Source organism: Aureimonas sp. ME7 (assembly GCF_903970965.1).
Taxonomy (GTDB): Bacteria; Pseudomonadota; Alphaproteobacteria; order Rhizobiales; family Rhizobiaceae; genus Aureimonas.
On record NZ_CAJCKW010000008.1, the window covers coordinates 114,909 to 230,251 of the forward strand.

The window sequence follows — 115,343 nt, forward strand, 5'->3', positions numbered from 1 at the left end:
GTCCACAAGGGGCAACTGCCCTTTCCCGACCTGCCGCGCTTCTAGGATGTCCGCGATCCAACATTCCCCCGTCGCCGACGAAACGCTTCGTCCTGGCACACCGGCCGAACTGCGCGAGATCGTGGCGGGCGCGCTTAGCACCGCCACGCCCTTGAGCGTGGAAGGGGCGGCCTCGAAGCGCGGCCTCGGCCGCCCCGTCCAGACCGGGCGCACCGTCTCCACGGCCGCGATGACGGGCATCCTGTTCTACGAACCCGAGGAACTCGTCCTGTCGGCGCGCGCAGGCACCCCGATCGCCGAGATCGAGGCGCTTGTCGAGGCCCATGGGCAGCGCCTCGACTTCGAGCCGATGGACTACGGCCCCCTGCACGGGCGCGAACGGGGCCTCGGGACGATCGGCGGGGTGATCGCCTGCAACCTGTCCGGGCCTCGCCGCCTGAAGCAGGGCGCGGCGCGCGACCATATCCTCGGGTTGTCGGCCGTTTCAGGCCGGGCCGAGATCTTCAAGGCGGGCGGGCGCGTCGTGAAGAACGTCACCGGCTACGACCTGTCCAAGGGGCTGACGGGCTCCTACGGGACGCTCGCGATCTCGACCGAGCTGACGATCAAGGTGATGCCGAAATCCGCGGCCGAGACGACGCTGGTCCTGCGCGGCCTGGAGGACGAGGCGGCGGCCGGCGCGATGGCGGCGGCCATGGGCTCCTCGGCGGAAGCGTCGGGCGCCGCGCATCTGCCCTACGGCGTCGCCGGGCGGATCGCGGCGGGCGCGCTCGGCCGCGAGGCGGCGACGCTGGTCCGGCTCGACGGGTTCGGCCCCTCGGTGGCCGCGCGCGCCGCGCATCTCGGCGCAGCGCTCGCGCGCGTCGCGCCGCTGGAGCGTTTCGAGGGCGAGGCGTCCGCCACGCTCTGGCGCGACGTGCGCGACGCAGCTCCCTTCGTGGACGGCACCGAGCGGCCCGTCTGGCGCGTCTCGATGACGCCGACGCGCGCGCCCGGTTTCGTCCTCGCCCTGCGCATGCAACTCGGGACGGATGCGTTCTACGACTGGCAAGGCGGGCTCGTCTGGCTGCGCCTCGAAGCGGGGGCGGAAGCCGAGACCCTACGCGCCGAGCTCGCCCGCCACGGCGGGGGCCACGCGACCCTGGTGCGCGCCGCGCATTCCGAGCGCGCCGCCGTCCCGGTCTTCCAACCTCAGGCCTCGGCCCTGGCCGCCCTGTCGAAGCGCCTCAAGGATCAGTTCGACCCGCAAGGCATCCTCAATCCCGGCCGGATGGTCTGAAAGCGAAGCGTTCGATGCGTCACGATTACGTGCAATGGCTGGAAGACAAACAGTACGCATTGCCCACGAGAGGCAATCAGCTCCACCGTGTGCGGAAGGTGGAAGAGGCGTATGGCGATATCGAGCGGCACTTGAGCGAAGGTACGTTCGAAACCGTCCTGTCAACGCTGCAGTATTCTACGGCCGACGAACGGAGAGCCCGACCAAATCCGTCCAAGATGAAGTTCGAAGGGAACATCCGAAACAACCTGCAGTCCTACAAGAATGCGATCGTTCTCTACCGCTCATTCCTGCTTGAGACGCGGGACGGTAAGTTGCCTGTGGGGGATGGCGAGAGCCTTCAAGACTCCCACTCAACGACAACGGACGAGTTGGACAAGAGGCGCCTGTCGTTGGAGCGGGACATGCAGGTGGCTCTACGTCGCAACATCGCGGCGCTGGAACCTTCCCTGCGGATCGTCGACGACGGCGTCGAACGCTCCGTTGCTTCCGGTTTCATCGATATCACCTGTGAGGACGGTTCGAACCGTCTTGTCGTCGTTGAACTCAAGGCGGGTAAGGCCGATGGCCGCGCCATCGGTCAGATACTTGGCTACATGGGTGATCTGGCGGAGGAGGAGGGGAGTGAGATCCGGGGCATTCTGGTCGCCCATGATTTCGACAAGCGAACCATCGCAGCTGCCCGCGTGGTGCCGACCCTTGCCCTGGTCCGCTACAGCATAGAGTTTCGGTTCGAGATGGAGTCCTGACATCTCATGCAAACCGCCTTTTCCCCGGAAGCCCTTCGCGATCCCGATACCGCCCATACGGAAGGGATCGTGCGCAAGTGCGTGCATTGCGGCTTCTGCACGGCGACCTGTCCGACCTATGTGACGCTCGGCAACGAGCTCGATAGCCCGCGCGGGCGGATCTATCTCGTCAAGGAAATGCTGGAAGCGAACCGGCCGGCGGACGAGCGCACGGTGAAGCACATCGACCGCTGCCTGTCCTGCCTCGCCTGCATGACGACCTGCCCATCGGGCGTGAACTACATGCATCTCGTGGACCATGCGCGCGCCCATATCGAGCGCACCTACACGCGCCCGCTGCCGGACCGCCTGATCCGGTTCCTGCTCGCCAAGGTTCTGCCCTATCCCTCGCGGTTCCGCCCGGCGCTTCGCCTGGCGCAGCTGGCGCGACCGCTCGCCCGGGTGCTGGACGGGATCAAGCCGTTGAAGCCGCTCGCGGCGATGTTGAGGCTCGCCCCCGTGCGCCTGCCTTCCCGAAGGCCCGCAGCGGCGCCACCCATGGCGAAGGGCGCTCCCAGGCGCGTCGCGCTTCTGGCCGGCTGCGCCCAGTCGGTGCTCGATCCCGGCATCAACGCGGCGACCGTGCGCCTTCTCGCCCGGCTCGGCGTCGAAACCGTGTCGCCGAAGGGGGAGGGGTGCTGCGGCGCGCTCGTCCACCATATGGGGCGCGAGGACGAGGCGCTCGCCTTCGCGCGCCGCACGGTCGACGCTTGGACGCGCGAGATCGAGACGGGCGGGCTCGACGCGATCGTGGTAACGGCGTCCGGCTGCGGCACGACGATCAAGGACTACGGCCACATGCTGCGCCTCGACCCGGATTATGCCGAGAAGGCGGCGCGCGTGTCGGCGCTGGCGAAGGACGTCACCGAATATCTCGCGACCCTCGATCTGCCGCTCCCCGAACGGCCGGGGGAGGCTGTGGTCGCCTATCATTCGGCCTGCTCGATGCAGCATGGGCAGCGGATCACGGCGGCGCCGAAGGTGCTCCTGGCGCAGGCCGGGTTCACCGTGCGCGACGTGCCCGAAGGGCACCTATGCTGCGGCTCGGCGGGCACCTACAACATCCTCCAGCCGGAGATTTCCGCCCGGCTGCGCGATCGCAAGGTCGCCAACATCGAAAGCGTGAAGCCCGACATCATCGCCACCGGCAATATCGGCTGCATGACGCAGATCGCCTCGGCCACGGGCATTCCGATCGTCCACACGGTGGAGCTTCTCGACTGGGCCTTTGGCGGCGAGCGGCCGGCGGCGCTTGCCGACTTCAACCCGGCGCCGAGGCTGGAAGCGGCGGAGTGATCGAAAGAGGCCCGCCGTATCGGCGGGCCTCTTTCGATCCAAGCGTTTCCGGACCGATCAGCCGCCGAACAGGCCGGACAGGAGGCCCGGCTTGCCCGTCTTGTTCGACACGGTGCGGATCAGGCCGGTTTCCTGGACGTAGCGGTTCTCTTGCCCCGGTCCGACCACCACGACCTTGGTGCCCTTGCCCGCGCGCTCGTAGAGATGGGTCACGTCCTCGTTCATCATGCGGATGCAGCCGGACGACATGTTCTGGCCGATGGTCCAGGGCTGGTTGGTGCCGTGGATGCGGAACATCGAATCGCCACCGCCTCGATAGAGATACATGGCGCGCGCGCCGAGCGGGTTGTCCGGGCCGCCCGCCATGTAGGCCGGCAGGATGCGCCCCTTGGCCTTCTCGCGCGCGCGCATGGCGGCCGGCGGCGTCCATCCCGGCCATTCGGCCTTGCGCCCGACGCTCATCGTGCCGCCCCAGGAAAAGCCGTCCTTGCCGACGCCCACGCCGTAGCGCGTCGCGGTGCCGCCGGCTTCCACGAAGTAGAGGAACTTCCGATCCGTATCGATCACGATCGTGCCGGGCTTTTCCTTGGTCGCGATGCGCACGCTCTGGCGCATGAAGCGCGCGTCCGGCTGGCGCATGGCTTGCGTCTTGCGGGCGACCTGGTCCTGGCGGATCTGGGCGCGCTGACCCGTCAGCCATTGGCCGCTGGCATGCTCGTAGTAGCGCACCTGCGGCTCGGCGCTGGCGATCGAGGGCGCGCTCAGCGGCGCGAGGCCGGCAAGGAGGGCCAGAACGAGGGGCGTCGTCATCTTCATGGGCGGGTGTCCTTGTCGGTTGAGGCGGGAGAAAAGACGTTCGGAACGATCCGAATCGTATGAAGGGCAAGCGGCGGAAAAGCCGAGGGCGGTTGCAGGCGTTCTGCAACCACCTGTTGCAGTCACAGCACGATGACGCGCGTGCCGACGCCGACCCGCTCGTAAAGGTCGATCACGTCCTCGTTGCGCATGCGGATGCAGCCGGACGACACGGAATGCCCGATGGTGGAGGGCTGGTTGGTGCCGTGGATGCGATAGAGCGTCGAGCCGAGATAAAGCGCCCGGGCACCCAGCGGGTTCTCGACGCCGCCCGGCATATGCGCGGGGAGGTAGCGGCCTTTGGCCGCTTCGCGCCGGATCATTTCGGCCGGCGGCGTCCATCCCGGCCATTCCGCCTTGCGCGACACGGTCTCCGAGCCCGACCAGCCGAACCCTTCCTTGCCGACGCCGACCCCGTAGCGCTTGGCCCGGCCGCCGGCCTCGACGTGGTAGAGGAAGTGCTGGCTGGGATCGATCACGATCGTGCCGGGCGCATGGCCGCCGCGGTAGTCCACCATCTGCGGCAGGAAGCGCGGGTCGAGACCGCGCTGAGGGGAGGTGTCCCGCGCGGCGGGGGCGACGGGGGCCGTGGCCAGCGACGCGAAGACGGGGGCGCCGGTGCGCCTGGCGCGGCGCACGTCCTCGCGGCGCGGCGTGCCGAACATGCCCAACAGCGGCCGGCGCTTTTCGTGATAGGAGCCGAGCGGCTGCATCGGGCCGCCCCCTTGCGGGATGACGCCGACCGGAATGTTGCCTTCGAAGACCACGGTGCCGGGCGCGTAAGGGTCGACCGTCCGCTGGCGCGCATAGCCGGGAACGATCCCGCTGCCCGGCGACAACTGACGCACCCAGGGCTCGGCGACGGCGGGCGGCACGGAGAGCGGGCGACGGTCGCGCGCTTCCGCCACGGGGCTAAAGGCGCCGATCAGGACGACGGCGCAAAGTGTCGGCAACATCCGCATGGGCGGCGATCCTCGTTCCGAAGGCGGCCGGACGGGCCGCAGGCTTGGGATCGAGGATGGGGAGCCATTCGCCAGCGAATGGTGAATCCGGGCGTTGTTATGCCCGGCTTACGGCACCTTCCCGCCATCAGGGTGAACGTCGGGTAAAGCGGCGTCTGTCAGCCTCGGCGGCGCGCATCGCGCAGGATCGCGCGCAGGAGCGGCTCCGCCTCCGCCGGGCTCATGCCGGGTGCGAGGCGCCGGTCGTAGAGCATGTTCATCAGCACCCGGTCGTAGGGCGTGAAGGTCGTGAGATTCGACGTGTCGTTGAAGACGCTTTGCGGGGCGTCGGCATTGTCGTTCAAGGGGCCGAGGCCCTGCAGCACCTCCTCGATCAGGCAGCGCCGGAACAGGGCGTCGCCCTCGTCCGAGACGATGATCGCGTCCGAGCGCGTGATCCCGGCGCGCCCGTATGTGGCGCGCACCACGCAGTTGCCGGGCACGCGCATGAACGGGCTGCGATACACCTCGCGCCCGGTCCGCTGGTAGTCCTTGCGATCGACGACGTGGACCACGAAGTTGGCGCTCGTCCGGCTCGGCGCGAGGCCGGATTCGAGGCCCGCGATCTGCCGGTCGATCTGGCGCAGAAAGGCGCGCACCGCCGCGCGTCGGTCGATCGCGGCGCGGTTCTCGATGTGGAAGCGGACGGGGCCGGCGAACTTCTTGAGGTAGGACGAATCGCTGAACGCGCCGGTGATCTCCGCCCCGAACACGACCTTGCCGAAGCCTTCGATCATCGCCGCGTCGGAGGGGAGGCGCTGCGCATGGGCCGGGCCGGACAGGAGGGCGAGTGCGGCGACGACGATCGCCGCGCGCGCGAAACGTCTTGCCTTCCCGTCCGCCCCGCGCTTCACCTTCACCATGGCCCGCATGCCCGTCTTTGTCGTTCGAGATGTCAGTTGGCGGGGCGGGCACCCATCGCGCAAGCGCGGGTGCGCGACAGTCCACGGGTTTGATCGCGCGGATCACCGGTTATGAGGACAGCGGATGGAAACGAAGGCCCCCGGCGAAGGCTTGATCCACGGCGAAGACGGATGCGCGCGCTGCGCCTGGGCGGGTTCGGACGCGGACTACGTGCGCTACCACGACGAGGAATGGGGCCGCCCGACCGCCGACGACGATCGCCTGTTCGAGAAGCTCTGCCTCGAAGGGTTCCAGGCGGGCCTGTCGTGGATCACCATCCTGCGCAAGCGCGAGGCCTTCCGCCGCGCCTTCGACGGGTTTTCGGTGGAAGCGGTCGCCCGGCTGGGGGAGGCCGATGTCGAGCGCATCCTCCTCGACCCCAGCGTGGTGCGCCACCGCGCCAAGATCGTCTCGGCGATCGGCAACGCGCGCGCGGTTCTGCGTCTGCGCGAGGCGACCGGACGCTCGCTCGCCCACTTCCTGTGGAGCTTCGAGCCGCCGCCGGGTGAGCGGCCGGAGGTTGTGACCGCCGAATGGGTGCGCGCGAACCCGGCGACACCGGCCTCCCATCGCCTGTCGAAGGCGCTGAAGGGCCGGGGCTTTTCCTTCGTTGGCCCGACCACGGCCTACGCGTTCATGCAGTCCATGGGCTTCGTCAACGACCATCTGGACGGCTGCGCCATGCGCGGCCCTTGCGAGGCGGAGCGGCGCGCGTTCGTGCGGCCCGGCTAGGGACGCGACGCCCGAAACTTGCCGCTGCGCCGGGGGATGGGCTAGGAGCCGGTAAGTCCCGATCGATTTCCGTTTCCAGACAGGCAATCCCATGGCCAGCCCGAAGAAGCCCTCCCGCGTCAAGGCGCGCCAGCCGCGCGGCTTCGTGGATCGCAGCGCCGCCGATCTTTATGCGCAGGAGCGGATGCTCGGCGTCATCCGGCGGGTCTACGAGACCTACGGGTTCGAGCCGGTGGAAACGCCCTTCTTCGAATATACCGACGCGCTCGGCAAGTTCCTGCCCGATAGCGACCGGCCGAACGAGGGCGTCTTCTCGCTTCAGGACGACGACGAGGAATGGCTGTCGCTGCGCTACGACCTGACCGCGCCGCTGGCGCGCCATGTCGCGGAGAATTTCGAGGAGATCCCGAAGCCCTACCGCTCCTACCGGGCGGGATACGTGTTCCGCAACGAGAAGCCGGGTCCGGGGCGCTTTCGCCAGTTCATGCAGTTCGACGCCGACATCGTCGGCGCGCCCAACGTCTCGGCCGATGCCGAGATGGCGATGATGATGGCCGACACGATGGAGGCGCTCGGCATTCCTCGCGGGCAGTACGTGATCCGGGTCAACAACCGCAAGGTGCTGGACGGAATCCTCGACGCGATCGGCTTGGAAGGCGACGCGCCGGGCCGGCTCACCGTGCTGCGGGCGCTCGACAAGTTCGACAAGTTCGGCGCGGCCGGCGTGCGGCTGCTCCTGGGCCCTGGTCGTCGCGACGAAGGCGGCGGCGAAGGCGACTTCACCAAGGGCGCCGAGCTTTCCGAAGAGGTGATCGAGCGCGTCCTGCGCATCTTCGGCGACGATGGGCTTGGTGGCGTCACCCAAGCCTTCGGCGGTCATGCGGGTGTCGATGAGGGACTTGGCGAACTCGCCGACATCGAGGCCTTCGTGCGCACGGCCGGCTACGAGGCCGACCGCATCCGCATCGACCCGTCCGTCGTGCGCGGCCTCGAATACTACACCGGCCCCGTGTTCGAGGCCGAACTCCTGTTCGACGTCGTCAACGAGCGGGGCCAGAAGGTGCAGTTCGGCTCGGTCGGCGGCGGCGGGCGCTACGACGGGCTCGTGTCGCGCTTCCTCGCGACCCCCGTTCCCGCCACCGGCTTTTCCATCGGCGTGTCGCGCCTCCAGACGGCGTTGAAGAACCTCGGCCGCCTCGAGGGCGACAAGCGCTCCGGCCCCGTCGTCGTCACCGTGATGGACCGCGACCGCATGGCCGACTATCAGGCGCTGGCGACGAAGCTGCGGGCCGCGCTCAACGCGCCGGGCCAGCCGGTCGTGCCGGTCGAGGTGTTCCAGGGCAATCCGAAGCAGTTCGGCAAGCAGCTGCAATATGCCGACCGGCGCGGCGCGCCCGTCGTGGTGATCCAGGGCGCCGACGAGAAGGCGGCGGGAAAGGTCCAGGTCAAGGATCTGGCGCTCGGCAAGACGCTGTCCGCGGGCGTCGAGGACAACGCCGAATGGCGCGAGATGCGCGCCGGTCAGGAACTCGTCGCCGAGGCCGATCTGGTGGACGCCGTGCGCCGCATCCTGTCGCGCGTCGCCGATGAAGGATCGCCCGCGCGATGAACCCCGGCTTCCTGTCCGGCGCGGCGCGGCCGGGATCCGGCGGCTCGCCCTTCGACGTGGGCCTCTCCGGCCTCTTTGCCGAACTCGGCGCCCTTGTGGTGGAAACGCCGCTTCTCCAACGCGCCGAGCCCTATCTCGACACGGCGGGCGAGGACCTGCGCCGGCGCATCTTCCTGACGCGCGGCGAGGGGGGCGAGACCCTGTGCCTGCGCCCCGACTTCACCATTCCCGTGTGCCTTGCCCATATCGCGGGCGCCGGCGGCCTGCCGCGCCGCTACGCCTATAACGGGCCGGTGTTCCGGCAGCGCTCAGGCGAGGCGGCCGAGTTCGCGCAAGCCGGCATCGAGAGTCTGGGCGAGAGCGATCGACCCGTGGCCGACGCCGAAGCTCTGGCCGGCGCGTTGGCGGGCCTCAAGGCCTGCGGCCTCCAGGCGGCGGGCTCCGTCGTCGTCGGCGACCAGGCCCTGTTCGAAGCGTTCCTCACCGCGCTCGATCTGCCCGCCGGCTGGCAGCGACGCCTCGTCCGCTGTTTCGGGCGAGACGATCTCCTGGAAGAAGCGCTGGCCGCCCTGACGCGCGAAGCCGATATCGACCCGCTCGATCTCGATCCGGCCGTGCGCGCGGCGCTGCGCGCCGGCTCGGTCGATCAGCTGGCCGACCATGTCGCGAGCCTGATGGAGGACGGCGGATTGCCGCCCAACCGGGGCCGAAGCCCCGCCGAGATCGCCGAACGGTTGATCGAGAAGATGGCGCTCGCCAACACGCGCCTGCGCACCGCCTATCTCGAACGCCTCGAAAGCTTCTTGGCGCTGGATTGCCCCCTGGCCGAAGCGCCCGGCCGTCTGGCCGAGCTGGAAGCCTCGTCCGGCATCGAATTCGGCGAAGCTCTGAATTTCTTCCGGGCCCGCCATGCGGCGCTCGGGCAGGCGGGCGTCGATCTCTCGGCCGTCCGCTACCGCGCCGCCTTCGGGCGCGCGATCGATTACTACACCGGCTTCGTGTTCGAGGTCACCGCGGCGGGCGTGGCCGAGCCGGTGGCGGGCGGCGGGCGCTATGACCGGCTCGTGTCCTATCTCGGCGCGCCCGCACCCGTTCCCGCCGTCGGCTTCTCGCTCTGGCTCGACCGGATCGCGCGCGCCAAGGAGACCGGTCGATGAGCCTGACGCTCGCCATTCCCTCCAAGGGCCGCCTCAAGGACCAGTGCGTTGAAGCGCTGGCACGCGCCGGGATCGTCGTCCATCCCAGCGAAGACGCGCGCTCCTATCGCACCCGCGTCGAAGGGGCGGAGGGGCTGGAGGTCCTGCTTCTGTCGGCCTCCGAGATCGCGCGCGAGCTTCGCGACGGGGCGATCGACTTCGGCGTCACCGGCGAGGACCTCCTGCGCGAGACCATGCCCGATTTCGACCGGCGCGGGCGCATCGTCTCGCGCCTCGGCTTCGGCCATGCCGACGTGGTGGTGGCGGTGCCAGCGAGCTGGATCGACGTCGAAACCATGGAGGATCTCGGCGACGTCGCCTCCGGCTTTCGGGCGCGCCACGGGCGGCGGCTTCGCATCGCCACCAAGTACTGGCGCCTGACGCAAGGGTTCTTCACCCGCAACCACGGCATCCAGAGCTATCGCATCGTGGAAAGCCTCGGCGCCACCGAAGGCGCGCCGGCGGCGGGCTCGGCCGACATCATCGTCGACATCACCTCCACCGGCTCGACCCTGACGGCGAACCATCTGCGCGTCCTCAAGGACGGGACGATCCTGCGATCGGAAGCGTGTCTGGCGCTCGCCGAGCGCGAGGACGCCGATGCCGGGCACGCCGCGCGGCTGGAAGCGCTGATCCGGCGCTTCGGCTGAGCTGCCGAACGCGGTTGCGGAAACGCAAACGGCCGCCCGGAGGCGGCCGCAGATGAAGCGCCGGACAGGCGGGGGGATCAGACGCGGGCGAGGCTCGGGCTGGTCTTGCGCGCGTCCACCGAATAGGCGCCCGGACCGGTCGCGGCCAGAACCAGGAAGCCGCCGACGATCGACAGGTTCTTCATGGCCGCCGTCGCATCACCCATGTGGGCGGCGAAGACCGTGCCGACCGTGAAGGCGGCGAGCACATAGGCGACGATGCGCGTCTGGAAGCCGACGAGGATCGCAAGGCCGCCGAAGAACTCGATCGCGCCCACGAGATAGGCCATGGCGATGCCGCCGGGAACGCCGAGACTGCCGAGATAGCCGGCGAAGCCCGCAGCTCCCGTCAGCTTGCCGAAACCGGCGACGATGAACAGGATCGCGAGCAGGATGCGCCCGAGAAGGAGGACGGCGGGGTTCATGAAGGGCTCCGTTGGCCAAGGGGAATACGCGGCGAACTCTTGACCAAACCGGGGCGCATGCATAGGCACGCGTTCCATGACTGTTCGTCAACGCAGACCGTGCCAATCGCACCCATTGGGTCGTCTTTCCAACCCAATCCACAGCCGGTCACGATCGTTGCCCGGCTGAATAATCCGGCCGCGTGTCACCTTTCGCCGTTGCCACATGGCTTCGGCGCCCTCCTTTTAGGAAGTCGGTCGGCGACGGCATGCCATGTCCGTCCTCGCATCGTCCCGCCTTGAACCCTTCGTATCCGAGCGTCCGATTTGCCAGTTTCCACCATCCGCTCGAGCGTGTTCTTCCCCGCGAGCGCCATCATCGCCTCGCTCGTTCTGGTCGGCGTCGTGTTTCCTTCCGGCGCGGAATGGGCGTTCGGGGCCGTCCAGGCCTTCGTCATCGAGACGTTCGGCTGGTTCTATCTCCTGTCCGTCGGCATCCTGCTCTTCGCCGCGCTCTACTTCGCGCTGAGCCGCTTCGGCGACCTGCGGCTCGGGCCCGACGACGCGGAGCCGGACTATCCCTACCTGTCGTGGCTGGCGATGCTGTTCGCCGCCGGCATGGGCATCGGCCTGATGTTCTACGCGGTCGCCGAGCCGATCCTGCATTACTCGGTGCCCCCCGACGAGGCGCCGCACACGTTCGCCGCCGCCCGCGAGGCGATGTCGATCACCTTCTTCCACTGGGGCATCCATGCCTGGTCGGTCTATGCGATCGTCGGCCTGTCGCTCGCCTACTTCGCCTATCGCTACAACCTGCCGCTGACGGTGCGCTCGGGCTTCTATCCGTTCCTGCGCGAGCGCATCCACGGCCGGTTCGGCGACGCGGTGGACGTCTTCGCCATCTGCGGCACGGTCTTCGGCATCGCCACCTCGCTGGGCCTCGGCGTCCTGCAGATCAATGCCGGCCTCAACTATCTCCTCGGCGTGCCGCAGACCGTGTGGATCCAGGTCGCGATCATCGCCGGGGTGATGGCGGCGGCCACGCTTTCGGTGGTCTCGGGTCTCGACACGGGCATCCGCCGCCTGTCGGAGGGCAACCTGATCCTGGCGACGGTGCTGCTCCTGTTCGTCCTCGTGATGGGGCCGACGGAGTTCCTGCTGCGCGCCTTCGTCCAGAACACGGGCACCTACATCAACGACATCGTCCACCGCACCTTCACGCTCTACGCCTACGAGCCGAAGAGCTGGATCGGCGACTGGACCCTGTTCTACTGGGCGTGGTGGGTGTCCTGGTCGCCGTTCGTGGGCATGTTCATCGCCCGCATCTCGCGTGGGCGCACGGTGCGCGAGTTCATCTGCGGCGTTCTCTTCGTGCCCTCCACCTTCACCTTCCTTTGGATGACGGTGTTCGGCAACACCGCCATCTCGCTCGACATGAACGTGGCGCACGGCGCCCTGTCGCGCGTGGTCGGCGAGAACCTTCCCATCGCCCTGTTCCAGTTCCTGGAATACCTGCCGTTGAGCGGCATCACCTCGGCGCTCGGCGTGCTCTTGGTCGGCGTGTTCTTCGTCACCTCGGCCGATTCGGGCTCGATGGTGGTGGATACGCTGGCCTCCGGAGGCAACGATGACACGCCGGTCTGGCAGCGCATCTACTGGTGCGCGGTCCAGGGGCTGACGGCTTCGCTGCTGCTTCTGGCCGGCGGTCTCGTCGCGCTGCAGACGATGACGCTGATCTCCGCCCTGCCGTTCGCCGTCGTCCTCCTGCTTCTCGCGCTCGGGCTCCTGAAGGGCATGCGCGCCGACATGGCGCGGGCCGACGAGCACCTGCAGGCGCAGCCGGCGGTTCCCGCCGTGTTCGGCCATATTGGCAACTGGCAGGCGCGCCTCGGTGCCATCCTCCACGAGCCGACGAAGCGCGAGGTGAGCGCCTTCATCGAGGCGACGGTGCGCCCGGTGCTCGGCGAGGTCTGCGAGGAACTTCTGCGGCGCGGACTGTCGGCGCAGGTCGGCACCACGGAGGAGGGGCAGGCCTGGCTTAACGTCGACGCGGAGGGCACGCGCAACTTCCTGTATGCGGTGGAACCCGTTTCGCGCCCGGCCATGGCGTTCTCCGCCGGCGAGGTGTCCCGCCCGAAGGAGCGCCGATCGCGCATCTGGGCCGCGCGCACCGTGTTCTCCGACGGCAGCCGGGGATACGACGTGATGGACCTTCCGCGCGCCGACCTCCTGGCCGACGTGCTGGCGCAGTTCGAACGCTACCAGATCCTGACAAGGTCGCAGAGCACGCAGCTCTACGTCAACGCACCCGATCCCGACGTCCTGCCCGGCACTTCGTGACGCTCGTGAAAAAAGGGCCGCGCCGGAGCGCGGCCCTTTCGCGGAAGATGGTGATCGGCCCGCTCAGCCCGGACGCGTCATCGCCGCCGGGTCCACCACCCGGTCGTAGGTCTCGCCGTCGACGAGGCCGGAGGCGAGCGCTTCCTCGCGAAGCGTCGTGCCCTTCTTGTGCGCGGTCTTGGCGATGGTCGCCGCGTTGTCGTAGCCGATCGTGGGCGCGAGCGCCGTCACCAGCATGAGGGACTGCTCCATCAGCGAGCGGATGCGCTCCTCGTTGGCGACGATTCCGTCGACGCAATGCTCGCGGAAGCTATCCATGCCGTCCGCCAGAAGCCGGATCGAGGACAGGACGGCGTTGGCGATCACCGGCTTGAAGACGTTGAGCTCGAAATGGCCTTGGCTGGCCGCCACCGTCACCGTGGTCTCGTGGCCGAACACTTCGGCCGCGACCATGGTCAGCGCCTCGGCCTGCGTCGGGTTGACCTTACCCGGCATGATCGAGGAACCTGGTTCGTTCTCGGGCAGCGAAAGCTCGCCGAGGCCCGAGCGCGGACCCGAGCCCAGGAAACGGATGTCGTTGGCGATCTTGAAGAGATCGGTCGCCAGCGCGTTGAGCGAGCCGTGGAAGAAGGCGAGCGCACCATGCGAAGCGAGCGCCTCGAACTTGTTCTCGGCGGTGCGGAAGGGGAGGCCCGTCAGCTTGGCGATCTCGTCGGCGATCTTCACGTCGAAGCCGACCGGAGCGTTGAGCCCGGTGCCGACCGCGGTGCCGCCCTGCGCCAGCGCGTAGACGTCCTCGATCGCCTGCTCGATGCGGCGCTTGCCGAGCTTCAGCGCGGCAGCGTAGCCGGAGAACTCCTGGCCGAGCGTGATCGGGGTGGCATCCTGCGTATGGGTGCGGCCGATCTTGATGATGTGGTCGAAGCTCTTGGCCTTCGCGTCGAGCGAAGCATGGAGCGCGTCGATCGCAGGCAGGACGCGGGCCGTCGCCTCGATCGCGACCGCCACGTGGATCGCCGTCGGGAACACGTCGTTGGACGACTGGCCCATGTTGACGTGGTCGTTCGGGTGGACCGGCTTCTTGGAGCCCATCTCACCGCCGAGCGCCTCGATGGCCCGGTTGGAGATGACCTCGTTGACGTTCATGTTGGTCTGGGTGCCCGAGCCGGTCTGGTAGACTACGAGCGGGAAATGGTCGTCCAGCGAGCCCGAGATCACCTCGTCGGCGGCGGCCACGATCGCGTCGGCCAGCTTCGCGTCGAGCTTGCCATAGCCCTCATTGACGCGCGCGGCCGCCTTCTTGACCATGGCCAGCGCATGGATCACGGCGATCGGCTGACGGTCGGTGCCGATGCGGAAGTTGTTGAGCGAGCGCTCGGTCTGCGCGCCCCAGTAGCGATCGCTCGCCACCTCGATCGCGCCAATGGAATCGGTTTCGCGCCGTGTCGTCATCGGGTCCCCCGTCGGCATCTCGGCTCGGCGTATCGAGCCTCGTCCACCGGCGGTTATCATGGGTGGGCAGGGGGCGGAACCCTGGCCGCATACGAAAAAGCCGGCCTTTCGGCCGGCTTTCCCAATCAATCGATTTGGATCCTGCTCAGTGCTTGACGCCGAGCTCGTCCTTCACCGCGTCCTTGACCTTGCCGTAGTTCTTCTGGGTCTTGCCCTCGGCCTGATCGGCGAGGCCTTCGGCCTGGAGGCGCTCGTTGCCGACGAGGTTGCCGGCGCCTTCCTTGATCTTGCCGCCGAGTTCCTTCGCGCCGCCCTGGATCTGATTCTTGTCGACCATGGAACTGCTCCGTTCGTTTCGCTGCCAGTCATGTCTGGCTTCGGGATGGAAACGGGTCGTCGCGAGAATCGGTTCCCCTGCGACAAGATTACAATCTTGAAAGATTTCGGCGGCGAGGCCCGCTCACGAAAAAAGGGGCCCGCCTTTCGGCGGACCCCTCTCATGCCTCGACGGATGGTGCCGGACTTAGAAGTCCATGCCGCCCATGCCGCCCATGCCGCCGCCCGGCATAGCCGGTGCGCCGGAGTCCTTGCGCGGCGCCTCGGAGATCATGGCTTCGGTGGTGACGAGCAGACCCGCGACCGAGGCCGCATCCTGCAGCGCGGAGCGCACGACCTTGACCGGGTCGACGATGCCGGCCTGGATCATGTCGCCGTATTCGGCGGTCTGGGCGTTGTAGCCGAAGGTCGCCGAGGAGTTCTCGAGGAGCTTGCCGACCACGATCGAGCCTTCGCCGCCCGCGTTCTGGACGATCTGACGGATCGGGGCCTGGAGCGCGCGGCGCACGATGGCGATGCCGGCGTCCTGGTCGGCGTTCTCGCCCTTCAGATCGACCGCGTTGGAGGCGCGCAGGAGCGCGACGCCGCCGCCCGCCACGATGCCTTCTTCCACGGCCGCGCGGGTCGCGTTGAGGGCGTCGTCGACGCGGTCCTTCTTTTCCTTGACCTCGACCTCGGTCGAGCCGCCGACGCGGATCACCGCGACGCCGCCCGCGAGCTTGGCCAGGCGCTCCTGAAGCTTCTCGCGGTCGTAGTCCGAGGTGGTCTCCTCGATCTGCGACTTGATCTGGCCGACACGGGCCTTGATGCCCTCGCCTTCACCGGCGCCGTCGACGATCGTGGTGTTCTCCTTGGTGATGGAGACCTTCTTGGCACGGCCGAGCATGTCGAGCGTGACGTTCTCGAGCTTGATGCCGAGATCCTCGGAGATCACCTGACCGCCGGTGAGGATCGCGATGTCCTCGAGCATCGCCTTGCGACGATCGCCGAAGCCCGGCGCCTTGACGGCGGCGATCTTCAAGCCGCCGCGCAGCTTGTTGACGACGAGCGTGGCCAGAGCCTCGCCCTCGACGTCCTCGGCGATGATGACGAGCGGACGGCTCGACTGCACCACGGCTTCCAGAACCGGAAGCATCGCCTGGAGGTTGGAGAGCTTCTTCTCGTGGAGAAGGATGTAGGCGTCCTCGAGGTCGGCCACCATCTTCTCGGCGTTGGTCACGAAGTACGGCGAGAGGTAGCCGCGGTCGAACTGCATGCCCTCGACGACCTCGAGCTCGGTCTCGGCGGTCTTGGCTTCCTCGACGGTGATGACGCCCTCGTTGCCGACCTTCTGCATCGCGTTCGCGATCATCTGGCCGATTTCCTTCTCGCCGTTGGCGGAGATGGTGCCGACCTGGGCGACCTCGTCGGAGGTCTCGATCTTGCGCGCGGAGGCGACGAGCGACTCGACGACCTTCGAGACGGCCGCATCGATGCCGCGCTTGACGTCCATCGGGTTCATGCCGGCGGCCACGGCCTTGGCGCCCTCGCGGACGATCGCCTGGGCAAGCACGGTCGCGGTGGTGGTGCCGTCACCGGCCTTGTCGTTGGTCTTCGAGGCCACTTCGCGCACCATCTGGGCGCCCATGTTCTCGAACTTGTCCTCGAGCTCGATCTCCTTGGCGACGGAAACGCCGTCCTTGGTGATGCGAGGCGCGCCGAACGACTTGTCGATCACGACGTTGCGGCCCTTGGGGCCGAGCGTGACCTTCACCGCGTCGGCGAGAATGTCGACGCCGCGCAGCATCCGCTCGCGGGCGTCACGTCCGAACTTTACGTCCTTGGCTGCCATGGTCTTGTCTCCTCGATGCGTCTCGCCTCAGGGGCGCCGCACCGTTTCAGATGGAAAGGGATGGACGAAGGAAGCTGAGGTTCAGCCGACGATCCCGAGGATGTCGGATTCCTTCATGATGAGGAGGTCTTCGCCGCCGAGCTTGATCTCGGTGCCCGACCACTTGCCGAACAGGATGCGGTCGCCGGCCTTGACTTCCAGCGGGTTGACCTTGCCGGTCTCGTCGCGCGCGCCGGCGCCGACGGCGACGATCTCGCCTTCCTGCGGCTTTTCCTTCGCGGTGTCCGGAATGATGATCCCGCCGGCCGTCTTGGCTTCGGACTCGACGCGCCGCACGACGACGCGGTCATGCAGGGGGCGGAAGTTCACATTGGCCATCTTGAGTTTCACCTTCTAAAGGCTTGACGGAGAAACGGGCCGCCGAGGGCGCACCCGTTCCGATCTCTGGCACTCGACTGAGCTAAGTGCTAACGGGCTGGGAGATAGGGGGAGGGGTCCGCTCCTGTCAAGGGCCCGGTCAGTTTCGAGCAAGCTTCCCACAACCCGAACGGTTCGGCGGATTCGAGCGATGCGCCCAACCTCCGCTTAACGCTCCATCCCTATGCTCGGGCATCGAGACGGGACCATGACGGTCCGATGGACGCTTGGGAACCCGATGTTGATCGATCGCAGCTGGTGGGGCGGGGCGCTCAAGCGCTTCTGGAAGGATCGCGGCGGCAATTTCGCGATGATGACCGCGATCACCTTCGTGCCGATCCTTCTGTCGGTCGGCGCGGCGGTCGACATGGGTTTGTTCTACCGGGGCAAGTCCACGGTGCAGGCGGCGCTGGACGCGGCCGCTCTCGCCGCCGCCAAGCAGTTCCCCTTCGAGCAGGACGACAAGAAGCTCGAACAGTACGCCAACGACTTCTTCCTCGCCAACACGTCCTCGCTCCTGCGCATGAGCGCGACAATGAGCTACGAGGGCACGGAGTGGACGAGCGACAAGTCGCGCGAATTGAAGCTCGCCGCCTGCTTCGAGTACAAGCCGATCTTCCTCGCCATGCTCAAGGTGACGTTCGCCGGCATCGAGGGGTCGGGATGCGCCGAGGCCGAAAGCGTGATCGTGGTCGGCAACACCACGGTCGAGGTGGCTCTCGTTCTCGACACATCGGGCTCAATGAAGGATCCGCCAGCCAAGGGCGGCAACGCCAAGATCGTCACCTTGCGCGCGCAGGCGGCGAAATCGATCGAGACGCTGTTCGGCTCGGGCGTCAAGACCGGCGACGAGGACCCGGTAAAGATCGGCATCGTGCCGTTTTCAGGCGGTGTGAACATCGGAACGGACTATCTAGACAAGTGGTGGATGGATCCAGATGGTCGTTCCCCTATCCATCATGAGAATTTCGATTGGACGACCTATACTGGTAAAGTCTTAGGTGTGGAAACAAGGTTGGCCGCCAAATCATTGGTCTATCCCGGCGCATGGATTCTGGTGGCCCCTCCCACCACTCCCACTACATTTCTGACCCGGCAGTACATCTACAAGAAGCTGAAGGCCGCAAATTCGAACTGGGCCTACAAGGGATGCGTCGAGTCTCGTCCGGGAGCGAAATACGCGCTGACAGATGTGCCGCCCACGTCTTCGGATCCCAGCAGCCTGTTCGTGCCGTATTTCGCACCGGACGAGTCGGATCAGCTCACCTCGGACAGCAACGGGTTGTGGTCCAACAATTATCTCACCGACAGTTCCACAGGCGGTGCCGAAGACCGCATGCGCAACATGAATAAGTACTTCTCGGGTGGGCAAGGAAGAGCCGTCGGCAGCAACTTGGCCCGCACGCCGAGTTGGATGTGCGACTCTCCACCGCTGACGCCACTCACCACCGACAAGTCGACGGCTCTCAAGGCGGTGAAGGATCTCGTGGCGAGCGGTGCGACCAACGTGCCGCAAGGCGTCGAATGGGGCTGGAAGGTCCTGTCGAAGAACGAGCCGTTCACGGACGGGCGTGACGCCGGCGACGAGAAGAACGTCAAGGCGATGATCGTCATGACCGATGGCGAGAACACCTATTATAACGACACCTACAACAGCACCTTGAAAAACCCCGCCACGTCCGCCTTCGGTGCATACGGCTTCACAGGTTACGACACGCCGGAGACGACCACGCCGCGCCTCTTCGACTACAAGTCGGGTGTGTCGACGACCACGTCCACGAGCAACTACACCCTCGCGATGGACGGACGTCTCGCCGCCATCTGCGAGAACGCCAAGAACGACGGGCGCATCAAGCTGACGACGCCGCGCGGCGTCCAGCTGTCGGACGAGCGGGGGCCGGTGACGCGCGACGGGATCATCATCTATACCATCGCCTTCGACATTCCCGCCTCCGCCAAGACCCGCGTCGATGCGCTCCTGAAAGGCTGCTCATCCTACAAGCTGTCCGACCTCAAGGACACGACCAAGGCCTACGCCAAGAAGGAGAAGTACTTCTACAGCGCCGACAGCGACGCCCAGCTCCAGGCCGCCTTCAGCGACATCATGGCATCCCTGTCGAGCCTGCGAATCGCCCGCTGAAGCGGCTCCTTCGCTTGACCCGCCGCCCCGCGCTCCGATATCGCGGGGGCGATCAGCACCAGCGGAGCCATCCATGACCAACGGCGACATGCGCCCCATCGAGAGCCTTGCCGAGGTTCTCGGCGAGTACGACGCCGTGTTCTGCGACGTCTGGGGCGTGGTGCACGACGGCGTGCGCAAGAGCGAAGGAGCCGAGGCGGCGCTGGAAGCGGCGCGCCGCGCGGGCCGGCAGGTCGTCCTCCTCACCAACTCGCCCCGCACCCACGAGGGCGTGCGCCGCCAGATCGACGCGATGCACGTTTCGCACGAGGCCTACGACGCGATCGTCACCTCGGGCGACGCGACGCGCGCCCTGATCGAGGACGCCTCGGCCCGCGTCTTCCACATCGGCCCCGAGCGCGACCACGATCTGTTCCGCGGCCTTTCCGTATCCTTCGTGGGCGAGGAGGAGGCCGAGATGGTGGTCTGCACCGGCTTTGCCGACGACCGAAGCGAAACGCCGGACGACTACCGCCCGCTTCTGGAGCGCTTTGCGCGCCGCGCGCTGCCGATGGTCTGCGCCAATCCCGACATCGTCGTCCATGTCGGAGACCAGCTCGTGCCCTGCGCCGGCGCGCTGGCCGCCATCTACGCCGAGATGGGGCAAGTGGTGCATCTGGCGGGCAAGCCGCATGCCCCGATCTACGAGGTGGCGCGGCGCCACCTGCCGTCGCCCGAGGCGCGGATCCTGTGTATCGGCGACGGGCTGATGACCGACGTGCTCGGTGCCAACCGCAACGGCGCCGACTGCCTGTTCGTGTCGCACGGCATCCACCGCGACGAGCTCGCCCCGGTGATCGGCGATCCCATCGGGCTTTCGGTGGAGCTGGCCGCGCGCGGGACCCACGCCCGCTTCGTCATGCCGGCGCTGCGATGAGCGGGCCGGCGCTGCGCGTCACGGACGCCGCCCGGCTTGCCCCCGCCCTTCGCGGCGGCGTGGTGGCGATCGGCAATTTCGACGGCGTGCATCGCGGCCATCAGGCCGTCCTCGAAACGGCGGGCGCGATCGCGGCCGACCGGGGCCTGCCGCGCCTCGCGCTGACCTTCGAGCCGCATCCGCGCACCGTGTTCCGTCCCCAGCATCCCGTTCCTCGGCTGACGCCGGCGCCTCTGCGCGCCCGGCTTCTCGGCCATCTCGGCTTCGACGCCGTGATCGAGCAGCCCTTCGACCTCGACTTCGCCTCGCGGCCCGCCGAAGCCTTCGCGGCCGAGACGCTGGCGCGCGACCTCGGCGCCCGCCATGTCGTGGTCGGCTTCGACTTCCGCTTCGGCGCGCGCCGCCAGGGCGACGTCGCCTTTCTGGAGGCGCGCGGGCCCGAGCTCGGCTTCGGCGTCACCTGCGCCCCGGCGTTGGCCGACGAGGGGGGCAACATCGTTTCCTCCAGCCGCATCCGCGAAGACCTGATGAACGGGGACGTGGCGGCCGCCGCCTCGCTTCTCGGCTATCGCTGGACGTTGGACGGCACGGTGTCGCACGGCGCCAAGCTCGGCCGGACGCTCGGCTATCCCACCGCCAACATGGTCCTCTCCGACGACGAGCTCCTGGCGCACGGGATCTATGCCGTGCGCGTGCGCCGGGCCGACGGGAGGCTCCACGACGGGGTGGCGAGCTACGGCCGGCGCCCGACCTTCGACAACGGCGCGGCGCTGTTCGAGACCTATCTCTTCGATTTTTCCGGCGATCTCTACGGCGAGGCGATCTCCGTTTCGCTGTTCGGCTTCATCCGCGGCGAGGAGCGTTTCGCCTCCAAGGAAGCCCTCGTGACGCGCATGGATCTCGACGCCGCCGAGGCGCGCGCTCTTCTCGCCTCGGCCCGCCCCTTGAGCGCGCTGGACCATGCGCTCGCCTTCGAGGCGTGAAAAGACTTGGAACCCGCCCGTCCGGTTTGATAGAGAACGCCCCGCATGGTTCTCTCGACCGCTCCCTTGCCGCGCGCGCTGCCGGCGCGAATTAGCCGCCCGGTTCCGGGCGGGCGCTGATTTCAGGGCGCCGCCGGAGCCGGGACGCATGTGCCGCGCCCGCCAGATGCCGGGCTGCCCCTGTTCACGCCGCCGTGCCTTTGTCGCCTGTCCGCCGCGACGGCCGCGCCTTCACGAGATCGTCGCCATGACCGAACACGCCCCGACCGACTATTCCAAGACCCTGTTCCTGCCCGAGACCGAGTTTCCGATGCGCGCCGGGCTGCCGGACGCCGAGCCGAAATGGATCGAGCGCTGGGACGGGATGGACCTCTACGGCACCTTGCGCCGCGAATCGGAGGGGCGTCCGAAATACGTGCTCCACGACGGGCCGCCCTATGCCAACGGCCACCTTCATATCGGCCACGCGCTGAACAAGGTCCTGAAGGACGTCATCACCCGCTCCTTCCAGATGCGGGGCTACGATTCCAACTACGTCCCCGGCTGGGACTGCCACGGCCTGCCGATCGAATGGAAGATCGAGGAGGAGAACTACCGGGCCAAGGGGAAGCCGAAGCCCGATCTTCTGGACTCCACGGCGATGATCGATTTCCGCCGCGAATGCCGGGCCTACGCGACGCATTGGGTCGGCGTGCAGTCGTCCGAGTTCCGTCGCCTCGGCGTCGAGGGCGACTTCCAGAACCCCTATCTCACCATGGCCTTCGCCGCCGAATCGGTCATCGCCGGCGAGCTCCTGAAGTTCGCCATGAGCGGGCAGCTGTATCGCGGCTCCAAACCCATCATGTGGTCGGTGGTGGAAAAGACCGCGCTCGCCGAGGCCGAGGTCGAATATCACGACTACGAGTCCGACACGATCTGGGTGAAGTTTCCGGTGCGCACGAGCTCGACCGGCTTCGCTCCCGCCTTCAAGGGCGGCGTTTCGGGCTTCCCGAAGGCCGGCTCGCCCGACCTCGGCCCGCTCGACGGCGCCTCCGTCGTGATCTGGACCACCACGCCCTGGACCATCCCCGGCAACCGGGCGATCAGCTATTCGCCCCGCGTCGCCTACGGCCTCTACGAGGTGACGGCGGCCGACGACGTCGACAATCCGCGCTGGGCGCGCCAGGGCGAGCGCCTTGTTCTGGCCGACGCACTCAGCGCCGACGTCTTCGCCAAAGCGCGCGTGCCGGACGGCGGCTTCCGCCGCCTGCGCGACGTCTCCGCGGCCGATCTCGATGCCATCGCCTGCGACCATCCCCTCAAGGGCCTGTCGGGTGGGTACGAGTTCGCCGTGCCGCTTCTCCCCGGCGACCACGTGACCGACGATGCCGGCACCGGCTTCGTCCACACCGCGCCCTCCCACGGGCGCGAGGATTTCGACGTCTGGATCGCCTCGCGCCGCCTGCTCGAGGCGCGGGGCGTCGATGCGGCGATCCCCTTCACGGTGGACGACGACGGCTTCTACACCAAGGACGCCCCCGGCTTCGGGCCGGGTGCCGAGGACGGTCCCGCGCGCGTCATCGACGACAAGGGCAAGAAGGGCGACGCCAACAAGCGCGTGATCGACGCGCTGGTCGCCGTCGGCAATCTCCTGGCGCGCGGTCGCCTCAAGCACCAGTATCCCCATTCCTGGCGCTCCAAGAAGCCGGTGATCTTCCGCAACACGCCGCAATGGTTCGTCCATATGGACCGCGATCTCGGCGGCTACGGGCTGGAGGGCGCCACGCCCGCGTCAAGCGGCGACACGCTGCGCACCCGCGCGCTCAAGGCCATCGACGACACGCGCTTCGTGCCCGCTTCCGGCCAGAACCGCCTGCGCGGTATGATCGAGGACCGGCCGGACTGGGTCCTGTCGCGCCAGCGCGCCTGGGGCGTGCCGATCTGCGTCTTCGCCGACGAGAACGGCGAAGTCCTGCGTGACGAGGCCGTCAACGCCCGCATCGTGGAAGCCTTCGCTGCCGAAGGGGCGGACGCCTGGTTCGCGGACGGCGCCAAGGAGCGCTTCCTCGGCAACGGGCACGACGCCTCGCGCTGGACCATGGTGCGCGACATCCTCGACGTGTGGTTCGATTCCGGCTCCACCCACGCCTTCTGCTTGGAGAAGCGCTCCGACCTGAAATGGCCGGCCGACCTTTATCTCGAAGGCTCCGACCAGCATCGTGGCTGGTTCCATTCCTCGCTTCTGGAAGCTTGCGGTACGCGCGGCCGCGCGCCCTACGACGCGGTGCTGACGCACGGCTTCGTGATGGACGAGGACGGACGCAAGATGTCGAAGTCGCTCGGCAACGTCGTCACGCCCCAGGAGGTGATCCAGAAGTCCGGCGCCGACATCCTGCGTCTCTGGGTCGTCTCGTCCGACTATTCGGAGGACCTGCGCCTCGGCAAGACGATCCTGCAGACCAATGTCGACGCCTATCGCAAGCTGCGTAACACGGTGCGCTGGATGCTCGGCACGCTGGCGCACGACCGGGGCGACGAGGTGCCGCTCGCCGAGATGCCCGAGCTCGAGCGCCTGATGCTGCATCGCCTTGCCGAGATCGAGGCCGTGATTCTCAAGAGCTACGATGCGTTCGACTTCAAGCGCATCGCCAGAACGCTCCTCGATTTCGCGGTGGTGGAGCTGTCCGCTTTCTACTTCGACATCCGCAAGGACGCGCTCTACTGCGACGCGCCGTCGTCTGTACGCCGCAAGGCGGCGCTTCAGGTGGTACGCATCCTGTTCGACCGGCTGGTGACCTGGCTCGCCCCGCTTCTGCCCTTCACCACCGAGGAGGCCTGGCTGTCGCGCTATCCGGAATCGCGCTCGGTGCATCTGGAACAGTTCCGTTCCTGCGATCCCGCCTGGATCGACGAAGGCTTGGCCGAGCGCTGGCGGGCGATCCGCCGCGTGCGCCGCGTGGTGATGGGCGCCCTTGAGGAGGAGCGCCGCGCCAAGCGCATCGGCTCGTCGCTTGAGGCCGCGCCGCGCGTCTTCGTGGCCGATCCGGCGCTTCGCGGCCTTTTGGCCGGGGTCGACCTGGCAGAGATCGCCATCACCAGCGACATCGAGGTGTCGGGCGAGGCGGTGCCGGAGGGTGCGTTCCAGCTCGCCGACACGCCGGGCATCGCCGTCCTGCCGCGCCGGGCGGAAGGGGCCAAGTGCGCCCGGTCCTGGAAGGTGTCGCCGATGGTCGGCACCGACCCGGACTATCCCGACGTCACCCCGCGCGATGCGGATGCGCTGCGCGAGCTCAAGGGCGCTTCGCTGGCGGCCTAAAGGAAAACGGTGGAAGGAGCGGTCCGCATCAACCGGATCGTCACCTTTTCTGGACTTGAGGTGCGGTCTCGCCTAGAAGCTGCTCTCAAAATCGCCGAATTGTGCTGGAATGGCGCAAACATGGAAGCGGCGCGCGTCTTGTCCAGTTGGAGCGCGCTGCAACGAGGGGATCAGTCCAGCATGACGTCGCAAACCGTTCGCATGGCCCTTCGCGGCCTGGCACTTGGCGGCGCGGCCTTCGCGCTCGCCGGCTGCATGGGGCCGACCTACGGCACCGGTACCAGCCAGGGCCAGCAGCTGTTCAACGACCTCGACGGCGTTCTGACGCTCGGCTCCACCAACAAGACGCGTGTCGATTATTCGCCCCGGCCCGAGCTCGTGCGCTCGGCCGACCGCTCGGCCCTGCCGCCGCCGCGCGAGGCGGCCTCGAGCACGGACGGCACGTGGCCCGAATCGCCCGAGCAGCGCCGCGGGCGCCTCCGGGCCGCCGCGCCCGATGGCCGCGAGAACCCACTGCCGGTCGGCTTCATGACCGCCGACAAGGAAGGCATGGACCGCGAAGCGCCGACCGTCACCTCCACCGTCGGCCGCCGCACGCAGATGGAAAACAGCTGGTTGGATTCCAAGACCATGGCCGGGCAGCGGGTGGCCGCCGCCGAGCGCGCTAAGGTCGGCCGGCAGGGCGACCCGAGCCAGCGCCGCTACTTGTCCGAGCCGCCGCTGACCTACCGTCAGCCGGTCGCCACCGCACCGGCGGGCGATCCGGGCGTCGACGAGGAGGTCAAGGAGCGCCGCGCCAAGGGTGACACCTCGGTCGCCTCGAAGCTCAAGGGTCTCTGGCCGTTCTGACCGAGCGGCGCGACTGGAAGAATTCGCGCAGCAGCGCGGCCGATTCGGCCTCGCCGATGCCGGAATAAACCTCCGGCGCGTGATGGCAGGTCGCTTGCGAGTAGAAGCGGCTGCCGTGCTCCACGGCGCCGCCCTTCGGATCGGGCGCACCGAAATACAGCCGGCGGATGCGGGCGAACGAGATCGCCGCCGCGCACATGGCGCAGGGCTCCAGCGTGACGAAGAGATCGGCGCCGACGAGCCGCTCCGAGCCCACCGCCTCGCAGGCGCGGCGAATGGCCAGTACCTCGGCATGGGCCGTCGGATCGTTCCGGCCACGCGTCTCGTTGCCGGCGCGCGCGATGATCCGCCCTTCGAGGACGATGACGGCCCCCACCGGCGTTTCGCCGCGCGCCTCGGCCAGCCGCGCCTCGGCCAGCGCCTCGTCCATAGAACTCATACGGGACACGCGGTTTCCCTCGTTTGATCGACGGGAGTTTGATATGCGTCGCCCCAAACAAGGCATAGCGGAAAAATGAGCGACGAAAACCAGGGCGGCCGTTCGGGTCGCGGCGAGCGGGGCGGAGCGGGGCGTGGCGGCCCCGGCGGGTCCAGAGGTGGTCCGGGCGGAAAGGGCGGCGGGGGCTTCGGCTCGCGTCCCCCGCGCGGCGGCAAGCCGCCCTTCAAGGGCGCGCGTCCCGGCGGCGGTGGCGAAGGAGGCGATCGTCCGCCGCGCCGCGAGGGTGATCGCCCGTTCCGTCCGCGTCCGGCCGAGGGCGAGGCGCGAGAGGGCCGTCCGGGCGGCGTCGGGCCGAAGCGCTTCGGCGCCAAGCCGTTCCGTCCCCGCGAGGAAGGGGGCGATCGCCCGCCGCGCCGCGACGGAGATCGTCCGTTCCGTCCGCGCGAGGACGGCGAGCGCAAACCGTTCCGCGAGCGCGGTGACGGCGAACGCCCGGCTCGTGCGTTCAAGCCGCGCGGCGAGCGCAGCGAGGGTGGCGATCGTCCCCCGCGCCGCGAGGGCGACCGCCCATTCCGTCCCCGAGAGGACGGCGATCGCAAACCGTTCCGCGAACGCGGCGACGGCGCGCGTCCTGCACGCACCTTCGAACCGCGCGGCGAACGCAGCGAAGGCGGCGATCGGCCCTTTCGTTCGCGCGAGGGCGGCGAGGGCAAGCCGTTTCGCCCGCGCCCCGAGCGCTCGGAAGGCGGGGATCGCCCGCCGCGCCGCGACGGCGACAAGCCCTTCACGCCCCGCTCGCGCGGCATGTTCTCCCACGCCGGCGCCAAGCGCGAAGGCGAAGGGGAGACGCGCCCCCGCTCGTATGGTCGCCTGAATCACGGCGAGGCGCGGGGCGACGATCGCTCGAAATCCTTCGCTGACCGGCCGCGTGGCCCCCGCCCCGAGCGCGGCGACGAGGAGGCCGGCGATGGCAAGATGCGCATCGCCAAGCGTCTGGCGCGCGCGGGCATCGCCTCGCGCCGCGACGCGGAGGGCATGATCGCCGACGGGCGCGTGAGCCTCAACGGCCAGCGCCTGGAAAGCCCGGCGGTGGACGTCACCGTCGCCGACCGGATCGAGATCGACGGCAAGGCCCTGCCGCCGATCGAGCGCACACGCCTCTGGCTGTTCCACAAGCCGGCCGGCACCGTCACCACCAACCGCGACCCGGAAGGGCGCCCGACCGTGTTCGACCGTTTGCCGGACGACATGCCGCGCGTTCTCACCGTCGGCCGGCTCGACATCAATACCGAAGGGCTGCTGCTCCTCACCAACGACGGGGGCCTCGCGCGCACGCTGGAACTGCCGGCCACCGGCTGGCTGCGGCGCTACCGCGTTCGCGCCCACGGCGAGATCGCCCAGGAAAAGCTCGACGAGCTGCGCCAGGGCATCGCGGTGGACGGCGTCTTCTACGGGGCGATCGAGGCTTCGCTCGACCGCACGCAAGGCTCCAACGTCTGGCTGACGCTCGGCCTTCGCGAAGGCAAGAACCGCGAGGTCAAGCGAGTGCTCGGCCATCTCGGCCTCGAAGTGAACCGCCTGATCCGCCTTTCCTTCGGCCCCTTCCAGCTCGGCGAGCTGGAAGAGGGCGCGGTTCAGGAGATCAAGGGGCGCACCTTGCGCGACCAGCTCGGGCCCTCGCTGATCGAGGAATCGGGCGCCGACTTCGACGCGCCGATCGTCAACCCGTTCTCCAACAAGCCGGTGGCCGCCGAAAAGCGGCGCGAGGAGGGCGAGGGCGCTTCATCCAAGCCTAAGAGCGAGTGGGTGACGAGCGAAGGGGAAGAGGTTCGCCCCAACCGCCGCAAGTTCGGTCAGGCCAAGCGCGAGGACGCGCTCGGCCGTCTCGACACCAAGGCTCCGCGCGGCCCCCGCGAGGATCGCGGCGGGCGCTCCTTCGAAAAGCGCGGCGACCGTCCGGATGGCGAGCGCCGGCCGAGAGCTTTCGGCGACAAGCCGTTCGGCGTGCGCGAGGGACGCGAGGAGGGCGGGGATCGCCCCATGCGCCGCCCGGCCTCCGCGCCCAAGCGCACCGCCAACGTGTGGATGGCGCCGGGCGCCAGAGCCACGGGCGAGAAGAAGAAGGTGGAGCGCGAGGAGCGCGCCAAGCGCCGCTCCGAGGAAGATGCCGCCCGGCCGCCGCGCGGCGGTGACGGGGGCGATCGCCCGCGTTCCGGTCCGCCCAAGCCGTTCCGCCCGCGCGGCGACGGGCCCCGCCCGGGGCCGCGCTCCGGCCCGCGCAACCGGGACTGAGGCGCGGATGGCCATGCGCATCGTGGCGGGCGCCCTGAAGGGGCGTCCGCTGGCGACTCCCCAAAGCGACGCCATCCGCCCCACCAGCGAGCGCCATCGCGGCGCCCTGTTCGACATCCTGGCCCATGGGCTCGGTTTCCGCTTCGAGGACGCGCGCGTCCTCGACCTCTTCGCCGGCACCGGGGCGCTCGGCCTGGAAGCCCTCTCGCGCGGCTGCCGCTTCGGCGTGTTCGTCGAGGACAGCGCCGAAGGGCGGGGCCTCATCCGCACCAATGTCGAGGCCTTCGGGCTCGGCGGTCGCACCAAGATCATGCGGCGAGACGCCACCAAGCTTGGGCCGGCCGGCACGATGGATCCCTTCGATCTCGTTCTCGCCGATCCGCCCTATGGCTGGCGGCTTGGGGAAGCGGCGCTCGCCGGCGCGCTCGAAGGCGGCTGGTTGAAGCCGGACGCGCTTCTGGTTCTGGAGGAGGCCCTCGGCGCACCCTTCGAGCCCATCGCGGGGCTCGACCTCGCGGACGAGCGGACCATGGGCGAAACGCGCCTTCGCTTCCTGCGCCCCGCCGCATGAAGGCCTTGGCCCTTACAAAATCGTAATTGGTGCCCTTGATCGGGCTGCTTCATATCCATGTCCATCGGACGTCCTCCAGCAGGAAGCCAACCTCGATGACATCGACCACTCGGCGCGCCAGCGCCTCGCTGATCGCCCTTCTCGTCGCCCTGTCCTCTCCCGCCTTCGCGCAAACCTCCCCGGCCACCGGCGCGACGCCGGCGGGCGAAGCTGCCGCTGCCAAGGCGGAAGCGAAGCGACCGGAGATCCAGAGCTTCACGCTGGACAACGGGCTGCAGGTCGTCGTGCTGCCCGACCACCGCGCCCCGATCGCCACCCAGATGATCTGGTACAAGGTCGGCTCGGCGGACGAGTCGCGCGGGGTCTCGGGCATCGCCCACTTCCTCGAACACCTGATGTTCAAGGGCACCAAGACGCACAAACAGGGCGAGTTCTCCGCCGCCGTTTCGGCCATCGGCGGCGAGGAGAACGCCTTCACCTCCTACGACTACACCGCCTACTACCAGCAGGTTCCGGTGGAAGCCTTGAAGGAGATGATGGGCTTCGAGGCGGATCGGATGGAAAACCTCGTCCTTACCGACGAGGTGGTCCTGCCTGAGCGCGACGTGATCCTCGAGGAGCGGCGCATGCGGATCGACAACGATCCCGGCGCCCAGCTTTCGGAAGCGGTGGACGCGTCCCTGTTCCAGAACCACCCCTACGGCACGCCGGTGATCGGCTGGCGCTCCGAAATGGAGAAGCTGTCGAAAGAGGACGCCATCGCCTTCTACGACCGCTTCTACACGCCCAACAACGCGACGCTCCTGATCGCGGGCGACGTGACGTTGGATCAGGTGAAGGCGTATGCGCAGGAAACCTTCGGCAAGGTGCCGCGCCGCGCCGAGCCGGGCGTTCGCGTGCGCCCGCAGGAGCCAGAGCCGCTCGCCGCGCGCACCGTCACCCTCTCCGATCCGCGCGTGACGCAGCCGAGCGTCCAGACGACCTGGCTCGCCCCGTCCGAAAACGATGGCAAGCCCGGCGAGGCCGAGGCGCTCGATCTTCTCGCCGATATCCTAGGGGGAGGCAGCACCAGCCGCCTCTACCGCGCGCTCGTCGTCGACCAGGGCATCGCGGCGGGCACCGGCGCCTACTACCAGGGCACGGCGATCGACGACGGTCAGTTCATGACCTACGGCACCCCCCGGGGGCAGGCGACGCTGGATCAGGTCGAGAAGGCTGTGAACGCCGAGGTCGAACGCATCGCGCGAGACGGCGTGACGCCGGCCGAGCTGGAAGCCGCCAAGAACCGCGTGCGCAAGGCGCTGATCTACCAGCGCGACAACCAGACCTCCATGGCCCGGCGCTACGGCGCGGCGCTGTCCACCGGCCGCACCATTGAGGACGTGGAAGCCTGGCCGGAGCGGATCGAGGCGGTGACGGTGGAGCAGGTGAATGCGGCGGCGCGCACCTATCTTCAGCCCAAGCGCTCGGTGACGGGCTACCTCCTGCCGGACGGGGCCAAGGACAGCGCCGACGCCAAGGCGCCTGCCGGTTCGCCGGAGGCGGCCGGCACTGTGACGCCGGGCGAGGGCGCGCCCGTGCCCGCCGACACCCGTTCCTGATCCCTCGCGACGACGGATACCGCTCTATGAACGCGCATCTCTTTCCTCTTCGCCGCGCCGCCGCCGTGTTCGGCCTGGTCGCCACCTTGTCGCTCGGCCTCACCTCCTTCGCCCGGGCGGTGGATATCAAGGAAGTCACCAGTCCCGGCGGCATCCACGCCCTTCTGGTGGAGGACTACACCAACCCGCTGATCGCCATGCGCTTCGCCTTCAAGGGCGCCGGCTCGACGCAGGACGCATCCGGCAAGGAGGGCACGGCCAACCTCCTGTCCGGCCTTCTCGACGAGGGCGCGGGCGACATCGGGAGCGCCGACTTCCAATCGAAGCTCGACGAGCTCGGCGTGTCCCTGTCGTTCGATTCCTCCTACGACAACTTTTCCGGCAACTTCCGCACCATCGTGGAAAACGAGGACGCGGCGTTCGACCTTCTGCGTCTCGCCGTCAACGAGCCGCGCTTCGACGAGGAGCCGGTGGCGCGCATCCGGGGCCAGATCGCGGCTGGGATCGTCGCCAACGAACAGGATCCGCAGACGCTGGCCTCCAAGGCCTTCCGCAACACCGTGTTCCCGAACCACCCCTATGCGCGGCCCGCCGAAGGCACCGTGGACACGTTGAACGCGGTCACCGCCGACGATCTTCGGGCGTTCCGCTCCAAGACCTTCGGGCGCGACAACCTCGTCGTCGGGGTCGTCGGCGCGATCGACGAGGCGACGCTGAAGCGCCGGCTCGACGAGATCTTCCTGCCCTTGCGCGAAAAGGCGGACCTCGTCGCCGTGCCCGACACGCAGCCGGTGACGGGCAAGCGCGACGCCGTGACATTGAACCTGCCGCAGACGCAGATCCAGTTCGCACTGCCGGGCGTCAAGCGCGATGCGCCGGAGTTCTTCGCGGCCTATCTCGCCAACCACATCCTGGGCGGCGGCACCTTCTCCTCGCGCCTCTACCAGGAAATCCGCGAGAAGCGGGGCCTTGCCTACGGCGCGGGCTCGTATCTGACGAATTACGACCACGCCGCCATGCTGGCGGGCGCGACGGCGACGCGCGCCGATAAGGCCAACGAGAGCATCGAGATCATCCGCGCCGAGCTGAAGCGCCTTGCCGAACAGGGCCCGACCCAGGCCGAGCTCGACACGGCCAAGGCCTTTGTCAAGGGCTCCTACGCCGTCCAGAACCTGTCCTCGTCGCTCTCCATCGCCTCGACCCTCGTCGGCATCCAGCTCGACGATCTCGGCATCGACTATATCGAGAAGCGCCAAGGGCTGATCGACGCGGTGACGCTGGACGAGGTGAAGGCGCAGGCCAAACGCCTCCTGTCCGTCGATCCGACGATCGTCACGGTCGGCCCGGCCGACGCCTGAGCGGCGATCCGCCGATGCCCGATATCGAGACGAGGCGGCCGCCCCCCGAGGGCGGCCGAACCGCGTCCGCCCCCCGGATCGGCCTCGCGCTTGGCGGGGGCGGCGCGCGCGGGCTCGCGCATCTCCACGTGGTCGCCGCCTTCGACGATCTCGGCCTCAAGCCCGCCCGCATCGCCGGCACGTCGATCGGCGCGATGGTCGGGGCGGCCTATGCGAGCGGGCTGTCGGCCGCCGCCATCGAGGACCATGTCCTCGCGATGCTGGCGACCCGGCGGCAGGTTCTCGGCATCCTTTGGCGCACCCGGCCGCCGACGCTCGCCGACTTTCGCGCCGAAGGCGGCTTCCGGCTCGGGCAGATGAACGCCGAGCGCGTGGTCGGCGCCTTTCTGCCGCCCGGCGTCCCCACCACCTTCGCGGCGCTCGCCATCCCGCTCGCCGTGATGGTGACGGACTTCTACGAGGCGTGCGAATGCGCGGTGGAAGCGGGGGATCTCGTGAGCGCCATCGGTGCCTCGGCGGCGCTGCCGGCGATCTTCCGCCCTGTGCGTCGGGAGGGCCGCGTGCTGGTGGACGGGGGCATTGCCAACCCCTTGCCCTTCGATGTCCTCGCGCCGTTGTGCGACCTCGTGGTCGCTTCCGACGTGACGGGCGGGCCGGAGGCGGGTGCGGCGGGCCTTCTGCCGACCCCGACCGAGGCGATGTTCGGCGCTTCGCAGCTGATGATGCATGCGATCATCCGGGCCAAGCTGCGATGCGGCGCGCCCGATCTCCTGCTGCAGCCGCCCGTTTCGGCCTACCGCGTCCTCGACTTCCTGCGCGCACGCACGATCCTCGCCGAGACGAAGGCGTTGCGCGAGGACACCAAGCGAGGGCTGGACGCGCTCTTGGCTTCGTGACGCGGTGATTTGACGAGCGTCAGTGCGTCGCCGTTTCCTCCAGGAAGCGCATCAGCCCGGTTTCCACCCGCGTCAGCCCGTCCCGGCCCCGGCCCTTCATCAGGTCGGGCGCGAGACGCTCCTCCTCGAAGGCGGCGACGATCTCGGGATGAACGTAGGAGGCACGCGCGACGGTCGGCGTGTTGCGCAGGAGTTCGCTCGCCGCCTTCATCGCCTTGGCGACGGCGCGCTTGCGCTTCGAAGCGGTGTCGGCCTTTTCCGGGGGGACTTCCTCCAGAAGGTAGCGCAGCGCCTCGGCCGAGCCGTGGAAGGTGCGGAAGTCTTTGGCCGAGACCTTCTTGCCCGAGGCGTCGCGCAGGTACTCGTTGAGAAGCGTCGCGGTCAGGTCGTGGCCGCGCTTGTCCTCGCCCTGGAAGCGGAACAGGCGCTTGGCGCCGCGCTCGGCCCGCATGCGCTCCAGCGATTTCACCAGCGGCGCGTCGGCGATCTCGATCACATGCGCCTTATTGGACTTGCCGATGAATTTCAGGACCGCGCGCTTCTTGGCGATCTTGAGGTTCTCGCGGCGCAGCGAGGCGACGCCGCGGCCGCCGTCCTTGGCGTATTTCTCGTGGCCCGGGCGCATGGCGGACACGTCGATCAGGCGCGCGGCGACGGCCGACGTGCCGCGCCGGTCGGTGGTGCGGCGCTTCAAGTCCTTGTCGATGCGCCGACGCAGCTTGGGGAGCGCGCGCCCGAAGCGCAGGAGGCGCTCGGTCTTCACCGCGTTGCGCACGTTCACCCAAGCATCGTGGTAGCGATACTGGAGGCGCCCCTTCTCGTCGCGGCCCGTCGCCTGGATATGGCCGTTCTCGTCGACGCAGATCTTCACGTCGCGCCAGGCGGGCGGCAGCACGAGCGCCTTGATGCGCGCCTTGAGGACCTTGTCCGTGATGGCTTCGCCGGACGAGAAGCAGATGCGCTGGCCTTTGCCGTGCGGGCGCATTTCGACGGCGAACGACGCCGGATCGACGATGGTGAGGCCGAATTTCTCGGCATGAAAATCGAGACGCTTGTTCATGGAACACGAGGCCGCTTGGCGTGGATCAGCCGCCCGAAACGGTCCAGGCGGCGGCGCGGTTCCCGCCGGGTCCCTGCGGCGAAAGGCCGATGGATGGGAGCGACCGGCCGGGAACGGATCTGTGGCCCCGCAAATTTCTCTCCCCGAGCAACGTTTGAGAAGGTTCGACGCCATGACCGGTCTGCGCAAGGGCACCGATGTGGAATGGAAGTGGGGCAAGGGGAAAGCGGAAGGGAAGGTGGAGGAGAAGTTCACCGACAAGGTGACGAAGCGCATCAAGGGCAAGGCGATCACCCGCGATGCGTCCAACGACAACCCGGCCTATCTCGTGAAGCAGAAGAAGGGTGGCAAGGCGCTGAAAAGCGACAGCGAGGTCCACAAGAAGAGCTGATCGCCATCGGGACGGGGGGGTTAGACCTACGTCGGGGTCGGCGCTTCGTCCTGTGCCACGAGATGGGCGGGCCTGCGCCCGCGCGGCTGACGCCCGCCCTTGGCCTCGCCGCCCGGCCCGTGCTTGGGCTTGACCAGGGGCTCGGGCGTCATTCGCCCGCGCCCGAGGAGCGTCGATCCCGTTCCCGCCGTTCGCGCCTGCTGGAGGGCGAGGCGTTCCGCGTCGCGCCGACGCACGTCCTCGACGATGCGCTGGGAGTCCTCATGCGCGATGCCGAGGCCTTCCAGCGTCTTGCCGCCGAAGCGAAGCGCCGATTCCAGCGTTTCGCGCAGCTCGAACGAGACGCCCCGCTCGCGCAGTGCCAGCGAATGGTTGCGGTCGTAGGAGCGGGCGTAGATCGAAACGTTCGGAAATTCCGAATGGATGAGATCGACGATCGCGTTGGTGGTTTCCGGCTTGTTGGTGGTCACCATCACGATCTTGACGTGGCGGATGCCCGCCGCCTCCAGGACGCTGCGGCGCAGCCCCGAGCCGAAATAGATGCGGAAGCCGAAGCGCCCGGCGTTCTTGATGCGCTCGGCCGAGGAATCGATGATCGTCATCTCCAGGCCGCTGGACAGAAGCACCTGGGCGGCCATCTGGCCGAAGCGCGAGAAACCGATCATCAGGACATCGGACTGCGTGGCGCTCGAGAAGTCCTCCTCCATCTCGTCCGGTGCCTCTTCGTCCGGCGTGAACCGGCGGCCGAGCGCGGCGGTCATTGGCGTCAGCGCCATCGACAGCGTGACGATGGACACGAGAATCGAGCCGGTCGCCCCTTCCAAGATGGCCGAAGCGGTGGCGGCCGAAAACAGGACGAAGGCGAACTCGCCGCCCTGTGGCAGCACCAGCGCGGTGCGCAGGGCCGTTGCGTGCGTTTCGCCGAAGACGCGGCAGAGCGGGTAGAGGATCGCCGCCTTCACCGCCATCAGCGCGAAGGCGCCGAAGACCACGATCCAGGCATTGGCGAGGATCACGGAGAGATCCAGCGTCAAACCGACGGCGATGAAGAAGAGGCCGAGGAGAAGCCCGCGGAACGGGTCGATATTGGCCTCCAGCTCGTGGCGATAGGAGGATTCGGCGAGCAGCACCCCGGCGATGAAGGCGCCCATCGCCATGGAGAAGCCGGCGAGCCCCATGAGAAGCGCCGATGCCAGCACCACGAACAGGGCGGCCGCGATCATCACCTCGCGCGCGCCCGAATTAGCGAGCACCCGGAACAGGGGGTTGATGAGATAACGGCCGGCCAGCACCAGGGCCACCAGCGCGCCGAGCGAGCGCGCCAGCGCCCAAGGATCGAACGCGGCCGCGTTGTCGACGCCCGGTGCCAGGATGGGCAGGATCGCCAAAAGCGGCACGATCGCCAGATCCTGGAACAGGAGGATCGAGAAGGAGGCCTGCCCGAAGCGCGTGTTGATGTCGCCCGATTCTTCCAGGAGCTGCAGCGCGAAGGCGGTGGAGGATAGGGCGAGCCCGAAGCCGATCACGATCGCCGCATTCCATCCCGAGAGCACGAACGAGAGAACGGCGGTGAGGACACCCCCGGTCACCACGACCTGCAGGAGGCCGAGGCCGAAGATCTGGCGGCGGAGCGCCCAAAGCCGCGACAGCTTCAGCTCCAGCCCGATGATGAACAGGAGGAACACGACGCCGAGCTCGCCGATATGGAGGATCTCGTCCTGCCCATGCTGCACGAGGCGCAGGATCGGGCCCATCACGATGCCGGCGAAGAGGTAGCCGAGAACGGTGCCGAGACCGATCCTCTTGAACAGGGTTCCGGCCACGATCCCGCCGCCGAGGATCAGAAGGATCTCGAGGAACAGGGGCGCAGTGGTTTCCATTGGTCGTCTCCGAACGCGTCCCGCGTCCATCCGCGCCAGACCCCATGGCTTGACGACGGCTTGAAGCCAGCCAATGGCATAATAGATGGTGCGGATGCAAAAGGTTCGACGGTTTCTCCCATGAATGACGATATCGGACGCCTCGCCGACCTCGGGCAGCGGTTGATCGAGGCGGCGAAACGGGCCGGCGCGGACGCGTCCGACGCCGCCGTGGTCCGTTCGCGATCGCGGGGCGCGCAGGTGCGCCTGGGCAAGCTGGAGGAGCTCGAATCCTCGGAAAGCGACGACCTTTCCCTGCGTGTCTTCGTCGGGCGGCGCGTTGCGACCGTCTCCGCCGATCTTCGCGCCGACGCCGATCGTCTGGCCGAGCGCGCGGTCGCCATGGCGCGCGTTTCCCCGGAAGACCCCTATGCGGGCCTTGCCGACCCCTCGCGGCTGGCCGAAACCTACCCCGACCTCGATCTCTTCGATCCCGCCGAGATCGAGAGCGACGCGCTGGTCGAGACCGCGCGGACGCTGGAAGATGCGGCGCTCGGCATTGCTGGCGTGACGAATTCGGGCGGCGCGTCCGCAAGCTTCGGGGCGACCGGCCTCGTTCTCGTCACCTCCACCGGCTTTTCGGGCGCGCGGCAGCGCTCCGGATTCTCGCGCTCGGTTTCGGTGGTGGCCGGCGAGGGGACGGGGATGGAGCGGGACTACGACTTCGACTCGCGCATCCACTTCGCCGATCTGGAAGACGCCGCCGCCATCGGCCGGCGCGCAGGCGAACGAACGGTGCGCCGTCTGACACCTGCAAAGGTTGCGACCGGGCGCTACCCGATCGTTCTCGACCCGCGCGTTTCGCGTGGGCTGATCGGCAGTCTCCTCGGCGCGATCAACGGCGCGGCCATCGCACGCGGCACGAGCTTTCTGAAGGACCGGATGGGCGCCCCCGTCCTGCCGCAAGGCCTCGACCTCGTGGACGAGCCGGCGCTCGCGCGCCGCGCGGCCTCGCGCCCCTTCGACGGGGAGGGTGTTCGCGGCGAGCGGCTGGCGCTAGTCGAAGACGGAGCCTTACGCCACTGGCTCCTCGACAGCGCCACTGCGCGCGAATTGAAGCTCGAGCCGAACGGTCGCGCCTCGCGCTCGTCCGCCGGCGTCTCGCCCTCCAGCACCAACGTGACGCTGACGCCGGGCGCGCTGACGCCGGCCGAGCTGATCCGCGACACGCATTCGGGCATCTACGTGACCGAGATGATCGGCCAGGGCGCCAATCTCGTGACCGGCGATTATTCGCGCGGCGCGTCCGGCTTCATGATCCGGAACGGCGAGCTTGCGGAGCCGGTGTCGGAATTCACGGTGGCCGGCAACCTCGCCGACATGCTGCTCGCCATCGAGCCAGCCGATGACGGTGATGAGCGCTTTTCCGTCGTGGTGCCGACGCTGCGGATCGGCGAAATGACGGTGGCGGGCCGTTGAGCTGGAACCACGACGACGCGGCCGATCTGGAAGTCCTGCGCGAGGCAGCAGCCGAGGCCGGGCGCATCGCGATGCGCTTCTGGAAGAAGGATCCGCAAGTCTGGTGGAAGGGCTCCTCGCCCGTTTCCGAGGCCGACTTCGCGGTGGATGACCACCTGCGCCACGTGCTTCTCGACGCGCGCCCGCACTACGGCTGGATTTCGGAGGAAACCGCGGCCAGGCCCAGCGGCGAGGGCGAAGACCGCTTCTTCGTGGTGGACCCGATCGACGGAACGCGGGCCTATCTTCGCGGCGAAGACACTTGGTGCGTGTCGATCGCGGTGGTCTCGAACGGTCGCCCGGTCGCCGGCGTCCTCGACGCGCCCGCGCTTGGCGAAGTGTTCACGGCGCATGCCGGCGGCCTGGCCGAGCTCAACGGCGAACCTTTGACGATCGCCGCGCCCGGGCCCCGGCTCCGCCTGTCCATGCCCGATCCGATGCGCCGCGCCCTGAAGGACCTCGGCGCGGATGCGATCGACTTCGCCCCCGCCATTCCCTCGCTCGCCTATCGGCTGGCCATGGTGGCTTCCGGCCGGCTCGACGGGACGCTGGTCGGGGCGCGTGCCAACGACTGGGACATCGCGGCGGCCGACCTCATTCTGGAACGCGCGGGCGGCCGGCTCGTCGGGCTGGACCGAGGGCTTCACCTTTACAATCCCGTCCCGGAAAGGCATGGCGTTCTCGTGGCCGGCGCGCCGGCCGCGCTGGACATCCTGCGCTCCTACGCGGACCGGGGGACCCGAGACACGTGACGGCGGCGTCACGGTTCGAAACGCTTTCAACGATGGGATACGAGAGATCATGGCCAGCGAAGAAGAATCCCGTCAGCGCCTCCACCTCGTGTTCGGCGGCGAGCTGAAGTCGCTTGGGGGCGTGGACTTCCGCGATGCGGCCGATCTCGACATCGTCGGCATCTTCCCGGACTATGCCAGCGCGCACCGTGCCTGGCAGGGCCGAGCGCAGGCGACGGTGGACAACGCGTCCATGCGGTACTTCATCGTCCATCTCCACCGCTTCCTGAACCCCGAGACCGCCTGACGGACGCGGGCACCCTGCGTGGACGAGATCGCGGCCCCGGGTGAGGGCAAGGCCCGCAAGCGGCTCAAGGTGCGCCTCCAGCGGCGCTCCAAGGCCTGGATGCGCTCGGGCGCCGTCCTGCGCCTCGGCGGCCGGCTGATCCACGACGCGTTGCGCTTCGTCCATGCGACGCAGAAGCCGCTGCCGGGCTCCAGCGACCACCGCGCGATCCTGGCCGCCCACCACCCGGCGATCGTCGGCCTGTGGCACGGGCAGCACCTTCTCGCCCCGTTCTTCCGCCCGCGCGAACTGCCCTATGTCGCACTCCTGTCGCGCAACGCCGACGCCGAGCTGAACGCCGCCGTGGTGGAGCGCTTCGGCATCGAGACCGTGCGTGGCTCGGGCGGGCGCGTGCGCGAGGCGGCGCACGAGAAGGGTGGCGCCAAGGCGCTGATCGCCCTGAAACGCAAGCTCGCCCAAGGCTTCGGCGTCTGCATGATCGCCGACGTGCCGAAGGGGACGCCGCGCGAAGCCGGGCTCGGTATCGTCACGCTCGCCAAGCTTTCGGGGCGCCCGATCATCCCGAGCGCGGCCGTCACCAGCCGCCGGCGCGTCCTGGAGCGCAGCTGGGACCGCACCACCCTGCCGCTCCCCTTCGGGCGCATCGCGGTCGTCATGGGCGAGCCAATTCATGTGCCGGCGGGGGCCGACGAGGCCGAGATGAAGCGCCTGCGCGAGGCGGTGACGCACGCCATCGAGGCCGCCAACCGGCGCGCCCTGCAACTCGTCGACGGAGGGGCGCCATGAGCGATTTCTGGGCCCGCAAGGCCCTGTCGGCCTACCGTGTCGCGGGGTCGCTCGCCTATCCCGCCGTCGGCTCCTATGTCGCCTGGCGGGCCGCCAAGGGCAAGGAAGAGCGCGGGCGCCGGCGCGAGCGCTACGGCCACCCGTCGGAGATCCGCCCGCACGACCGACCGCTGATCTGGATGCATGCGGCGAGCGTCGGCGAAAGCCTCGCCATCATGCCGCTCGCCCACACGATCGCGCAGGATGGGATCGTTGTTCTGATCACCACGGGCACCGTCACCTCGGCGGTGATGATCGCCGAGCGGCTCGGCCCCAACATGATCCATCAATACGTGCCGCTCGATCTGAAACCCTGCGTGTCGCGCTTTTTGGATCATTGGCAGCCGGATCTGGCTGTCGTCGCGGAAAGCGAGATCTGGCCGGTGACGCTCGGCGAGCTCGCCCGAAGGCGCATTCCGCAGGTGCTCGTCAACGCCCGCCTGTCGGACCGCTCGTTCCAGCGCTGGCGCTCGGCGCCGCGCGTCGCCGAAGCGATCCTCGAAAACTTCGCTCATATCGCCGCCCAGTCCGATGTCGACGGCGAGCGCTATCATCTGCTCGGCGCGCGCTCGGTCTCCGTCGTCGGCAATCTCAAGGCCGATATTGCGGCGCCCCCGGTGAACCGGGAGGATCTGGAAGAAGCGCGGCGGATGATCGGCCTCCGCCCGGTCTGGGCCGCAATCTCCACCCATGAGGGCGAGGAGGCCATGGCCGCCGACATCCATGCGCACCTGCGCGAGGACCGGCCGCGTCTCCTCACGATCATCGTGCCGCGCCATGTGGAGCGCGCCGACGCGCTGCATCGCATGCTGACGGCTCGTGGTTTCCATGTGGCGCGCTGGAGCCAGGGCGAACTGCCCGACCCGACGACCGATATCCTGCTGGGAGACACGATCGGCGACATGGGCTTCTATCTCCGCCTCACCGACATCGCGTTCGTCGGTAAGTCGCTGCTGGCCGAAGGCGGGCAGAACCCCTTGGAAGCGGCGCGCCTCGGCACCGCGATCCTGTCGGGCCGTCTCGTCCAGAACTTTCGCGACATCTATGGTCGGCTTCTGGAGCGGGGCGGGGCACGCATCGTCGCGGACGCCGCCGACCTCGAAGCCACGGTGGCCGAGCTGTTCGCCCATCCCGAAACGCGCCGCACCATGGCGACGGCCGCGCTCGACAGTGTCGAGGAGATGGGCGGGGCGCTCAAGCGCACCTTGAACGCGCTCGACCCCTATCTCCTGCCGCTCCGGCTCGCCGTGTCAATGGACCGGCGCGGCGAGGGGCGATGAAGCTCCGCCCGCCCGGCTTCTGGTTCCGGCCCGCCGGCTGGCAGACCGAACTGCTTTGGCCGGCCGCCGAACTCTACGGGCGCGTGGCCACGCAGCGTCTGCGCGAGGCGCCGCGCCGCGAAGCGGGGGCGCCGACCCTGTGCATCGGCAACTTCACGATGGGCGGCGGCGGCAAGACGCCGACCGCCCTGGCGCTGGCTGCAGCCGCGAAGGCGGCGGGGCACCATCCCGGTTTTCTGACGCGCGGCCACGGCGGCCAGGCGCGTATTCCGCTTCTGGTGGACCGGGAGCGGCACGGCGCGCGCCTCGTCGGCGACGAACCCCTGCTTCTGGCTGACAAGGCGCCCACCGCCGTGTCGCCCGATCGCTGGGCCGGCACCATGCTCCTGCGCCATGCGGGGTGCGATCTCTTCCTGATGGACGACGGGTTCCAGAGCGCCCAGCTTCGCGCCGACCTGTCGCTTCTCGTGGTGGACGGCGCGCGGGGTCTCGGCAACGCCCGCACCTTCCCCGCCGGCCCCTTGCGCGCGCCGCTCCATGCGCAATGGCCGCTGGCGGACGCGCTTCTCCTGGTCGGTGAGGGCGAGGCAGGTCGTGAGGTCGCCGCTCGCGCCGAGCGGGACGGCAAGCCCGTCCACCGTGCCCGATTGGTGGCCGAGGAGGAGGGGTTCTACGGCCTGCGCTGTCTCGCCTTCTCTGGCATTGCCGACCCCTTGAAGTTCCACCGCTCGCTGGCCGAGACGGGGGCGGAGATCGCGGGAACCCGAGACTTTCCCGACCATCATCCGTTCACGGAAGAGGATGCGGCCGCGCTTCTGCGCGAGGCGGACGCGAAGGATCTCGTGCCCGTCACCACCGCCAAGGATCACGTTCGCCTGTTGGACGGCGGACCGGCGGCGCGAGAGCTTGCCGGCCGCGCCCGCGTTCTCGCCGTCGCCCTTCGCTTCGACGACGAGGGCGCGCCGGGGCGCATTCTCGCCGCCTGCCTTGCGGCCTACGAGGCGCGCGCGCCGGCTTCCAGTTCGCGCTGGAGCGAGGCGGCCGGGTCGGCATAGGCTTCCTGGCGCGCGACGCTCCAGTATTTCAGGAGGTCGAGCGGGATCGCCTCGCCCGTCACCGCGCAGCGCACGAAGCTGCCGGGGCGCACCACCTCGAAGTCGCCGTCGCCATAGTGCAGCTTGGCCTCGCCGCCGCCGTCCATCCGGTTCATCATCGTCACACGTCTCGCAGAAAGATCAGGATGCCTTGTGCGGCCGGGCGGGCGTTCAAGTCAACGCCGGCCGAACAGGCGCTCGATATCGGCAAGCTTCAGTTCGATGAAGGTCGGCCTTCCGTGGTTGCAGGTGGCCGAGGCCGGCACGCGCTCCATCTGGCGCAGGAGCGCGTTCATCTCCGCCCCCTGAAGCCGCCGTCCGGCGCGCACCGAGCCGTGGCAGGCCATGGTCGCCGCCACATGGTCGACGCGGTCTTTCAGCCCTGCGCCCGATCCCGTTTCGGTGAGTTCGTCGGCGATCTCGCGAACGAGGGCCCCCGCATCCACCTCGCCGAGCAGCGCCGGCGTTTCGCGCACCATCACGGCGCCGGAGCCGAAGCGTTCCAGATGCAGGCCGAAGCGCTGGAGCGTCTCGGCTTCCGCACAAAGGCGCTCGACCTCCGCCTCCGTCAGGTCCACGACGTCGGGGATCAGCAGCATCTGCGAGGGGAGCGGGCGCGCATGGATCGCCTCCTTCAAGGCCTCGTAGACGAGGCGTTCGTGCGCGGCGTGCTGGTCGATGAGGACAAGGCTGTCGCCGGTTTCGGCGACGATGAACGCCTTGCCGATCTGCGCGCGTGCCGCGCCCAAGGGAAACTCGGCGCGCTCCGGCGGAGCGGGGTCGGCCACGAGCTCGGCGCGCGCCGAGGGCTGGAGGCCGCCGAACGAGGGGCGCGGTGCGCTCCAGCCGGCATCGAGGGGGCGCGAGGGCGAGCGCTCGATCTCGTAGGGCTCATGGGGACGCTCGTCGAAGCCCGCGAACGGGGCGGGACGCGGTGCCGGCCCAGGCTCCGGCGCGGTCCCGCCGCCCGGCCGAAAGCGCGCCATCAGCCCGCTCGCCCCTTCCGTCGAGCCCCGAAGCTCCAGCCGGGCGAGCTCGGCGCGGATCGTGCCGACGATGAGGCCCCGCACGAGGCCGGGGTCGCGAAAGCGAACGTCGGCTTTCGCCGGATGGACGTTGACGTCCACATCGCGCGGGTCGATCGCCAAGAACAGGACGCAGACGGCATGCCGGTCGCGCGGCATCGCGTCGGCATAGGCGCCGCGCAGCGCCGACAGGAGCATCCGGTCGCGCACCGGGCGCCCGTTGACGTAGAGATACTGGTGCTGCGCCGTGCCGCGATGGAAGTTCGGCAGGCCCGCATGGCCGCTCAGATGGACGCCCTCGCGCACCGCGTCCAGCGCGAAGGCGTTGTCGGCGAAGCTGTCGCCGACGATCCCGGCGATGCGCCGGAGCGCATGGGCCTCCTCGACGGCCTCGAAGATCTGGGTCGCGCGATCCTCGCCCGACAGCTCGAACCGGACGCCGGGAAAGGCGATGGCGATGCGCCGGACGACCTCGGTGATCGCAGCGGATTCCGCCCGGTCGCTTTTCAGGAACTTGAGGCGCGCGGGCACGGCGTGGAAGAGGTCGCGCACCTCGATCACCGTGCCGGCCGACAAGGGCGCGGGCCGAGGCCCTTCCTGCCGGCCGCCATGGACAAGGATCTCGTGCGCCCCCTCCGCTCCCCTGGCGCGCGAGCGTAAGGAGAGGCGCGCCACCGAGCCGATCGAGGGCAGCGCCTCGCCGCGGAAGCCGAGCGTCTCGATGCCCTGGAGCCCGGCCTCCATCTTAGACGTGCAATGGCGGCGAACGGCGAGCGGCAGCTCGGACAGGGGGATACCGCAGCCGTCGTCCGCGATGCGGATCAGGCTCTTGCCCCCGCCCGCCGTTGTGATCTCGATGCGCGTGGCGCCGGCGTCCAGGCTGTTTTCGACGAGTTCCTTGACGACGCTCGCCGGCCGCTCCACCACCTCGCCAGCGGCGATCTGGTCGATCAGGGTTTCGGACAGCTGGCGGATCGGCATGGGGCGGCTCGGGGGACGGATCGAAGGGTCAGACATAGGCGCACGCGCCCTTCTGAGCAAACCTTCAGCCGACGCTCTCCACGATCACGGTGACGGAGCGCGCGCCGATCTCGAAGGGCGCGCCGGGCGCGAGGGCTTCCGCCTCCGCCTCCGGCCGGTCGGAGCGGAGCGCGAGGCGAAAGGTGCGTCCCGGGGCGGGTTCGGGCAGGCGAAGCTCGAGCGGCGAGCGGGCGGCGTTGAGATAAACGATGGCGGTCGAGCCCGGGGCCGCGAACCGCGCGCCGAGCCATTGCCGCCCGGCGTCGCTCCATTCGTCCGGCGCCATGGGCTCGCCGCCGGCTCCCAGCCAGACGACGTCCGGCTCGCCCTCGATCGAAGCGCCGGTCAGGAAGGCGAGGCTCGAGAGCGCGGGCGTGTCGCGGCGCAGCTTCGCGAGCCGAGCGGTGAAGGCGAGGAGCGCCTCGTCGGCGGCGTTCCATTCCACCCAGATCGTTTCGTTGTCCTGCGCATAGGCGTTGTTGTTGCCGCCTTGCGTGCGGCCCATCTCGTCGCCGGCGACGATCATCGGGTTGCCGCGCGAAACGAACACGCTCGCCAGAAGGGCGCGAATGTCGCGGGCCCGCGCCGTCAGAATGGCGGGGTCGAAGGTTTCTCCCTCGGTGCCGTTGTTCCAGGAATGGTTTTCGCCGTGCCCGTCGCGGTTGCCTTCGCCGTTGGCCTCGTTGTGCTTTCCCTCGAAGGCGACGATGTCGGCCAGCGTGAACCCGTCATGGGCGGCGACGAAGTTGACGCCGTGGCTGGCGTCGCGCCCGCCGCCGGCGAAGAGATCGGGCGAGCCGGACAGGCGCGTGGCGAGCGCGGAGACAAGCCCCGCTTCGCCGCGCCAGAAGCGCCTGATGTCGTCGCGGAACCGATCCTGCCATTCGAGGAACGGTGTCGGGAAGGCGCCGACCTGATAGCCGCCGGGGCCGATGTCCCAGGGCTCCATGACATGCAGCCGATCCTTGAGGACGGGATCGGACAGAAGCTTTTGCAGGAACCGAGCATCGGCTCGAAACCCATCGGCGCCGCGACCCAGAACCGTGCCGAGATCGTAGCGGAACCCGTCGATGCCGCCGTAGTCCACCCAGGCGCGAAGCGCGTCGATCCCCATTCGCGCCACCGGCTCGGCGGCGAAGTCGAACATGTTGCCGGTGCCGGTGTGGTTGACGAGCCGGTCCGGCTCGCCCGGCGAGGCGGCGTAGTAGGTCGCGTTGTCGAGCCCGCGATAGCAGAGCGTCGGCCCGCCGTGATCGCTCTCGCCGGAATGGTTGAGGACGGTGTCGAGAAGAACGCGGATGCCGCGCGCATGCAGCGCCTCGACGGTGCGGCGCACCTCCGCCCAGCCGCCCGGCGCGAGGCGCGGATCGGGCGCCATGTGCGTCACCGGGTTGTAGCCCCAGGCGTTGGACAGGCCGAGCGCGGAGAGATGCCGCTCGTCGATCGCGGCTGCCAGCGGCATCAGTTCCACCGTCTCGACGCCGAGCTTCTGGAAATGGTCGAGGACGACGGGCTCGGCGAGCGCGCCGAGCGTGCCGCGTAAGGGGGCTGGAACCTCAGGGTGTCGCTGCGTGAAGGCGCGCACCAGAAGCTCGTAGGTGAAGCCCGGTGATGCGAAGGGCAGGGGCGGGCCGGCGCGGTGCGGTGCGGCGACGACGGCCCTCGGCATCAGAGGGGCGGTGTCGATGGCGCGCGATGGCGGGGCACCGAGATGGGGATGGTAGACGAAGGGCCGGTCGAGGCGCAGCGCATAGGGGTCGACGAGGAGTTTGACCGGGTCGAAGCGATGGCCGCACGCGGGATCGAACGGCCCATAGGCGCGAAGCCCGTAGAGCGCACCTTCGCGAAGCCCCGGCACGAAGCCGAAATGCACGTCGCCCGCACGCCCCGGCAGGGTGAGGCGCTCGGCCTCCACGATGCCGGAGGGCTCGAAGAGACACAGCTCGATACGCTCGGCATGGGCGGAGAAGACCGCGAAATGGACGCCTTCGGCCCCGAGGCTCGCCCCCAGCCGCTCCGGGCAGCCGCGCTCCGCCGTGATCCGCCTCATAGCGCGCCCTGCCAATCGCGCACCGCCTGAATAGGATAGACCAGCATCAGGACGTTGAGGGTCAGGTTGTCGCGGATGAGGTACGCGGTCAGGATCTCGAAACCGACGGCGATCGCGACGCTCAGCCACACCGGCAGGCGGGAGGCGAGAAAGAAGCCGAGGATCATGAAGCCGATGTCGGAGACCGAGTTGATGACGCTGTCGCCGTAGTAGTCCAGCGCGATCGTCGCATCGCGGTAGCGCTGAATCACGGTGTCGGTATTCTCGACGATCTCCCAGGCGGCCTCGACGACCGTCGCGATCACGAGGCGCAGCCCCATCGGCTGCCGACGCGCCACGAGATGGAGGACGCCGTAGAACAGGAGCCCGTGGATCAGGTGCGAAGGCGAATACCAGTCCGACAGGTGCTGCGAGTTTTCCGAACTTACGACCTGGCCGTGCCAGAGCTTGACGTATCCGCACTCGCAGATCGGCACGCGGCCCATCGCGAGGAGCACGATCGCCGCCCCCGCCACCACGGCAAGCGTCGCCGCGACGTGCCAGGGCGTGATGCGGCGCGCGGACGCGTTCATCGAAACGGTGCTCAGGTGCGCACGTCCGGTTCGGCGCGCCCCGTTCGCTTCCGGATCTCGCCGATCACGTCGGCGGTCTCGACGAGCTCGCGCAGCGCTTCCTCGACGGACAGGTCGTGGCGGGCAGGGTCGGGCTCAAAGCGCTCGATATAGACGCGAAGCGTCGCGCCGACCGTGCCGGTGCCCGACAGGCGGAAGACGATGCGCGAGCCGCCCGAGAACACGATGCGAACGCCCTGTCCGGTCGAGACCGAGCCGTCGATCGGGTCCTTGTAGGAGAAGTCGTCGGCTTCCGACACGACGAGCGTGCCGAAGCGCTGGCCGGCCATGGAGGCGAGGCGCTGGCGCAGGTGATCCATCAGCTCCTCGGCGGCCGCCTTGTCGACCTCCTCGTAGTCGTGGCGCTGGTAGTAGTTGCGCCCGAACTCGGCCCAGTGCCCCTCCACGATCTCGGCGACCGACTGGCCGCGTTCGGCGAGAATGTTGAGCCACAGGAGCACCGCCCAGAGCCCGTCCTTCTCGCGCACGTGGTCGGACCCCGTGCCGGCGCTTTCCTCGCCGCAGATCGTGACCTTGCCGGCGTCGAGGAGGTTGCCGAAGAACTTCCAGCCGGTCGGCGTCTCGTAGATGCCGATGCTACGCTTCTTCGCCACGCGGTCGGCCGCGCCGCTGGTCGGCATGGAACGGGCGATGCCGGCGATGCCCTTGGCGTAGCCCGGCGCCAGATGCGCGTTGGCGGCGAGAACCGCGAGCGAATCGGAGGGCGTGACGACGATGCCGCGCCCGAGGATCATGTTGCGGTCGCCATCGCCGTCGGACGCCGCGCCGAAATCGGGCGCCGTCGGGCCCATGAGGAGGTCGACGAGCGGGGCCGCCCAGACGACGTTGGGATCGGGATGGCCGCCGCCGAAGTCCTCCGACGGCACGCCGTTGAGAACGGTGCCGACGGGCGCGCCGAGGCGCCGCTCCAGGATCTCGTGGGCGTAGGGACCCGTCACCGCATGCATGGCATCGAAGCGCAGCGTCAGCCCGTTCGCGATGGCGGCCCGGATCTTCCCGAAGTCGAAGAGGGTCTCCATCAGCGCGGCGTAGTCGGCGACGGGATCGACGATCTCGACCTCCATGTCCCCGAGCCGGCTCGTGCCGACCACCGACAGGTCGGGCGCGTCGCCGTCCCAGATGCGGTATTCGGAAATGCCCTGCGTGCGCTTGTAGATCGCCTCCGTCACCCCTTCCGGGGCCGGGCCGCCGTTGGCGATATTGTATTTGATGCCGAAGTCGCCGTCCGGTCCGCCGGGATTGTGCGAGGCGGAGAGGATGATGCCGCCGGCGGCCTTGCGCTGGCGGATGAGGTTGGAGGCGGCCGGCGTCGACAGGATGCCGTTCTGCCCGACGATCACCTTGGCGACGCCGTTGGCGGCCGCCATGCGGATCGCGCGCCGGATCACTTCGGCGTTGAAGAATCGCCCGTCGCCGCCGATCACCAGCGCCGATCCCGCCGGGCGCTCCGCCGCGTCGAAGATCGACTGGAGGAAGTTCTCGGCGTAGTTTTCCTGCTGGAAATGCGGCACCTTCTTGCGAAGGCCCGAGGTGCCGGGCTTCTGGTCGCCGAAGGGCTTGGTCGCGACGGTGCGGATCATCGGCTCTGTTCCTGAAGAAGGCCTTGGTAGAGGTCGGCGTAGCGCCGGGCGCTGGCGGTCCAGGACACGTCGCTGGACATGGCCGTTCGCTGCATGTCGCGCCAGGTGGACGCGTCGGCGTAGAGTTCGAGAAGGCGCGCGATCCCTTCCATCAGCGCCTCGCGCGTGACGGGCGCGAAGATGATGCCGGTGGCTACCCCTGCGTTCTGCGCCGCGAAGTTGGCGTCGATCACCGTATCGGCGAGGCCGCCGACACGGGCGACGACGGGCAGGCAGCCGTAGCGAAGCGCGTAGAGCTGCGTCAGCCCGCAGGGCTCGAAGCGCGATGGGACCAGCAGCGCGTCGGCGCCCGCCTGGACCCGGTGCGACAGGATCTCGTCGTAACCGATGCGAACGCCCATGCGGCCGGAATGGCGCGCGGCGGCCGACAGGAAGGCGCCCTCCAGGAGCCGGTCGCCCGAGCCGACGACCGCGAGGCGGCAGCCGGCCGCGACGATGTCGTCGCAGGCTTCGGCCAGGATATCGAGGCCCTTCTGCCAGGTGAGGCGCGAAACGACGGCCAGAAGCGGCGTGTCGTCCTCTTCCAGCGCGAACTCGGCTTCCAGCGCGCGCTTGTTGATGGCGCGGCGAAACAGGGCGTCGCGATCGAATGGGGCGGCGACATGCGGGTCGGCGTCGGGGTTCCAGGTCTCGACGTCGATGCCGTTGACGATGCCGGACAAGCGATCCTCGCGCCCGCGCAAAAGGCCGTCGAGACCCATGCCGCCTTCCGCCGTCAGAATCTCGCGCGCATAGTTCGGGCTCACCGTGGTGATCCGGTCGGCGGCGCGAAGGCCCCCTTTCAGGAAGCCGACCGAGCCGTAGTATTCGACGCCGTCGACGCTCCAGGTGGCATCCGGCAGGCCGAGTTCGGCGAAGATCGTCTGCGGAAAGGCGCCTTGGAAGGCGAGGTTGTGGATGGTGACGACCGTTGCCGGCCGGTCCGATCCCATGTGTTCGAGATAAACGGGCGCGAGCGCCGCCTGCCAGTCGTGCGCATGGACGACGTCGGGCCGGAACCCCTCCACCGCCCCGGTGCCGATCAGGGCGGCCGCCTTCGACAGGGCGGCGAAGCGCGCCCAGTTGTCCGGGTGGTCGTAGCCGTTGGCCCCGACGTAAGGGCCGCCCGGCCGGTCGAAGAGATGGGGCGCGTCGAGAAGCAGGACGTCGAGCCCGGACACGCTCGTCGAGAGAACGCGCGCCGAACCGCCGAAGAGATCGGGGAAGGCGGCGACCTGCGTTCCGCCCTCGACCTGCGCCAGAACCGACGGATAGGCCGGCAGGAGCGTGCGGGTCCGGATGCCGACGCGCTCCAGCGCCAGCGGCAGGGCGCCGGCGACGTCGGCGAGCCCGCCGGTCTTGATCAGCGGGAAGACCTCCGACGAAACGGAGAGGACTTGGGTCATCCCTGGGCGAGCCGATCGATCATCGGCTGGGTGACGAGGCAGATGCCGCTCGCCGAGCGGCGGAAGCGCTGCGCATCCACGGCTGGGTCCTCGCCGATCACGAGGCCGTCGGGGATGTGGACGCCGCGGTCGAGGATGGCGCGCGTGATGCGCGCGCCGCGCCCGATATGGCAATGGGGCAGTACCACGGCCTCGTTGAGCACGGAGTAGGAGTTCTGCCGGACGCCGGTGAAGAGCAGCGAGCGATGGAGCGAGCCGCCGGAGATGATGCAGTCGCCCGAGACCAGCGAGGAGATCGCCATGCCGCGCCGCCCGTCCTCGTCATGCACGAACTTGGCGGGCGGGGTGACGTCGGCATAGGTCCAGATCGGCCAGTCGCGGTCGTAGATGTCGAGCTGGGGCACGACGTCGGTGAGGTCGATATTGGCCTGCCAGTAGGCGTCCACCGTTCCGACATCGCGCCAGTAGGAGCCGTATTCGGCCTCCGAGCGCACCACGGAGGAGGAGAACGTGTGGGCAAAGGCGGTGCCATGCTTGACGACATGGGGCACGATGTCGTGGCCGAAGTCGCGGCTCGACTGCGGGTCGGACGCGTCGCGGCGCAGCTGCGCGGCCAGGAACTTGGTGTTGAAGACGTAGATGCCCATGGACGCCAGCGCCGTGTCCGGGCGGCCCGGAATGGCCGGCGGGTCGGCGGGCTTTTCCACGAAAGCGGTGATCTGGTTCTTCTCGTCGACATGCATGACGCCGAAGGCGACGGCCTCCATGCGCGGCACTTCGAGGCAGCCGATGGTGACGTCGGCGCCCGTGTCCACATGCTGCTGGAGCATGATCTCGTAGTCCATCTTGTAGACGTGGTCGCCTGCCAGGATGATGATGTATTCGGGCGCGTAGGCCTCGATGATGTCGATGTTCTGGTAGACCGCGTCCGCCGTGCCGGCATACCACTGGTCTTCCGACACGCGCTGCGAGGCGGGCAGGACGTCGAAACTCTCGTTGCGGCCCGGCCGCAGGAAGTTCCAGCCTCGGTTGAGGTGGCGGATCAGCGAGTGCGCCTTGTATTGCGTCGCGACGCCGATGCGCCGGATGCCGGAGTTGATGGCGTTGGACAGGGCGAAGTCGATGATGCGCGACTTGCCGCCGAAGTAGACGGCGGGCTTCGCCCGGTCGTCCGTCAGCTCCATCAGACGCGAACCGCGACCCCCGGCCAAGACATAGGCCATGGTGTCGCGTGCGATCGGTCCCGCGCGCCGGTAGTCCGCCATTCCCGTTCCCTCCATGCGCCCCGCAGCGTGTCGCCCGAATGGGCCTGCCGGGTGAAGGCCTTGTTCAACGACCTTTCACGCTAGGATAGAGCCGGAAAACGAACCTTCCACCAGTGGAAAGGTTCGTTTGGGCACAGAATTTGCGGCACAGGACGCCGGTTCAGGCGTCCGGGCCCGCCTTCCAGATGTCGTGCGCGTATTCGCGGATCGACCGGTCGGAGGAGAACCAGCTCATGCGCGCCGTGTTGCGCACGGCCTTGGCGTTCCAGGCGGCAGTGTCCTTCCACAGGACGTCGAGCTGACGCTGCGTGTCCCAGTAGGCGCGGAAGTCGGCGGCGATCATCCACCAGTCGCGGTCGCGGATGGCGTTCATCAGGTCGGCGTAGCGGCCCGTCTCGCCCTGGCTGAACACGCCGGACTGGATGGACTCGATCGCCGAGCGCAAGAGCGGCTGGCGGTCGATGACGCTCTGCCCGTTGTGGCCCTCACTCCGGAGCTTGGCCACCTCGTCGGCCTTCAGGCCGAAGATGAAGATGTTGTCCTCACCCAAATGCTCCAGCATCTCGACGTTCGCGCCGTCGAGCGTGCCGATGGTGAGCGCGCCGTTGAGGGCGAACTTCATGTTGCCGGTGCCGGACGCTTCGAGGCCGGCGGTGGAGATCTGCTCCGACACGTCGGCCGCCGGCATGATGATCTCGGCGAGCGACACGTTGTAGTTCGGGATGAAGACGACCTTCAGAAGGCCGCGAACGGTCGGATCGGAGTTGATGACGCGCGCGACGTCGCCGGCCAGATGGATGATCTCCTTGGCCTGCGCGTAGGAGGGCGCGGCCTTGCCGGCGAAGATCTTGACGCGCGGCGTCCAGTCGAGATGGGGCAGCGAGCGGATCTGCTCGTAGAGCGCCACCGTTTCCAGGATGTTGAGGAGCTGGCGCTTGTACTCGTGGATGCGCTTGACCTGGATGTCGAAGATCGCCGCCGGGTCGAGCGTGATGGCGAGCCGCTCCTGGACGAGGGTGGCGAGGCGCTGCTTGTTCTCGCGTTTGACGCGCACGAACTCGTCGCGGAAAGCGGCATCCTCGCTGAACGGGTCGAGCTTGGCGATTTGGGTGATGTCGTCCTTGAAGCTAGATCCGATCGTCTTCTCGATCAGGCGCGTCAGGCCCCGGTTGCATTCGAAGAGCCAGCGGCGCGGCGTGACGCCGTTGGTCTTGTTCTCGATGCGCGAGGGGTAGAGCCTGTGGAGATCGTGGAACACGGTCTCCTTCATCAGCTCGGTATGAAGCGCCGACACGCCGTTCACCGCGTGGCTGCCGACGAAGGCGAGCTGGCCCATACGAACGCGCCGCCCGTTGCCCTCGTCGATCAGGGAGATCGCCGAGATCGTGGCGTCGTCGAAGCCCTGGCCCTGCGTCGCCTCGCGCAGGACCCCTGCGTTGATCTGGTAGATGATCTGCATCTGGCGCGGCAGGAGCCGTTCGAAGAGATGGATCGGCCAGGTTTCCAAGGCTTCCGGCAGAAGCGTGTGGTTGGTGTAGGAGAAGGTCGCGCGGGTGATCTCCCAGGCCGCGTCCCATTCCATCCCGTGGATGTCGACGAGAAGGCGCATCAGCTCGGCGACCGACACGGCCGGATGCGTGTCGTTGAGCTGGATCGCGACCTTGTCGGCGAGATTCGTCAGGTCGTCGTACTGGGCGAGGTGGCGGCGGATGATGTCCTGGAGCGAGGCCGAGGAGAAGAAGAACTCCTGGCGCAGGCGCAGCTCCTGGCCCGCCTGATGCGAATCGGCGGGGTAGAGGACGCGGGTGATCGCTTCCGCCTTGTTCGCCTCCAGAAGCGCGCCGATATGGTCGCCCGCGTTGAAGGCATCGAGGAGGATCGGGTCGAGCGATTGCGCGCTCCAGAGGCGCAGCGTGTTGACGTGGCCGCCGCGCCAGCCGACGGCCGGCGTGTCGTAGGCGACGGCCAGAACCCGTTCGGCCGGGCGCCAGACGGAGCGCAGGGTTCCGCCTTCCTCGACCTGTGTCACCTTGCCGCCGAAGCCGATCTCGTAGGAGCTTTCGCGGCGCTCGAACTCCCACGGGTTGCCGTGCTTCAGCCAGGTTTCGGGCAGCTCGACCTGCGCGCCGTCGACGATCTCCTGGCGGAAGAAGCCGTGGACATAGCGAATGCCGTAGCCGTAGCCGGGCACGCCGGTGGAGGCCATGGATTCCATGAAGCAGGCGGCGAGGCGCCCGAGGCCGCCGTTGCCGAGCGCCGCGTCCGGCTCCAGAAGCTCGACGAGGTCGAGCTCGACGCCGTAGCGCGCCAGCGCCTCGCGGATCGGGTCGGTGAGACCGAGATTGGATATCGCGTCGCGCAGGAGGCGCCCGATCAGGAACTCCATCGACAGGTAGCAGACCCGCTTACCCTGCGTCTGGTAGGTCTCGATCGTGGAGTCGAACCAGTTGTCGATGATCCGGTCGCGGACCACGAGCGTGGTGGCTTCCAGCCAGTCGTGCAGGCGCGCGGCGCCGGTCGTCTTGCCGATCGAATAGGTGAGCTTCTCGACGATCTCCTCGGCGATCGTGTCGGCGTCGTTGAGGCGGGGCTTGGACTTGTCGCCCACGGGAAGCTGAGCGGGCGTCGCTTTGAGAGTGGCGGCGGTCATGGGGATCTCAGGTTCGAAGGTTGGCGATGGCGGCGACGAGGCCGGCGGTGGAGGAGTCTCGCCCTTCCGTGGATGTCTCGCCCTGGATGACGGGCAGGAGGCCGGTGGCGAGTTCCTTGCCGAGCTCGACGCCCCACTGGTCGAAGGCGTTGATGCCGAAGAGCTGCGCTTCCACGAAGACGCGGTGCTCGTAGAGGGCGACGAGGCGGCCGAAGGCGAAGGGCGTCAGCTTGTCGTGCAAGATGGTGATCGAGGGGCGATCGCCGGAGAATTCGCGGTGCGGGGCGATGCGCTCGGCTTCCGCTTCCGAGCGGCCGGCGGCCAGGAGCTGCTGGCGGGCTTCTTCCTGCGTGCGGCCCTTCATCAGTGCTTCCGACTGGGCGAGGCAGTTGGCGAGAAGCAGGTCCTGGTGGACGCGCAGCGTCGGGTCGTTCTCGTGCGCGTTGGCGCCGACAATGAACTCCACCGGCACGATGTCGGTGCCCTGGTGGAGAAGCTGGAAGAAGGCGTGCTGGCCGTTGGTGCCGGGCTCGCCCCAGACCACGGGGCCGGTCGGCGTCGGCGTCGGCCGTCCGTCGAGGCCGACATGCTTGCCGTTGGATTCCATGTCGAGCTGCTGGAGATAGGCCGGCAGGCGCGACAGGCGCTGGTCGTAGGGGATGATGGCGCGGGTCGGATGACCTTGTGCGACGCGATGCCACCAGCCGGCGAGGCCGAGAAGGATCGGCAGGTTCGCCTCGGCCGGTGCGTCTTTGAAGTGGCGGTCCATGTCGCGGGCACCCTCCAGCACCTCGCGGAAGCGCTTCGCCCCGATGGCGATCATCACCGGCAGGCCGATCGCCGACCAGACGGAATAACGCCCGCCGACCCAGTCCCAGAAGCCGAAGGTGCGCTCTTCGCCGATGCCGAAGGCGCCGACCTTGTCGAGCGCCGTCGAGACGGCCGCGAAATGTGCGCCGACCGCCGCTTCCCCGAGTTGACCCGCCACCCAGGCCCGAGCGGTCTGCGCGTTGGTCATCGTCTCGATCGTGGTGAAGGTCTTGGAAGCGACGATGAAGAGCGTCGTCTCGGCTGCCAAGCCCTTCAACGTGTCGGCCAGATGCGCGCCGTCGATGTTGGAAACGAAATGGGTGCGCGGGCCGTCATGGTAGGGCGCGAGCGCCAGCGCCGCCATCACGGGGCCGAGGTCGGAGCCGCCGATGCCGATGTTGACGACGTCGGTGATCGCCTTGCCGGTCGCGCCCTGGATCTCGCCGGAGCGGATGCCTTCGGCAAAGCGCGACATGGCTTCGAGCACGGATTCCACCTCGGCGCCGACCGCTTGGCCATCGACGGCAAAGCCGTCCTCCGGGCGCGCACGGAGGGCGACATGAAGCACGGCGCGGTTCTCGGTGGTGTTGATGCGTGCGCCCGCATACATCGCGTCGCGCCGCGCCTCGACGCCGACCGTTCCCGCAAAGGCGAGCAGGGCGCCGAGATCGTCGGCGGAAAGGGCGGTCTTCGAAAGGTCGAGGAGAAGGTCGTCATGGCGGAACGACAGTTTGCGGAAGCGCTCGGGGTCGGCGGCGAAGAGGCTCCGGGCGCCGGCCTTGGCGGTCGCCTCGCCACGGGCCTTCAACTGATCCACGGCGGCGTTCAGGGCAATCGTGTCGTTCACGCGGTTTCGTCCATCGCTTGGGGCCCCGGCCGACGGGCGCGGGTCGTTCGAGCGTCGGAGGATAGTGCGTTTTGCGGCAGCGCCCAACAATTTCGCCGGGAAAGGGCGCCGCCGCGTCCCACTGTCGTCAGACGCGCCCTAGATGGTAGCGCGCGACGATTGCCGAATTGCTTCCGGAAAAGGGTTAGCCGACGGCAAAGACGCCATCGGCCGAAAGGAATGTCAGGTCCGAAGACCGGCGAGCTTCTCGATCGCCTGATCGAGGGTTTGCGACAGGGGGTCGATGCCGTCCGCACGGTTTTCCGCGTCCACCCGGCGCTTCCATTCGGTCAGGATCGAATGCTTCTCCGAAGATCCCAGGTCGTCGTGATCGACCACGGCCATGGGCGATGCGAAGGACGTGCCGTCCTCGCGATCGAACTTGGCGTGCTTGAGAGATTCGGTGCTCATCGCGTCCACTCCTGACAGAACAATGGGAGCGAAACGCGAAGAGGATGCCCGGAGTTGCGGAGGCCGATCAGTATTCCTTCTCGTAGAACACGCCGACCTCGCCGCCGCCATTAGCCGTCACGGCGGCGCGCGCCTTGATGTCGGCCCCCAGTTCCAGGTCGATCGATACGCGGCCGGTGGAATCGACGCCGACATAGGTGTTGTCGTTGAGATAGCGCCCGACGCCCACCGCCGCCTGGCCGTCGGCCGTGGTGCGCACGTCGATGTCGTCGACGCCGAGCTGCGAGCGCAGATTGTCGAGAAGGCCGGTGGAGCCGCCGACGCCCGCCAACTGCGCCGCCGCGCTCGCCAGCTGCGCGATCTGGAGCGGCGAAAGGTCGGCCGTGCCCTGACCGAAGATCAGCCGCGCCAGCACCTCGTCCTGCGGCAGGGCAGGGGAGGAGGTGAAATTGAAGGCCGGACTGTTGGCAGGTCCCGTGATGGCGATGTAGACGGTCACCTCGCCGGTGTCGGAGGAGGCCAGGAAATCCAGCGTCGGCACGAGATTGCCGTCGAAGGTCAGGCTCGCGCGCTGGAAGTCGAGACGGCGCGACAGGAGCTGGAAGCGCCCGCGCTGCAACTCGAAGCCGCCGGCGATGCCGAGATTGGACACCGGCCCGGTGATGCGGATCGTGCCGCCGAGCTCGAGATCGAGACCCCGGCCGCGCACGAAGACGCGGTTCGGCGCGTTCAGCGTCACGTCGAGGCGGATACCGCCGCTGGCACCGCCTCCGCCGCCCGACCCCTTCGGGTCGATCTCGCGGATCTGCTGGAGAACGGCCGGCGGCGTGTTGCGCCGCTTGAGGTCGATCTGCGCCACCGAACTCGGCAGGTTGTCGGGCACGAGAATGCCGATCTCGCGCGCGTCGATCGTGCCGGCGAGAAGCGCGTCGCCGGTGAGCGGCCCGACAAGCGTCAGCCCAGCGTCGAGGCGCACCGACACGAGTTCGCCGTCGGCATAGCGCCCGTCGGCGACCCGGATGCGCAAGTCGGCGGGAAAGCCGGGTGTGAGCCCGACCGTGCCGGACACGTTCACCGTGCCGCCGGCGCCGAGCTGCGCCGACACGTTGTTCAGCGTCGCCGTCTGCCCGTTCAGCGAAACTTGCGCGTTGATATTGTTGACCGCGAGATTGAGACCGGTGTCGACGAATGAGGCACCGGCCGTCGAGATCGTGCCCGTGACGTTCGGCTGCGCCGCCGTCCCCTGGACACGGGCGTTCACCGCCACCGTGCCTTGAACCGAACGCCCGCCTTCGGCCAGAATCCGGTTGGCCAGCGACAGGGGCGCCGTGCCGTTCAGGGCGAGGTCGAAGGACGGCGTGCCGGCGACGCCGACCGAGCCGTTGGCGGTGAAGGCGAGGCCGGAGCCGGACAGCGAGCCGTCCACGGTCACGCGGTTGTCGACAAAGGCGCCGCGCGCGGCGATGTCGAGCGGGCCGACGCCGGCTTCGCGGGTCTGCGTCACGGAGAAGCCGGACAGGCGGAGATCGTACTCAGCGTTCGGCGCGGACAGAGTGCCGGTGGCGCGCGCCGTCCCGTTCAAGGTCCCGGTCGGATCGATGCCGGAAGCGGCGGCCGAGGCGAGCGAGGCCGGCACGTTCTGAAGCGTGACGTTGAGGTCGAGCCGCTGGCCGACCGTGCCGGACGCAGTGACCAGCCCTGAGCCGAGGTCGATGCGCGCCGTCTGCAGCGTGGCGCTGTTGTCGGCGAACGAGCCTGCGGCCGTGGCGTCGATCGAGGGCGCGCCGGCCGCGCGCGTCTGCGCCACCGAAACGCCGGCCGCACGAAGATCGAAGGTGGCGGCGGGACGCTGGATCGTGCCCGTGGCGGCGAGTTGACCCGACAAGGTGCCGCGCGCGTCTAGATCCGGCTGCACCGCGTTGGCGAGCGCCACGGGAAGCTGGTCGAGAACCACACGCAGGTCGAGCGCGCGGCCGACGCTGCCCGAGGCTTCCAGCGAGCCCTGTCCGGTATCGACGCGAGCGCGCTCGAACCGGGCGGTGCCGTCCGCAAACGAACCGGCGACGTCGAGCGCCACGCGCTGCACGCCGGCCTGCCGGAGCGGAGCGGCGGAAAGGTCGTTGCCGGTCAGCTGGAACGTCGCGCTGGGGTCGGCGATCGTGCCGGTGGCCGCGGCCGTGCCGTTGATCGTGCCGCGCGCGTCGAGGCCGGGGCGAACACCGTTGGCGAGCGCCAGCGGCAGGTCGGCGATCCGAAGCTGAAGGTTCAAGGCCCGGCCGACCGTACCGGTCGCCTCGATGCGGCCCGACCCAACCGAGACGAGCGCCCGATCGAGCTGCGCCGTGCCGCCGCGATAAAGACCGGCAAGGTCCAGCGACAGCGGATCGACGCCCGCGCGGCGAACTTCCGTGGCGGTGATGCCGCGCCCGGTGATGTCGAAGGTGACGGCGGGGTTGGCGAGCGAGCCCGTGGCCTGTGCCGTGCCGTTGATCGTACCCTCGGCGCCGAGACCTTGCACGAAGCCATTGGCCAGCGCCACGGGAATGTCGGTCAGGTTGAGATCGAGGTCGAGCGTCTGGCCGACCGTGCCGGTGGCTTCCACTGATCCGGTGCCGAGATCGACGCGCGCGGCGCGCAGCGTCGCCGTGCCGTCGCGGAACTGTCCTGCCAACACCGCATCGACCGCTCGGATGCGCGCGGCGCGGGTCTGCGAGGTCGCGATCCCATCGGCGCGAAGATCGAAGTCGAGATCGGGCGCCGCCGAGAAACCGCCGACCGAGACCGTGCCGCTGGCGGTCCCGGCCGCATCGAGGCCCGCCACGAACGGGTTGGCGATGGCGAGCGGGAAGCGGTCGAGCGTCAGGTCGAGATCGAGCGCGTCGCCGGCCGATCCGGACAGAGCGAGCGAGCCCGACCCGGCGTTCAGCCGGATTTCGCTTAAAGTCGTGCGGAGCGAGCCGAGCGTCACCGTCGCGGGGGCGGCGAGCGCGAGGCGCGCGTCGGGAATATCGGCTTCCAGCCGGCGAAGCGCGATCACCGTGCCGGCGTCGGTGAAGGCGAGATCGCCGCCGATCTGCGTGGGAACGTCGTTGAGCCGGGCGGATGCGTTCAGCGCCGTTGCGCCGTTGATTTCATCCAGCGAAGCGTCCAACGCCTCGACCGTGAAACCGCCGGCGTTCAGCGACGTGGCGGCGATGGTGCCGGCGGCGCGCGGTGCCGTCAGGTAGTCCGTCGCGCGCAGGCGGATGCGGGCACCGCGAAGCGCAGTTTCGCTCCCGTTGCGCGCTAGGGTCAGCGCGTTGCTGCCGAGGTCAAAATCGGCCACCGGCGTTCCGCCGTTGCCGATCGCAAACTGGGCCGTGCCGTTCAGGTTGCCGGTGCCGGTCTGGCCGGCGAGCGCCAGAAGCGTCGAGACGTCGGGCAAAGCCAGGCGAAGGTCGCCGCTCGGGCGGTTTTCGCCGTCGAGCGACACGGTGCCCTCGATCCGGTTCTCGCCTTGACGAAGCAGGAGATTGCGAAGGAATCGCACGCCGTTCTCGGTGGCGAGATCGGCTGTGAGGTCGAGAGGCGTGTTGTCGAGCGACCCGTTCACCGCGATCGTGCCGGACGGCGCGTCGGGCGCGAACGTGCCCTGAATGCGGGCCTGAAGGTCAGTCAGCCGGCGCCCGATCACCTCGAGATCGTCGGCGGATGCGGTGAGATCGATCGCAGGCGCGCCGGTCGTTCCCGACGCCTTGAGGTCGAAGCTCGCCTGCCCGTTCAGCGCCGCGTCTGCGATCGCCGCCTGGTTGAGCTGGCCGGTGATCGCGGCCGCGACTTCCTCGCCGGTCAGGCTGGCCGAGCCGGACAGATCCAGCGCGTCGCCGTCGACACGGAAATTGTCGAGGCCAAGCGAGCCGTCGGCCGCGCGCCGCGCGTCGCCCGCGATCGCCACCCGTTCGCCGACATAGGGCACGGCGTCGGTGGACAGGGCGGCTGTCTCGAAGTCGCTGTCGATCCGCAGCTGGAAGGTGGAGAAGTTGAGCGCGGCGTTGCCGGACAAGGCGAGATTGGCGGCGGCCGTCGTCAGCTTCGCCGCGTTGAAGGCGAGCCCGTCGGCCGTCAGCGCGCCGTCGGCGTTGAGGGCGATCGGCCCTTGGAGAACGCGGGTCGCGATGCCGTCCGGCACGGAGGCCGAGCGGGCGGCGAGTTGGATGGCGGCCGGGCCGACGAGGTTGTTGAGGTCGAAGCCGGTGCTCGTCGCGTTCAGCGTCACCTCGTTGGCGACGTAATCCTCGAAGCCGGCGGTGCGCGCGGTGGCGGCAAGGCGCAGCGCGGCGGAGGAAAAGCCGCCCTGGAGTGCGGCGTCGAGCGAGGCGATTTCCAGCGAAGTGCGCGCGCCGTCCGACCCGAAGCTCAAGGGGACCGGGTTGGCCGCGTCCGTGCGAAGGGCGAGCGTCAGATCATTGCCCGCTCCGTTCCGGTCGAGCGTTCCGGACGCGGTGACGTGGAGCGGCCCGGACTGGAGGCGCCCCGCGTCGATCGCGACGACGCCGTCGGTCCGCACGAGGACGTTGGCATTCAGCGCCAGATCGTCGCCGACGATGCCCTGGTAGGCGAGCGGCACGAAAGGGGCGGACAGGGCGGTGAGATCGACGCCGATCCGGCGGCCGTCGGCGCCGTTCTCCACCGTCGCACGCAGCGTCGCGGCCCGTTGCGAGCCGAGGTCCAAAGTCCCGTCGGCGGCGAAATCGTCGAAGGGCCCGGATCCGTTGATGCCCAAGGCGACGGGCGGCGCGCCCGGCAGCTTCAGGAGGCCGGCGACGATGCCCCCCGCCGGCTCGCTGGCGTTGATCGCGATCTCCAGCCGGTTGGCGTCCGGCTGGAAGCCGAGCTTCAGGGCGATGTCGCCCGGCTGGTCGAGGCGGCGGATCGTGGCGCTGGCGTCGAGCTGGGCCGGGTCGGGCTGCAGCGTCAAGGCGGCTTCCGCCGACAAGCGGGCGGGGATTCCGGCCACCGCCTCGCCCAGCACGAACTCGTTGATCGCGATGCGCCCGACATTGGCGGTGATGGAGGGGAGGGAGAAGCCGCCGGACTCCGTTTCCTCCGTCGTCGGTGCCGCAGCGCGCGGCAGTCGGTCGAGGGTGATCTGGCCGGCCGACAGGTTCTCGATCGAGACGTTCTTGCGCACCAGCGCGAGCGGCGACCAGTCGAGCGCGAGATCGCGCGCCGTCAGCCACACGCCGTCGCGGTCGGAAACCGTCACCTCGTCAATGCGCAGCGCGCCGCTGAAGGCGCCGCTGAGACCCTGGATGCGGACCTGCCGGTCCTCCGTCGACAGGAGGTTCTCGATCTGGCCGGCGAGGAACTGCGCGTGGGCCGGCTGGGCGGCGAGAAGCGCGCCGGCGAGGAGAGCGACGAGACGGAGCTTCAGGAGAACGGAGGCGAGGAATCGCGTCATGGTCAGAAGGCCTGTCCGATGCCGGCATAGATCTGGAAGGAACCGTCGCGCGGGCCGGGGTCGAGCGGAATGCCGACATCGACGCGGATCGGGCCGAAGCCGGTCAGGTACCGGGCGCCGACGCCCGCGCCGATCTTCAGCTCGCCGAAGTCCGGCGCGAAGTCATCGCCGACGGTCCCGGCGTCCACGAAGGGCACGACCTGGATCTTGTCGGTGACGTTGAAGCGCAACTCGGCAGATGCTTCGAAAACCGACAGGCCGCCGATCGGCGTATCGACGAAATCGGGGTCGGTGCCGGGCAGGGCGAACGAGGGGTAGTAGGGGCCGATCGACTGGAACACGTAGCCGCGAACCGAGCCGCCGCCGCCGGCATAGAAGCGGCGGTCGTTGGGAATGTCGTCGAGGTCGGCACCCGCGATCACGCCGTAGCCGACGCGGCCCGCCAGGATGAAGCGGTCCCGCTCGTCGAGCGACAGATAGGCCGACACGTCGCCCCGCGCCTTGATGAAGGGCGTGCCGTTCTCGATCTCGTAGGTCGGCTCGGCATAGAGCTTGGCGAGGAACCCCTTCGTCGGGTTCAACTCGTTGTCGCGCCCGTCATAGGTGTAGGTGACCGGCACGGAGCCGAGCAGGAACTCGTCCTCGCCGAGATAGTCGCCGATCTTCTCGTATTCGGCGACGACGCTGACGACGAGCTTCTGCTGGTCGTCGATCGCGTATTCGACGCCGTTGCTGATCGCGATGGACTGCCGGTCGTAGGCGAGCGGCTGTTCGGTGAGCGCGGTGATCGAGCCGACATAGACCGAATCGGGGCCGAGCACGCCCGGCTTGCGAAACACGGCGGAGGCCTTGTAGTCGAACCCGTCCGTCTTGCGGCCGGTGTCGGAAATCTCGTTCGCTCCGATGCGCGACACCGACCCTTCCAGGCGCAGGCTCTCGGCTCGCCCGAAGAGGTTGCGGTGCTCCCAATAGGTGTTGGCGCCCGCCCCTTCGGTGTTGGAGAAGGTGGCGCCCGCGCCGAACACGCGCCGGGGCCGCTCGGCCACCGTCACCTGCAGCGGCAGCGTGCCGTCCGGTGCCTGTGCGTCGCTCGCCTTGATGGTGGCGGTGGAAAAGACGTTGAGCTTACGAAGGCGCTCGCGCGCCTTGTCGAGATCGGCGGTGGAATAGGTGTCGCCGGGTCGGATGCCGGTCATGAAGGCGATGAAGCCGGGGTCCACGCGCTCGTTGCCGGTGACATAGGTCTGACCGAAGGGCACGACGCCGCCCGGCGACAATTCGATACCGACATCGAGGCGCTGCGTCGCCGAATCGGCGACGACGTCGCGCCGGGTGACGGCCACGAACGGACGACCCTCGTTGCGAAGATCCTCGACGATCCGGTTCTCGATCTGGAGGATGCGGGTAGAATCGGCCGAGGAGCCGGGCGTCAGCTCGTAGCGCGCGGGGTCGATCGGAACGCCGTTGGCGGAAAGGCGCACGGTGCCGATCTCGAACAAGGGGCCGGGGTTCACATCGATCGTGACCGGTACGGGGCGCGAGGTGTCGAAACTCGCGTCCGGCGCGAGCTCGGCGATGTCCCGGCCTTCGATGCGGATGGTCACGAGGCCGTCGTAGCGCGCGTTCTCGTAGAGCGCCGCGACGAGGCGGCGGCGGTCGTTCTTGGCCTTGGCGAGAAGCCCGAGCGAGCCCGACACGGGCTCGTCCTCGTCGGCCTTCAGCGAGGAGGCTGCTTCGAGGATGTCGTCCAGCCCTTCCACCTCGGGCGAAACGTTGATCGTCACCTCGTAGCGCACGGGGTCGGGCAGTTCGGCGGCGGCTTTCTCGGCTTCGGACGGGCCGAACAGGTTGAACGGATCCAGGATGTTGAAGGCGCCGGCCGGAACCGGCGCCAGGGTCGCGGCGCAGGCGAGGACCACGGCGGAACGGAAGGCCCCTCGGGCGGCCAGGCGTTTGAATCCTGAAATCAACGCGGATGCTCTCTGCCTGTCGATCACCAAGGTTCGAGGAGCACCGGTTCGAGATCGCCAGCCCCCCGAGCGATACGATTCAAAATTGCCGGACCGGGCTCAAATAACAACCGCTTGGTCAGCCCGGCACAAGATTCACTTCCGGTTTTGTGGGACTTGCGCCACACCTGTCGCAACCCTGCGGGGCCGACCCGCGGCGAGCTTGATCCCATGAAAAAAGCGGGCCCCTGGGGACCCGCTTCTCTCGCACCATCACGCGGAATTTCGTCAGAGATTGCAGCGCCGGGCATAGCCGTCGTAGCCGACATAGGTGTCGGAGCGCGGATCATAGGACCGGTAGCGCGCGAAGCAGCGTTCCACATGGCTGCCGCGCGGGCTGGAATAGCCGTAGTCGTCGTAATAACGGGCCTGGCGGGCGCGGTAGGGCGGCGGCGCGGGGATCGTGTCCTCGTAACTCGGCGGGGCGACGTAGACGGGGCGCGGAGGCGGCTCGTAGTACTGCACCGGCGGCTCGGCATAGCGCGGCTGCGACAGGGCGGAACCCAGAAGCGCGCCTGCGGCCAGGCCCACGGCACCGCCGAGGAGAACGTCCCCGGTGTTGGAGCGATGGTGGCGATAGCCCCAGGGTTCGGCCTCGGCGGCCGGAACCGCGGCGCCGAGCGCCAAGGCGGATGTGACGAGAGCGAGTAGCGTCTTGCGCATGGAAACACTCCAGTCCGGCAGGGAGCCGGGTCGATCGGGTGCCGGGACCGTCCCGGCTTGTCGGTTCTCACGCATTGAGCCTGAGTTCACATGAACGAGAGCTGAATACGAAAGTTTCCCTGGCGCGGCGCGAGGATACGAAAATGGGCGCCGACGATCCGTCGGCGCCCCCACTTCGTTCCGCAATGGATCAGAGATTGCAGACCCGGCGCTCGCCCGCGCTGTTGGCGACGTAGGTGTTGGTGCGCGCATCATAGGTTCTGTAGCGCGCTGCACAGCGGGCGGCCTGGGCGCGGCTCGCGCCGCCGCGATATTCCGGCGCCCGATTGCCCGAGGCCGCGCTCCCCGCGATGGCACCGGCTGCGAAACCGAAGATCGCGGCCGCCGCGGCGTCGTTGCGGTTCCGCTCGCGGTAGTTGTCGCGATACCAGCGCTGATAACGGCGGTCGTCCCAACGGCGGGCGTCGCGGCGGAACTCGCGGCAGTCGCGCGCGCCGGGGTTGCGGGCGCAGAAACGCTCGACGAAGCGCTGACGCTCACGGAAGCTCTGCGCTTCGGCCTGCGGCGCCGAGAAGGTCACGGCACCCGTAGCAAGGACCGTCACGGCCATGAAGGTTTGAAACAAGCGGCGCATCGGCGAATGGCTCCCAAATCGCATGTGATGACCGGCGGGACCGAAAGGCCCATCGCCGACGTTGACCGAAACCGGGAAGCGACGTCCGGGTTCCCTCGATCGACGTAAGCTAGGCTGATGAACATGAACCCGAACTGAACGGGTGCGACCATTGGGCGCGAGGGGACGAGAGCCGTGGATAAGTCGTTCCCCGCCATGGTTCGAACGAAACGCGAACACTATATGTGAACCGATGAGCAAGATGACCCTGATCGACAAGCTGGCGATCCTCAGCGACGCGGCGAAATACGACGCGTCCTGCGCTTCCAGCGGGACGTCGAAACGAGACTCGATGAAGTCGAAGGGGATCGGCTCCACCGAAGGATCGGGCATCTGCCACGCCTATGCGCCGGACGGGCGGTGCATCTCGCTCCTCAAGATCCTGATGACGAACTTCTGCATCTACGACTGCGTCTACTGCGTGAACCGCTCGTCCTCCAACGTGGCGCGGGCGCGGCTTTCGGTCGAGGAAGTCGTCAAGCTGACCATGGAGTTCTACAAGCGGAACTACATCGAAGGACTGTTCCTGTCGTCGGGCATCATCCGCAACTCCGACTACACGATGGAGGAGATGGTGCGCATCGCGCGCAAGCTGCGCATGGAGGAGAACTTCGCCGGCTACATCCATCTGAAGACCATTCCCGACGCTTCACCGAAGCTCATCGAAGAGGCCGGTCTCTTCGCCGACCGCCTGTCGATCAACATCGAGCTGCCGACCGACATCGCTCTGGAAGCGTTGGCGCCGGAAAAGAAGCCGCGCGACATCAAGCGTTCCATGGGGCACCTCAGGCTCAAGATCGACGAGTACAAGGGCGAGCGCCGGGACCGCGCCAAGCCGCCGAAGTTCGCCCCCGGCGGCCAGTCGACGCAGATGATCGTCGGCGCCGACGGGGCGAACGACGACCTGATCCTCGGGCGCTCTGAAAACCTCTACGGCAACTACCGTCTTCGCCGCGTCTACTATTCCGCCTTCTCGCCCATACCCGACGCGTCCTCGCGCCTGCCACTCGCCAAGCCGCCGCTGATGCGCGAGCACCGGCTGTATCAGGCCGACTGGCTGATGCGCTTCTACGGGTTCGGGCGGGACGAGATCGTGTCCGGCGGCGCGGACGGCATGCTCGATCTCGCGATCGACCCGAAGCTCGCCTGGGCGCTCAAGAACCGCGACCGTTTTCCCGTCGACGTCAACCGCGCCGATCGCGAGATGCTGCTGCGCGTGCCCGGTCTCGGCACCAAGTCGGTGGACCGCATCCTGTCGACGCGCCGCCACCGCACGCTGCGGCTGGAGGACGTCGCGCGTCTCTGCCACTCGGTGGAAAAGGTCCGCCCCTTCGTGGAAGCGCTGGACTGGACGCCGGGCGGCCTCACCGACCGCGAGCACCTGCGCGGCCTCGTGGCTCCCAAGGCCGAGCAGTTGAGCCTGTTCTGATGTTCACGGCGCGGCTCGACCACCCGGCGGATTTCGACGGCTGGCGCGAGGCGGCGCGCACCGCCTTCGCGCTGCGCATTCCGCCCGAGGAGATCGCTTTCCTGGTTGGCGACGAGGCGGCGCCCTTGTTCGGCGAGCCGCTGGGCGAGCGCCCCGCGGATGCGCCGTCCTTCAATGTCCCGAAGGCCTTCCCCGACGTCGCCCGCAAGCTGATCTGCCACGCCGACCCCGAACGCTTCGTCTTCGCCTATCGCCTTCTCTGGCGCCTGCAGGAGGAGCGGAAACTTCTCGAGATCGTCTCCGACCCGGACACGCGCCGCGCCGTCGAGATGGGAAAGGCGGTTTATCGCGACAGCCACAAGATGAAGGCCTTCGTGCGCTTCCGCGAGATCGAGGACGCCAACGGCGAGCGGCAGTACATCGCCTGGTTCGAGCCTTTCCACCACGTCGTCGAGCTCACCGCGCCCTTCTTCATGCGCCGATTTCCCGGCATGGTCTGGAGCATCCTGACCCCTAAGCGCTCCGTCCACTGGGACGGTGTCGACATGGTCTTTGCCCCCGGCGCCGACCCGGCCGAGAAGCCGGCCGACGACGACATGGAAGCGCTCTGGCTCACCTACTACGCCTCGATCTTCAATCCGGCCCGCCTCAAGGTGAAGGCGATGCAGGCCGAGATGCCGAAGAAATATTGGCACAACCTGCCCGAAGCGGCCCTGATCGAGCCCCTCATCCGGAACGCGGAGGCGGCGCAGCGCCGCATGATCGAAACCCAGCCGACCCTGCCGAGTTTTCGCCACGAGAAACAGGCGGAGCGAAACGATATGGCGCGCGCAGCGGCTAAGGTCCCGGCCTTCAACGGCTTCAACAAGCCCCCCGAGGACATCGACGAGGCGCGGGAACAGGCCCAGCACTGCAAGGCCTGCCCCCTGTGGGAGCCCGCGACCCAGACCGTTTTCGGCAAGGGCCCGCCCGATGCCCCCGTGATCTTCGTCGGCGAGCAGCCCGGCGACCAGGAGGATCTGGCCGGCGAGCCCTTCATCGGCCCTGCCGGCAAGGTGTTCGACGAGGCGCTGGCTGCCGCCGGCATCGACCGCTCCCAGGCCTATGTCACCAATGCCGTGAAGCACTTCAAGTTCGAGCCGCGCGGCAAGCGCCGCATTCACGCCAAGCCCAACATGGGCGAGGTCAAGGTCTGCCGCTGGTGGCTCGAACAGGAGCGCGAACTGATCAAGCCCAAGCTCATCGTCGCGCTCGGCGCCACTGCCGCCGCTTCCGTGCTCGGCAAGACCGTCACCATCCGCGACACGCGTTCCCAATTGATCGACTTGCCCGGCGGCCACACCAAGCTCCTTGTCACCGTCCACCCCGCCTACATCCTCCGCCTCCCCGACCCGGAAGCCCAGGCCCGCGAGCGCCAAGCCTTCCACGCCGACATGGACCGCGCCAAGGCCTACGTGCCCGAGATCGCGCTGGCTTGAGGGGGCTGGCGTGGGTTGGCGGGGCTATCGCCCCGGACCCCATCCGGGAAGGAATTCCCGGACCCTTCTTTTCGTTTGAACTTATTTCCGAGATCGGAGAGGGGTCCAGAGGAAATCGTTTCCCCTGGCGGGGTTTGGGGCAGCGCCCCATGCCACCGAGCGCCCGCCCCCTCCCAAGCCGGCGCCGTCCTGTGCTAGGGCATGGCCGACGAGGCAGGGCCGGAGGAGGGCTTTCATGAAGCGGTCGCGGGTTAACGAGATCATTCGGGAGAGCGATGCGTTCATTCGCTCGTTTGGCTATGTGCTGCCGCCGTTTGCCTACCTGTCTCCGGGAGAGATGAAGGCGCGGGGCTCGGATCTGGCGTCGGTGGTGGAGCGGCGGCTCGGGTGGGACATCACGGATTACGGGCGGGAGGATTTCGACAAGCTCGGCCTGTTTTTGTTCACGACGCGCAACGGGGACAACGCGGATCTGAAGTCGGGTCGCGGCATGCTCTATGCCGAGAAGATCATGATCTCGCGGCAGGACCAGTTGTCGCCGATGCACCGGCACGACCTGAAGGCCGAGGACATCATCAACCGCGGTGGGGCGACGCTGGCGCTGAAGCTTTATACGGCGGGGCCGGACGGAGAGATCGACAAGTCTCTGCCCGTTAACGTCGTGACGGACGGGATGCGCCGGCAGATGCGGGGCGGGGATATCCTGCGGCTCAGCCCAGGCGAGAGCGTCACCCTGATGCCGGGGGTCGACTGGCATGCGTTCTGGGGCGAGGGCGGCGATGTCCTGATCGGCGAGGTGTCGACGGTCAACGACGACCTGACCGACAACGTCTTTGCCGAACCCATCGGAAGGTTCTCGCAGATCGAGGAGGACGAGGAGCCGCTGCATCTCCTCGTGTCGGACTACGACACGTGGCTTCGGCCTTGACCGATAGCTGTGGACGATCGTGGGGCGGGACTCCTGATCGGGCGGGTGCTCCGCTAGATTTCCCTATCCTCGAAGATGTGTGCGAAGGGTGCCGCGTGTCGCGCGGCCTCATGTTGCGGAAGGAAGCCGTTTGACCAAGGTCGCCGTCGATCTCGGAACGAACGCCACGGGCGAGCCGGCGGAAATGGACCTGGAGGAACTCCTGTCCACGCGCCTTCTCGTCCAGGGCAATTCGGGATCGGGCAAGTCGCATCTCTTCCGCCGCATCCTGGAGCAGAGCGCGGGCTGGGTGCAGCAGGCGATCATCGACCCGGAAGGGGACTTCGTGTCCTTTTCCGATCGGTTCGGCCATGTGGTGGTCGACGCCGACCGCACGCCGGCCGAACTCGGGCGCATCGCCGCGCGCATTCGCCAGCATCGCGCTTCCGTGGTTCTGAACCTCGAGGGGCTGGATGCGGAAGTCCAGATGTCTTGCGCGGCGGCGTTCCTGAACGGCTTGTTCGACGCCGACCGGCACCACTGGTTTCCGATGCTGATCGCGGTGGACGAGGCGCAGATCTTCGCGCCCTCCATGGCGGGCGAGGTCGCGGACGAGGCACGGCGCATTTCGCTGGGTGCGATGACCAATCTCATGTGCCGCGGCCGAAAGCGCGGGCTGGCCGGCATGATCGCGACGCAGCGTCTGGCCAAGCTTGCCAAGAACGTCGCGGCGGAAGCCTCCAACTTTCTGATGGGGCGCACCTTTCTCGACATCGACATGGCGCGCGCCGCCGACCTCCTCGGCATGGACCGGCGCCAGGCCGAGCGTTTTCGCGATCTCGAGCCGGGGCAGTTCGTGGCGCTCGGCCCCGCCCTGTCGCGCCGGCCGATCCCCGTGCGCATCGGCCCGGTAGAGACGGCGGGCCGCTCCGGGCGGCCGGTCCTGATGGCGCTGCCGGAAGCCAGCGCCGCGGAGATGGCCGACCTGATCTTCACCGCCGGCGCCGACGAGCCCGAGGTGCTGCCCGTGCCCGTTCGGCGCGAGCCGGCGGTGGCGACGCGCGAGCTTCTGGAGCGCGTCTCGGCGCCGCGCTTTGCCGCGATGCCGGCAGCCGAGGACGAGCTGGAGGAGGACGAGGAAGCCGAAGCCGAGCGGCAGGTGCGCCTCGACGAGATCTTCGACGAGCTGATGGCCGATCCGGAAGCCGCGTTCCGCCCGGTGCAGGTCCTGTATCAGGACTTCCTCACTCATTGCCGCCTGAAGCGACTGTCGCCCGGCGCGCTCGACATGGCGGGATTCCGCCGCAAGCTGGCCTTGGCGCGCGCCGGCGTCGGCTCGAGCGGCGAGGACGAGGCCTGGGCCGAGGTCGTGTCGCGATCCGAGGAATTGCCGGAGGACATGCAGGGCGTCTATCTCCTGCTGGCCAAGGCTGCGCGCGACGCCGACCCTTGTCCCTCGGACGAGGTGCTCGCGAAGGCCTATGGCAGCCATTCCCCCTCGCGCGGGCGATTTCTCCTGACCTACATGGCCGAGCGCGGCTATATCGCGGCGGAAACCGACTTTCGGGGCAACCGCGTGGTGACGATCGCCGGCAACAACTGGCGCACCGGCGCGGGCACGTCGAAGCCGCGTGGGGGCGCGGCTCCCCGCCTTCGCCGGGCCTGATCGGGACCTGTTCGAACGGGTCTCGTCCCGGCCCGCGATCCATGGCAGAAGGGGCGCATGTTTCCTGAGAATCTCTGGACCGAAGATCTGATCCTGCGGCCGATCGCCCTTGGCGACACCGGCGCGATCTTCGACGAATATGCGCAGGACCCGGAGGTCACGCGCTTCCTGACCTGGGCGCCGCACGAATCGGTGCGCGACACGGAGGCCTATATCGAACGCTGCATCGCCAGCGAGACGTCGCGCACCTATACGCTGCTCGGGCGGCGCGACCGCCAGCTTCGCGGCGCGCTGACGATCCGGCGCGACGTGCCCGGCCGCGTCGGCTTCGGCTATGTCCTGTCGCGCCGCTCCTGGGGGCAGGGGTTGATGACCGAAGCCCTGAGCGAGGTCGCGGCCTGGGCGATGAAGCAGCGCGACGTCTGGCGCGTCGGCGACGTCTGCGACGTCGAGAACGTCGCTTCGGCCCGGGTCATGGAAAAGGCCGGGTTGGAGCGCGAAGGGCTCCTGCGCCGCTGGATGGTGCACCCTAATATCGAGAAGACGCCGCGCGACTGCTGGATGTTCGCTCGGGCGAAGTAGGCCGTCTCACATCGGGGGCACGGAGACGCCCAGGAGTCGCAGCGTACCGAGCACGAACCCATCGCCGATGGCGAGCGCGATGGCGAGTTCGAGCGCCACGACGAGGCCGATCGTGCCGAGAAGCGGCAGAGCACGCGCGGCGAAGAAGCCGACCACCACGAACACCGTGTCGCCGATCGCGTTGAGGACGCTGTCGCCGTGGTAGTCCGGGGCGCCGACCGCCTGGCCGAACATGGCGATGATCCAGGGCGTGTTCTCGGCCACCTCCCAGATCGCGCTGGATGCCAGCGTCGTCAGGAGGAGCCAGCTTGTCGGCCAGTGCGGGCGGGCGTGGCGGAGCGCCAGGAACAGCCCGATCCCGTAGACGACGTGAAGCGCCGAATACCAATCGCTGAACTGCTGCGAGGAGCCGGGGGAGTGCGGGTCGCCGTCCCATAGCGCGATCGTGCCGCAGTCGCACACGACAGGGCGGCCCATCAGGTCGAGAAGCGCCGCCATCAGCACCACGATCGACACGCCGACCGCGACCTGGCCGGTCGGGCCGGCCAGCAGTCCCTGGTGGATTCGCGGGGTCGAGGATGGCGACAGATCGGTCATGTCAAGCAAACGCCGATCGGAGCCCTGCGGTTGCCTGCGCCCGCGTCGATGTCCACAGGCTTTTGCCGTCGATTTCGCAAGGGGTTGCGCTATGTTCGGGGGATATCCCTCGGTTGCGTTCCTCGCATGATCCATTTCGGCCTCGTCTGCCCTCCTTTTCCGAGCCACGTGCGGGTGTTCGAGGCCCTGGCGGCTGCGCTGGCCGAGCGCGGCCATCGCGCGACCTTCGTCCTGAACGCCGGGGCGGGGGAACTCGTGCGCGAGGGCCCGTGGGGCGTGCGCGAGGTGGGGCTCGGCTTGCCGGCGCGCGGCGCCGGCGACCGGTCTACCGGCCTCCTCGGCGTCCTTCGAACGGTGGCCGATGCCGCGCGTCGCACGGAAGGGCTGGCCGGCGGGGGCGCGGCGGCCCTACGGGCGGCCGGCGTCGATGCCATCCTTGCCGACCAGATGGAGCCTGCCGGCGGGCTTCTGGCGGCCCGGCTCGGGCTTCCCTTCGTTTCCGTCGCCTCCGCCCTGCCGATCGACCCGCACCCGGCCATGCCGCCGCCCTATCTCGACTGGCCCTATGATCCGACGCCCGAAGGCCTGAAGCGCAATCGCGGCGGGCGCCGCGTCGCATCGCTCCTCCTGCGCCGGCAGGGCGAGGCGATCCGCCGCTCGGCGCTGGCGCTCGGGCTGGAACCGTTCGGGCGCATGGAGGACTGGCTGTCGCCGATCGGCACGGTGTCGCAGACGCTGCCCGCCTTCGACTTTCCCTATGCCGGCCATCGCCGCGTCCTTGGCGTCGGGCCGTGCCGCGCGGCGGGCGAAGGGGAGGGGGCGCTGCCGTTCCGGCGCGATCCCGTCCGCCCGCTCGTGTTCGCCTCGCTCGGCACCTTGCAGGGCCACCGGGCCGGTCTGTTTCGCGCCATCGCCAAGGCTTGTGCCACGCGCGGCTTCCAACTGGCGCTCGCCCATTGCGGTCGGTTGTCGTCGGCCCAAGCCGCGACGATCGACGCCGAGATCGTCACCGACTTCCTGCCTCAGCGCGCGGTGCTGCGCGCCGCCGACATCTGCATCACGCATGGCGGGCTCAACACCGTTCTCGACGCGATGGAGTTCGGCGTTCCGACGCTCGCCATTCCCATCGCCTACGACCAGCCGGGCGTCGCCGCCCGCCTCGTCCATCACGGCGCGGGGCTGAAGTTGTCCCGCCGCCGCGCCGGCGCGGAGGCGATCGGGGCGGCGCTAGATCGGCTTCTAGCCGAGCCCGCCTTCGGCCGGGAAGCTCGAATCGTCGGCGAGGCGATCGGGCAGGCCGGCGGGGCTCCCGCCGCAGCCGGCGCGATCGAGGCTTGGATCGGCGAAGCGATGGGCACTTCCGCCCTGTCGAAGGCGGTGGCGGCATGAGCGACGCCGACATCATCCTCGTCGGCGGGGGCCTCTCCAACGGCCTCATCGCCCATCGTCTGGCCGCGCGGCGCCCCAACCTGTCCGTCCTGATGGTGGAAGGCGGCGCCAAGATCGGGGGCAACCACACCTGGAGCTTCCACGACGGAGACCTGTCGGCCGCCGAGCACGAGTGGATGGCGCCCTTCGTCGCCGCCCGCTGGCCGGACTACGACGTGCGCTTTCCCAAGCGCCGACGGGCGGTCGGAACCGGCTACGCGTCCGTCACGTCGGAGCGCTTCCGCGAGATCGTCGCGGGCTCGCTGGGCGATCGGCTGCATCTCGAAACCCCCGTCGAGGCGGTGACCCCGACGAGCGTGACCTTGCGCGATGGGCGCGTTCTCCAGGCGCCCGCCGTGATCGACGGGCGCGGGCAACGCCCGAGCCCCCATCTCGAACTCGGCTTCCAGAAGTTCCTCGGCCAGGAATGGGAGTTCGACCGGCCGCACGGCGTCGAGCGCCCCGTGGTGATGGACGCGACCGTGCCCCAGCGCGACGGCTATCGCTTCGTCTACATCCTTCCCTTCAGCCCGACGCGGCTTCTGGTGGAGGATACCTACTACGCCGATCGCGGCGCGCTCGACCCCGATCTCCTGCGCCGGCATCTCGCGGCCTACGGAGCGGAAGCCGGCTGGGGCGCGGGGCGTCTCGTGCGCGAGGAGCACGGAATTCTGCCGATCGCGCTCGGCGGCGATATCGACGCCCTGATCGCCGGCTCGGGGGGCGTGCCGACCGTCGGCCTCGCGCATGCGCTGTTTCATCCGACCACCGGCTATTCGCTGCCCGACGCGGTGCATGTCGCCGAACTCGTGGCGCGGGCGCCGGACGTTTCGGCGGCGGGGCTGGCGCGGCTTCTCGACGCGCATGCGCGCAATCTCTGGGCCGACAGGAGCTACTTCCGCCTCCTCAACCGCCTCCTGTTCCACGCGGGCCGGGCGGATGAGCGCTACCGCATCCTCGAGCATTTCTACCGCCTGCCGGACCCGCTCGTGGCGCGCTTCTATGCCGCACGGCTGGACTTTCGGGACAAGTTGCGCATTCTCGCCGGCAGGCCGCCAGTCTCGGTCGTCAGCGCGCTTCGCGTGCTCGCCTCCTCCCGTTCCCCCGTTTCTCGACCTGAGGAAACCGCATGAGTTCCATTCCCCCGGCCGCCCGCTCCGCCATCGTGATCGGATCGGGGTTCGGCGGACTGGCGCTCGCGATCCGTCTCCAAGCGGCGGGCATCCAGACGACGCTTCTGGAAAAGCGCGACAAGCCCGGCGGCCGAGCCTATGTCTACGAGGACGGGGGCTTCACCTTCGATGCCGGCCCGACGGTGATCACCGATCCGTCCGCGCTCGAAGAGCTTTGGGAGGCGGCGGGCAAGCGCCTCGCCGACTACGTGACGCTCCTGCCCGTTAGCCCGTTCTACCGGCTGTGCTGGGAGGACGGCTACGCCTTCGACTATGCCAACGACCAGGGCGAGCTCGACCGGCAGATCGGCGCCAAGAACCCTCGGGATGTCGAAGGCTATCGCCGCTTCCTCGCCTATTCGCGGGCCGTGTTCGAGGAAGGCTACCTGAAGCTCGGCACCGTGCCGTTCCTCCAGTTCCGCGACATGATCCGCGCCGGGCCCCAGCTCGCCAAGCTCCAGGCTTGGCGCTCGGTCTATGCCAAGGTGTCGGAGTTCATCGAGGACGACCAGCTCCGGCAGGCCTTCTCGTTCCACTCGCTGCTGGTCGGCGGCAACCCGTTCGCGACCTCCTCCATCTACGCGCTGATCCACGCGCTGGAGCGCGAATGGGGCGTGTGGTTCCCGAAAGGGGGCACCGGCGCCCTGATCGCCGGCATGTCGAAGCTCTTCACCGATATCGGCGGGCGGATCGAGCTAAACGCCGAAGTCGCCCGGATCGAAGTGGACGGGCGGCGCGCGACCGGCGCGGTGACCCATGACGGGCGGCGTTTCGAGGCCGATTGCGTCGCCTCCAACGCCGACGTCGTCCACACCTACGACAAGCTTCTCAAGGGCACGACGCGCGGCGCGTCGGAAGCGGCGCGGCTGAAGCGCAAGCGCTTCTCGATGTCGCTCTTCGTGATCTATTTCGGGCTGAAGCGGCACCAGCCGCAGCTGCAGCACCACACCGTCCTCTTCGGGGCGCGCTACCGCGCGCTGATCGACGAGATCTTCAAGGGAAGGACGCTGGCGGGCGACTTCTCGCTCTATCTCCACAGCCCCTGCGCCACCGACCCCTCGCTCGCCCCGCCCGGCATGGGCAGCTACTACGTGCTGTCCCCGGTGCCCCATCTCGGCAACGCGCCGATCGACTGGGAGGTGGAGGGCCCGCGCTACCGCGACCGGATCTTCGACTATCTCGAGGAGCGTTACATGCCGGGCCTTCGGGCCGATCTCGTCACCTCGCGCATCTTCACGCCGAACGACTTCCAGTCCGAACTCAACGCCCATCACGGCTCGGCCTTCTCGCTCGATCCGGTGCTGACGCAGTCGGCCTGGTTCCGCGCGCACAACCGCGACGACGCCATTCCGAACTTGTATCTCGTCGGCGCCGGCACTCATCCGGGTGCGGGCGTTCCCGGCGTCGTCGGTTCCGCCAAGGCGACGGCCGGCCTGATCCTCGGGCATGCGGCAGCCTGACCTCGCGGCCTATTCGGCCGCATCGATCGCCAGGGGGTCGAAAAGCTTCGCCGCCGCGGCACGCCTGTTCGATGCGCCGACGCGCGAAAGCGTCACCATGCTCTACGCCTGGTGCCGCCATTGCGACGACGTGGTGGACGGGCAGGACGCGGGCTCGGCGGTGCGGAGCGACGACGGCCGGCCGGTGGCGGAGCGCATCGCCGGGCTCCGGCGCGACACGGCGCTCGCCTTCGACGGGCGTCCCGATGGCCTGCATCCGGCCTTCGCTGCGCTGGCCGCCGTGATAGCGCGCCACGCGATCCCCCGGCACGATGCGGACGAGCATCTGGCGGGTTTCGCCATGGACGGCGAGGACCGCGCCTACGAGACGCTGGACGAGCTGATGCTTTACTGCTGGCGCGTCGCCGGCGTCGTCGGGGTGATGATGGCGCGCATCATGGGCGTGCGCGACGAGGCGGTGCTCGACCGCGCGAGCGACCTCGGGCTCGCCTTCCAACTCACCAACATCGCTCGCGACGTGGTGGACGACGCGCGGGCCGGGCGGATCTACCTGCCGCGCGAATGGCTGCGCGACGAAGGCCTCGCACCGGGCGATCTCGCCGATCCCGCGCGAAACGCGGCCGTGTTCCGCCTCCAGCGCCGCCTCGTTCTGGCAGCCGAGCCCTACTATGCGTCGGCCAGGATCGGCGTCGCCTCGCTGCCTCCCCGCTCCGCCTGGGCGGTCGGCACCGCGCTCGACGTTTACAGAAGGATCGGCTCCAAACTCGTGACGCGAGGGGCGGAAGGGGTGGGTACGCGCGTTTCCACCTCGAAGGGCGAGAAGATCGCGGCGATCGCCAAGGGCGCCGGCATGGCCGCATGGCGGCGGAAAGGCGGGGAACCCCGTTCGCCTCTTCTGTGGACCCGCCCGCGATAGTCTAGCGCGCGGCGCGGCGCTCTTCGGCTTCCGCCGCGACCTTGCCGGAGCGCTTCAGCTGGTCGCGCAGCTTGTCCACCGGCGGCGCGTAGAGGAAGCCGAAGCTCACGCAGTCGTCCTTGCCCTTCACCGCGTGGTGCAGCCGATGCGCCTGGACGAGGCGCTTGGCGTATCCCTTGTGCGGGATGTGGCGGAACGGCCAGCGCTGATGCACCAGCCCGTCGTGGACGATGAAGTAGAACAGGCCGTAGAGCGTGATGCCGGTGGCGATCGCGGTGACCACCGGCAGCGCTGCCAGCGTCCCGACGGCAAAGAGAACGATCGCGAAGACCGCGAAGACCACGGCATAGAGGTCGTTCTTCTCGAACAGGTCCTCGTGCGGCTCGTGGTGACTTTCGTGCCAGCCCCAGCCCCAGCCGTGCATGATGTATTTGTGCGCCGCCCAGGCGACCCATTCCATGACGAGGAACACGGCGATCGCAATGGCGGCGAGGGCAAGCCAGCTGTCCATGGTGGGAGATGCCTTCTCGTATGCGTCAAGCGGGATCGTTGTATCGCGCGGGTGGCAGAATGCCTACCGAAATCGGCGGGAAAGCTTCGCGATCTCAAAGGGTTGGATGCGTTCTAAACGAAGAGCGTTCAGCGCCGGCCGCCTTCGGTTTCCAGAACCGGCATCGGCGCGGGGCCCGTCGGCTCGATCATCGCGGGCAGGGCCAGCCCGTCGATCAGCGCATGGAGCCGCGAGTCCTCGCCGAAGACGCTCGTCAGGTGTGCCCGGCAGGTGTCGAGATGGCGCGCGACGAGCCGTTCGGTCCGGTCGATGCCGACGAGCGCCACCACGGTCGACTTGCCCGCATCCTGGCCGACGTCCTTGCCGGTGCTCAGCGTGTCGCCCGACACGTCGAGAAGATCGTCCAGAAGCTGGAAGGCGAGGCCGAGTTCGGCGGCAAACGCCGACAGCTCGCGCCTTTGCGAAGGCGCGGCGCCCGCCACCACGGCGCCGAGATCCACGGCGGCCGAAAACAAGGCGCCGGTCTTGCGCCCGTTGGCGTCCGTGATATCGCCCATCGTGCGCGGGGACGTGCCGCCGCGAAGATCCTGGAACTGGCCGGCGACGAGCCCGGCCGAGCCGACGGCCGCCGCCAGGATGCCGACGCCCGCGCTGCGCCGATCGGCCGGCAGCGCCTCGATCCGCGATAGTACGGCGAAGGCCTCGCTCAGCATGGCGATGGAGGCGAGAACCGCGACGTCCTCGCCATGCGCCCGGTGGATCGCGGGCCGCCCGCGCCGCAAAGCCGCGTCGTCCATGCACGGCAGGTCGTCGAGAATCAGCGATGCGGCATGCACCATCTCGACCGCGCATCCCGCGTCGATCGCGGCGCTCGTCGATCCGCCGAGATCGGCGGCGACGATCGCCGTGATCAGGGGGCGGAGGCGCTTGCCCGGAGACAGAAGGCTGTCGCGCATCGCCAGCCCGAGGCCGCCCTGACCGGCCAGAACGGGGGGAAGAAGCTCCTCCAGCCGCGTTTCGATCCGAAGGAGAAGGGCGGCATGGGGTGGGGCGAGCTTCGATGTCATCCGCGTCTTCAATACTCCCCGGCGCGTGCCCGGCTTTTATGTCACACGCGATCTAAACTCGATACAAGGTTCTAGCACGCATGCGAGCCCCTGGAAGCGCAAGCCGGGGAGGGGTCACATGAATGCGACGAATCGACATAGCGCCCCGGCCCCGCATCCGGTGGCAAGGACGGCGACGGGCATGGGCAAGGGAGGCGCGGTGTTGGACGGCAGCGGTCGGGAGAGCGAAGGCGAAGGGGAGATCGGCGCGCGCAAGAGCGACCACCTGGATATCGCGCTCCAGCCGAGCCTGCCCGGTTCACGCGCGGACACGGGCTTCGACCGGGTGCGCTTCGAGCATGTGGCGCTGCCCGAACTCGACCTGGACGCGATCGACCTGTCCACCCGCTTTCTCGGCCGCGCGATGCGCGCGCCGATCCTGATTTCCTCGATGACCGGCGGGCCGGAACGCGCGGGCGCGATCAACGCGCGGTTGGCGGAAGCGACCGAGCATCTCGGCCTGGCGCTCGCCGTCGGCTCGCAGCGCATCGCGCTGGAAGGGCGGGGAAGCGGAGGGCTTGGCGCCGATCTGAGACGCCGTGCGCCCCATGTGCCGCTTCTGGCCAATATCGGCGGTGCGCAGCTCGCCGCCGGCTGGGGGGTACGCGAAGCGCGCCGGGCGGTGGAGATGATCGAGGCCGATGCGCTGATCGTCCATCTCAACCCGCTGCAGGAGGCGGTTCAGACCGGCGGCGACCGCAACTGGGCCGGGGTCCTCGGCGCGATCGAGGCGCTTGCGCGGGAAGCCGGGTTTCCGATCGTGGTGAAGGAGGTCGGCGCCGGCCTCTCGGCCACCGTCGCGCGTCGGCTGGTGGAGGCCGGCGTCCACGCGATCGACGTAGCGGGCGCGGGCGGCACGAGCTGGGCCGCGATCGAGGCCGAGCGCAGCGCCGACCCTCGCGTGCGAGGGAGTGCGCTTCTGTTTTCCGACTGGGGCATCCCGACCGCGGACGCCATCGCCGAGGTGCGGGCCGCCTGCCCGCAAGCTTTCGTGATCGGGTCGGGCGGCGTGCGCCACGGGCTGGATGCGGCGCGCGCGATTCGGCTAGGAGCCGATCTCGTCGGCCAGGCGGGTGCCAGTCTCGCAGCCGCCGATGTGTCCACCGAAAGGGTCGTCGCTCACTTCGCCGGGGTGGTGGAGGAGCTGCGCATCGCCTGCTTCTGCACGGGTTCGGCCGATCTCGAAGCCTTACGCACGGCGCGCCTGCGCCCCGCCGAGGCGCCCGCCCGGTCCTGACCGGCGGTTTCCGTTTGCCGTTCGCGCGCCCGATCCGCTAATCCCGGTTTCCACGAAGGGTTTTTCGAGGAGACACGCCATGGCCGCGACGCTGACCGACTATCTGGGCGCCTATGCCGGGGCGGACGCGCGCCGGCGCGACGTCGCCGCGCTGGTCGGCGAGCTGGCGAAGGCGGCCGGGCGGCTTCAGCACCTGATCTCGACCGGGGCGACCGGGGATGCGGGCGCCGCCACCGGATCGGACGGCGATCCCAATGGCGGCGGCGATATCCAGAAGGTGCTGGACCGCGAGGCGGACCGCCTGTTCCTGGACGCCGCGCGCGCCGCGCCCGTCGCCTTCTACGGCTCGGAGGAGCAGGACGACGCCGTTCCGCTGCGTGCCGAAGGCAGCCTCGCCTTGGCGATCGATCCGCTCGACGGATCCTCCAACATCGAGACCAACGTTTCGATCGGCACCATCTTCTCCGTCCTGCCGGTGGACGAGGGGCATCGCGCCGATCCGTCGAGCGTCTTCCGGCAGGCCGGCCGGGCGCAGCTCGCCGCCGGCTTCTTCGTCTACGGCCCGCGCCTCATGCTGGTCGTGACGGTGGGCGAGGGGACGCACGCCTTCGGCTGGTCGCCCGACACCGGCACCTTCACCAAGCTCGCGACGCTCTCGATCCCCGAAAAAGCCAAAGAATATTCGATCAACGCTTCCAATTCCCGCCATTGGGACGAGCCGGTGCGGCTTTACATCGAGCATTGCCTCGAAGGGGCGGAGGGGCCGCGCGGGCGCGATTTCAACATGCGCTGGGTGGCCTCCATGGTGGCCGATGCCTACCGCATCTTCGTGCGCGGGGGCATCTACATCTACACCGGCGACCGGCGGAAGGGCTACGAGCGCGGCCGCATCCGCCTCGTCTACGAGGCGAACCCGGTCGGCTTCTGCGCCGAGCAGGCGGGCGGGGCTGCAAGCGACGGCCTCCAGCCGATCCTCGACATCGTTCCCGATGGCCTCCATCAGCGCACGCCGGTCGTCTTCGGCTCGCGCGAGGAGGTGCTGGAGTTCGCCCGCACCCTCGCCGATCCGGCGAGCCGGGCGGAAACCTCGCCGCTCTTCGGCCAGCGCCCGGTCGGAGGCTTCTGAGCCGTGGCCGCCGACATTCTGATCGCGCCTTCCATCCTGTCGTCTGACTTTTCGCGCCTCGGCGAGGAGATCGCGGCGGTGGACCGCGCGGGGGCCGACTGGATCCATCTCGACGTGATGGACGGACATTTCGTGCCCAACATCACCTTCGGCCCGCCGGTGGTCGCGGCAGTGCGCGGCGCCTCGGAGAAGTTCTTCGACGCCCATCTGATGATCGAGCCGGCCGATCCGTATCTGGAAGCCTTCGCCAAGGCGGGTTGCGACGGGATCACGGTGCATGCCGAAGCCTGCACCCATCTCCACCGCTCGCTCCAGGCGATCCGCGACCTCGGCTGCCGCTCGGGCGTCGCGCTCAACCCGGCGACCCCCGAAGCCGTGCTGGTCGACATCCTCGACCGAGTGGATCTCGTTCTCGTCATGACAGTCAACCCCGGCTTCGGCGGCCAGGCGTTCATCTCGTCCATGCTGGACAAGGTCGCGCGGGTGCGCGCCCTGATCGGCACCCGTCCGATCCGCCTCCAGGTGGACGGAGGCGTGACGCCCGAAACGCTGCCCGCGCTGGTGCGCGCCGGAGCCGACACGTTCGTCGCCGGCTCGGCGATCTACAAGGGCGGAACGGAAGGCGCCTACCGCGCCAATATCGAAGCTCTGCGCGCCTCCGTCCGATAAGGGGCAGTCTATCCGTCACCCTTATCATCCCGATGTGATCGAAGCGGTTGATTTCGCTGTAAAGGCACAATCAAACGTTTCGCATCCCATTCGCTAACCTGAAGACGCGATAACGAGTTGGTGAAGCCGCCTGTATTGCGGCCTGCCACCGATGAAAAACCTCCGGTGCGTTATTGCGCCGCGATAAACGCATCGTATCTAGACGCGGCACGTTGCCGAGCCCCTTGAGGCCTTTCGGGACGAGGCCGGGCCATCCGCTCGGCGGCGTGCGTGGATTGGGTGGATCCGGTGCCGATGCGGCGCCCGTGTCCATTCTCGTGTTGGCTTGAGCGGATCGCGAACCGCTTCTGGAGGGTTTGAAGTTGGAACAACCGGTATCGCAAGCTGCGGCCGAGACCGCCCTGACCGGCATTTCGCCGGACGTCGTGCCGACATGGGTCTGGCTGGCGACGGTGGGCGCGATCGCGGCCCTCTTCCTGTTCGACTTCTTCACCCACGTGCGCAAGCCGCATGAGCCGACCTTCCGGGAAGCGGCGCTCTGGTCGACCTTCTATGTCGCGCTCGCCCTTCTCTTCGGCTGGGGCGTCTGGCATTTTTGGGACGCCAAGCACGGCGTCGAGTATTTTGCCGGCTTCATCACCGAGAAGTCGCTTTCGGTCGACAACCTCTTCGTGTTCGTCATCATCATGAAGAGCTTCCAGGTGCCGGCTGCCTACCAGCAGAAGGCGCTGCTCATCGGCATCGTGATCGCGCTCGTCATGCGCGGCATCTTCATCGCGCTCGGCGCGGCCGCCATCGAGCAGTTCTCCTGGGTGTTCTACATCTTCGGCCTGTTCCTCCTGTGGACGGCCTACAAGCTGGCCAAGGAAAGCTTCGCCCACGGCGCCAAGTCGACCGACGAGGAATACGAGCCGAACGCCTTGGTGAAGTACTTCCAGCGCCATCTGCCGACCACGGACGACTTCCGCGGCAACGCGCTGACGGTGATCGAGAACGGCAAGCGCTTCTTCACGCCGATGTTCATCGTGATCCTGGCGCTCGGCATGACCGATCTCCTGTTCGCGCTGGATTCGATCCCCGCGATCTACGGCCTGACGGACGCCCCCTATATCGTGTTCACCGCCAACGCCTTCGCGCTGCTCGGCCTCCTGCAGCTCTACTTCCTGCTCGGCGGCCTGCTCGATCGCCTCGTCTATCTCGGCCTCGGCCTGTCGCTGATCCTCGCCTTCATCGGCGTCAAGCTAATTATCCACGCGATGGAGGCCAACACCCTGCCGTTCCTGAACGGCGGCCAGCCGATCGAGGGTCTGCCCCATATCGAAACGAGCTTCTCGCTTTCGGTGATCGTCGGCATCCTCGTGGTGACCACGGTGGCCAGCCTCCTGAAGAGCCGATCGGACGCCCGCAAGGGTCTCTGACGCCCTCGCCGGGCGGCGAAGCACCCGAAGATCTGGAAAAGCCGGCCTCGCGCCGGCTTTTTTATGTGCGCAGCATCCTGTTTGCCTGTTTGCGCGCCGCTTTCCGCTTGCCAGCGGTTCGATCCCGCGCTCACATGCCGTGGATCCCCTTCACGGGGTCGGGAAACGATGACACCCGATTGTCATGGACGGGTGCTAGGGCGGCGCGGGCGGGCGGTTGGCTCGCGCAGCGAGTTTGGAAGCGCCGCCCTCGCGGCGCCAGTTGGGGGATGGGCATGATGTCCGTTTGGAAGCAGGGCGTGAGCATGGCGGCGGTGGCCGCGTTCGCCGCGGGTGTGGTCGCGGCTCCGGCCGCCCGGGCGCAAGGGCTCGACGCCCTGGTGGAAGCGGCCAAGAAGGAAGGCCAGCTGACCACGATCGCCCTACCGCACGACTGGTGCAACTACGGCGAGATGATCTCGGGCTTCAAGGCCAAGTACGGGATTGAGGTCAACGAACTGAACCCGGATGCGGGCTCGGCCGACGAGATCGAGGCCATCAAGGCCAACCAGGGCAACACCGGACCGCAGGCGCCGGACGTCATCGACGTCGGCTTGAGCTTCGGCCCGCAGGCCAAGACCGACAAGCTGATCCAGCCCTACAAGGTCGCGACCTGGGGCGAGATCCCGGACGACGCCAAGGACGCCGAGGGTTACTGGTACGGCGACTACTACGGCGTTCTCACCTTCGAGGTGAACAAGGACATCGTATCGGAGATCCCGCAGGACTGGCCCGACCTTCTGAAGTCCGACTACGCCAATTCCGTCGCGCTGGCCGGCGACCCGCGCGCCTCCGCGCAGGCGATCCAGGCGGTCTACGCCGCGGGCCTCGCCAAGGCCCCGAACGGCTCGGCGGCCGAGATCGCCGATGCCGGACTCGACTTCTTCAAGCAGTTGAACGCGGCCGGCAACTTCGTGCCCGTGATCGGCAAGCCAGCCTCGCTGGCGCAGGGCACGACGCCCATCATGATCCGCTGGGACTACAACGCCCTGTCCTCTCGCGACACTCTGAACGGCAATCCGGGCGTCGAGGTCGTGGTTCCGAAGACCGGCGTCCTCGCCGGCGTCTACGTCCAGGCGATCAGCGCCTACGCGCCGCACCCGAACGCGGCCAAGCTCTGGATGGAGTACATCTACTCCGACGAGGGCCAGCTGACCTACCTCAAAGGCTACTGTCACCCCATCCGCTTCAACGAGATGGCCAAGGCCGGCAAGATTCCGCAGGATCTCCTCGACCGTCTGCCGCCGGCAGCGAGCTACGAAGCCGCCAAGTTCCCGTCGCTGGACGACCAGAACGCCGCCAAGGCCGAAATCACCACCAAGTGGGATCAGGTCGTGGGCGCCAACGTCCAGTAGTCGAACCCTAAAAACGCCCTCGGCCGCCGCGCTCCGCGCGGCGGCCATCGCCTTCATCTGTCCCGCGCCTTCATGGAAAGGGTCCGTCGTTGAGTGTTCAGGCCCTCGATCCCGGCATCGGCGATGCCCTCGCCGGCCCGCCGACGGCGCGCGCGCGCAGGGTCTCGATGGCCTGGCTCGGCGTCGTCCCCTTCTTCGCCTTCGCCATCCTGTTCCTGATCGCGCCGACCTTCTATCTCGTCGTCGGTGCGTTCCAGAACCCGGCGGGGGCCTTCACCCTCGACAACATGGCGGGGCTCTTCCAGTCGCAGATCCTGTCGGCCTACTGGATCTCGATCCGCATCAGCCTCGCCTCGGCTGGCTTAGGCGCGCTTCTCGGCTTCGGCCTCGCCTATGCGATCGTCCATGGCGGCCTGCCGTCGTGGATCCGCTCCTCCGTCGTGACCTTTTCGGGCGTCGCGTCCAACTTCGCCGGCATTCCGCTCGCCTTCGCCTTTCTGGCGACGCTCGGGCGCATCGGTCTCGTCACCTGGTTCCTGAACGAGGCCTTCGGGCTCAACATCTATCGCCTCGGCTTCAATCTCCTAAGCTTCTGGGGGCTGACGATCACCTATCTCTACTTCCAGATCCCGCTGATGGTGCTGATCATCACCCCGGCGCTGGACGGGCTAAAGCGCGAATGGCGCGAGGCGTCCTCGATTCTGGGCGCGTCCTCCTGGCAATATTGGCGCATGGTGGCGCTGCCCGTTCTCTTCCCGAGCCTGATGGGCTGCTTCCTTCTCCTGTTCGCCAACGCCTTCGGCGCGATCGCGACGGCCTACGCGCTGACCGGCTCCTCGCTCAACATCGTGCCGATCCTCCTTTACGCGCAGATCCGGGGCGACGTTCTCTACAACCCCAATCTCGGCTATGCGCTGGCCTTCGGGATGATCGTGATCACCGGGCTTTCCAATATCCTCTATATCTGGCTGCGCGCGCGCACCGAGCGGTGGCTGCGATGAAGCCCGCCCGCCTTCTGTCCTGGATCGTGGTTTGCTTGGGCGCGCTCTACTTCCTCCTGCCGCTCTACGCGACCTTCCAGTTCTCGCTGTCGATGCTGCGCGGGCAATGGACGTTCGAGGCCTACCGCGTCGTCTTCGCCGACCAGCGGTTCCAGGACACGTTCCTGTTTTCCGTCGTGTGCGCGCTTCTCACCATCGCGCTCGGCACGCTCCTCGTGGTGCCGACGGCCTACTGGGTGCGCCTGCGCCTGCCGCGGCTGAAGCCCTATGTCGAGTTCGTCACCCTCCTGCCGCTGGTGATCCCGCCGATCGTCCTCGTGTTCGGCTATCTCCGGCTCTACAATTCCTCCTCCTGGCTGCCCTTCACCGGCACGGTCTGGGGCACCAACGTCATCCTCGTCTTCGGCTACACGGTGCTGGCGCTGCCCTACATGTACCGCGCGGTGGATACCGGCCTCCAGGCGATAGACATCCGCACGCTGACGGAGGCCGCCGAAAGCCTCGGGGCCAGGCGCTCCAGCATCCTGTGGAGCGTCATCCTGCCGAACGTGCGCGCCGCCGTCCTGTCCGGCGCCTTCCTGACCTTTGCGATCGTGATCGGCGAGTTCGTGCTGGCCAGCCTCCTGAACCGTCCGGCCTTCGGCCCCTATCTTCAGAATGTCGGGGCCAACCGGGCCTACGAGCCCGCTGCGCTCGCCATGATCGCGTTTGCCGTCACCTGGGGCTGCATGGTGCTTCTTCATCTCGCGGGCGGGGGCACGCCGGGTCGCGCCCGCGCCTTCTTCAAACGTAGGGCCGGAGCGACCCCATGAGCTTTCTGGAGATCTCCGGCGTTCGCAAGGACTTCGGCGCCACCACCGTCCTCCACGGCTTCGACCTCACCGTCGAGAAGGGCGAGTTCGTCACCTTCCTCGGTCCGTCCGGCTGCGGCAAGACGACGATGCTGCGCATCGTGGCGGGCTTCGAATCCGCAAGCACGGGCACCGTTCGCATCGACGGGCAGGATGTGACGCACCTGCCGCCCAACACGCGGCGCATCGGCATGGTGTTCCAGGCCTATGCGCTGTTTCCCAACATGAGCGTGGCCGACAACGTCGCCTTCGGGCTCAAGATCGCGGGCGTGCCGAAGGACGAGCGGCGCGCCCGCGTGGCCGACATGCTGCGCCTGATCGGCCTGCCCCATGTCGCAGACCGCTACCCCTACCAGCTGTCCGGCGGCCAGCAGCAGCGCGTGGCGCTGGCGCGCGCCATCGCGCCGCGCCCGCGCGTTCTCCTCCTCGACGAGCCCCTGTCGGCACTCGACGCCAAGATCCGCGTTTCGCTGCGCACCGAGATCCGCGCCCTTCAGCGCGAGCTCGGCATCACCACGATCTTCGTGACCCACGACCAGGAGGAGGCCCTGTCCATGTCGGACCGGATCGTGGTCATGAGCGAGGGCCGGATCGAACAGGTCGGCACGCCCTTCGACGTCTACAACCATCCTCGCACCCGTTTCGTCGCCTCCTTCGTCGGAACGCTCGGCCTTCTCCAAGGTGAGGTCGCGCACGGTGATCGCGCGATCGTGAACGGGCAGGAAATCTCCGTCGCCGCGCCCCATGCCAAGGCCGGGGATCCGATCTCGCTGGCGCTGCGGCCCGAGGCGCTGTCGCTGGAGCCGAGCCGCGAGCGCTCCAACGAGCTGGGCGGCGACATCGTGGATGTGGCGTTCCTCGGCTCCGTGGTGCGCATCCGGGCGCGTTTCGGCACGGACGAGCTTCTGATCGACACGTTCAACGACCCCTCCCGGCCGCCCCCGAACGTCGGCGAGCGGATCGCGGTGCATTTCGCGCCGGGCGACCTTCACTGCCTGGATGCGGGAGCGGGGTCGCGTTCCGGTCTCGGCGTCCCGTCCGCGACGGTGGTTTCCCTGCCCGTGCGCGCTTGATCGGATCCCGCTTCCCTCCCTTGTCTTGAGAGCCCGAGATACGACATGTGCCGGCCAGGGGTTGTGAAACCACCGAGCCGGGGAATCGACGCGACTTGACCTGCCACGACATCGAAGCGCCGCCCGGGCTTGCCGCCGGCCCGATCCTCTACGCGCGCGGTGCCGATGCCCTCGAAGCGCGCCTCGGCGTCGTCGCCGTCACGCGGAATGGAGCGGCGGCGCCCGTTCTCCACGCTGACGGAAGCGATCCGGTGGCGTTGCGCCTTCGCGCCCGCCTGTTCGGACACTGCGTCTGGGGCGCCGATTTCGCGCTGCCGGCGGGGCCGGATGCCGGATATGCGATCGACGGCGTCCGCTACCTCGTGCGCACCGATCTGACGGGCGATCTCGCCATCGGCTTCGTGTCCTGCAATGGGCAGGAGAACGGCGACGAGGAGCGCAGCCACGAGGACCGCGACGTGATGTGGCGCCGCCTGGCGGCCGACCACCGGCGCGAGCCGCTGGCCCTTCTCCTGCACGGCGGCGACCAGCTCTATGCCGACGAGGCCGCGAACGCGCATCCCGAGACCCGCCGTTGGGCCGCGCTTCCCCTGGCCGAAAAACCCGGCGTCGCCTGGACGCCCGATATGGCGGAGGCGGTGCGCGGCTACTTCTTCCGCCGCTATCTCGCGCTGATGCGCCAGCCCGCCACCGCCGAGCTTTGCGCGCGCACCCCCTCTATGATGATCTGGGACGACCACGACATCTTCGACGGCTGGGGCAGCCACCCGCCGGACCTCCAGGAAAGCCCGGTCGCGCTCGGATTGTTCGAGGCGGCGCGCGAGATGTTTCTCCTGTTCCAGCTCGGCGCCGACCCCGCCGATCTTCCCGCGACCTGCCGCGACCGGTCGGGCGGCAATTTCAGCCAGGACGCCGCCTTTCCGGGCTTTGCCGTGCTCCTGCCGGACCTGCGCTCGGAGCGCCGGCCGGACCGGGTGATGGGGGAGGCGGGATGGCAGGCGTTCGAGGCGGGGTTGGCCGCCGCGCCCGACGGGGATCGCCGCATCGTCGTTTCCAGCGTGCCCGCGCTCGGGCCGCGCCTGTCCCTGGTGGAGGCGCTTCTCGACTTCTACCCCGGCCAGCAGCAATACGAGGACGACCTGCGCGACCAGTGGCAGAGCCGCGGCCATCGCGCCGAATGGAAGCGCTTCCTCTCGGCGATGGAAGGCGAGATGCTGCGCCACGGCGGGCCGGTGACCGTCGTTTCGGGCGAGATCCATCTGGCGACGCGCGGCGAGATGCGCCTGCCCAACGGCTCGCGCCTCCACCAGCTCGTGGCGTCGGGTATCACCCATCCCAAGCCGCCGGCGGCGATGGCGATCGGGCTCGGCCTCCTGTCGCGGCTCGGCCATTCGCCCTTGAAGGGGCGGCCGATCCGCCTGAAGCGGCTGCCGGGCCAGGCGATGATCTATACGGCCGACCGCAACTACCTCGTCCTGCGCCGCCGGGCGGGCGAATGGAGCGGGGCGTGGGAGCTGGAGGAAAGCGGGCGGACGCCCGAACTCGGCATTTGATCGGGCAGGCCGGACGCCGGCGCGCGATGGTTCGGCGTCGGTCCGTCGCGGCTGTGGAAAACAAGGGTCGGCTCCGCCCGGCGGTCGAACGAAACCGACGCTATGCCGTTACTCGCTCCGGTGCGGCATAATGATCGCACTCGAGGGACCATCCGCATGAATCAGACCGGCGCCGGAATCGCATCCGGCAGGAAGAGCGTCGCGGCCGAGCCTGCCGCTTTGGGGCGAACGGCGTTTCTCGCCGGCGCGCTTCTGATCGCCGCCATTGCCGCCTTCGGCTGGACGACGTGGCAGGACATGCGGCGCGAGGCGGCGGCCCAGGCGAACGGCGCCATCATCGCGGAAGCGGAGCGCTTCCTATCCATGATGGTGAGCCTGGAAACCGCGACGCGCGGCTTCGTGATTGCGGGCAACGAGGATTTCCTGACGCCCTACCGGCAGACCCAAGCCGATCTTCCCGCGCAGCTGTCGCGCATGGAGGGCGTATGGTCGGACGGAGGCGGTGATCCCGCCCGTCTCGCCCGTCTCCGCCAACTGGCCGAAAGCGAGATCGCCTTCGAGACCGAGGTCGTGCGCCTGCGCACCGAGGAAGGCGCCGAGCCAGCCGCAGCTCTCGTTCGCTCGGGCGCGGGCAAGGGCGTGATGGATACGATCCGCGCCGAGGTCGGGCGGGCACAGGCCAACGCCCAGACGCGCGTCGATCTGGCCGCGGCCACCGCGCGGCGCGACGACACGATCTCCAACACCGCCTTTCTGGCGGCGATCCTGTCGGCGGCCGCGCTCGCGGTTCTGGCATTTCGCCGACACATGGAAAGCCGGCGTGCGTCCGGGATGCTGACGGCCGTTCTCGAGAACTCGCCGGTGGCCGTCGGCTTCGTCGACAAGGACCTGCGGATCGGGCGCCTGAACCCCGCCTTCGCCTCGGCGGGGGCCAGCCTCGGGCGCGAGGTTGCCGTGTCCGATCGGCTTCTCGATCTCTTCCCCGAGGACCGCACCATGCTGGAGCGGATGCTGGACGAGACGCTGCGCTGGGGGCGCGTCCACAACGGCGTCGAGCTTCGAGCGGGCGAAGGCGAGGAGGAGCAGCTCTATCTGGCGAGCCTTTATCCGCTGCGCCCGGAAGGAAGCCACGAGCGCGAAACGGTCGGCGCGGGCGTCGTTCTCGTCAACGCCACGAAGCGGCTTCGCGCCGAGCGCAGCCTTGCCTATTCCGAAACGCGCTTCCGCTCGCTCATCGAGGCGACCTCGGCGATCGTCTGGTCGGCACCCGGTTCCGGCCTTTTCAGCGGCGCGCAACCCGGCTGGGGAGCCTTCACGGGTCAGAGCGAGGCGGAATATGCCGGCTCGGGGTGGACCGATGCGATCCACCCCGAGGACCGCCAGCGCTCGATCGAGGGTTGGACGCGCGCGGTGGAGCGGCAGGACACCTACAAGATCGAGCATCGGGTGCGCCGGGCTGATGGAGAATGGCGCGACATGCTGGCGCGCGCCGTTCCCATTCGCGGGATCGACGGCGCGGTCACCGAATGGGTGGGCACCCACACCGATATCACCGACCAGAAGCGGATCGCGGCCGAACTCGGCGAATCCAACGAGCAGTTCCGCACGATCGCCGACAACATTCCCCAGTTCGCCTGGATCGCCCGGCCGAGCGGCGAGATCTACTGGTACAACCAGCGCTGGTTCGACTACACAGGCACGACGCTGGAGGAGATGCGCGGCTTCGGCTGGACCAAGGTCCACCATCCCGACCATCTGGAGCGCGTGCGCGCCGAGCTGGCGCGGCGCTTCGCCGAAGGAACGCCCTGGGAGGACACGTTCCCGCTGCGCGCCGCCGACGGCTCGTATCGCTGGTTCCTGAGCCAGGCCATTCCGATCCGCGACGAGGCTGGCGAGATCGTTCGCTGGTTCGGCACGAACACCGACATCACCTCCCAGCGCGCCGCCGAGCAGGAGCTGGAAGCGGCCAAGGAAGCGGCCGAGAATGCCAACCGCGCCAAGTCGCAGTTCATCGCCAACATGAGCCATGAGCTGCGCACGCCGCTTTCGGCCGTGATCGGCTATGCCGAGATGCTGGAGGAGGAGGTCGAGGATCTCGGCGAAGCCCATCTCCTCACCGACCTCAAGAAGATCGAGCAGAACGCTCGCCATCTTCTCAGCCTGATCAACGACGTTCTCGACCTGTCCAAGATCGAGGCCGAGCGAATGGACGTCTATGCCGAAAGCTTCGCGCTTCGGGACGTTCTCGATGAGGTCGGCTCCACCGTGGGGTCGCTGGTCGCCAAGAAGAACAACCGGCTGGAGGTCGAGGCGGCGGGCGATCTCGGCTCCGTCCACACCGATCAGGTCAAGCTGCGCCAATGCCTGATCAACCTTCTTTCCAACGCCTCGAAGTTCACCGAGAACGGCACGATCCGGCTGACGGCGCGGCGCGAGCCGCAGGACGGGGGCGACTGGATCCGGCTCGAAGTCTCCGACACGGGCATCGGGATGACGCCGGAACAGGTCGAGCGCCTGTTCGAGCGCTTCGCGCAGGCCGACGAATCCACGACGCGCAAGTTCGGCGGCACGGGCCTTGGCCTTGCCATCACACGCGCCTTCTGCCGGCTTCTCGGCGGCGATATCGGCGTCACCAGCGAGGCGGGTGAAGGCACCACCTTCACCATCCGCATTCCCGCCGAGGTGGAGCAGCCGCCGATCGAGGAGGAGGCGCCCGTCGCGGCCGAAGGCGAAGCGCAGGCCGAGACGGGGGCGGGGCTGGTCCTGGCGATCGACGACGACCCGCATGCGCGCGAACTCGTCACCCGCTTCCTCCTGCGGGAAGGGTTCTCGGTGCGCACCGCCGCAGACGGCCTCAGCGGCCTCGAGATGGCCCGCCTCCTGAAGCCCGACGTGATCCTCCTCGACGTCACCATGCCCAAGATGGATGGCTGGGCGGTGCTGACCGAGCTAAAGGCCGATCCGGACGTCGCCGGCATTCCCGTGATCATGATCACTATCATCGACGAGCACAGCCTCGGCTACGCGCTGGGCGCGGCGGACTATCTCCTGAAGCCGGTGGAATGGAACCGTCTCAAGGCGGTCATGGAGCGCTTCCGTACCGCCGACAACGCCCTGATCCTCGCGGTCGACGACGACGCCGACGGGCTGCAGCGCACCGCCACGCTCCTGGAACGCGAGGACCTCAAGGTCATCACCGCCCTGAACGGGCGCGAAGCGTTGGAGCGGATGGAGACGGAGCGGCCGGGCCTGATCCTCCTCGATCTCGTGATGCCCGAAATGGATGGGTTCACCTTTCTGCGCGCCATGCGCCAGCGGGCCGAGTGGCGCGACATTCCGGTGGTGGTTCTCACCTCCAAGGACCTGACGGGCGAAGAGCTCCGTTTCCTGCAGGGGCAGGCTGAGGAGATCTTCACCAAGGGCGATGTCGATCTTCGGGAGCTTGCGGCCCAGATCCGCGTTATGGTCGAGCACAATCGTTCGCCGCAGCTGCCGGACCCCCCGCAGCCCGCGCAACCCGGGTCGGAGACGCGATCATGACACGCATCCTGTTGGTCGAAGACCACGAGGAAATCTGGGACTTTCTGTCCCGCCGGCTGCAGCGGCGCGGCTACGAGGTCGTTCTCGCCCACGACGGGCAGGATGGGATCGAGAAGGCACGCGGCACGGCGCCCGACATCATCCTCCTCGACATGAACCTGCCGGTGATCGACGGCTGGACGGCGGCGCGCACCATGCGGGCCGACAGTTCGATCCCGCGCATCCCGATCATCGCGCTCACGGCCCACGCCATGTCGGGCGACCGGGAAAAGACGCTGGCCGCCGGCTGCGACGACTACCACGCCAAGCCTGTGGACTTCTCCAAGCTCCTCGGCCAGATCGAGGCGCTGGTGCCGCAGTCCTCCGTCCCGGCGCAGTAGAAACCCCGGCCCCTCGGGGGAGGCGATCGAGCGTCGGGAAGGGGCTCGCTTGCCCGATGGGGGTGGTTCATCGCTCCGAGAAAGGCGGTTCGGGAACCAATTGCCGTGCGCGCCATTGATTGGCTGGCGAATATTCCCACAGGACGGAACCACTCCCTTGAACATTCAATCGAATGCCACTGCCTTCGCGTCCAATCTCGCGAAGCCCGGCTTGAAGCGCTCGCGCATCCAGGCCGGCCGGCCCTTCCCGCGCGGGGCCACTTGGGATGGACTTGGCGTCAACTTCGCCCTTTTCTCGGCGCACGCCACCAAGGTCGAGCTTTGCCTGTTCGACGAAACGGGCACGACCGAGCTCGAGCGGATCGAGCTGCCGGAATACTCCAACGAGGTGTTTCACGGCTACCTGCCCGACGCGCGTCCCGGCCTGATCTACGGCTACCGCGTCCATGGGCCCTACGAGCCCGACAACGGCCACCGCTTCAACCCCAACAAGTTGCTGCTCGACCCCTATGCCAAGCAGCATGTGGGCGAATTGACCTGGGATCACGCGCTGTTCGGCTACACGATCGGCCATGCCGACGGCGACCTGTCTTTCGACGAACGCGATTCGGCGGCCTTCGTGCCGAAGTCTCAGATCGTCGACCCCGCCTTCACCTGGGGCAGCGAGCGCCGGCCGAGCGTTCCCTGGGAGCGCACGATCTTCTACGAAACCCATGTGAAGGGTTTCACGCAGCGCCATCCGAGCGTGCCCGACCGCGATCGCGGCAAGTTCTCCGGCCTCGCCCATCACGACGTCGTGGAATACATCAAGAGCCTTGGCGTCACCTCGGTCGAGCTTCTGCCGATCCACGCCTTCGTGGACGATAGCTATCTCGTCGAGAAGGGCCTGCGGAACTACTGGGGCTACAACACGCTCGGCTTCTTCGCGCCCGATCCGCGCTATCTCGCGACCCCCTTCGTCAACGAGTTCAAGGAACTCGTCTCGACCTTCCATCACAACGGTCTCGAGGTCATTCTCGACGTCGTCTACAACCACACTGCGGAAGGCAACGAGAACGGGCCGACGCTCTGCTTCAAGGGCATCGACAACGCCTCCTATTACCGCCTCCTGCCCGACAACAAGCGCTACTACATCAACGACACGGGCACCGGAAACACGGTGAACACGTCGCATCCGCGCGTCATGCAGCTGGTGATGGACTCGCTTCGCTACTGGGCGGGCGAGATGCGCGTCGACGGGTTCCGCTTCGACCTCGCCACCATTCTGGCGCGCGAGCCGTTCGGCTTCTCGGAGGAATCCTCCTTCCTCCACGCCACGATGCAGGACCCGCTGCTGAGCCAGGTCAAGCTCATCGCCGAGCCCTGGGACTGCGGTCCGGGGGGTTATCAGGTCGGACGCTTCCCGCCGGGCTGGGCCGAGTGGAACGACGGCTACCGCGACACGGTGCGCTCCTACTGGCGCGGCGACGAGGGCAAGGTTCCGGCGGTCGCCGGCAAGATCTCTGCCTCGGCCGACCTCTTCGACAAGCGCGGTCGCAAGCCCTGGGCGAGCGTCAACTTCATCACCGCCCATGACGGTTTCACGCTGCACGACCTCGTCTGCTACAACGAGAAGCACAACGAGGCGAATGGCGAGGACAATCGCGACGGCCACTCCCACAACCTGTCCAACAACTACGGTGTGGAAGGCCCGACGGAGGACGCGGAGATCAACAACACGCGCTTCCGCCAGCTGCGCAACCTGTTCGCCACGCTCCTCTTCTCGCGCGGCACGCCGATGATCCTGGCGGGCGACGAGTTCGCCCGCACGCAAGGGGGCAACAACAACGCCTATGCCCAGGACAACGAGATCGGCTGGATCGACTGGAACGTCTCGGAGGACGGCGAGGATCTCGCCGAGTTCGTCCAGAAGCTGATCATGGTGCGTCAGGCGTTGCCGATGCTGCGTCGCGGTCGCTTCCTGCACGGCACGTTCGACGAAGAGATCGGCGCGAAGGACGTGACCTGGATGTCGCCTTCGGGCGGCGAGATGCAGGACGCCGAATGGGGCGATGCCGGCGCGCGCTGCTTCGGCGTGCTCCTCGATGGTCGCGCGCAGGCGGAGGGCATCAAGCGCCTTGGCTCGGACGCGACGATGCTGATCGTCCTCAACGCCCATCATGACGTGGTGAACTTCAAGCTTCCGTCCGCTCACGGCGGCAAGCGCTGGCACTGCATCATCGACACCAACCTGCCGAACCGCGACGAGCTCGTGCCCTTCGAGTTCGAAACGGACTACATGACGACGGGGCGCTCGTTCCTCGTCTTCATCATGGAGCCGGAAGACGGCTACTCGATCTCGGACGACGCACACCGGGCCTTCGCCCATGTGAACGACGCCTTCGAAAAGGCCGCCACCGACCGCATCCACCTGGTGCGGGCCGAAGGCGCCTGATCCTTCAGGCTTCCATGACGTGAAACGAGGAAGGGCCGTGTCCGCTAGGGATGCGGCCCTTTTCTTTGGTCGGACATTCCGATGCGGGGCGAGGGTTGGTGCCGATCGAAGGGGACGGTCCTCGATCGCCGATCCGATCGCTCCCCCGCCGTGAGAGGAACTTGGGTGCGTCCGGAATATCCGGCCGGATCAGACCCGGCGGAACATGTAGGTCGTCGCATGAAGGGCGCGGCCATCGGCATCCCAGGCAAAGTCCGGGATCACGCCTGCGACCTCGAAGCCGACCGAGCGGTAGAGCGGCTCAGCGACGTCACCAGTCCGGGTGTCGAGGGTCATCAGCGTCTTGCCCGACCGCGCGGCGCGCTCGATCGCCCCGGTCATCAGACGACGCCCGATGCCGAGCCGCCGGGCGCCGGGGTGGACGATCATCTTGGCCACTTCGCAGCGATGCGGCTGGTTCGGCGGCATGGCCGTCAAAAGCTGCACGGTGCCCACGAGTTCGTCGCCCCGTCGGGCCCCGAGCAGCAACCGTCGCCCGGCCTCGACCTCGGGCAGGACGGTGTCCAACCAGAAGGACGCGGCGTCCTGGCGTGACAAGGGCGCCATGAAACCGATGGCCGCGCCTTCGGCGACGCTGTCGGTGAGAATTTCGCACAGAGCTTCGGCATGGCGGCGAACGGCCGCCGCATCGAGTTCGAACACGCTGATTTCCACGGAGCGGCTCCTCAAGCCATGGCGATGATGTAGCGGACGGGCTCATCGCCGGTCTCGAAGGACGACGCGCCGTGCAGCCGGTAGCGAAGGCAGTCGCCCGCACGCAGCTCGTGGCGCACGCCGTCGACGGTGAGCGCGAGCGATCCGGCGAGGAGAACGAGATGATGCTCGTGCCCCGGAACGGACGGGCGCTCGTAGGCGATACGCTGATGGGCATCGATCTCCCCCTCGATCATCTCGAGCTGGAGCTGGCGGCTCGGAGGTGACAGGGCGCGGCGCTTGAAGCCACGCGATGGGTCCGCCCAAAGGCTCTGTTCGTCGCGGCGGACGAGCGGCGAGAACCCAGGCTCCAAGGGGGTCAGAAGTTGGGACAAGGGCAGCGCGAAGGCGGACGCGAGACGCCCGAGCGTTTCCGCCGTCGGGCTGACCTCGGCATTCTCGATGCGCGACAACGTAGCGCGGCTGACGCCGCTCATGCCGCTGACGTCCTGGAGGCTCAGGCCCCGGCTGGTTCGCAGCCGTTTCAGATGTTCCGCGAGCGCTTGGTTCGATCGATCGCTTGATTCCATATAAGAGATAAAATCTCGAATTTGGGAATATTGCAAGTCGATCGGCGACCGGCTTCGTGATGAAGCTGGCGGTCGGATAAGACCACCACATGTCGCGATCCCTGCGACAATGCTGTGTCCGACCATTGCGTCAGGTATCGGACAGGACGGGCCTGCGTTGCGCGCGGTGCCTCACCTTGCGAATGCGTCAGCTTTCGAGAAGCGGGGTTCTCACCCTACGGGAACGGCGGCTTCCACTCGGGTCTCGTCAGTAACGTTCGGTGGCGCCGGGGTTTCGGGAGGGGGAACCACCGTCCGCTGGCTCGACATGTCGAGCGCGGCGGCGAGCGCGCCGTTCAGCGTGGTGACGAGCGCATCGGCATGGACGCGGCGCTTGAGCTCCTGGAGCATGGCCGGGTCGCGCTGGCGCCAGATGCCGATCAGGATGCGCGCCTTGGGCGCGATGCGGTGGACGCGCCGCACGGCCTGGCGCAGGTGCACGGTGGAAAGAGGCTCGACGAAGGACAGGCAGACGAGAGCGACGCCTTCCGCCTCCCGCGCGCTCGGCGGATTCTTCTGAAGGTCCGAAAGATTGACGGCCTCGGCCCCCAGCCCGTGGCGGGTCAGCACCTGCGCCAGCATCGCGGTCACCGCGCCGTCGAGGGCGTTGAAGCCGGCGATGCAGACCACCGGCCGGTCGCCCTGCCATTCGGGGCTCAGATCCTCGCGCCGCTGGATCTTGCGCGTCACCTCCTGGTCGGGGCCGGCGGCATCGACCGCGGCCGCCGCTTCCGCCGTCAGGTTCTTCTTGCCGCGCTTAGGGTTCGAAGAGGTGCGTACCTTGCCGAGCGTGTCGACCAGTTCGAAGGTCGAGCCCTGGAGTGTTTGGAGGCGTTCGCCCTGGACCGCGAAACGCGCGACGTCCTCGTGCGCGATGCGCAGGCCCTCCAGCGCCACCTCGTCGTAATAGGTGGCGAGCTCGCGCTCGCGCAGGAACTCGCGCGCCTGGTCGTAGGCCTCACGCGGAGCACCGGCGAGCATGCGTTGGTAGAAGATCTGCGCTGGCGACAGGGCGGGGCGATCCCCAAACATGACGTCGATGAACGCGAGGCGCGGCACGTGCCGGCCCATCACCACGAGGCAGATCGTCAGGGGTGTGGCGAGGATCAGCCCGACCGGGCCCCAAAGAAGCGCCCAAACCGTGGCGGCCAGGAGGATGGCGACCGGCGAAAGCCCCGTGGAATGGCCGTAGAGAACCGGCTCCACCACGTTGGACAGGACTGCCTCGGCGCCGAGATAGAGAACGGCCGTCCAGATGACCATGGACCAGCCGGGATCCACCGCGAAGGCAAGTAGCATGGGCAAGCCGGCGCCGACGATGCCCCCGACATAGGGAATGAAGCGTAGGATACCGCCAAGAATTCCCCAGAGCGCCGGGCTCGGCACCCCCAGAAGCCAGAGGCCGACGGCCGTCATCGCGCCGAAGGCGGCGTTCACGCCGAGCTGGAATAGAAGGAGCTTCGACAGGCGCTTGGCCGCATCGTCGATCGCGGCGGTGGTCTGCTGCAGATCGTCGGTGCCGGCGAGGCGGATGAAGCGGTTCCGCAGGTCCTCGCGCTGGAGGAGGATGAAAATCGCGAAGATGATCACGACGCCGAAGGTCGCGAGCGGCTGGAGGAGGGGCAGGGCGATCGCGCTGATCGTACCGAGGATCGAGCTGTCGTTTTCGACCGTCACCGGGATCGGGCGGCGCGGGGCCGACCCGTTCTCGCCGTCGCCCTCCGAGCCGGAGGCCATGGACTGGATGTCGGCCGCCATCTCCTCCAGCGCGACGGCCGCGCGGCTGAAGGGACCGTTGCCCGTCGCCTGCGCGGAGGCCGAAAGCGACTCGAGCTTCTGCTGCACAGTGTTGCGATAGGAGGGGATCTCGCCGACGAGCGAGGTGACCTGCGTCGCGATCACGAAGCCGAGCGCGACGATGACCACCGTCGCGGCCAGGATGGCGCCGCTGATCGCCAGCATGCGCGGGACCTGCAGGCGCTGAAGCCCGATCACGATGGGCGCCAGGATGAAGGCGAGAAGGATCCCGAGCGCGAAGGGCACGAAGATTTCGCGTCCGAGCGTCAGGATCGAGGCCACCGTCAGGATCAGGACGCTGACGGCGAGCGCGGTGAACAGGGGAATGGCGCGGCGCAGAAGCTGCGATGTGACGATATCCAACGCGCGAACACTCCCCGAGGCGGCGTGACGCGCCGCTCAACTGGGCTAGAAGCGCCGATCCGTGCCGCCGGTTCCTCGCGCGGGAAAAGATTGATGGCGATCCAACGGGCATGCGCCGCGCGCATGGCTGCCGCCCTGATTCGTCGCTTCAACTCACACGGGCAAGCGCCCATCTTCCAGTCATCGAAGTTTCAACGCGAAGGAAGACGATCATGAGCCCCCGCAACAACCGCATGCGCAATTTCGGCGAGCGGATCCGCAACTTCACCGAAGTGTTCGGTGCAGCAGCGACGTGCGCGGCGGCGGCTGAAGCTGGTCGTCGTCCGTCCCGTCAGGCCCTCAAGACGATCGGCATCGATCCGAACGCGTTCTACGGCATCAAGGTCGACTGAGTTCGGGCATTCCCGACGTTTAAAAAAAAGGGCGGCTCCAACGGGGCCGCCCTTTTTCGTGGACTTTCGATCAATCCTCGTCGGACGCCATCTGCGCCAGAAGCTTGCCGCGACCGCGCGCGCGCAGGATCATCGGAACCACCAGCGCCAGAACCGCAAGCGCGAGAAGCGCGACCGCCAGCGGGGAATGGACGAGCGCGCTCGGGTCGCCCTGGCTGATCGCGAGCGCCCGGCGCAGCTGCTGCTCCGCCATGGGGCCGAGGATCAGGCCGACGACCACGGGGGCGATCGGATAGCCGAAGCGGCGCAGCACGTAGCCGAGAAGGCCGAACAGGAGCAGCATGCCGAGTTCGACGGCCGAGGGGTTGGCGCCGATGCAGCCGAGCGTGGCGAACACGAGGATGCCGGCATAGAGCCACGGACGCGGGATCGTCAGAAGGCGAACCCACAGCCCGATTAGCGGCAGGTTCAGCACCACCAGCATCAGGTTGGCGATCAGAAGGCTGGCGACGAGACCCCAGACGATCTGGGGCGAGGTGATGAAGAGGAGCGGCCCCGGCTGGAGCCCGAACTGCTGGAACGCGGCCAGCATGATCGCGGCGGTCGCCGAGGTCGGCAGGCCGAGCGTCAGGAGCGGCACCAGCGTTCCGGCAGCCGAGGCGTTGTTGGCCGCTTCCGGACCGGCGACGCCCTCGATCGCGCCGTGGCCGAACTCTTCGGGGTGCTTGGTGAGGTTCTTTTCCAAGGAATAGGACAGGAACGTGCCGATCTCGGCGCCGCCCGCCGGCATCGCGCCGATCGGGAAGCCGACCGCGGTTCCGCGCAGCCAAGGCTTCCAGGAGCGCTTCCAGTCCTCCTTGGTCATCCAGAGCGAGCCCTTCACGGCCTCGATCGCGTCCGGCGTTCGGCTGGCGGCGGCCGCCACCACGAGGCATTCGCCGATGGCAAAGAGCGCGACCGCCAGCGTCGTCACCTCGATGCCGTCCAGAAGATTGGCCGAGATCGAGCCGAAGAAGCCGGCGAGCGCCGCCCAAAGGCCGGCGAAGGACGAGGATGGATCGGCGGCGAGCCCCTGGAAGGCTTGAGCGATCGGGGTCAGCGTCAGGCGGGCTTGGCCGGTCTGAAGGTCGATGCCGACGAGGCCGAGTGTCAGGCCGATGACGAGGGCGCTGAGGCCGCGCAGCGCTGAATCGCCGAAGGCGGCCGAGACGGTGACGAAGGCGAGGATCATCAGCGCGAAATATTCGGCTGGCCCGAAGGACAGGGCGAAGGACACGATCACCGGGGCCAGGAACGCAAGGCCGAGCGTCGCGATCAGGCCTGCGATGAAGGAGCCGATGGCCGCGGTCGCCAGCGCCGGGCCGCCGCGCCCCTTACGCGCCATCTTGTTGCCTTCCAGCGCCGTGATGATCGAGGCGCTTTCGCCCGGCGTGTTAAGCAGGATCGAGGTCGTCGATCCGCCGTACATGCCGCCGTAGTAGATGCCCGCGAACATGATCAGCGAGCCGGCGGCGTCGAGCTGGTAGGTCACCGGCAGGAGCAGCGCCACGGTGAGCGCCGGGCCGATGCCGGGCAGAACGCCGACGGCGGTGCCGAGCGTCACGCCGATCAGGGCGTAGAGAAGGTTCATCGGCTGGGCGGCAACCACCAGGCCTTGGCCGAGAAGGGCGAACGTATCCATCGCGCAAGATCCGCGTCAAAACTGGCGCGGCGGAGCGAACCCCAGCGGCGCGAGAAGGGTATGGGCCTCCGGCGCGCGGAGGTTTCAGATCATAGGTTCGAGCCCGGCGAAGCGCCGGCGCCCGAGACCGAAGCCGCTCAGCCGAACAGGCGCTCCAGCGGCCCAGCCGGCAGGGCGAGGTTCAGGACCTTGGTGAACATCAGCCAGATCGCGAGGCTGAGGAGAATGCCGACCGGGATCGACACATAGAGCTTCCGCTTGCCGAAGGCGCGTGCCGTCGCGGCGAAGAGAAGGCCCGTCGCGATGGAAAAGCCGGCCGTCGTCAGAAGCAGGAGCTGCGCCGCCAGGCCGCCAACGATCCAGACGATGGGCGCGAACTCGTCGTGGTCCCGCTCGGGAAAGCGGCCGCGCCAGGCTTCGATCGCCGTCCACACGGCAAGGCCCACCAGCGCCAGGCCGATCAGCGTCGGGAAGGTTCCCGGACCGATGCGCTCGTAGGCACCGCCGCTGATGGCGCGTGCGTCCCACAGAACGAGGAGGCCGAGGATCCCGAGGCCTGCCCCGATCGCCAGCGCCGCCCGATCGGGGCGGCGCTCGGCCGGTGCCGTATCCGAACGATCGGACATTACTGGACGAGGCCGATCGCGGTCAGGACTTCGCGCGTGTCCGTGATGTTCTTGGCAAGCTCGGTCTTGAACTCGTCGCCGGCCAGGAACGTGTCCTGCCAGTTATTGCGCTCCAGGACCGCCTTCCATTCCGGCGTCTGGACCATCTTGCCGAGATTGTCGGTGATGGCGGCGGTCTGCTCGGCCGAGATGCCCGGAGCGGCCGCGACCATGCGCCAGTTCTGAAGCTCCATGTCGAGGCCGGCTTCCTTCAGCGTCGGCGCCTCGGAGCCCGGAACGCGCTCCGCGCCGGTGGTGGCCAGAAGGCGCAGCGTGCCCGCCTTCACCTGGGACTCGAACTCGCCGTAGCCCGAGATGCCGGCCGCGACCTGCTGGCCGAGAATGGCCGCCAGCGCCTCGCCGCCGCCCGAGAAGGCGATGTAGTTGATCTTCTTCGGATCGACGCCGCCCGCCTGCGCCAGAAGGCCGGCCGCGATGTGATCGGTGCCGCCCGCCGAGCCGCCGGCAATGGCGACCGCGCCGGGATTTTCCTTCATGGCGGCGACGAGGTCGGCGATCGTCTGGTAGGGCGAGGAGGCAGGCACCACGATCGCCTCGTCCTCACCGGTCAGGCGCGCGATGGGCGTGACCTGATCGAGGGTGACGGGCGACTTGTTGGTGAGGATCGCGCCGACCATCACGTAGCCGCCGACGAGCAGCGCGTTCGGGTTGCCGGACTTGGAGGACACGAACTGGGCGAGGCCGATCGTGCCGCCGGCGCCCGGAACGTTGACGACCTGGACGTTGCTGGCCAGACCCGATTCCTGCAGCGTGTTCTGCATGGCGCGGGCGGTCTGGTCCCAGCCGCCGCCCGGCGAGGCGGGCGCGATGATCTCGTAGGCCGGCGCCTGCGCAAAGGCGCTGGTGGAAACGAGAAGGGCCGCAAGGGCGCCCAAAAGCATGGTCTTCATCTGGAATGATCCTCCCGGAAGAATGGCACAAAGGTCGTCGATGCGGCCGTCTTGTCGGGAAGCGGAGTTCGGGCGAGCCGTCGATCGGCTCGAACCCTGGGCGGCCGACCCCTCCAGGCCCGCCGTTGCATGCGGTCGTCCTCAGCCTCCCCGGCCGTCTGGAAACATCCTAACAAAGGGTTCCTGTCAAAAACCTGTCACTGCGGACGCACGATTTCGGACCAGGTTTCCAGGAAGCGCTCGCGGCGCTGCCGGTCGAGGCCGACGAGAAGCGAGGGGCTGAGCGGCACGGGCTGCACCGCCCCGCGACCGAGCGCGGCGATGCTCTCAGTCGTCCAGCGCCCGGGCGTGCCCGGGATTACGGCGCCGAGCGCGGCGGGACCGGCGAGGATCGCCTGGCCTTCGGGCGAGAGCGCGAAGTCCAGGAACGCCTCGCCGAGATCGGGGCGTTCGGCCTTGACCGGCACGAACATCGAGCGCGTGAGAACCAGGACGTAGTCGTCCGGCACCACGATGCCGATGCGCGACCCGGCGTCGGCCCGGGCGAAGGCGTAGGAGCCGAGCACGTTGTAGCCGATCGCCAGATCCCCGCGCTCCACGCCGTCGAGAATTTCCGGGCTCGCGCCGCTGACGCGAACGCCCGCCCGCCCGAAGGCGCTGGTGAGGCGCCAGAAATAGGACGACACCGACTGGTCTTGGCTGGCCAGAAGATAGCCGACGCCCGATCGGCCGACATCGTAGGTCGCGACGCGGCCCGCGAGCCGCACGGCCTGCCGCTCGAGGAGTTCGGCCAGCTCCAGATGGGAGCGCGGCACTTCCGCCTCCGACAGGATGTCGCGGTTGTAGACGATCACCGCCGGCTCGAAGGAAAACCCGTAGAGTTCGGAGCGCCACTGCGCCCAGCCCGGCAGCGAGCCGGCCGCGGCAGGCCGTACGGTTCGCGCGAAGCCGTCGTTGGCGAGCTTGACCTGTAGATCGGGGGCCGAGCTCATCACGAGGTCGGGCGAGGGGTCGAGTCCCTTGACGAAGTCCTCGTAGATCCTGCGCGTTTCGCCTTCCACGTAGTCGACCCCAACATCCCCCCGCTTTGCCTGGAAGCCGCGCACGAGGTGGGAGAACAGGGCGGTATCCGTGGCGCCGAGGATGCGCAGCCGCGTGGCGTTCCCGCCGTCGGGCGCGGGATAGTGCGTTTCGCCCGCAAGAGCCACGGAGGAAAGACACGCCGCCACCGACACCACGGCGAGAAGGGCGAAAGCCCGCATTCCGGCGCCCCTCGCAACGGCTTTGGCGCGCGGCAGCTCGAGCCGTACGACGAGGCCGCCTCCCGGCCGGTCCTCCAGCGCGATCGCCCCGTGCATCGCCTCCACCGCGCGCCGGACGATGGCCAGTCCCAAGCCCGATCCGTTGGTGCCGGCCGCCGCCGAGCCGCGCCGGAAGCGTTCGAACACGGCGGCGCGTTCGGGAAGCGGGATGCCCGGTCCCCGGTCGGCGACCTCGATGCGCAACGTCTCGACTCCGGCTTCGTGAACTTCGATCTCCACCTCCCCTCCCGAATAGGTCAGCGCGTTGTCCACGAGGTTGCGCAGCATCTCGCGCAGCACCACCCGGTCGGCCTGGAGCCGTTCGCCGGCAGCGGCCGAAGACATCACGACGTGGACCCTGTCGCCGAGGTCGGGGTCCAGCCGGCGTACCACCTCGGTCAGCACGGCTCCGATCGCGATCGCCTCGCCGGGTGCCGCCTCCAGCCGGTGCGAGATCGTCGCGTCCATCAGAAGCTGGGACACGAGCTGGCTCGCCTGCACCGCCTCCTCGTGGATCCGCTCGACCTGCGCGCGCAGGGCCGCCGGCTCGCGTTCGCCCTTGGCGACTTCGGCCTGGAGCCGGAGCGAGGCGAGCGGCGTGCGGATTTCGTGGGCAGCTTCCGCCACGAGGGCCTCCAGCCGCTCGCGCGCGGTGCGCAGGCGCTCCATGAAGCCGTTCAAGGCGCCGACGAGCTGGGCGACCTCGGAAGGGACGGGCAGGTCCACGGGGGCGAGATTTTCGGGCGCGCGCCCGCGCAGGTGGCGTTCGAGAACCAGGAGCGGGCGGACGGCGCGCCCGATCCCGAACCACAGAAGCACGAGCGCCAGCGGCGCGAGCGCCACCACGGGCAGGAGCGCGTTGCGGAAGATTTCGGCGGCCAGCGCGTCGCGCTCGCCGCGCGTTTCGGCGACCCGCACCGTCGCCCAGCCGGTGCCCGACCCAATGGACACGAGGCGACCGGCGCTGGCGACGCGCACCCGTTCCCCGCGATAGGCGACGTCCGCGAAGACCGGATCGACGTCGTCGGCCGGGGGGAGGCCCTCGGACAGGTCGGGATAGCCGGTGACGTTGGCTCCGTCCGGCGCTTCCACCGCGTAGAAGATGCGGTCGCTGCCGGTGAACATGGCGAAGGAAGCAAGCGGCAGTTCCACCGTCACCTCGCCTTCCTCCAGCTGCACCGCGCCGGCGATGGTGAGGGCTGAGGCGGCCAGAAGCCGGTCGAAGGCGCGCTCGGACGCCCGCTCGGCATAATCGCGGATGAAGGCGACGAGGACGAGCGCCGCGAGCGCCAGGAGAACAGTCGCCGCGACCAGGATGCGCCGGCGGATGGAAACGGCCTCAGGCGCCATCGCGAACCCGTGCGAGATAGCCGGTGCCGCGCACCGTCACGATCTCGACGGCCGAGCGGTCGAGCTTGCGGCGCAGGCGCGAGACGTAGAGCTCCAGCGCGTTCACCGACACGGCTTCGTCGAAGGAAAAGAGCTGGCCCATCAGCTGCTCCTTCTGCACCACGACGCCCGGCTTCGAGAGGAGGATTTCGAGAAGCCGGAACTCGCGCCGCCCGAGGTCCACCGGGTCCGCTCCGATGCTCACCCCGTGGCCGGCCCAATCGACGCGCAGGTCGCCATAGGCGGACAGGCTCGTCGTCTGGCCTGCGCGCCGGCGCAGAAGGGCGCGAAGGCGCGCGTCCAGCTCGCGCAGGTCGAAGGGCTTGACCATGTAGTCGTCGGCGCCCTGGTCGAGGAGGCTCACCTTGTCGTCGATCTCGGAACGCGCCGTCATCACCAGAACGGGAACCGCGATCCGGGCGCGGCGAAGCTCGGAGATCACCCAGAGCCCGTCGCGTCCCGGCAGGGTGAGGTCGAGGATAACGGCGTCGAAGGCGTCGAGGCCGAAGGCTTCGAGCGCGTCCTCGCCGTTTCGCACCCACTCCACCGAATGGCCGGCCTGGCGCAGATGGCGGTTCACGGCGTCGCCGAGGCCTTCGTTGTCCTCCACCAGAAGCATGCGCATGAAAAGGGCGGCCCCGCCGTCGATCGATCGGGTCCGAGCATAGGCATTCGCGCAAATGTTGGGAACCGGGCAGGAGGCACCCGGTGCCCGGAGAGGTTGATTCCGGCGCCCGTCTGCCTTTATCGCTCAGCGACCATTGCGAAAGGCCCCGGAAGCTCATGAACCCCATCGCACTCGTCGGGCTTGCAGCCGACCTTCGCCGTCACGCCCAAACGCGGGGGCCGGTGACGGTCGGCGTCGCGGGCGCGGGGCAGATGGGAATCGACCTCCTGGTGCAGCTTCGCCTGATGCCGGGCGTGCGGCTCGGCGCCGTCTCGACCTCGCGCCCCGCTGAAACCGAAGAGGCGCTCCGCTATGCCGGCTACGCGCCGGAGGAGAGCGTGCGCGCGTCCAGCGCGGACGGCGTGAACGCCGCGATCGAGGGGGGGCAGGCTGCCATCGTTGCGGACGCCAAGATCGTCTGCGAGAGCGGGCGCATCGACGTGGTGATCGATGCGACGGGAAGCCCGAGCTTCGGAACGGTCCTGGCGCTCGAAGCCTTTCGCCACGGCAAGCATGTGGTGATGCTGAACGTCGAGGCCGACATCACGATCGGCCGCTATCTGAAAGCCGAAGCCGCGCGCGCTGGGGTCGTCTACACGGGGGCGGCTGGCGACGAGCCCCAGTCCACGATCGAGCTGATCGGCCTTGCGCAATCGCTCGGCCTCGAGATCGTTTCGGCCGGCAAGGGAAAGAACAACGCACTCGACTTTGCGGCGGTGCCGGCGGACTACGAGGAGGAGGCGGCGCGGCGCAACATGAACGCGCGCATGCTGGTGGAGTTCGTGGACGGCTCCAAGACCATGGTGGAGATGGTGGCGATCGCCAATGCCACGGGTTTGCGTCCGGACGTGCCCGGCATGCACGGGCCGAACGCCACCGCCGAGGATCTGGCGCAGGTTCTCTGCACGCGCGAGGACGGCGGCATCCTGTCGCGCTCGGGCTGCGTCGATTATTCCATCGGCCGGGGCGTCGCGCCCGGCGTCTTCTGCATCGTCAAGCCGCGTCACCCCCGCGTCCTAGAGCGGATCGCCGATCTAAAGGTGGGGCCGGGGCCGTGCTTCGCCTTGTTCCGCCCATTCCACCTGACCTCGATCGAGGTGCCGCTGTCGGCGATCCACGCCGTGATCCACGGGACGCCCCACTTGGAGCCGCTGGACCGGCCGGTGGCCGAATGCATCGCGGTGGCTAAGCGCGACTTGGCACCCGGCGAAGTGCTCGGGCGCATCGGCGAGACGCAGTATCGCGGCTTCGCGATGACGTGGGGCGAAGCGCGCGCGGTCGGCGGCCTGCCGCTGGGCTTGGCCGAGGGCGCGCGCGTGACGCGAGCGGTGAAAGCCGGCGAAAAGCTGACCTATGCCAACTGCGCGCCCGACGAGACGCTGGAGATCACGCGCATCCGCCGCGTTCTGGACGAGGCGGATGCGGTGTTCGCGGCCTAGCGGCCTTTCCGGGTAAAATTGATCCCGAGGCTTGGGATTGGAACGTTCCGCCCATCTGGAGGCGGCGGAAACGGGCTGGCGCGCTGGATAAGCGACAAGGCGGCTTCATCGATCAGTGGGTTTCCGGATGATCCTACGAGGCGGACGCCTGTTGCGGCACCGCTAGCCGTGATGGTGAAGGACACCCGCGCCGTTCCTATGGGATCTCCACGCAGATTGCGTTTGAACCTGTTCAGCCTCGCCTGGACTTGGTTTTTCCAACTCGCAACGGACGCCGCCGAACTTTGACGCGCTCCTTGCGTCGACTGCGAGGCGCGCGACGCCTGCGAGGGCGGCGGCGCCGCCTGCTGACGTCGCTCGGTACGGGGGCGCTCGGTGCGCGGACGCTCCTGACGCTTCTCGACCCGCGGCCTTTCGGGCCGTTTCTGCGCGACCTCTCGGCGCGGCTCGGGCGGGCGCGGGCGCATTTGCGGAATCGGTGCGTTGATCACCGCTTCCGCCGGCGCATCGGTCACCGGAAGCTCGGGCTGGCGCTCGGGGGGCGGCTCGGGAAGCGGTTCCGGCTCCGGTTCGGGCAGCGGCTCCGGCTCTTCCACCGGCGGCGGCTCTGGGGGAGGTGGCTCTTCCGGCTCCGGCGGTGGAGGAGTGGGCTCCGGCGGGGGCGGCTCGGGCTCCGGCTGCGGTTCAGGTTCCGGCTCGGGCGGCGTTTCCGCGGGCGGCGTCTCGACGGCGGGCGCGGCGGGCGCGGCCGGCGGCTCGGGCGCGGCGAGCTCGATCAGGATTGGCGCTTCGGGCGCGCCGGCCGGCGGCGTCGCCACCGGCGGCATCTGAACGAAGAACCAAGCGGCGGCGGCATGGGCCGTGGCGACGGCCAGCACCGCGACGCCCCAGCGCGCGGCCCCAGCGAAGCCGGACGAGCGCTCGATATCCCGAGGATTGGCAAGGCTCATGGCTGCGGGGCGGCTCCGGCGGCGTCGGCAGGACCCGCCGCGCCGGCGTTCTCGAGGCCGACGAGCGCGATCTTCAGATAGCCCGCGTCGCGCAATCCGTTCATCACTTCCATCAGGTCGCCGTAGTCGACGGCGGCATCGGCGCGCAGAAAGATGCGCTCGTCGCGCTTGCCCCCCGTTCGCGCGTCGAGCGCCGCCTGCAGGCCCTCGCGCGTGACCTCGGCTTCGCCGAGCACGAGGTTCAGATCGTCCTGAACGGTGAGATAGAGCGGCTCGTCCGGCCGCTGCTGCGGCTGGGCGTTCGACACCGGCAGGTCGACCGGCACGTCCACCGTCGACAAGGGCGCGGCGACCATGAAGATGATCAGGAGAACCAGGACAACGTCGATGAAGGGCGTGACGTTGATCTCGGAGACTTCGCCCGAATCGTCGTCGTCGCCGCTCTTGAGGCTGACACCCATCGCGCCTACTCCGCCGCCGAACGCGGATAGGGCGCGCGGGTGACGGCGCTCGTCACCTTGGCGCGGTCGAGATCGCGCGACAGGTGCTGGAGGACGCCGGCCGAAGCGTCCGACAGGACCGCCCGGTAGCCGGAAATGGCACGCGCGAAGACGTTGTAGATGATGACGGCGGGAATGGCGGCGACGAGGCCGATCGCGGTGGCGAGCAGCGCTTCGGCGATGCCCGGCGCCACCACGGCGAGGTTGGTGGTGTTGGCCTGACTGATGCCGATGAAGGAGTTCATGATGCCCCACACGGTGCCGAACAGGCCGACGAACGGCGCGGTGGAGCCGATCGTCGCCAGAAGGCCGGTGCCGCGCGCCATGCGCCGGCCGGCGCGTGCTTCGATGCGCTGAAGGGCGATGGCGGCGCGTTCCTTGATGCCTTCGGGGCCGAGACCCTGCGAGCGGGCGCGCTCCTCGGCCGCCGCGCGCACCATGGCGCCGACGGGGCCGCGCTTCCAGCCGCTGGCCTCGACGTTTTCTGCGAGCGGCAGCCCCTCGGCTTGCGTCAGGCGACGAACGCCCCGGCTGGCGCGCGTCTTGGCGGCGGTAAGCTCCAGGACCTTGGCGAGCCAGATCGTCCAGGTGACGACGGAGGCGAAGGCAAGGCCGATCATCACCGCCTTCACGACGTAGTCGGCGGCCATGAACATGCCCCAGGGGGACAGGTCGTGCGGCAGGGTCGCCGTGGCGGTCGCATCGCCCGTTTCGCCGTCCGCATCGACGCTCACCGGCTCGACCGGAACCGGGTTCGAAGGCGCAGCGCCCGGCGTCGAGCCGGCTGGCGTGGGGGTGCCCGGCGAAGCCGCCGCAGCGGGGGCGGGTTCGGTCGCGGGCGGCGTCGAGGCCGCGGGCGCCGCGCTCGGTGCAGCGGCGGGCGATGCCGGGGCGGGTGTCGAAGCCGGAGCGGAGGGCGTGGACGGGGTCGAAGGCGCGACGGCGGCGGGTGCCGGGGCCGGGCCGGGGCTCGTCTGCGTCGTGGGGGCAGGCGAGGACGGCGCGGTTTCCTGCGCCAGAACCGGGCCGGCGATCAGCGGCAGCGCCAGCAGCGCGCCGAGCACGAGCCGCCCGTTGCCGAGCCGGGGAAACGCGTGAGACGACATGTCCTTTGCCATAGGCGACCTTCCATCGACCGGGCCGGTCATGGCCCGCACCGCAGCCCGCCCCAAAAGGCCGGCGGGTTCTGCGATCAATACATGAAACTTGAAGTCAGGTTTTCCATACGCAGGACATAGCTGGCGCACAAGCCTTTCCCGGCAATCTTTCCCCAGGGAAGGCGGCGCCTCGCTTCGGGCTCTCGTCGTTGCGAGGCGGGGGATCGACAGTTGGTCGTCGCGCTCCACCATAGTGGCGAACCTTGAAAGGGCCGTGTCCGCTCGTTCGACGCGCCGCGACCCGTCTCGAACTTCGCCGAGGACATTTCGATGAGCGCGCTTCCCACTGCGGCCAACGACGGCACTCCCACCAACTCGCTCGCCCAGAAGACGATCGACACGATCCGCACCCTGTCGATGGACGCGGTTCTGAAGGCCCATTCCGGCCATGTCGGCGCGCCGCTGGGCCTCGCGCCGACCGCCTACACCGTGTGGTCTGAGTTCCTGCGCACCGACCCCTCCCGCCCGGACTGGCCGAACCGCGACCGGTTCGTCCTCTCCGTCGGCCACGGATCGATGCTGCTCTACGCTCTCCTGCATCTGGCCGGCGTCGAGGAGATCGACGCGGACGGGCGTAAGACGGGCAAGCCGGCTGTCTCGATCGAGGATATCGAGGGTTTCCGTCAGCTGTCCTCCAAGACGCCGGGACACCCGGAATACCGGATGACCACCGGCGTCGAGACCACGACCGGCCCGCTCGGCCAGGGCTGCGGCAACTCGGTCGGCATGGCGCTCGCCGAGCGCTATCTCGCCGCGCACTACAACCGGCCGGAGGCGACCGTCTTCGACCACGACGTGATCGTCCTGTGCGGCGATGGCGACATGATGGAGGGCGTGTCGTCGGAGGCCGCCTCGCTCGCCGGTCACCTCAAGCTCTCCAACCTCCTCTGGATCTACGACAACAACCGCGTCTCCATCGAAGGCTTCACGGACCTCGCCTTTTCCGAGGACGTCGCGGCGAGATTCCGGGCCTACGGCTGGAAGACGCTCCATGTCTCCGACGGCAATGATCTCGCCGCCATCCACGACGCGGTCGCCGAGTTCCGCCAGACAGACGACCGGCCGACGCTGATCGTGGTGGACACGGTGATCGGCTACGGCCTCCAGAAGCAGCAGGGCACGGCGAAAGCGCACGGCGAAGCCTTCGACGCCGAGGATGTGAAAGGGGCCAAGCGCTTCTACGGCTGGCCCGAGGACAAGAGCTTCTTCGTGCCGGACGGCGTGGCGGACGCCTTCCGAAGCGCGATCGAGGAGCGGGGCCGGGCGCTGCGCGAAACGTGGGAAGCCGACTTCGAGCGCTACCGCGCGGCCCATCCGGGGCTCGCGGCCGAGATCGACGCCATGCGGCAAGGCAAGCTGCCGGAGGGCTGGGACAAGGACATCCCGAGTTTCGAGGCGGATGCCAAGGGCGTCGCCTCGCGCGATGCCGGCGGCAAGGTGCTGAATGCCATCGCGCCGCATCTGCCCTATCTCGTCGGCGGCTCGGCCGATCTCGCTCCTTCTAACAAGACGCTGATCTCCGGCGACGCCGGCTCGTTCGAGGCCGGCGACTATGCCGGTCGGAACCTTCATTTCGGCATTCGCGAGCACGCGATGGGCTCGATCGCCAACGGCATGGCGCTCACCTACCTCAAGGCCTACGCCTCCACCTTCCTCGTCTTTTCCGACTACATGCGCGCGCCCATCCGCCTGTCGGCGATCATGGAAGTGCCGGTGGTCTGGGTGTTCACCCACGATTCCATCGGGGTCGGCGAGGACGGGCCGACGCACCAGCCGATCGAGCAGCTGATGAGCCTTCGCGCCATTCCGGGGCTCAACACGATCCGCCCCGCCGACGCCAACGAGACGGCGGAAGCCTGGCGCGTCGCGCTGGAGCAGACGCACGAGCCGGCGGCCCTCATCCTGTCGCGCCAGCCGCTGCCGACTTTGGACCGCTCGAAATACGCTTCTGCCTCCGGCCTCAAGCGCGGCGCCTACGTGCTGGCGGGCTCGCAGGACGAGCGGCCGGACGTGATCCTTCTGGGAACGGGCTCCGAGATTTCGCTCTGCATCGAGGCGCACGAGAAGCTCGTGGCCGAGGGCGTGAAGTCGCGCGTCGTCTCCATGCCGTCCTGGCATCTCTTCGAACGCCAAGACGAGAGCTACCGCGACAAGGTTCTGCCCCCCGATGTGATGGCGCGCGTGGCGGTGGAGCAGGGCGGCTCGCTCGGCTGGGACCGCTATGCCGGCGCCAAGGGGGGCAAGGTGGTGATGACGACCTTCGGTGCCTCAGCCCCGATCGCCAAGCTGCAGGAAAAGTTCGGCTTCACGGTCGACAACGTCCTGAAGCTCGCGCACGAGCAGATCGCCGCAGGGCGCTCCTGAACCTCTCCCATGCTTTCGCGACGGCCGGACCAAGAGTTCCGGTCGCGCTTCCTCCCCATCGACATCAAGGTTGAATCTTCATGCAGATCGCGATCATCGGCCTCGGCCGCATGGGCGGCAACATCACCCGTCGCCTCATGCAGCATGGCCACGAATGCCTCGTCTATGACCGCAACGCGGAGACCGTCTCCGCCCTGTCAGGCGAGGGCGCCAAGGGTGCCAGCTCGTTGGCCGACCTAGCGAAGGCCTTCTCGGACCGTAAGGTGTTCTGGGTCATGCTGCCGGCGGGCGAGCCGACGGAAGCCGCAATCCGCGATCTCGGCGCGCTCTGCGCCCCCGGCGATGTCGTGATCGACGGCGGCAACACGTTCTACAAGGACGACATCCGCCGTTCGAAGGAACTCGCCGAAAAGGACGTCGCCTATGTCGACGTCGGCACCTCGGGCGGCGTCTGGGGGCTGGAGCGCGGCTATTGCATGATGATCGGCGGGCCGGAGGACACGGTGCGCGATCTCGATCCGATCTTCGATGCCCTGGCGCCCGGCGCCGGTGCGATCGAACGGACGCGCGGGCGCGATGCGGCCGACAGCCGTGCGGAGCGTGGCTATATCCATGCCGGACCGGCGGGCGCCGGCCATTTCGTCAAGATGGTCCACAACGGCATCGAATACGGGCTGATGCAGGCTTATGCCGAAGGCTTCGACATCCTGAAGACCAAGAACTCGCCCCTTCTGCCGGAAGACGAGCGGTTCGAACTCAATCTGCCGGACATCGCCGAAGTCTGGCGGCGCGGCTCGGTGATCTCGTCCTGGCTTCTCGACCTGACGGCGATCGCGCTGGCGGGCGACAAGGACCTTCATCGCTTCTCCGGCAATGTGGCCGATTCCGGCGAAGGGCGCTGGACGCTGGAAGCGGCGATGGAGGAGGCCGTGCCGGTCAACGTCCTGTCGGCCGCGCTCTACGCGCGCTACCGCTCGCGCCAGGAGGCGACCTTCGGCGACAAGATGCTGTCGGCGATGCGCTTCGGCTTCGGCGGCCATGTCGAGATCCCGCAATAGCATGACGGAGCTCGACCCGGCGCTCGCCGCCCGCATCCGCCTCGTCATCTGCGACATCGACGGCACGATCGTGCGCGACGACAAGAACCTTTCGGAAGCGACGATCAAGGCCGTGACGAGGGCGCGGGACGCCGGCATCGCGGTGACCCTGATCAGCGCCCGGCCCGCGAGCGGGCTCGGCGCCATCGTGCGCGAACTCAGGGTGAAAGGGGCGGTCGGCGCCTTCAACGGCGGCACGCTGTTCGAGGCCGGCGGCGCGGTGATCGAGGCGCATCGCCTGGCACCCGACGATGCGCGGCGGGCCGTCGCCATGCTGGACGAGGCGGGCGTTCCGGTCTGGGTGTTCGCCGACGGCCTCTGGCTCGCGCGCGACAAGGACGCGCTGCACGACGATCGCGAGCGCAAGGCGGCGCAGCTCGAGCCGACGATCACGCGCGACTTCACGCCCTGGCTGGACCGGGCGGACAAGGTGGTCGGCGTGTCCGACGACTATCCGCTGGTCGAACGGATGGAGAATGAGATCGGCCAAGCGCTCGGGGACACCGCCAACGTGGTGCGCTCGCAGCGCTACTTCCTCGACGTGACCGCCAAGGTCGCCAACAAGGGCGACGGCGCGGCGTTCCTGGCCAAGGCCCACGGCGTGCCGCTCGACGAGACGGCGGCCGTCGGCGACATGCCGAACGACATTCCGATGATCCGCCGCGCCGGGCTCGGCGTCGCCATGGGGCAGGCGGCGGACGCGGTTCGCGAGGCGGCGGGCTTCGTTACCGCCTCCAACGAGGAGGATGGGGTCGCTCGGCTCCTCGACCTTTTGGTCGAGGCGCGGCGCTAGATCAGCGCCAGGACGCGGGCCGGGCCGCCGGTTCCGCCGCGATGCTTGGGCGCGCCAACGACGATCGTGGCGCCCGTCACCGGCAGGTCCTCGAGGTTGGCGAGACCCTCGACGCCGTAGCGCCCGCCGGGCAGCCAGGAATTGTGGACCGCGAAATCAGTCGAGTTGCCGGGGTCGAGCGAGAGCGTGTCCACCCCGATCGCCGCGACACCCCGCTCGGCCAGGAGGTCGGTCGCGGATTTTGCAAAGCCGGGAAAGGTGAAGGCGTTCGACGCGTCGTTGCGAAAGCCCGGCGTTCCGACCTTCTTCGCCCAGCCCGAACGCAGGGCGACGAGTGCGCCGGCCGGAATCTCACCGTGGGCCGAGACGAAGGTCTCGACGTCCTCGGCGTCCAGCGCAGCGTTCGGATCGTCCTTCGCCTTCGCCGAAATGTCGATGATGCAGAGCGGGCAGACGAGGCTTTGCGGCTCCAGTTCGTCGACGCTCGTGCCGTCCTTCGAGAAGTGCAGCGGGGCGTCGATATGGGTGCCGGTGTGCTCGAAGATCGTCAGCTTGTAGAGCTGGTAGCCGTGCTCGTCGAACGCGACGGCCTGATCCATCTCGATGCCCGGAACGCCGTCGAAGGTCGGAAACTTCGCGTCGTAGGCATGGGTGAGATCGACGACGCGGCCCGTGTTCTGCGCCAGCGCCGGCCGGTTCGCGGCCAGGCTGGCGGCGAGCGCCGCACCCGTGGTCGCGGCGGCGCCGGCGAAGAATGAACGGCGCGACAGCATGTTGCTCTTCACGCCTTCGATCACGCAAGTATGGCACATGGAAGCCGATCCTTCGGGGTCGCTGAGGGAATGTCGAAGCGGAGACTACCCGCACCACCCGGCGTTGCAAGTTGACGCCGGCCCCAAGCGCCTCGCCACGCCAGGTTAAATTATATAAGGACATCCTTATATGATCGTGCCGGCTTCCCCGGTTCCAAGGTTTCGCGCATGAGCTCCCCGTCCGACACCCTGTTCGCCGCCCGCCCCGTGCTCCCGCGAGAGGACGTCTGGACGGCGCTGCGCCGAGCGGCGTCCGAGCGCATCCTGATCCTCGACGGCGCGATGGGCACGCAGATCCAGGGGCTGGGGCTCGGGGAGGAGCACTTCCGGGGCGAGCGGTTCCAAGGATGCGCCTGCCATCTTCAGGGCAACAACGACCTTCTGGTCCTGACCCAGCCGAAAGCCATCGAGGACATCCACTTCGCCTATCTCATGGCGGGCGCCGACATCGTCGAGACCAACACGTTTTCCGGCACCACCATCGCTCAAGCCGACTACGAGATGGAAGCGGTGGTCTACGAGCTGAACCGCGAGGGCGCCGCCGTCGCGCGCCGTGCGGCTCGGCGCGCCGAGGAAGCGGACGGGCGCCGCCGCTTCGTGGCGGGCGCCGTCGGGCCGACCAATCGGACCGCCTCGATCTCTCCGGACGTCAACAATCCCGGCTTTCGCGCCGTGTCCTTCGACGAGCTGCGCGCGGCCTATGCCCAGCAGATCCGCGGGCTCGTCGACGGCGGCTCCGATATCGTCCTCATCGAGACGATCTTCGACACGCTGAACGCCAAGGCGGCGATCTTCGCGGCGGAGGAAGTGTTCGCGGAAAGCGGCGTCTCGCTTCCCGTCATGATCTCGGGCACCATCACCGACCTGTCGGGGCGAACCCTGTCGGGTCAGACGCCGACCGCCTTCTGGAACTCGGTGCGCCACGCCAAGCCGTTCACGATCGGGCTGAACTGCGCGCTCGGCGCCGAGGCGATGCGCCCGCATCTGGCCGAAATCTCGGCGGCGGCCGATACGTTCGTCTGCGCCTATCCCAATGCCGGCCTGCCCAACGAGTTCGGCCAGTACGACGAGACGCCGGGCGCCATGGCGGCTCAGGTGCGGGGCTTTGCCGAGGAAGGGCTGATCAACGTCGTCGGCGGCTGCTGCGGCTCGACGCCCGAGCACATCCGCGCCATCGCCGACGCCGTGGCGGGGCTGAAGCCGCGTACTGTCCCGAAGCTCGCGCCGATGATGCGCCTGTCTGGGCTCGAGCCCTTCGCGCTGACCAAGGACATTCCCTTCGTCAATGTCGGCGAGCGCACCAACGTCACCGGCTCGGCCAAGTTCCGCAAACTGATCACCAACGGTGACTATGCGGCGGCGTTGGACGTCGCGCGCGACCAGGTAGCGAACGGCGCACAGGTGATCGACGTCAACATGGACGAAGGCCTGATCGACTCGAAACGCGCGATGGTCGAGTTCCTCAACCTCGTCGCATCCGAGCCCGACATCGCGCGCGTGCCGGTGATGGTCGATTCATCCAAGTGGGAGGTGATCGAGGCCGGGCTCCAGTGCGTCCAGGGCAAGCCGATCGTCAACTCGATCTCGATGAAGGAAGGCGAAGAAGCGTTCCTCCACCACGCCCGCCTGTGCCGCCTGTACGGCGCGGCCGTCGTCGTCATGGCCTTCGACGAGGAGGGGCAGGCCGATACGTTCGAGCGCAAGGTCGCGATCTGCTCCAGGG

General features: G+C 68.4%; 93 protein-coding genes (2 of these 93 cut by a window edge). 53 read left to right on the forward strand and 40 right to left on the reverse strand.

Annotated features, from left to right (window positions below; translation table 11 throughout):
* The 4 genes in view from H7A85_RS14635 to glcF are tightly spaced (at most 14 nt apart) and all read left to right on the forward strand, a layout consistent with a single transcriptional unit that may run on beyond the window.
* Positions 1-45: the final stretch of an FAD-linked oxidase C-terminal domain-containing protein gene (locus H7A85_RS14635; RefSeq protein WP_182086697.1), read on the forward strand. 1,449 nt of this gene lie to the left of the window's left edge; only the last 45 of its 1,494 coding nucleotides appear in the window; its start codon lies off the left edge, out of view; it ends in the stop codon at positions 43-45.
* Between the two features lies 1 nt (position 46).
* The gene (gene glcE / locus H7A85_RS14640; RefSeq protein WP_182086698.1) at positions 47-1,279 is read left to right on the forward strand and encodes a glycolate oxidase subunit GlcE; all 1,233 of its coding nucleotides are present in this window, start codon (positions 47-49) and stop codon (positions 1,277-1,279) included.
* A 14-nt stretch (positions 1,280-1,293) separates the two neighbouring features.
* Positions 1,294-2,028: an endonuclease NucS domain-containing protein gene (locus tag H7A85_RS14645; protein ID WP_182086699.1), complete on the forward strand. Its 735-nt coding sequence runs from the start codon at positions 1,294-1,296 to the stop codon at positions 2,026-2,028.
* 6 nt (positions 2,029-2,034) lie between these two features.
* Positions 2,035-3,363 (forward strand): glycolate oxidase subunit GlcF, encoded by a 1,329-nt coding sequence (glcF, locus tag H7A85_RS14650; protein WP_182086700.1) that lies wholly within the window; start codon positions 2,035-2,037, stop codon positions 3,361-3,363.
* 57 nt (positions 3,364-3,420) lie between these two features.
* Here the strand turns inward: glcF and H7A85_RS14655 are convergent, their stop codons facing one another.
* The 3 genes from H7A85_RS14655 to H7A85_RS14665 all read right to left on the reverse strand — a co-directional run bounded on the left by H7A85_RS14655 (position 3,421) and on the right by H7A85_RS14665 (position 6,091).
* Positions 3,421-4,173 (reverse strand): L,D-transpeptidase, encoded by a 753-nt coding sequence (locus tag H7A85_RS14655; protein ID WP_182086786.1) that lies wholly within the window; start codon positions 4,171-4,173, stop codon positions 3,421-3,423.
* A 128-nt stretch (positions 4,174-4,301) separates the two neighbouring features.
* Positions 4,302-5,180 carry a L,D-transpeptidase gene (locus tag H7A85_RS14660; protein ID WP_244631206.1) on the reverse strand — a complete coding sequence of 293 codons (879 nt, stop codon included), beginning with the start codon at positions 5,178-5,180 and terminating at the stop codon, positions 4,302-4,304.
* 158 nt (positions 5,181-5,338) lie between these two features.
* Positions 5,339-6,091, reverse strand: a complete 753-nt coding sequence (locus tag H7A85_RS14665) for a DUF2927 domain-containing protein (RefSeq protein ID WP_182086701.1) — start codon at positions 6,089-6,091, stop codon at positions 5,339-5,341.
* 115 nt (positions 6,092-6,206) lie between these two features.
* On the opposite strand from H7A85_RS14665, the gene H7A85_RS14670 reads away from it, so the two are divergent.
* The 4 genes from H7A85_RS14670 to hisG all read left to right on the forward strand — a co-directional run bounded on the left by H7A85_RS14670 (position 6,207) and on the right by hisG (position 10,309).
* Complete coding sequence (locus tag H7A85_RS14670; protein WP_182086702.1) at positions 6,207-6,854, forward strand: DNA-3-methyladenine glycosylase I; 648 nt, start codon at positions 6,207-6,209, stop codon at positions 6,852-6,854.
* 91 nt (positions 6,855-6,945) lie between these two features.
* Positions 6,946-8,463: a histidine--tRNA ligase gene (hisS, locus tag H7A85_RS14675; RefSeq protein WP_182086703.1), complete on the forward strand. Its 1,518-nt coding sequence runs from the start codon at positions 6,946-6,948 to the stop codon at positions 8,461-8,463.
* A complete protein-coding gene (locus H7A85_RS14680) occupies positions 8,460-9,620 on the forward strand; it encodes an ATP phosphoribosyltransferase regulatory subunit (RefSeq protein ID WP_182086704.1) in 1,161 nt (386 codons plus the stop codon). Before hisS ends, H7A85_RS14680 begins: the two co-directional genes overlap by 4 nt.
* Complete coding sequence (gene hisG / locus H7A85_RS14685) at positions 9,617-10,309, forward strand: ATP phosphoribosyltransferase (RefSeq protein ID WP_182086705.1); 693 nt, start codon at positions 9,617-9,619, stop codon at positions 10,307-10,309. Before H7A85_RS14680 ends, hisG begins: the two co-directional genes overlap by 4 nt.
* 77 nt (positions 10,310-10,386) lie before the next feature.
* Here hisG and H7A85_RS14690 read toward each other — a convergent pair whose 3' ends face one another.
* A complete protein-coding gene (locus H7A85_RS14690; protein WP_182086706.1) occupies positions 10,387-10,773 on the reverse strand; it encodes a DoxX family protein in 387 nt (128 codons plus the stop codon).
* Between the two features lie 306 nt (positions 10,774-11,079).
* On the opposite strand from H7A85_RS14690, the gene H7A85_RS14695 reads away from it, so the two are divergent.
* A complete protein-coding gene (locus tag H7A85_RS14695) occupies positions 11,080-13,092 on the forward strand; it encodes a BCCT family transporter (protein ID WP_244631207.1) in 2,013 nt (670 codons plus the stop codon).
* Between the two features lie 63 nt (positions 13,093-13,155).
* Here H7A85_RS14695 and fumC read toward each other — a convergent pair whose 3' ends face one another.
* The 4 genes from fumC to groES form a co-directional block, all read right to left on the reverse strand.
* On the reverse strand, positions 13,156-14,544 hold the full coding sequence (gene fumC / locus H7A85_RS14700; protein ID WP_182086707.1) for a class II fumarate hydratase: 1,389 nt from the start codon (positions 14,542-14,544) through the stop codon (positions 13,156-13,158).
* Between the two features lie 145 nt (positions 14,545-14,689).
* Complete coding sequence (locus H7A85_RS14705) at positions 14,690-14,881, reverse strand: CsbD family protein (RefSeq protein ID WP_182086708.1); 192 nt, start codon at positions 14,879-14,881, stop codon at positions 14,690-14,692.
* Between the two features lie 186 nt (positions 14,882-15,067).
* Entirely contained in the window at positions 15,068-16,711 is a 1,644-nt protein-coding gene (gene groL / locus H7A85_RS14710; RefSeq protein ID WP_182086709.1) for a chaperonin GroEL, read from the reverse strand.
* Between the two features lie 81 nt (positions 16,712-16,792).
* Positions 16,793-17,089, reverse strand: a complete 297-nt coding sequence (gene groES, locus H7A85_RS14715; protein WP_055890588.1) for a co-chaperone GroES — start codon at positions 17,087-17,089, stop codon at positions 16,793-16,795.
* A 247-nt stretch (positions 17,090-17,336) separates the two neighbouring features.
* On the opposite strand from groES, the gene H7A85_RS14720 reads away from it, so the two are divergent.
* The 5 genes from H7A85_RS14720 to H7A85_RS14740 all read left to right on the forward strand — a co-directional run bounded on the left by H7A85_RS14720 (position 17,337) and on the right by H7A85_RS14740 (position 25,311).
* Entirely contained in the window at positions 17,337-19,268 is a 1,932-nt protein-coding gene (locus H7A85_RS14720; RefSeq protein WP_182086710.1) for a TadE/TadG family type IV pilus assembly protein, read from the forward strand.
* Between the two features lie 73 nt (positions 19,269-19,341).
* Positions 19,342-20,184, forward strand: coding sequence for a TIGR01459 family HAD-type hydrolase (locus H7A85_RS14725; RefSeq protein ID WP_182086711.1), 843 nt, complete (start codon positions 19,342-19,344; stop codon positions 20,182-20,184).
* Positions 20,181-21,167 (forward strand): bifunctional riboflavin kinase/FAD synthetase, encoded by a 987-nt coding sequence (locus H7A85_RS14730; protein WP_182086712.1) that lies wholly within the window; start codon positions 20,181-20,183, stop codon positions 21,165-21,167. The genes H7A85_RS14725 and H7A85_RS14730 overlap by 4 nt, the downstream gene beginning before the upstream one ends.
* Before the next feature lie 247 nt (positions 21,168-21,414).
* Complete coding sequence (ileS, locus tag H7A85_RS14735; RefSeq protein ID WP_182086713.1) at positions 21,415-24,462, forward strand: isoleucine--tRNA ligase; 3,048 nt, start codon at positions 21,415-21,417, stop codon at positions 24,460-24,462.
* A 180-nt stretch (positions 24,463-24,642) separates the two neighbouring features.
* Positions 24,643-25,311 carry a hypothetical protein gene (locus H7A85_RS14740; protein WP_182086714.1) on the forward strand — a complete coding sequence of 223 codons (669 nt, stop codon included), beginning with the start codon at positions 24,643-24,645 and terminating at the stop codon, positions 25,309-25,311.
* On the opposite strand, the gene H7A85_RS14745 is transcribed toward H7A85_RS14740, so the two are convergent.
* Complete coding sequence (locus H7A85_RS14745; RefSeq protein ID WP_182086789.1) at positions 25,289-25,741, reverse strand: nucleoside deaminase; 453 nt, start codon at positions 25,739-25,741, stop codon at positions 25,289-25,291. The genes H7A85_RS14740 and H7A85_RS14745 overlap by 23 nt on opposite strands.
* Positions 25,742-25,825: 84 nt before the next feature.
* Between H7A85_RS14745 and H7A85_RS14750 the strand changes: the two genes are divergently transcribed.
* The 5 genes from H7A85_RS14750 to H7A85_RS14770 all read left to right on the forward strand — a co-directional run bounded on the left by H7A85_RS14750 (position 25,826) and on the right by H7A85_RS14770 (position 32,468).
* A complete protein-coding gene (locus H7A85_RS14750; RefSeq protein ID WP_182086715.1) occupies positions 25,826-28,042 on the forward strand; it encodes a pseudouridine synthase in 2,217 nt (738 codons plus the stop codon).
* A 13-nt stretch (positions 28,043-28,055) separates the two neighbouring features.
* On the forward strand, positions 28,056-28,613 hold the full coding sequence (gene rsmD / locus H7A85_RS14755; RefSeq protein WP_182086790.1) for a 16S rRNA (guanine(966)-N(2))-methyltransferase RsmD: 558 nt from the start codon (positions 28,056-28,058) through the stop codon (positions 28,611-28,613).
* 95 nt (positions 28,614-28,708) lie between these two features.
* Entirely contained in the window at positions 28,709-30,214 is a 1,506-nt protein-coding gene (locus tag H7A85_RS14760) for a pitrilysin family protein (RefSeq protein WP_182086716.1), read from the forward strand.
* A 26-nt stretch (positions 30,215-30,240) separates the two neighbouring features.
* A complete protein-coding gene (locus tag H7A85_RS14765; protein WP_182086717.1) occupies positions 30,241-31,572 on the forward strand; it encodes a pitrilysin family protein in 1,332 nt (443 codons plus the stop codon).
* 14 nt (positions 31,573-31,586) lie between these two features.
* A complete protein-coding gene (locus H7A85_RS14770) occupies positions 31,587-32,468 on the forward strand; it encodes a patatin-like phospholipase family protein (protein WP_182086718.1) in 882 nt (293 codons plus the stop codon).
* 19 nt (positions 32,469-32,487) lie between these two features.
* Here the strand turns inward: H7A85_RS14770 and H7A85_RS14775 are convergent, their stop codons facing one another.
* Positions 32,488-33,528: a DNA topoisomerase IB gene (locus H7A85_RS14775; protein ID WP_182086719.1), complete on the reverse strand. Its 1,041-nt coding sequence runs from the start codon at positions 33,526-33,528 to the stop codon at positions 32,488-32,490.
* 172 nt (positions 33,529-33,700) lie between these two features.
* Between H7A85_RS14775 and H7A85_RS14780 the strand changes: the two genes are divergently transcribed.
* A complete protein-coding gene (locus H7A85_RS14780) occupies positions 33,701-33,919 on the forward strand; it encodes a DUF2945 domain-containing protein (protein ID WP_182086720.1) in 219 nt (72 codons plus the stop codon).
* Between the two features lie 26 nt (positions 33,920-33,945).
* Here H7A85_RS14780 and H7A85_RS14785 read toward each other — a convergent pair whose 3' ends face one another.
* Positions 33,946-35,799: a monovalent cation:proton antiporter-2 (CPA2) family protein gene (locus H7A85_RS14785; protein ID WP_182086721.1), complete on the reverse strand. Its 1,854-nt coding sequence runs from the start codon at positions 35,797-35,799 to the stop codon at positions 33,946-33,948.
* Between the two features lie 120 nt (positions 35,800-35,919).
* Between H7A85_RS14785 and H7A85_RS14790 the strand changes: the two genes are divergently transcribed.
* Genes H7A85_RS14790 through lpxK form a run of 6 tightly spaced genes read left to right on the forward strand, consistent with a single transcriptional unit; the run spans position 35,920 to position 41,494 of the window.
* On the forward strand, positions 35,920-37,257 hold the full coding sequence (locus H7A85_RS14790) for a TldD/PmbA family protein (protein ID WP_182086722.1): 1,338 nt from the start codon (positions 35,920-35,922) through the stop codon (positions 37,255-37,257).
* A complete protein-coding gene (locus H7A85_RS14795) occupies positions 37,254-38,048 on the forward strand; it encodes a 3'(2'),5'-bisphosphate nucleotidase CysQ (RefSeq protein ID WP_244631208.1) in 795 nt (264 codons plus the stop codon). The genes H7A85_RS14790 and H7A85_RS14795 overlap by 4 nt, the downstream gene beginning before the upstream one ends.
* 49 nt (positions 38,049-38,097) lie before the next feature.
* The gene (locus H7A85_RS14800; protein ID WP_182086723.1) at positions 38,098-38,334 is read left to right on the forward strand and encodes a DUF4170 domain-containing protein; all 237 of its coding nucleotides are present in this window, start codon (positions 38,098-38,100) and stop codon (positions 38,332-38,334) included.
* Positions 38,335-38,352: 18 nt separating this feature from the next.
* The gene (locus H7A85_RS14805; RefSeq protein WP_244631209.1) at positions 38,353-39,120 is read left to right on the forward strand and encodes a lysophospholipid acyltransferase family protein; all 768 of its coding nucleotides are present in this window, start codon (positions 38,353-38,355) and stop codon (positions 39,118-39,120) included.
* Positions 39,117-40,439 carry a lipid IV(A) 3-deoxy-D-manno-octulosonic acid transferase gene (waaA, locus tag H7A85_RS14810; protein ID WP_182086724.1) on the forward strand — a complete coding sequence of 441 codons (1,323 nt, stop codon included), beginning with the start codon at positions 39,117-39,119 and terminating at the stop codon, positions 40,437-40,439. Before H7A85_RS14805 ends, waaA begins: the two co-directional genes overlap by 4 nt.
* A complete protein-coding gene (gene lpxK, locus H7A85_RS14815; protein WP_182086725.1) occupies positions 40,436-41,494 on the forward strand; it encodes a tetraacyldisaccharide 4'-kinase in 1,059 nt (352 codons plus the stop codon). Before waaA ends, lpxK begins: the two co-directional genes overlap by 4 nt.
* On the opposite strand, the gene H7A85_RS14820 is transcribed toward lpxK, so the two are convergent.
* From H7A85_RS14820 to H7A85_RS14885, 14 genes are all read right to left on the reverse strand, one after another.
* A complete protein-coding gene (locus H7A85_RS14820; protein ID WP_182086726.1) occupies positions 41,434-41,652 on the reverse strand; it encodes a DUF2093 domain-containing protein in 219 nt (72 codons plus the stop codon). The two genes, lpxK and H7A85_RS14820, sit on opposite strands and share 61 nt — an antisense overlap.
* A 57-nt stretch (positions 41,653-41,709) precedes the next feature.
* Positions 41,710-43,539 carry a DNA mismatch repair endonuclease MutL gene (mutL, locus tag H7A85_RS14825; protein WP_182086727.1) on the reverse strand — a complete coding sequence of 610 codons (1,830 nt, stop codon included), beginning with the start codon at positions 43,537-43,539 and terminating at the stop codon, positions 41,710-41,712.
* A gap of 64 nt (positions 43,540-43,603) precedes the next feature.
* A complete protein-coding gene (gene glgX, locus H7A85_RS14830) occupies positions 43,604-45,628 on the reverse strand; it encodes a glycogen debranching protein GlgX (RefSeq protein WP_182086728.1) in 2,025 nt (674 codons plus the stop codon).
* Positions 45,625-46,200 (reverse strand): DUF2585 domain-containing protein, encoded by a 576-nt coding sequence (locus H7A85_RS14835; protein ID WP_182086729.1) that lies wholly within the window; start codon positions 46,198-46,200, stop codon positions 45,625-45,627. The genes glgX (H7A85_RS14830) and H7A85_RS14835 overlap by 4 nt, the downstream gene beginning before the upstream one ends.
* Positions 46,201-46,211: 11 nt before the next feature.
* Positions 46,212-47,840 carry an alpha-D-glucose phosphate-specific phosphoglucomutase gene (locus H7A85_RS14840; protein WP_182086730.1) on the reverse strand — a complete coding sequence of 543 codons (1,629 nt, stop codon included), beginning with the start codon at positions 47,838-47,840 and terminating at the stop codon, positions 46,212-46,214.
* Positions 47,837-49,285 carry a glycogen synthase GlgA gene (gene glgA / locus H7A85_RS14845; protein WP_182086731.1) on the reverse strand — a complete coding sequence of 483 codons (1,449 nt, stop codon included), beginning with the start codon at positions 49,283-49,285 and terminating at the stop codon, positions 47,837-47,839. The genes H7A85_RS14840 and glgA overlap by 4 nt, the downstream gene beginning before the upstream one ends.
* On the reverse strand, positions 49,282-50,550 hold the full coding sequence (gene glgC / locus H7A85_RS14850) for a glucose-1-phosphate adenylyltransferase (RefSeq protein ID WP_182086732.1): 1,269 nt from the start codon (positions 50,548-50,550) through the stop codon (positions 49,282-49,284). The genes glgA and glgC overlap by 4 nt, the downstream gene beginning before the upstream one ends.
* Positions 50,551-50,710: 160 nt before the next feature.
* Positions 50,711-53,200, reverse strand: coding sequence for a glycogen/starch/alpha-glucan phosphorylase (locus H7A85_RS14855; RefSeq protein ID WP_182086733.1), 2,490 nt, complete (start codon positions 53,198-53,200; stop codon positions 50,711-50,713).
* A 7-nt stretch (positions 53,201-53,207) separates the two neighbouring features.
* The gene (gene pgi / locus H7A85_RS14860) at positions 53,208-54,827 is read right to left on the reverse strand and encodes a glucose-6-phosphate isomerase (RefSeq protein WP_244631218.1); all 1,620 of its coding nucleotides are present in this window, start codon (positions 54,825-54,827) and stop codon (positions 53,208-53,210) included.
* A gap of 252 nt (positions 54,828-55,079) precedes the next feature.
* Entirely contained in the window at positions 55,080-55,307 is a 228-nt protein-coding gene (locus H7A85_RS14865; protein ID WP_182086735.1) for a hypothetical protein, read from the reverse strand.
* 67 nt (positions 55,308-55,374) lie between these two features.
* Positions 55,375-60,747 (reverse strand): translocation/assembly module TamB domain-containing protein, encoded by a 5,373-nt coding sequence (locus tag H7A85_RS14870; RefSeq protein WP_182086736.1) that lies wholly within the window; start codon positions 60,745-60,747, stop codon positions 55,375-55,377.
* Between the two features lie 2 nt (positions 60,748-60,749).
* Positions 60,750-62,717 carry an autotransporter assembly complex family protein gene (locus H7A85_RS14875; RefSeq protein ID WP_244631210.1) on the reverse strand — a complete coding sequence of 656 codons (1,968 nt, stop codon included), beginning with the start codon at positions 62,715-62,717 and terminating at the stop codon, positions 60,750-60,752.
* A 267-nt stretch (positions 62,718-62,984) separates the two neighbouring features.
* Complete coding sequence (locus H7A85_RS14880) at positions 62,985-63,419, reverse strand: BA14K family protein (protein WP_182086737.1); 435 nt, start codon at positions 63,417-63,419, stop codon at positions 62,985-62,987.
* Positions 63,420-63,609: 190 nt separating this feature from the next.
* The gene (locus H7A85_RS14885) at positions 63,610-64,053 is read right to left on the reverse strand and encodes a BA14K family protein (RefSeq protein WP_182086738.1); all 444 of its coding nucleotides are present in this window, start codon (positions 64,051-64,053) and stop codon (positions 63,610-63,612) included.
* 232 nt (positions 64,054-64,285) lie between these two features.
* Between H7A85_RS14885 and H7A85_RS14890 the strand changes: the two genes are divergently transcribed.
* From H7A85_RS14890 to H7A85_RS14910, 5 genes are all read left to right on the forward strand, one after another.
* Positions 64,286-65,521 (forward strand): putative DNA modification/repair radical SAM protein, encoded by a 1,236-nt coding sequence (locus tag H7A85_RS14890; protein ID WP_182086739.1) that lies wholly within the window; start codon positions 64,286-64,288, stop codon positions 65,519-65,521.
* Positions 65,521-66,999: a UdgX family uracil-DNA binding protein gene (locus H7A85_RS14895; RefSeq protein ID WP_182086740.1), complete on the forward strand. Its 1,479-nt coding sequence runs from the start codon at positions 65,521-65,523 to the stop codon at positions 66,997-66,999. The genes H7A85_RS14890 and H7A85_RS14895 overlap by 1 nt, the downstream gene beginning before the upstream one ends.
* A 235-nt stretch (positions 67,000-67,234) precedes the next feature.
* A complete protein-coding gene (locus H7A85_RS14900; RefSeq protein WP_182086741.1) occupies positions 67,235-67,927 on the forward strand; it encodes a D-lyxose/D-mannose family sugar isomerase in 693 nt (230 codons plus the stop codon).
* Positions 67,928-68,057: 130 nt separating this feature from the next.
* Positions 68,058-69,572 (forward strand): ATP-binding protein, encoded by a 1,515-nt coding sequence (locus H7A85_RS14905; protein ID WP_182086742.1) that lies wholly within the window; start codon positions 68,058-68,060, stop codon positions 69,570-69,572.
* A 57-nt stretch (positions 69,573-69,629) separates the two neighbouring features.
* Positions 69,630-70,154: a GNAT family N-acetyltransferase gene (locus H7A85_RS14910; RefSeq protein WP_182086743.1), complete on the forward strand. Its 525-nt coding sequence runs from the start codon at positions 69,630-69,632 to the stop codon at positions 70,152-70,154.
* Between the two features lie 6 nt (positions 70,155-70,160).
* Here the strand turns inward: H7A85_RS14910 and H7A85_RS14915 are convergent, their stop codons facing one another.
* Entirely contained in the window at positions 70,161-70,751 is a 591-nt protein-coding gene (locus tag H7A85_RS14915; RefSeq protein WP_182086744.1) for a DUF2585 family protein, read from the reverse strand.
* Between the two features lie 126 nt (positions 70,752-70,877).
* On the opposite strand from H7A85_RS14915, the gene H7A85_RS14920 reads away from it, so the two are divergent.
* The 4 genes from H7A85_RS14920 to H7A85_RS14935 are packed head-to-tail and all read left to right on the forward strand — an operon-like array spanning position 70,878 to position 75,727.
* A complete protein-coding gene (locus H7A85_RS14920) occupies positions 70,878-72,140 on the forward strand; it encodes a glycosyltransferase (protein WP_182086745.1) in 1,263 nt (420 codons plus the stop codon).
* Positions 72,137-73,312: a lycopene beta-cyclase CrtY gene (gene crtY / locus H7A85_RS14925; RefSeq protein WP_182086746.1), complete on the forward strand. Its 1,176-nt coding sequence runs from the start codon at positions 72,137-72,139 to the stop codon at positions 73,310-73,312. The genes H7A85_RS14920 and crtY overlap by 4 nt, the downstream gene beginning before the upstream one ends.
* A complete protein-coding gene (locus H7A85_RS14930; protein ID WP_182086747.1) occupies positions 73,309-74,811 on the forward strand; it encodes a phytoene desaturase in 1,503 nt (500 codons plus the stop codon). Before crtY ends, H7A85_RS14930 begins: the two co-directional genes overlap by 4 nt.
* Positions 74,798-75,727, forward strand: a complete 930-nt coding sequence (locus tag H7A85_RS14935) for a phytoene/squalene synthase family protein (RefSeq protein WP_182086748.1) — start codon at positions 74,798-74,800, stop codon at positions 75,725-75,727. Before H7A85_RS14930 ends, H7A85_RS14935 begins: the two co-directional genes overlap by 14 nt.
* A gap of 1 nt (position 75,728) precedes the next feature.
* On the opposite strand, the gene H7A85_RS14940 is transcribed toward H7A85_RS14935, so the two are convergent.
* Positions 75,729-76,238 (reverse strand): sterol desaturase family protein, encoded by a 510-nt coding sequence (locus H7A85_RS14940; protein WP_182086749.1) that lies wholly within the window; start codon positions 76,236-76,238, stop codon positions 75,729-75,731.
* A 128-nt stretch (positions 76,239-76,366) separates the two neighbouring features.
* Complete coding sequence (locus H7A85_RS14945; protein ID WP_182086750.1) at positions 76,367-77,305, reverse strand: polyprenyl synthetase family protein; 939 nt, start codon at positions 77,303-77,305, stop codon at positions 76,367-76,369.
* Positions 77,306-77,423: 118 nt separating this feature from the next.
* Between H7A85_RS14945 and fni the strand changes: the two genes are divergently transcribed.
* The 12 genes from fni to glgX (H7A85_RS15005) all read left to right on the forward strand — a co-directional run bounded on the left by fni (position 77,424) and on the right by glgX (H7A85_RS15005) (position 94,020).
* Positions 77,424-78,581 carry a type 2 isopentenyl-diphosphate Delta-isomerase gene (gene fni / locus H7A85_RS14950; protein WP_244631211.1) on the forward strand — a complete coding sequence of 386 codons (1,158 nt, stop codon included), beginning with the start codon at positions 77,424-77,426 and terminating at the stop codon, positions 78,579-78,581.
* Positions 78,582-78,660: 79 nt separating this feature from the next.
* Positions 78,661-79,707 (forward strand): class 1 fructose-bisphosphatase, encoded by a 1,047-nt coding sequence (locus H7A85_RS14955; protein ID WP_182086751.1) that lies wholly within the window; start codon positions 78,661-78,663, stop codon positions 79,705-79,707.
* A gap of 3 nt (positions 79,708-79,710) precedes the next feature.
* Complete coding sequence (gene rpe / locus H7A85_RS14960; protein WP_182086752.1) at positions 79,711-80,376, forward strand: ribulose-phosphate 3-epimerase; 666 nt, start codon at positions 79,711-79,713, stop codon at positions 80,374-80,376.
* 362 nt (positions 80,377-80,738) lie between these two features.
* Positions 80,739-81,794: a TerC family protein gene (locus tag H7A85_RS14965; RefSeq protein ID WP_244631212.1), complete on the forward strand. Its 1,056-nt coding sequence runs from the start codon at positions 80,739-80,741 to the stop codon at positions 81,792-81,794.
* A 275-nt stretch (positions 81,795-82,069) separates the two neighbouring features.
* Entirely contained in the window at positions 82,070-83,188 is a 1,119-nt protein-coding gene (locus tag H7A85_RS14970) for an ABC transporter substrate-binding protein (RefSeq protein WP_182086753.1), read from the forward strand.
* A 167-nt stretch (positions 83,189-83,355) separates the two neighbouring features.
* On the forward strand, positions 83,356-84,189 hold the full coding sequence (locus H7A85_RS14975; protein WP_182086796.1) for an ABC transporter permease subunit: 834 nt from the start codon (positions 83,356-83,358) through the stop codon (positions 84,187-84,189).
* Positions 84,186-85,001 (forward strand): ABC transporter permease, encoded by an 816-nt coding sequence (locus tag H7A85_RS14980; RefSeq protein ID WP_182086754.1) that lies wholly within the window; start codon positions 84,186-84,188, stop codon positions 84,999-85,001. The genes H7A85_RS14975 and H7A85_RS14980 overlap by 4 nt, the downstream gene beginning before the upstream one ends.
* A complete protein-coding gene (locus H7A85_RS14985; RefSeq protein ID WP_182086755.1) occupies positions 84,998-86,113 on the forward strand; it encodes an ABC transporter ATP-binding protein in 1,116 nt (371 codons plus the stop codon). Before H7A85_RS14980 ends, H7A85_RS14985 begins: the two co-directional genes overlap by 4 nt.
* A 95-nt stretch (positions 86,114-86,208) precedes the next feature.
* Positions 86,209-87,666 (forward strand): alkaline phosphatase D family protein, encoded by a 1,458-nt coding sequence (locus H7A85_RS14990; RefSeq protein WP_244631213.1) that lies wholly within the window; start codon positions 86,209-86,211, stop codon positions 87,664-87,666.
* Between the two features lie 156 nt (positions 87,667-87,822).
* Entirely contained in the window at positions 87,823-91,206 is a 3,384-nt protein-coding gene (locus H7A85_RS14995) for a response regulator (RefSeq protein ID WP_182086756.1), read from the forward strand.
* Positions 91,203-91,586, forward strand: coding sequence for a response regulator (locus tag H7A85_RS15000; protein ID WP_182086757.1), 384 nt, complete (start codon positions 91,203-91,205; stop codon positions 91,584-91,586). Before H7A85_RS14995 ends, H7A85_RS15000 begins: the two co-directional genes overlap by 4 nt.
* 163 nt (positions 91,587-91,749) lie before the next feature.
* Positions 91,750-94,020 carry a glycogen debranching protein GlgX gene (gene glgX / locus H7A85_RS15005; protein WP_182086798.1) on the forward strand — a complete coding sequence of 757 codons (2,271 nt, stop codon included), beginning with the start codon at positions 91,750-91,752 and terminating at the stop codon, positions 94,018-94,020.
* Positions 94,021-94,209: 189 nt separating this feature from the next.
* On the opposite strand, the gene H7A85_RS15010 is transcribed toward glgX (H7A85_RS15005), so the two are convergent.
* The 3 genes from H7A85_RS15010 to H7A85_RS15020 all read right to left on the reverse strand — a co-directional run bounded on the left by H7A85_RS15010 (position 94,210) and on the right by H7A85_RS15020 (position 97,502).
* On the reverse strand, positions 94,210-94,734 hold the full coding sequence (locus tag H7A85_RS15010) for a GNAT family N-acetyltransferase (RefSeq protein WP_182086758.1): 525 nt from the start codon (positions 94,732-94,734) through the stop codon (positions 94,210-94,212).
* 11 nt (positions 94,735-94,745) lie between these two features.
* On the reverse strand, positions 94,746-95,303 hold the full coding sequence (locus H7A85_RS15015) for an XRE family transcriptional regulator (RefSeq protein ID WP_182086759.1): 558 nt from the start codon (positions 95,301-95,303) through the stop codon (positions 94,746-94,748).
* A 210-nt stretch (positions 95,304-95,513) separates the two neighbouring features.
* Positions 95,514-97,502 carry an AI-2E family transporter gene (locus tag H7A85_RS15020; protein ID WP_182086760.1) on the reverse strand — a complete coding sequence of 663 codons (1,989 nt, stop codon included), beginning with the start codon at positions 97,500-97,502 and terminating at the stop codon, positions 95,514-95,516.
* A gap of 212 nt (positions 97,503-97,714) precedes the next feature.
* Between H7A85_RS15020 and H7A85_RS15025 the strand changes: the two genes are divergently transcribed.
* Positions 97,715-97,894 (forward strand): hypothetical protein, encoded by a 180-nt coding sequence (locus H7A85_RS15025; RefSeq protein WP_182086801.1) that lies wholly within the window; start codon positions 97,715-97,717, stop codon positions 97,892-97,894.
* A gap of 70 nt (positions 97,895-97,964) precedes the next feature.
* Here the strand turns inward: H7A85_RS15025 and H7A85_RS15030 are convergent, their stop codons facing one another.
* From H7A85_RS15030 to H7A85_RS15050, 5 genes are all read right to left on the reverse strand, one after another.
* Positions 97,965-99,575, reverse strand: a complete 1,611-nt coding sequence (locus H7A85_RS15030; RefSeq protein ID WP_182086761.1) for a tripartite tricarboxylate transporter permease — start codon at positions 99,573-99,575, stop codon at positions 97,965-97,967.
* Positions 99,576-99,712: 137 nt separating this feature from the next.
* A complete protein-coding gene (locus H7A85_RS15035; protein ID WP_182086762.1) occupies positions 99,713-100,201 on the reverse strand; it encodes a tripartite tricarboxylate transporter TctB family protein in 489 nt (162 codons plus the stop codon).
* On the reverse strand, positions 100,201-101,151 hold the full coding sequence (locus H7A85_RS15040) for a tripartite tricarboxylate transporter substrate binding protein (protein WP_182086763.1): 951 nt from the start codon (positions 101,149-101,151) through the stop codon (positions 100,201-100,203). Before H7A85_RS15040 ends, H7A85_RS15035 begins: the two co-directional genes overlap by 1 nt.
* 197 nt (positions 101,152-101,348) lie before the next feature.
* Positions 101,349-103,802 carry an extracellular solute-binding protein gene (locus tag H7A85_RS15045; RefSeq protein ID WP_182086764.1) on the reverse strand — a complete coding sequence of 818 codons (2,454 nt, stop codon included), beginning with the start codon at positions 103,800-103,802 and terminating at the stop codon, positions 101,349-101,351.
* Positions 103,792-104,466 carry a response regulator transcription factor gene (locus H7A85_RS15050; protein ID WP_182086765.1) on the reverse strand — a complete coding sequence of 225 codons (675 nt, stop codon included), beginning with the start codon at positions 104,464-104,466 and terminating at the stop codon, positions 103,792-103,794. Before H7A85_RS15050 ends, H7A85_RS15045 begins: the two co-directional genes overlap by 11 nt.
* Before the next feature lie 158 nt (positions 104,467-104,624).
* On the opposite strand from H7A85_RS15050, the gene H7A85_RS15055 reads away from it, so the two are divergent.
* Positions 104,625-105,947 carry a homoserine dehydrogenase gene (locus H7A85_RS15055; protein WP_182086766.1) on the forward strand — a complete coding sequence of 441 codons (1,323 nt, stop codon included), beginning with the start codon at positions 104,625-104,627 and terminating at the stop codon, positions 105,945-105,947.
* Here the strand turns inward: H7A85_RS15055 and H7A85_RS15060 are convergent.
* Genes H7A85_RS15060 through exbB form a run of 3 tightly spaced genes read right to left on the reverse strand, consistent with a single transcriptional unit; the run spans position 105,944 to position 108,515 of the window.
* On the reverse strand, positions 105,944-106,897 hold the full coding sequence (locus H7A85_RS15060; protein WP_182086767.1) for an energy transducer TonB: 954 nt from the start codon (positions 106,895-106,897) through the stop codon (positions 105,944-105,946). The two genes, H7A85_RS15055 and H7A85_RS15060, sit on opposite strands and share 4 nt — an antisense overlap.
* Positions 106,894-107,358 carry a TonB system transport protein ExbD gene (gene exbD, locus H7A85_RS15065; RefSeq protein ID WP_182086768.1) on the reverse strand — a complete coding sequence of 155 codons (465 nt, stop codon included), beginning with the start codon at positions 107,356-107,358 and terminating at the stop codon, positions 106,894-106,896. The genes H7A85_RS15060 and exbD overlap by 4 nt, the downstream gene beginning before the upstream one ends.
* 5 nt (positions 107,359-107,363) lie before the next feature.
* Entirely contained in the window at positions 107,364-108,515 is a 1,152-nt protein-coding gene (gene exbB, locus H7A85_RS15070) for a tonB-system energizer ExbB (RefSeq protein WP_244631214.1), read from the reverse strand.
* A gap of 309 nt (positions 108,516-108,824) precedes the next feature.
* Here exbB and tkt point away from each other — a divergent pair, with 309 nt between their 5' ends.
* From tkt to H7A85_RS15085, 3 genes are all read left to right on the forward strand, one after another.
* Complete coding sequence (tkt, locus tag H7A85_RS15075) at positions 108,825-110,918, forward strand: transketolase (protein ID WP_182086769.1); 2,094 nt, start codon at positions 108,825-108,827, stop codon at positions 110,916-110,918.
* 80 nt (positions 110,919-110,998) lie between these two features.
* Positions 110,999-111,976, forward strand: a complete 978-nt coding sequence (gene gnd / locus H7A85_RS15080; protein WP_182086770.1) for a phosphogluconate dehydrogenase (NAD(+)-dependent, decarboxylating) — start codon at positions 110,999-111,001, stop codon at positions 111,974-111,976.
* Between the two features lies 1 nt (position 111,977).
* Positions 111,978-112,808: a Cof-type HAD-IIB family hydrolase gene (locus H7A85_RS15085; RefSeq protein WP_182086771.1), complete on the forward strand. Its 831-nt coding sequence runs from the start codon at positions 111,978-111,980 to the stop codon at positions 112,806-112,808.
* Here the strand turns inward: H7A85_RS15085 and H7A85_RS15090 are convergent.
* Positions 112,805-113,620, reverse strand: coding sequence for a cyclase family protein (locus H7A85_RS15090; protein ID WP_182086772.1), 816 nt, complete (start codon positions 113,618-113,620; stop codon positions 112,805-112,807). The two genes, H7A85_RS15085 and H7A85_RS15090, sit on opposite strands and share 4 nt — an antisense overlap.
* 168 nt (positions 113,621-113,788) lie before the next feature.
* On the opposite strand from H7A85_RS15090, the gene metH reads away from it, so the two are divergent.
* Positions 113,789-115,343: the 5' portion of a methionine synthase gene (gene metH, locus H7A85_RS15095; protein WP_182086773.1), read on the forward strand. It continues 2,228 nt past the right edge of the window; only the first 1,555 of its 3,783 coding nucleotides appear in the window; its start codon is at positions 113,789-113,791; its stop codon lies beyond the right edge, outside the window.

Excerpts from the sequence above, each read along its gene's own strand:
- glcE (WP_182086698.1), top strand. The coding sequence starts at position 47 with ATGTCCGCGATCCAACATTCCCCCGTCGCCGACGAAACGCTTCGTCCT.
- H7A85_RS14645 (WP_182086699.1), top strand. The coding sequence starts at position 1,294 with ATGCGTCACGATTACGTGCAATGGCTGGAAGACAAACAGTACGCATTG.
- glcF (WP_182086700.1), top strand. The coding sequence starts at position 2,035 with ATGCAAACCGCCTTTTCCCCGGAAGCCCTTCGCGATCCCGATACCGCC.
- H7A85_RS14655 (WP_182086786.1), bottom strand. The coding sequence starts at position 4,173 with ATGACGACGCCCCTCGTTCTGGCCCTCCTTGCCGGCCTCGCGCCGCTG.
- H7A85_RS14660 (WP_244631206.1), bottom strand. The coding sequence starts at position 5,180 with ATGCGGATGTTGCCGACACTTTGCGCCGTCGTCCTGATCGGCGCCTTT.
- H7A85_RS14665 (WP_182086701.1), bottom strand. The coding sequence starts at position 6,091 with ATGCGGGCCATGGTGAAGGTGAAGCGCGGGGCGGACGGGAAGGCAAGA.
- H7A85_RS14670 (WP_182086702.1), top strand. The coding sequence starts at position 6,207 with ATGGAAACGAAGGCCCCCGGCGAAGGCTTGATCCACGGCGAAGACGGA.
- hisS (WP_182086703.1), top strand. The coding sequence starts at position 6,946 with ATGGCCAGCCCGAAGAAGCCCTCCCGCGTCAAGGCGCGCCAGCCGCGC.
- H7A85_RS14680 (WP_182086704.1), top strand. The coding sequence starts at position 8,460 with ATGAACCCCGGCTTCCTGTCCGGCGCGGCGCGGCCGGGATCCGGCGGC.
- hisG (WP_182086705.1), top strand. The coding sequence starts at position 9,617 with ATGAGCCTGACGCTCGCCATTCCCTCCAAGGGCCGCCTCAAGGACCAG.
- H7A85_RS14690 (WP_182086706.1), bottom strand. The coding sequence starts at position 10,773 with ATGAACCCCGCCGTCCTCCTTCTCGGGCGCATCCTGCTCGCGATCCTG.
- fumC (WP_182086707.1), bottom strand. The coding sequence starts at position 14,544 with ATGACGACACGGCGCGAAACCGATTCCATTGGCGCGATCGAGGTGGCG.
- H7A85_RS14705 (WP_182086708.1), bottom strand. The coding sequence starts at position 14,881 with ATGGTCGACAAGAATCAGATCCAGGGCGGCGCGAAGGAACTCGGCGGC.
- groL (WP_182086709.1), bottom strand. The coding sequence starts at position 16,711 with ATGGCAGCCAAGGACGTAAAGTTCGGACGTGACGCCCGCGAGCGGATG.
- groES (WP_055890588.1), bottom strand. The coding sequence starts at position 17,089 with ATGGCCAATGTGAACTTCCGCCCCCTGCATGACCGCGTCGTCGTGCGG.
- H7A85_RS14720 (WP_182086710.1), top strand. The coding sequence starts at position 17,337 with ATGACGGTCCGATGGACGCTTGGGAACCCGATGTTGATCGATCGCAGC.
- H7A85_RS14725 (WP_182086711.1), top strand. The coding sequence starts at position 19,342 with ATGACCAACGGCGACATGCGCCCCATCGAGAGCCTTGCCGAGGTTCTC.
- H7A85_RS14730 (WP_182086712.1), top strand. The coding sequence starts at position 20,181 with ATGAGCGGGCCGGCGCTGCGCGTCACGGACGCCGCCCGGCTTGCCCCC.
- ileS (WP_182086713.1), top strand. The coding sequence starts at position 21,415 with ATGACCGAACACGCCCCGACCGACTATTCCAAGACCCTGTTCCTGCCC.
- H7A85_RS14740 (WP_182086714.1), top strand. The coding sequence starts at position 24,643 with ATGACGTCGCAAACCGTTCGCATGGCCCTTCGCGGCCTGGCACTTGGC.
- H7A85_RS14745 (WP_182086789.1), bottom strand. The coding sequence starts at position 25,741 with ATGGACGAGGCGCTGGCCGAGGCGCGGCTGGCCGAGGCGCGCGGCGAA.
- H7A85_RS14750 (WP_182086715.1), top strand. The coding sequence starts at position 25,826 with ATGAGCGACGAAAACCAGGGCGGCCGTTCGGGTCGCGGCGAGCGGGGC.
- rsmD (WP_182086790.1), top strand. The coding sequence starts at position 28,056 with ATGCGCATCGTGGCGGGCGCCCTGAAGGGGCGTCCGCTGGCGACTCCC.
- H7A85_RS14760 (WP_182086716.1), top strand. The coding sequence starts at position 28,709 with ATGACATCGACCACTCGGCGCGCCAGCGCCTCGCTGATCGCCCTTCTC.
- H7A85_RS14765 (WP_182086717.1), top strand. The coding sequence starts at position 30,241 with ATGAACGCGCATCTCTTTCCTCTTCGCCGCGCCGCCGCCGTGTTCGGC.
- H7A85_RS14770 (WP_182086718.1), top strand. The coding sequence starts at position 31,587 with ATGCCCGATATCGAGACGAGGCGGCCGCCCCCCGAGGGCGGCCGAACC.
- H7A85_RS14775 (WP_182086719.1), bottom strand. The coding sequence starts at position 33,528 with ATGAACAAGCGTCTCGATTTTCATGCCGAGAAATTCGGCCTCACCATC.
- H7A85_RS14780 (WP_182086720.1), top strand. The coding sequence starts at position 33,701 with ATGACCGGTCTGCGCAAGGGCACCGATGTGGAATGGAAGTGGGGCAAG.
- H7A85_RS14785 (WP_182086721.1), bottom strand. The coding sequence starts at position 35,799 with ATGGAAACCACTGCGCCCCTGTTCCTCGAGATCCTTCTGATCCTCGGC.
- H7A85_RS14790 (WP_182086722.1), top strand. The coding sequence starts at position 35,920 with ATGAATGACGATATCGGACGCCTCGCCGACCTCGGGCAGCGGTTGATC.
- H7A85_RS14800 (WP_182086723.1), top strand. The coding sequence starts at position 38,098 with ATGGCCAGCGAAGAAGAATCCCGTCAGCGCCTCCACCTCGTGTTCGGC.
- waaA (WP_182086724.1), top strand. The coding sequence starts at position 39,117 with ATGAGCGATTTCTGGGCCCGCAAGGCCCTGTCGGCCTACCGTGTCGCG.
- lpxK (WP_182086725.1), top strand. The coding sequence starts at position 40,436 with ATGAAGCTCCGCCCGCCCGGCTTCTGGTTCCGGCCCGCCGGCTGGCAG.
- H7A85_RS14820 (WP_182086726.1), bottom strand. The coding sequence starts at position 41,652 with ATGATGAACCGGATGGACGGCGGCGGCGAGGCCAAGCTGCACTATGGC.
- mutL (WP_182086727.1), bottom strand. The coding sequence starts at position 43,539 with ATGCCGATCCGCCAGCTGTCCGAAACCCTGATCGACCAGATCGCCGCT.
- glgX (WP_182086728.1), bottom strand. The coding sequence starts at position 45,628 with ATGAGGCGGATCACGGCGGAGCGCGGCTGCCCGGAGCGGCTGGGGGCG.
- H7A85_RS14835 (WP_182086729.1), bottom strand. The coding sequence starts at position 46,200 with ATGAACGCGTCCGCGCGCCGCATCACGCCCTGGCACGTCGCGGCGACG.
- H7A85_RS14840 (WP_182086730.1), bottom strand. The coding sequence starts at position 47,840 with ATGATCCGCACCGTCGCGACCAAGCCCTTCGGCGACCAGAAGCCCGGC.
- glgA (WP_182086731.1), bottom strand. The coding sequence starts at position 49,285 with ATGACCCAAGTCCTCTCCGTTTCGTCGGAGGTCTTCCCGCTGATCAAG.
- glgC (WP_182086732.1), bottom strand. The coding sequence starts at position 50,550 with ATGGCGGACTACCGGCGCGCGGGACCGATCGCACGCGACACCATGGCC.
- H7A85_RS14855 (WP_182086733.1), bottom strand. The coding sequence starts at position 53,200 with ATGACCGCCGCCACTCTCAAAGCGACGCCCGCTCAGCTTCCCGTGGGC.
- H7A85_RS14865 (WP_182086735.1), bottom strand. The coding sequence starts at position 55,307 with ATGAGCACCGAATCTCTCAAGCACGCCAAGTTCGATCGCGAGGACGGC.
- H7A85_RS14870 (WP_182086736.1), bottom strand. The coding sequence starts at position 60,747 with ATGACGCGATTCCTCGCCTCCGTTCTCCTGAAGCTCCGTCTCGTCGCT.
- H7A85_RS14880 (WP_182086737.1), bottom strand. The coding sequence starts at position 63,419 with ATGCGCAAGACGCTACTCGCTCTCGTCACATCCGCCTTGGCGCTCGGC.
- H7A85_RS14885 (WP_182086738.1), bottom strand. The coding sequence starts at position 64,053 with ATGCGCCGCTTGTTTCAAACCTTCATGGCCGTGACGGTCCTTGCTACG.
- H7A85_RS14890 (WP_182086739.1), top strand. The coding sequence starts at position 64,286 with ATGAGCAAGATGACCCTGATCGACAAGCTGGCGATCCTCAGCGACGCG.
- H7A85_RS14895 (WP_182086740.1), top strand. The coding sequence starts at position 65,521 with ATGTTCACGGCGCGGCTCGACCACCCGGCGGATTTCGACGGCTGGCGC.
- H7A85_RS14900 (WP_182086741.1), top strand. The coding sequence starts at position 67,235 with ATGAAGCGGTCGCGGGTTAACGAGATCATTCGGGAGAGCGATGCGTTC.
- H7A85_RS14910 (WP_182086743.1), top strand. The coding sequence starts at position 69,630 with ATGTTTCCTGAGAATCTCTGGACCGAAGATCTGATCCTGCGGCCGATC.
- H7A85_RS14915 (WP_182086744.1), bottom strand. The coding sequence starts at position 70,751 with ATGACCGATCTGTCGCCATCCTCGACCCCGCGAATCCACCAGGGACTG.
- H7A85_RS14920 (WP_182086745.1), top strand. The coding sequence starts at position 70,878 with ATGATCCATTTCGGCCTCGTCTGCCCTCCTTTTCCGAGCCACGTGCGG.
- crtY (WP_182086746.1), top strand. The coding sequence starts at position 72,137 with ATGAGCGACGCCGACATCATCCTCGTCGGCGGGGGCCTCTCCAACGGC.
- H7A85_RS14930 (WP_182086747.1), top strand. The coding sequence starts at position 73,309 with ATGAGTTCCATTCCCCCGGCCGCCCGCTCCGCCATCGTGATCGGATCG.
- H7A85_RS14935 (WP_182086748.1), top strand. The coding sequence starts at position 74,798 with ATGCGGCAGCCTGACCTCGCGGCCTATTCGGCCGCATCGATCGCCAGG.
- H7A85_RS14940 (WP_182086749.1), bottom strand. The coding sequence starts at position 76,238 with ATGGACAGCTGGCTTGCCCTCGCCGCCATTGCGATCGCCGTGTTCCTC.
- H7A85_RS14945 (WP_182086750.1), bottom strand. The coding sequence starts at position 77,305 with ATGACATCGAAGCTCGCCCCACCCCATGCCGCCCTTCTCCTTCGGATC.
- fni (WP_244631211.1), top strand. The coding sequence starts at position 77,424 with ATGAATGCGACGAATCGACATAGCGCCCCGGCCCCGCATCCGGTGGCA.
- H7A85_RS14955 (WP_182086751.1), top strand. The coding sequence starts at position 78,661 with ATGGCCGCGACGCTGACCGACTATCTGGGCGCCTATGCCGGGGCGGAC.
- H7A85_RS14970 (WP_182086753.1), top strand. The coding sequence starts at position 82,070 with ATGATGTCCGTTTGGAAGCAGGGCGTGAGCATGGCGGCGGTGGCCGCG.
- H7A85_RS14975 (WP_182086796.1), top strand. The coding sequence starts at position 83,356 with ATGGCCTGGCTCGGCGTCGTCCCCTTCTTCGCCTTCGCCATCCTGTTC.
- H7A85_RS14980 (WP_182086754.1), top strand. The coding sequence starts at position 84,186 with ATGAAGCCCGCCCGCCTTCTGTCCTGGATCGTGGTTTGCTTGGGCGCG.
- H7A85_RS14985 (WP_182086755.1), top strand. The coding sequence starts at position 84,998 with ATGAGCTTTCTGGAGATCTCCGGCGTTCGCAAGGACTTCGGCGCCACC.
- H7A85_RS14995 (WP_182086756.1), top strand. The coding sequence starts at position 87,823 with ATGAATCAGACCGGCGCCGGAATCGCATCCGGCAGGAAGAGCGTCGCG.
- H7A85_RS15000 (WP_182086757.1), top strand. The coding sequence starts at position 91,203 with ATGACACGCATCCTGTTGGTCGAAGACCACGAGGAAATCTGGGACTTT.
- H7A85_RS15015 (WP_182086759.1), bottom strand. The coding sequence starts at position 95,303 with ATGGAATCAAGCGATCGATCGAACCAAGCGCTCGCGGAACATCTGAAA.
- H7A85_RS15025 (WP_182086801.1), top strand. The coding sequence starts at position 97,715 with ATGAGCCCCCGCAACAACCGCATGCGCAATTTCGGCGAGCGGATCCGC.
- H7A85_RS15030 (WP_182086761.1), bottom strand. The coding sequence starts at position 99,575 with ATGGATACGTTCGCCCTTCTCGGCCAAGGCCTGGTGGTTGCCGCCCAG.
- H7A85_RS15035 (WP_182086762.1), bottom strand. The coding sequence starts at position 100,201 with ATGTCCGATCGTTCGGATACGGCACCGGCCGAGCGCCGCCCCGATCGG.
- H7A85_RS15040 (WP_182086763.1), bottom strand. The coding sequence starts at position 101,151 with ATGAAGACCATGCTTTTGGGCGCCCTTGCGGCCCTTCTCGTTTCCACC.
- H7A85_RS15045 (WP_182086764.1), bottom strand. The coding sequence starts at position 103,802 with ATGGCGCCTGAGGCCGTTTCCATCCGCCGGCGCATCCTGGTCGCGGCG.
- H7A85_RS15050 (WP_182086765.1), bottom strand. The coding sequence starts at position 104,466 with ATGCGCATGCTTCTGGTGGAGGACAACGAAGGCCTCGGCGACGCCGTG.
- H7A85_RS15055 (WP_182086766.1), top strand. The coding sequence starts at position 104,625 with ATGAACCCCATCGCACTCGTCGGGCTTGCAGCCGACCTTCGCCGTCAC.
- H7A85_RS15060 (WP_182086767.1), bottom strand. The coding sequence starts at position 106,897 with ATGAGCCTTGCCAATCCTCGGGATATCGAGCGCTCGTCCGGCTTCGCT.
- exbD (WP_182086768.1), bottom strand. The coding sequence starts at position 107,358 with ATGGGTGTCAGCCTCAAGAGCGGCGACGACGACGATTCGGGCGAAGTC.
- exbB (WP_244631214.1), bottom strand. The coding sequence starts at position 108,515 with ATGGCAAAGGACATGTCGTCTCACGCGTTTCCCCGGCTCGGCAACGGG.
- tkt (WP_182086769.1), top strand. The coding sequence starts at position 108,825 with ATGAGCGCGCTTCCCACTGCGGCCAACGACGGCACTCCCACCAACTCG.
- gnd (WP_182086770.1), top strand. The coding sequence starts at position 110,999 with ATGCAGATCGCGATCATCGGCCTCGGCCGCATGGGCGGCAACATCACC.
- H7A85_RS15085 (WP_182086771.1), top strand. The coding sequence starts at position 111,978 with ATGACGGAGCTCGACCCGGCGCTCGCCGCCCGCATCCGCCTCGTCATC.
- H7A85_RS15090 (WP_182086772.1), bottom strand. The coding sequence starts at position 113,620 with ATGTGCCATACTTGCGTGATCGAAGGCGTGAAGAGCAACATGCTGTCG.